The sequence below is a fragment of the Nodularia chucula CCY0103 genome (genome assembly GCF_963923915.1).
Classification (GTDB): domain Bacteria; phylum Cyanobacteriota; class Cyanobacteriia; order Cyanobacteriales; family Nostocaceae; genus Nodularia; species Nodularia chucula.
Map to the genome: position 1 here is coordinate 1 of NZ_CAWUOL010000004.1, position 115,343 is coordinate 115,343.

The following is a 115,343-nucleotide window of genomic DNA, read 5'->3' on the forward strand; positions in this document are numbered from 1 at the left end:
TGGTTTGCTAATTGCTGCTACTGTACCTCATAACAGCCGGAAACGCTGTATGTGCAAATGGTAATTTATAATCACTAGCATCCTCAATACTCATATCATTAAAATCAATAATCCATCTTTCAGGCTTTCCATGAGGATTTTTAGCTAAATTCGCACCCATTGAAAAAAGTTTTAGCACTTCTTTATTCTTTGAATCAGCTTTTATCCAGTCATTTACCTGCTGTTCCGTCACTATAAAACCTTCACCTACAGGAATCACGCCCTGAAAACCTTTATTGAGGTTTGCTTTTAATCGCACAGCCTGAGAAACATCAACACTAGATTTTAGTGCAGAATTAATTTGTGCAACTATCTGATTATCTAAAAAGTATTCTTTCGGTTTATCCTTACACCAATTCACAATACTTACATGAACCTTAGCTTCACCAGACCAAGGTTGTGTAGAAATAGCTTCATGAATATAACCATCATTTTGAGTAATATAGTCTAAAGTTGCAACTCTGCTTTTACCTTGACTGATTGAGTTAGTCGCAACTAAACCTACCCTACCTTTTTCATCAATATGTTCGTGGGCTAATCGAAACCAATAAGCACAAAAATCTATAGAATCTTTAACACCAGGAAAATGTTGAAAAACTTTATCTATATATTCATCACCTAAAGCGATTCTAATATGTTTGCCACCTAAAAATGGCGGATTACCAATAATTGCATTAGCCTTTGGCCATTCACTAAATAACGCATCCTGACAAACAATATTCTGATCCAAAGAATCCAAAGGTAACGCCGGCTCAGTTAATTGTAAATTATCAATCGCAATCTTTCGCGCAATCATCAAAGTTACCCGCGCCAATTCCACCGCAAACGGATTCGTATCCATTCCATAAAATTGCAGAGGAGTCACCAAACCCATCAGCATTTGTTTATCTTTTGATTTTCGACGCAGTTGTAACTTCTTTAATAGATCATTTTCAATTCTTTTCAGTTCCTGATAAGCTATATAGAGAAAATTACCAGAACCACAAGCCGGGTCAAGTACGCGATAACTTTGTAATTCTAATTGTAGTTGAGAGAGTTCTTTAATTGAGCCAGCCGCATCAATTCTATCTTCCCAATAACGGCTAATTGTGGGACGAACAATTTTCATAATGTCCGCTTCTGAGGTGTAATGAATACACTTAGCGTGACGCTCTTTTTTATCTACCGTCCCTTCAAACAAATTCCCAAAAATAGCCGGACGTACCTGACTCCAATTCTCCTTAGCTGATACATCCAAAAAATTTAATTCTTCCCTTGTCAACTCAATCGCTTGAATGTGAGAAAATAACCCACCATTGAAATAATCTACACCTTGATAACGTCCGGCTGGCGTTTTTCCTTGCAGATTCATTTCCCGAAATAAACCACCTAAAATATCATAAGAACTCGCCCCAGCCATGCAATCCTGAACACAGGAAATAAACATATCACGGGGTAAAAGTTGCCTATCTTCAGCAAACATCGCCAGCACGCATTGCAAAATAAAGCGCTGCGCTGTCAACTTCTCAATTCCCCGCTTTTCCAGTTCCAGCAGCAACTCACCCATGCGACGCGCCGCCCGTTCTGTCACTTCCACCTGGTTATTACTGAAAATAGGAGTTTTTATTCCCCAACTCCATAAATGCAAATGCTCCCGCCCTTTCTGGCAGTTGCTCCAGGGATATTTTATCTACAGGTGTGTCTAGCTGAATATCAAAGTCAAAAATCCAAAACTCATCAAAATTGCACAGCAAAACATAACGAGGACGGTCTGGTACTAACCGCGTCCAATAGTCAAAAGCCTGGGAATAATGCTTACTCAAATCCTCCCCGCGCTTTTTCATCTCAATCAAAACGCGGGGTTTCCAAACCAAATCAGCAAAACCCGTTTTACCCGTCTTGCTGCTCTTTTTTATCGCTTCCTCATAACTCGCCCCAGCTTCCAGCGCTCCTTCATGCCCAAAAGCCCGAAAAAAGCGGTCTAAAAAGGTTTGCGCTTCCTTCCTTTCCTGTCCCTTGATGTGCTGCTGGCAAAAACTCACAAACTTATTCAGACTTTCAGGTGTCGCTGCTGCCATGTTGAATTGGGAATTGCCCTAAGTACCTTTAGCAATACCCATGTTATATATTAATCAAGACTAATGGGGAAAAATATTTTAATTACGAACTACGAATTACTCCCAGTCCTGACGAGTATCACAAAGAAAATTCTCTGCAATCACATCATCAAATAAATATAGACAACGCTCTGGAAAAGTGCGTAACGGTAAGTTAGTCTCTCTGAGTGCTAAATCAACTCCTGCTTCAAAACCATCTAACAAGGCTGCTTCTATGCGAGACTTTAAGCTGGGGTTCTGTCGCAGATGCCGATGGATGGCGCGACGCTGTTCTCGAATTGTTAAAAACCAACTCCGAGAGCGTTCTTCTGGTTGATACTCCCACTTCAACAGATGACCGATTAACACACTCAAACGACTGACTAATTCCCGATACTCCTGTCGTCCCAAAGCTTGAATTTCCTCTCGCAGATTTTGCCAGTCTAATTCTAGGACTAGCTTCTGCTCCAAAGCTTTAGCCTGCTGCTGTGTCCATCCGTAGAAGTCTTGGTCATACAAACAAGGTTCATCCATATCCATAAAGTTGAATTTTAGCAATTCAAAAATACTAACAATTGCTCATATTCTCTTCTGGCTACTCGGCTGCAAATTAACTAGCCTTCGCCTCATCCTCGGATGTTTCAGCCACAGTTGCTAATCTATCCGCCGCAGCGCGCACAATCTCAGCCACTTGACTGAGAGGCATATACTTGATTTGTCTCAAAATCAAATTTAAATCAGAAATTTCTTGGATTGGCTCGCCATTTAAGCAGGTGATTAACTCTTGTAGCGTATAGCCTGCTCTGGCTGCTATCTTCACCAAATAGTCGGTATCTGGCACATTGGCACCTTTTTCCCACAACTGAACAGCAGTAGCAGAAACTCCTAACAGTTTGCCAAAGGCTCGTTGACTCATGGAACCACGAGCTAATTTGATGATTTCTACCAGTTTTTCTTTGCTTTCAATCTTCACTGCTTATATAGCTAGCCAACTGTGTTTACAAGTTTAGTAAGCAATTATTAAAAACTTACTTTTATGTTGACAAGATTTCTTGTTGCTGGTATCTTAAGATAATTACAAGGTATCAATTCTAATTTTAACCTAAAAATAAGTACGCAACTGGACTTTTCAGCGTTGCTGCCAATCAAATCAAGGGTGCATCATGTTCCGCCGTCTACCTAAAGTTCAAAAATATCGCCGTCAAGGTCGAAACCTCATTGCCTCTAATAAGATTAAACCAGATCAATGGGACATTTCAGACGCAGAAGTTGAAGAAGCTCTGAAAGTTAAAGGCTACCAAGTTAAGAAAATTAAAAAAATTCGCTGTCTCAAGCATCAGGTGTGTATTTCCTACTGGGATGCAAAAGATAACGTGTGCAGTAGCTTTTTCAGCTATCGAATTTTTGCGCGTTGGCAAACAGAGGTTGAAAAGTTAATTGATTGCTGTAACACTCTTCTGGAATGGAAGAGGTTAAATCACATCATGCAGTACGAATTTAGATATTATGATTATCTGCATGAAATGGAAAAGGTACTAAGTATAGCATTAGAAAACCGCCTGTGTGTACTAAATGCGACAAAACAAGTAGCGGTTTTCTATGATGTTGAAGATGTTGAACAAGAAAATTTAGTTAGAAGTAGAAGTTGCTAATTCTGCTAGACGTTCCTGCTGGTCTTGAGAAATACAAGATTGAATCACCGTCTCTAAGTCGCCTTCTAAGACAGGATTAAGAGAGTAATTCTGTCCTAGTCGGTGGTCGGTAACGCGGTTGTCTTTATAGTTGTAAGTCCGGATTTTTTCTGATCGTGATCCTGTACCAACTTGCGATCGCCTCATCGAAGTGACAGCATCTTGTTGTTCGCTTAATTTGATTTCGTACAGTTTCGCCCGCAGAATTTGCATCGCCCGTTCTTTGTTCTGTAACTGGCTACGTTCTTCTGTACAGAAAATGCGGATACCAGTGGGTTTGTGGAACAAGTCAGCAGCCGTTTCCACTTTGTTGACGTTTTGTCCACCAGCACCACCAGAACGAGCTGTACTCATTTCAATATCCTTGGGGTCAATGTGAATTTCCACATCGTCCACTTCTGGCATAATTGCGACTGTAGCTGTGGATGTATGAACTCTTCCCCCGGCTTCCGTTGCTGGTACACGCTGTACCCGATGTACTCCGGCTTCAAATTTCAACTGGCTATATACACTGTCACCTTGAATTTCCAGGATTACTTCTTTAAATCCACCCATTTCACCGGTTGACTCACTTACTAGCTTGACTTTCCAATGCTGAAGTTCAGCATAGCGAGAGTACATCCGCAGTAAATCTCCAGCCCAAATACTCGCTTCATCACCGCCAGTCCCAGCGCGAATTTCCAACATGATGTTTTTATCATCATTGGGATCACGAGGTAACAGCAACACCTTTAAACGAGCTTCTAAATTTTCTAGTTTTTCTTCTAATTCAGCAACTTCCAAAGCTGCCATTTCGTGCAACTCTGGATCAGCGTTAGCTTCTTTGTATACCTGACGCGCCCCTGCTAATTCCTCTGTAGCAATCTTCCAAGTTTCGTAGGTATTAACTACCTCTTCCAAAGATGAGCGAGACTTGGCGATTTTTTGATACTCATCAGGATTGCTAGCAGTATCAGGATCAGCAAGACGACGAGTTAATTCATGAAAGGTTTGTTCAACAGATTTGAGTTTATCTAGTAAGTATGATTCAGCCATGACGAATGCGATCGCTCCTTAAAAATAACAACTTGGCTCGCCCAAAAATGACAATCGACCCAGCAGGTGCAGGGTCGTCGTTAACAGCAGAGCCAAACCGCTACTTCTCTTGAGTTTCTTCGGCTTGAGTGCTGCTCATACCATATTTACGCAAGAAGCGTTCAACTCGACCCTCAGTGTCAATTAGCTTCTGAGTACCAGTATAAAAGGGGTGGTTTCCAGACCAAACATCTACGTGTAATTCTGGCTTAGTAGAGCCAATGGTCATAACAACTTGACCGTTACAGTAAACTTTAGCTTCTGGATACCATTGGGGATGAATATCGGGTTTAGCCATGATTTTCGTCGTGAATCTATATCAATGATAACTTTTTGGATGGATTGGGGAGTTTCAGATTTTGGATGAGACTGCTATCTAAAATCCAAAACCCAAAATTGATAGCCCAATATCCTTAACGTTTGGAGTATTGAGGAGCTTTGCGGGCTTTGTGCAAACCATATTTTTTCCGTTCTTTGGCACGAGGATCACGGGTTAAGTAGCCCTCGGTTTTCAAAGGTGGACGGTTATCTGGGTCGAGTTGACACAGGGCGCGAGCTACTCCTAAACGGATAGAATCAGCTTGTCCTGTCAAGCCGCCGCCTTCTGCTTTGACTAAAATGTCATATTCGTTTTCTAGTCCCAGAGTTTCTAGAGGGTTTCTAATAACTCCCAGGTAATTGGCATTGAATTGAAAATACAATTCTCCATCTTTCCCATTGACAGTCAATTTACCTTCACCGGGAACCAATCTTACCCTTGCGACTGCGGACTTGCGACGACCAGTACCCCAGTACACGGCGCGACCGCTATTGCTTTCTGCTACTACCATTAATTTTCTGCTCCTGGAATTGTATTAATGTTTAGTTCTTTCGGTTTTTGGGCTTCATGGGGATGAGTCGGCCCTGCATAAACTTTGAGTTTGGTAAATAACTGCTTACCCAGACTATTTTTAGGTAGCATTCCTTTGACGGCGTGTTCTAATATCCGTTCTGGTAGGCGCTGTTGTAGTTTGGCAAAGGTTTCTGTCTTCATTCCACCGGGACGGCCAGAATGGCGACGGTAAAGTTTTTGACTACGTTTTTTACCTGTAACTGCCACCTTTTCGGCATTGATGACAATTACAAAGTCACCTGTGTCCATGTGGGGGGTAAATTCAGCTTTCTTTTTGCCTCTGAGAATCATGGCGATTTCAGTAGCCAAGCGGCCAAGGCGTTTATCTGTAGCATCTACTACGTACCACTCACGCTCAAGAGTTGCTTGAGGAGGTAGGTATGTTTTTGTTGTCATGAGAGTTTTGTTTTACAAGGGTGGTGTGTAATTGAGATCAAGGTTATCTAGTGGAGGATATTCCTCTGGAGTTTGTGTGGGAAAGACCAATTTCGGTAGGGTTTCGTACCAAATCTCTGGAGTAAAGGGAAAATCTGGATAGCCTACTCTTAATAAACACAAACCCTGGGGAGGGGCGGCGTGTTTGACTTTTTCCCGATGTTCTAATTGCCAGAGTTCTGTAAAACTAGTAAGTGTCAGCTTACCGGAGCCGACTTGTGCCAGCATCCCTACTAATAGTCTTACCATCCCATACAAAAATCCATTTGCTTGAATTTCAATATGAAGAAACGGCCCACTACGATGACATTCTGCTGCTTGCACCTCTACCCAAGAATGCGATCGCTTGGAACCTGCACGGTGAAATGCTGCCAAATGATGCTTTCCCATTAATGGTTGGAGAGCCGCTTGGATTAGGCATTCATCCAGGGGTGCATAATAATAATGCCAACTGAAGGGTTGAACGAACAAGTTCGGTCTAGCTTCAGTGTATATCGTGTAGCGGTATCGGCGATAGGCCGCACTAAAACGGGCGTGCCAATGATCATCAACACTAGCTGAAGCTCTGACTAGGATATCTGGAGGCAAATAGCTGTTAAGAATTGATGCCCACTTGTGGGGTGGGATGAATCCTGTAGCTTCAAAGTGTGCTACTTGAGCAGCTGCATGAACTCCAGAATCAGTTCTGCCAGCACCATGTAGAGTGACATGATAACCGAGAACGGTAGCGATCGCCGTCTCAACTTCTTCTTGAACCGTGCGATGCTGCTTTTGTCTTTGCCAGCCGCGAAAATGAGTCCCCAAGTATTGTATTACCAGGGCGACTCGATGAGTTTCGGTAGGCTGGGGACTTTCTAACATACGGATTTTGTCTGTTGGTAATTGTCATTGCCATCAACTAATGATCAATGACTAATGACCTAAACTAGTTCGATGATTGCCATTTTCGCCTGATCTCCCCGACGGGGAACAGTATGCAAAATGCGGGTATAACCGCCATTCCGATTACCATACCGAGTGGGAGCTTGCTCAAATAAGGCGTGAACTAATTGCTTATCATAGATATAACCCAGAGCTTCCCGACGAGCTGCTAAAGAGCCGTTTTTAGCTAAGGTAATCATTTTATCCACTTCACTGCGGACAACTTTAGCTCTAATTAAAGTTGTAGTGATCCGACCATGACGGATGATCTCTGTGGTCAACGCTCGTAACAGAGCGCGACGTTGGTCAGCTGGTTTACTGAGTTTTTTAACTCGACAACGGTGACGCATAATAAGTAAAAGTTTGTTGCTCTATGTGTGTTTAGTGCCTCTTTCTTGGGGCAGAGTAATACCTAAGCGGCGCTGTAAGGCTTCGACAACCTCTTCTGCTGACTTCTGACCAAAGTTTTTAATTTCTAACAAGTCTTCTTGAGTGAAATCTAATAAATCGGCTACAGAGTTAACTTGTGCGCGTTTGAGACAGTTATAAGCCCGGACAGAAAGTTGTAACTCTTCAATCGGAATTTGGGCGGTGGGATCGTCTGGGACTTCCGCGCCTGTTTCCGTTGGTTCCAGTGAAATATCTTTCAATGGATTGAATAGCTCTACCAGGATACCAGCTGCTGATGATAGAGCTTCTTGGGGGGAAATACTCCCATTTGTCCAAACTTCTAACAGCAGTCTGTCTTTGGTAATTGAGGTTTCCCCACGAGCTTCTTCCACACTGTAGTTAACTTTTCTGACAGGCATAAATACCGAGTCAATTTGCAGAAAGTCCAAGGAAGTAGCTTCTTCCCGGCCTCTCTCTACTGTGCGATAACCTTTGCCTTTCTCAATCCGAAATTCCATTTCCAGCTTGCCACCCTCAGCTAGGGTAGCAACATACTGGGTTTGGTCTATAACTTCTACTTCACTGGGTAAATCGAAATGAGCCACAGTAACTGTTGCTGGTCCATTCACAAGTAATCTCCCAATCTGGGGTTGAGAAGAGTGGCTTCTGAGGATGACTTCCTTCATTTTCATGAGGATTTCCAACACGTCTTCTCGCACACCCGGAACTGTAGCAAACTCGTGACTGACACCAGCAATTCTCACTGCTGTAACGGCTGTTCCCTCTAGATTCGACAGTAAAACCCGCCGCAGCGCGTTGCCAACTGTTGTTCCTTGACCACGCTCTAGAGGCTCCAGCACAAATTTACTATAATGGCTCCGACTTTCCTCAGTATTAGACTCTACACATTCAATTTGAAACTGCGCCACGGATTAGCCTCCCTTCTTTAAGGTGCTGCTAGCAGGCAAATCAATTGCCTCCCCAATTTACTTTTTTTCCCTAGTTTTCACTAGGTAGATTTAACTGCTTTTTATAGCAGTCTGGTTTGATCACCCTTTTCAGGAGAAATCATTATTTATTTGGATTTTTTCTGAAGTTTAGCAGCCCTCCCTACTGGAAGAGCTGACGTGCTTCTCTTTGCTCAAGCCATGAGCAATAGTGTGTATACCCAGCTAATCAACAGGTTGTGTTTAAACTCGGCGGCGTTTGGGTGGACGGCAACCATTGTGAGGAATCGGGGTGATGTCCCGAATCAATGTAATTTCCAGACCTGCTCCTTGAATTGCCCGAATTGCGGTTTCTCTACCTGCTCCGGGGCCACTTACCATGACTTCAATTTGGCGCATCCCTTGATCCATTGCCCGACGAGCTGCACTTTCAGCTGCGGTTTGTGCTGCAAAGGGAGTTCCCTTTTTGGCTCCCTTAAAACCACTAGAGCCAGCGCTAGCCCAGGAGATCACATCGCCATTTTGGTCGGTAATGGTGACAATGCTATTGTTGAAAGTAGACTGGATGTAGGCCATACCGTTCGGTACGTTGCGCTTCTGCTTTTTGCTCCCGCCTTTTTTAGTTGGTTGTCTTGCCATATTTCTTTAGTTAATCTCAGGTAAAACTTGCTGGTCAGAGCAAGTGTTGATAGTTTATTTGCCTGGAGCTTTCTTCTTACCAGCCACTGTCTGCCTTCTCCCGCGACGGGTTCTAGCATTGGTGCGAGTTCTTTGACCTCTAACTGGTAAGCCCATGCGATGACGACGACCTCGGTAGCAGCCGATATCAACCAAGCGTTTGATACTCATGGCTTCTAAACGCCGTAAGTCACCTTCAACTTGATAGTTGGCTTCGATTTCGCCCCTTAAGGCTGCTACGTCAGCATCACTTAAGTCTTTAACGCGGGTATCTGGGTTTACACCTGTAGCGGCTAAAATTTCCAGAGACCTTGTTAAGCCAATTCCGTAAATATAAGTCAGACCAATTTCAACGCGCTTATCGCGTGGTAGGTCTACTCCGGAAATACGTGCCACAATTAATTTCTCCCTATGGTTATCGCAGTTACTATGACAAAGGCAAGTAATTATGCCTTTGTAGCCTTTAATGGTGGTTAATCTGTGTTTTCACTCTTTGATGTGTGAGAGTGTTAGCCTTGACGTTGTTTGTGTTTGGGATTTACGCAAATCACCATAACGCGACCGCGACGGCGGATCACGTTACATTTTTCACACATTTTCTTAACTGAGGCTCGAACTTTCATGCCTTTTCTAATTGACTCCAAATAGTAAATTATAGCATTTTTAGGGAAATTAATTCAGTTAAATTTTGGGTAGAACCCAAAAAAATGGTTTTATGGTAAGATTTCGGGATATAACTATTTTTTCCGCAGTCTATAGGTGATTCTGCCTTTGGAAAGGTCGTAGGGAGTTAACTCAACTTTGACGCGATCGCCAGGTAAAATCTTGATGTAATTACGGCGAATCTTACCAGAAATGTGTGCCAAGACATTAAATCCGTTGTCCAAATCAACGCGAAACATCGCATTGGGCAAGGATTCAGTGACAGTGCCTTCCATTTCGATCAAATCTTGCTTAGACAATTTGTTTTTTCCTCAATTCAACAATCTCCTATTTATCCAGTTGCAGGAATTTATCTGCAAAAGAACATATTTTGAAAAATATATCAACAGTTTATTAATATATCTTAGCTAAAAGTTGTTAACATCTGACCTTCATGGGGGAGAGACGCGATTAATCGCGTCTTTATTCAGGAGTTAATGGTGATTTTGACTCCCTCTACTTAGCTTATGAAGTAATAATGTGTCGTAAATCGTGAGTGACTTCTTCTTGGGAGCGATCGCCATTGACTGTCAGCAAGTTCTGGCGATCGCGGTAATAATCGATCAATGGTGCAGTATCAGAACGGTAAACTTCTAGACGATGACGAATTACCTCTTCGGTATCATCTTTGCGTCCTCTATCAAGCAAACGCGCTACTACAACATCATCTGGAGCATCCAGATTAATTGCTCTCTCGCCACCCTGATTAATTTCAGCCAGCAATTTTTCCAAAAAAACTGCTTGTGTGACTTTGCGAGGAAAACCATCCAGAATCCAACCAGATTTTACATCCGGTTGATTTAGGCGTTCTTCTACTAAGTCCTGTACTAACTGGTCCGGGACTAGATCTCCGCTATTGACATAACTTTGAGCCTTAATTCCCAAAGAAGTTTGGTCTTTCATGGCTTGCCTTAATATTTCACCTGTAGAAATATGAGGGATATTCAAGTTTTCAGCCAAAATTTGAGATTGAGTCCCTTTACCAGATCCAGGTGGCCCCAAGAAAATTAATCGAGTCACTGACACTATTGTTTCACCATTCCTTCATAACGCTGAGAGATCACATAAGTTTGGACTTGTTTAGCCGTATCAATTGCCACACCAACCAAGATTAGTAAAGAAGTAGCACCTAATCCTCTAAAGGTTGGTACTCCTAAAGCACTTTCTACAGCAGTGGGGATAATAGCCACAAATCCCAAAAATATCGCCCCTAAAAAGGTTAATCGATTAATGACCCGCTCAAGATACTCACTGGTAGCTTTTCCGGGACGAATACCAGGAATACTAGATCCCATTTTCTTCAGATTCTGCGCCATATCAACTGGGTTAACAGTCAACGAAGAGTAGAAGTAACTAAAGAAAACAATTGAGACTAAGTAAACAAGGGCGTAAACCCAAGCCCCAGAACCCCCAGGACTGAGATAAGTATTGACAATGTTCGCTATGTCAGTATTTTTAGTGAAATTGGCAATCAATAATGGCAAACTCAAAATTGCCGCCGCAAAAATAATCGGCATTACCCCCCCGGAATTGAGCCGCAAGGGTAAATAGCTCCGTTGTTCTGCCAATACTCTGCGACCTACTTGGCGACGAGCCGAAATAATTGGGATACGACGGATGCCTTCTTGAACAAAGACAATACCCACAATTGTTGCTAGGAAGACCAATATTAGAACTATGACCCGACCAACAATTTCTCTACCACCAACTTGTACTAAGTCAATGGTGTCGCCTAAAGCTTTAGGCAACGAAGCTACAATATTGACAAAAATCAACAATGATGCTCCATTACCAAGTCCTCTTTCGGTAATTAGTTCTGATGCCCACATGACAAACATAGAACCAGCAGTCAAAGCGATCGCAGTTTCCGCGACAAATGCTATACCTGGAGTTAAAGCAAATTGGTTGAGGAAGATTGCCGAAAAAGCCACACTTTGAATAGTCGCCCACACTACAGTTACGTAGCGTGTAATTTGGGAAATCTTCCGCCGACCCGCTTCACCTTCATTTTTCTGTAAATTTTCTAAAGATGGAATTGCCGCAGTCAGTAATTGGATAATAATGGACGCATTAATAAAGGGCAAAATCCCCAAGGCAAAAATTCCCAAAGTGGAAAGTCCGCGCCCGGAAAATATATCCAATAAACCAAAGACAGCATTATTACCTGCTATTGCTTCGGCGAATTTGGGTCTATCAAGGCCTGGTACTGGTAAAAAGATACCTAGACGAACCAAAATTAAAATACCGATGGTGACAAGCAGCCTACCTCTCAGTCCAGCTGCTTGCGCCATCTGCATAAAAGTTTCTTGAGCCGTTGGGGCTTTTTCTCGACTGATCATAGAATGCTACCTCTATAGTGAACCAGGTGATGGCAGCTATGAGAAATCGCAAGCGGGCTGTTCTGGCTCACTTATAAGACTTCGCAACTACCACCAGCTGCCTCAATTTTGCTACGCGCTTGTCCTGTAAAAGCTGCTGCTTGTACCTTTAAGGATACATTCAATTCACCGTTGCCCAAAATTTTCAATGGACCTTTAGCAGCAGTGAGGATTCCCGCCTCTCTCAGGGAGGTTAATGTGACTTCTGTATTAGCGGGAAGGGAAGCTAGTTTCTCTACATTAATCGTAGTGTAAATTTTCCGATTCACCACCGGAAAGCCCTTAAGCTTGGGTACTCGGCGGTACAAAGGTTGTTGACCACCTTCAAAACCAGGTCTGGTACCGCTACCAGAACGAGATTTTTGACCTCTCATACCTAGACCAGCACTAGCACCTTGACCAGCCGAAATACCTCTAGCTACTCGGCGGCGGCGTTTCTTTGAACCTTTTTGGGGTTTAACATCGTTGAGTCTCATGATGCAATTAGTAATTGTTTACACGTTCACTATTGAATGTTTACTGTTGACTGTTTACTAACAACCGTTAATGGCCAACCATTCTAAATGTAGAGTTTTTCAATAGGAATACCCCGATCTTCTGCCACTTCCGAAAGAGTACGTAGTGTAGATAAAGCATTCACTGCGGCTCTAGCATTGTTGAGTGGATTGTTGGAACCAAGTTGCTTGGCCAAAATGTTACGAACTCCTGCCAATTCCAGCACAGTCCGAACAGCACCACCAGCAATTACCCCAGTACCTGGTGAAGCCGGGCGCATCATGACTTTAGCACCGCCACCAACACCATCAATAGGATGGGGAATGGAGTTGGATTTAGTCATAGGAATATCGATCAGATGTTTTTTGCCATCGGCTACGCCTTTTTTAACGGCACCAATTACATCTGAGGCTTTACCTACTCCAACACCCACTTGACCACGTTCATTACCAACTACCACAATTGCTCGGAAGCTAAGTTTTTTACCTCCCTTAACAACTTTGCTCACGCGTCGGATTTGAATGACTCGCTCTTGCCAGGTAGTTTCTTCTTTTTTTGTGCGGTTCGCTTTACGACGACCAGTTGCCATAATCTAATGCTCTCTATTAGTCAGTTGTCTTTTGTCCTTTGTTCAGTTGTCTTTCGCCCTTAGCCAATGACTAATGACCAATGATTTACCGTGAGGATAGCTGCGCTTAAAGCGTAGAGTCTCTCGTAGCCGAGGAGAGTAGCCAAAGGGCTAATGACTAATGACTTTAGAAATCTAAACCAGCTTCACGAGCTGCATCAGCTAAGGCTTTGACACGACCATGATATAAGTTACCACCGCGATCGAAGACTACTTTGGTGATTCCTTTTTCTAACAATCGCACTGCTAAGAGTTTACCTACTTGAGCCGAGGCATCACAGGTAGCACCTTTAGCTAAGTTAGATTTCAATTCTGGTTCCACAGTGGAGGCTGCTACTAAAGTTTGATGATGTGTATCATCAATTACTTGGGCGTAAATATGTTCGTTGGAACGAAATACGGCTAAACGGGGACGTTCTGGAGAGCCTTTGACTTTACCGCGAACGCGCCGATGGCGGCGTTGTTTTGATTCTTTACGAGTAAGTTTCATTGTTACTTCTTACCACTCTTACCGGTCTTACCAGCTTTGCGTCTGACGGCTTCACCGGCATAACGTATACCTTTACCTTTGTAGGGTTCTGGGGGACGCACAGCGCGAATCTTCGCAGCTGTGTTACCTACGATTTCTTTGTCATAACCACTAACGATGACGTTAGTATTATTTTCTACAGCAAACTGAACCCCGTCTGGTGGAACAATATGCACTTGATGGCTGTAACCAATATTCAAAACTAGGTTACGACCTTGAAGTTGTGCGCGATAACCAACACCTTGAATTTCCAACCGACGTTGAAAGCCTTGGGATACGCCCTCAACCATGTTGGCGACCAAGGTACGGCTTAGACCGTGCATTTGCTTAGAGACACGGGTCTCATCACGACGGGTTACGTTTAATATTTCCCCTTCTTGGGAGACAATTACATTAGTAGACAAAGTTCTAGAAAGTTCTCCTTTAGGGCCTTTGACTAAAACTTTGCTCCCATCAATTGTCACTTCCACCTTGGCGGGAATAGTAATTGGTCGTTTACCAATACGAGACATGATTTTTTGTCCTTTATCTTCAGTCCTGATCGCTAAGGATTTACCATGAGCGTAGCCGTAAAGCACTGACGGGCATAGCTGCGCTTAGAGCGTAGCGTCTCGCAGAGAAGGGCTAATGACTACCAAACATAGCAAAGTACTTCGCCACCCAAGCTTTGACGACGGGCTTCCCGGTCTGTCATGATGCCACTGGATGTAGAAATAATGGCAATGCCGATACCACCTAGTACCCTTGGTAATTCTTTTCTGTTGGAATAAACGCGCAAGCCTGGTTTACTCACTCGCTTCAAAGCGGTGATTAAAGGCTGACGATTTCTACCCTTATATTTGAGGGAAATCACCAAATTACGCTTAATTCCTTCTCCTGCTTCTGCAACTTCAGCAACAAAGCCTTCCTCTTGTAGTACTTTGGCAATACTACGAGTCATTTTTGTGGCTGGCACTTGTGTAGTTTGATGCCTTGCCAGGTTGGCATTGCGGATGCGCGTCAGCATATCTGCAACTGTATCGTTAGCCGCCATCGTTCCCTCTTTAGATGAACTTATTGATCGCGAAAGGGCATTCCCATTTCTTTTAGTAAGGCACGACCCTCTTCGTCGTTTTTCGCTGTTGTGATGATGGAAATATCCATACCACGGATTTGATCGATACTGTCGTACTCGACTTCTGGAAAAATTAGCTGTTCTCTGACACCCAGAGTATAGTTACCTCGACCGTCAAAACTTTTAGGACTAATGCCACGAAAGTCTCTAATTCGGGGTAGTGATAAGCTAATTAGTCTGTCTAGAAAAGCGTACATCCGTTCGCTTCTGAGGGTTACCATAATACCAACTGGCATACCCTGACGAATTTTAAAGCCTGCGATCGCTTTTTTCGCCCGCGTCACTACTGGTTTTTGTCCAGTAATCAGCGCAATTTCATTTAAAGACGCTTCCAGCGACTTAGCATTTTGAGCTGCTTCGCCTAAACCTCGATTAATAGTAATTTTCACTAACTTCGGTACTTGATGAACGTTAGTGTACTCAAACTGATTAATCAGTTTAGGGACGATGGTCTCCTGGTATAAACTTTTGAGTCTGGTTGTCGCCATAGTTATTTGTCCTTATCCCTGGGCTTTGTCAGGGGAGCTTTTGCAATGCTGAGTATTGTGTGCCAAGTTCTTAGTTAATAAGCTAGAGTAGCACGTCTGCCGGTTGTTTCCTTAGTTATCGAGGATTTCACCGGTTTTTTTCAGCTTTCTCACTTTTTTCCCTTCTGCGGTGAAGGTGTAGCAAACACGACTAGTGACGTTTTGCTTGGTGGAGTAGAGCATCACGTTGGAACTATGGATAGGAAATTCCTGGGTGACTATCTGCCCTGATTCCCCTTCTTGCTGGGGTTTTACGTGTTTAGTCTTCATGTTGACACCTTTGACAACGATTTTACTCAGTTGGGGTAGTGCTTTGACTACTTCGCCAACTTTGCCTTTGTCTTTACCTGCAATTACTTGCACGGTGTCACCAGTTTTGACGTGCATCTTATGAAATACTTTGGGCTTTTCCTTGCGGTTTGCCATTACAGCACCTCCGGAGCCAGAGAAACAATTTTGGTGAAGCTCTTATCGCGTAATTCCCGCGCTACTGGGCCAAAAACCCGTGTACCTCTGGGATTACCGTCTTTGTTGATGATTACGGCGGCGTTATCATCAAAACGAATAGTCATGCCACTATCCCGGCGAATATTATGACGGGTACGGACAATTACTGCTTCGATTACATCAGATTTTTTGACAGCCATGTTAGGAATGGCATCTTTGACAACGGCGATAATTTTGTCGCCGATGAAACCATAACGTCTGTTGCCGCCACCTAAAACACGGATGCACATAATTTTTTTGGCACCGCTATTGTCTGCGACAGTAAGGTAAGTCTGGGGTTGAATCACAATTTATCTCCCTTTTGGAGTTCTTAATCATGTAACAAGGGTTACACTGTAGCCTTAGTATTCAAGATGTCTTTGACTTGCCAGCGTTTGGTTTTACTCAAAGGTCTAGTTTCTTGAATCCGCACGCGATCGCCAACTTTGCATTTGCTGTCTTCGTCGTGAACCTTATAACGCCGGGTTTGAACTACAATTTTGCCGTACTTAGGATGGGGAGCGCGGTTTTCTACAGCAACTACCACCGTTTTTTGCATTTTGTCGCTCACTACCAAGCCGACTCGTTCTTTGATTGCCATAAGCTCCTATTGTTGTTCTGTAGTCGATTGACTTGCTGCCCGTTTGCGCTCAGTCTCGACAGTCAGCAACTGGGCGAGGCGGTGTTTGGCGTGTCGGAACTGATGAGGTTTGTCTAATTGTCTCGTAGCTTTTTGTAAACGCAACGTAAACAATTGTTTTTTTACGGTGACTATTTCCTCAGCCAATTTATCGTCACTTAATTCTCTAGCTTCTGAAATCTTGGGAAGAGGCATAACCTACTCCTGCTCCTGTGGTTGAGAACGCACAATAAATTTAGTTTTAATTGGCAACTTGTTAGCAGCCAAACGCATAGCTTCACGAGCGATTTCTTCGGAAACGCCAGCGATTTCAAACATAATGCGTCCTGGCTTAACTACAGCCACCCAAAACTCTGGAGAACCTTTACCTGAACCCATCCGGGTTTCAGCCGGACGCATGGTTATAGGTTTATCTGGGAAAATCCGAATCCATATTTGGCCACCCCGGCGGATATAACGGGTCATTGCTCGACGAGAAGCCTCAATTTGCCGGGCAGTAATCCAAGATGGTTCTTGAGCTTGGAGGGCAAAATCACCAAAATCAATGTTGCAGCCACGGGTAGCTAGGCCTTGCATCCGTCCGCGCTGTTGTTTGCGGAATTTAGTTCTTCTAGGACTTAACATGACTAGGTACTAGGGATTAGGTACTGGGGATTATGGATCGGGTATTAGGGATCGGGTATTAGGAAAATTATTTTCCACTCACCAATCCCCAGCCTGACCCATTTATCCTTCATTAGATCGGTCTTCAAATTGCTGACGACGGCGTTGTTGCTGACGGCGACGAGGCTCGCGCTCCCTGGTGCTTGGAGGGGCTGGAGTTTCTTCCTGTCCGGGGATAATTTCTCCCTTGAACACCCATACTTTGATGCCGAGAATCCCGTAAATTGTTTTGGCTGTGCAGTAAGCGTAGTCAATATCAGCCCTTAAGGTATGTAGAGGTACTCTACCTTCACGAGTCCACTCTGTACGGGCGATTTCTGCACCGTTAAGCCGACCACTGACCTGAATTTTAATACCTTGGACACCAGCACGTTGAGCGCGCTGAATTGCTTGTCTTACTACCCGCCGAAAGGAAACCCGTCTCTCCAATTGTTGAGCAATATATTCGCCAATCAGGGAGGCATCAGCATCAACTTTTTGGACTTCGACTACGTTAATGCGAATTTGTCGATTGCTACCCAGGAGTTCTTGTAGTCCGAGACGCAGTGATTCAATTCCTTGTCCACCACGACCCACAACTACACCAGGTCTAGCTGTGCGTACTTCTAAGTCGATTTGGTCGGCTTTGCGCTCAATCCTGACTTCGGAAATGCCGGCGTTGTTCTGAGCAAGTCTACCCAGCTTTTGTTCTATGTATTTCCGAAGTTTGTGGTCTTCTTGTAAAAGTTCTGGATAGCGCTCAGGAACTGCAAACCAACGGGATTGATGCTCACGTGTGATACCCAGGCGAAAGCCAACTGGATGAATTTTCTGTCCCACAAATGCTTCCTCTAAAATTTCTTACTTTACGCAATTTTTCGTGTCTGACAATTATTTAGCCGCAGCATCAGCAGCTACAGCCACAGTGATATGACACGTCGGCTTGCGGATTTGGTAAGCTCGCCCCTGCGCCCTGGGTTGAAACCGTTTTAGGACTGGTCCTTGGTTGGCATAGGCCTGAGTAATCACCAGTTGTGTCCTGTCTAAACCAGCATTATGCTCGGCATTAGCGGCGGCACTTCTGAGAAGTTTCAATATTGGTTCACAGGCTCGATAGGGCATGAATTCCAATATGATTAGTGCTTCTCGGTAAGAACGCCCCCGAATTTGGTCGAGGACACGGCGCACTTTGTAGGGAGAGATGCGGATATAACGAGCGATCGCCTTAACTTCAGTAGTATCAATAGCCATAATTTTCTCCTTTAGTCATTAGTCATTGATCATTAGTCTTTAGCTGATGACTAATGACTAATAACTATCTCCCTGCTTTTTTATCACTCTTCCCATGACCTCTGTAGGTACGGGTGGGGGCAAACTCTCCCAGTTTATGGCCTACCATTTGCTCGTTCACAAAAACTGGAACGTGTTGTCGTCCATTGTGAACAGCTATAGTATGACCTATCATTAAGGGCAAAATTGTTGAGGCTCTCGACCAAGTTTTGATAACTTGTTTTTCGTTTTTAGCGTTCAGTTTTTCAATTTTACTGAGTAAGTGGTCGGCCACAAAGGGACCTTTTTTTAGAGAACGACCCATAATTCAATTTTGGATTTTGGATTTGAGATTTGGAATCTAAAATTTTAGAATTTCGGATTTTTATAAATCAGGTATCATATCAAGTTTCACAGAGTCTGGATACTCACAAATTAACCCAATGAAAAATCCAAAATTTAAAACCTAAAATTCTATGACTGACGACCACCACGTCCACGTTTAGAAGATTTGCGGCGGCGACGCACAATCAATTTGCTGCTAGCTTTCTTGGGTTTGCGTGTCTTCGCACCCAAAGTAGGTTTACCCCAAGGTGTTACAGGGCCAGGTCTACCAATAGGCGCTCTACCCTCACCACCACCATGTGGGTGATCCACCGGGTTCATGACACTACCTCTAACTTTAGGACGGCGACCCTTCCAACGATTCCGTCCGGCTTTACCTGCACTGAGGTTTCTCGCGTCGGTGTTGCCTACTTGTCCGATGGTGGCGTAGCATTCCCGCCGAATCATCCGTACTTCTCCCGAAGGTAATTTGAGGGTGACATAGTTACCTTCTTTGGCGATTACTTGAGCATTAGCACCAGCCGCCCGCACAATTTGACCACCCTTCCCAGGTGTCAGTTCTACGTTGTGGACGCTAGTACCCAAGGGTATATTCGAGAGTGGTAAAGCATTACCATCTTCAAAGGGAGAATCTGGTCCGGCAATAATTGTTGTACCTACTGCCAACTTATTGGGATGAAGGATGTACCGCTTTTCGCCGTCTTGATATAAAACCAGAGCGATGCGCGCATTCCGATTGGGATCGTATTCAACGGCTATAACTTCGGCGGGTATATTACGTTTATCCCGCTTAAAGTCAATAATCCGGTAAAGTTGTTTGTGTCCGCCACCCCGACGACGGCTAGTGATTCGCCCTTGGTTGTTACGACCTTTCGGGCGATGTACGTATTCTGTTAATGATTTTTCCGGCTTTGATTTGGTAATTTCGGCAAAGTCGGATACAGTAACTTGGCGCGTACTAGGGGTATAAGGGCGATAAGAACGAGTACCCATTTTATTTTATACCTCTGGGAATAGAACTTGTCTAATTTTTTCTTCGTCCCCAGGGGCTACAGTGACGATAGCTCGCTTGTATTGGGGCTTGTAACCAATAAATTTACCAACACGACGTTGTTTGCGTGGTGGATTCATGGTATTAATTTTGACTATCTTAACCTGAAATAGGTCTTCAATTGCCGCTTTAATTTGTGGCTTGCTAGCCTTGGGAGCCACTTCAAAAGTATATTTATTTTGCTCCATGAGGATGGTCGCTTTTTCAGTCACAATAGGGCGACGCACTAAGTCGGGAAGGTTACGGGGGTCAAACTTAGGCACTATAGACCTCCTGAATTTTTGCTAAAGCTGATGCTGTAACGACAATTTTGTCAGCGTGCAGCAAATCATAAACATTTAGTTGGTCGGCTGCAATTAATTTTAAATTTTCAATATTGCGGGCTGACAAATAAACGTTATCGGCAGATGAAATCTCTGGCAAAATTAACAATGCCTTATTTTCTGGGGCTGCTCCCCAACGCGCTAGTGCTGCTACCAAATCTTTGGTTTTAGGGCGAGATAGCTCGTTACCAAAATCTTGTACGATAATCAAATCGTCGGCGCGACTGACAAAGGCGGTTCGCAGTGCTAAACGCCGTTCTTTGCGGTTTAATTTGAGGTTATAGTCTCTAGGTTTTGGCCCAAAGATTACACCACCACCACGCCACAGTGGTGAACGAATAGACCCTGCACGAGCTCGACCAGTGCCTTTTTGCCGCCAAGGTTTGCGACCACCACCTCTGACTTCCGCACGGGTTTTTGTACTAGCTGTGCCTTGGCGAGAGTTGGTCATTTGTCTAACCAAGGCTCTATGTACAATATGAGATGCTGTTGATTCTTTGGCGACTCGTAGCTCGAAGGTGGTTTCGCCTACTTGTTCTCCTTGCCAATTTTTAACTACGCTTTCAACCATTTTTCTGTCCTTTTGTGTTTTTTGCCTTTTGTCTTTAGTTAATGACTAATGACTATTTACCAACTTTATTTGTAGGCAGAATATTCACTAAGGACCCCGGTTTTCCAGGAATGGCTCCTTTGATTAATACTAAGTTGCGTTCCGGGTCTACTCGTACCACGGTCAATTTGCGAATTGTGACGCGGGTTCCACCCAAACGCCCTGCCATGCGTTTACCGGGATAAACACGACCTGGGGTTGTACCAGCACCAATGGAACCCGGCGCTCTATGGTTTTTAGAACCGTGGGACATGGGACCGCGGCCAAAGTTGTTGCGCTTTTGGTTACCCGCAAAACCACGACCAATACTGGTGCCGACTACATCGACAATTTGACCTTCAGTAAACATATCCGCCTTAAGTTCTTGACCTAAAGCATAATCACTAGCGCTATCTGTACGATATTCGTTTAAATGACGCAAAGCTGGAGCAGATGATTTTGCCAAGTGACCCAGCAGAGGTCTATTCAGCGCCTTGGGTTTGACTTCGCCATAACCAACTTGGATGGCGCTGTAACCGTCGGTCTGTTTTGTTTTAACTTGTGTAACAGTGCATGGACCTGCTTGAACTACGGTGACAGGAATGGATACTCCTGCTTCGTCAAAGACTTGGGTCATGCCCAGTTTGGTGCCGAGAATACCTACAGACACAGTAACTGGTTCTCCTTATATACTTGCTGGTGTGGGAATCGGACTCTTGAGGACACTTTTACTTTTGTAATTAGTGTCGATTGAGGTTGGACGACCCTCGGAAACGTGAAGTAGATGGTTCTACTCCATATCTTTGAGGACACAATAAGCTGTGTCTTTACTGTTTGGTGAATCCGTTTACTTTCACTCACTTGGTCACCAGAACAGCCACGAGCTTTTTTCCCAAGGGAAAAAATCACTTTTGGAATCAGAGCAATGCTTTTTAGCTTTGCGCTTTGTGCAGTAATGCTTTCGTCCTAGCATTTACTTAGGCACTTTCTGGAGGCAGTGCTGTTGGTGGTTGTGCCATCATGCTGCTACTGCCTTGTTTTAGTGGGACTTAAGCGGTGTTTTACCACTCAGTATCCTTTAACTAAAGCTGATTTGACATACTTCCTCTTCCTAAAGGAGAGAGGATTGTTTAACGCTTCATTGGGTTGTGCTATCGAAATAGTCTTAACATCCCTCGGCGCTCTTGTCACTTAACCTAACATTTCAACCTTAAACTACCGTTTAGGATTTTGCTTGGTTTTTCCAGGCTACAGGAGTGAATGTAGTTAGGAGTGGTTTATGGGCTTTGTTTATTTACCCACTAACTCTTTAGTTAACCTTAGAGATTTTCTAGTTTACCAGTCTCTGCTCACTTTGAGCCAAGTTTATGCTTTTGGCAAGTCTACGACTGGCTCTTGATATGAAACTATCTCAAATCTTACACAGAAGTGATTAGCTAGATAATTCTTTTGTAGGTAACAATCCCACATCATAATCTATATATTGATTTTTGTCTAGAAATATTTCAGAAACTTTTTGCATGGAGATGATGAGTTGGGCTTTATTGCCGCAATACTTTAACCTAATCTTGTTTAAGGGTGAATAATAGAGATATCTAAGTGGGATAGGAAGAAGGAAAATATATGGCACTGATTACCACTGGCAATGCTTTTATCCGCGATCTGGAAAAATTTGGTTCCCTTGGTGTTTATGTACCTCTGGAAGGAGGTTTTGAGGGACGATACCGCCGCCGACTGCGGGCTAAGGGCTATGCCAATCTTCATATTACTGCTAGGGGACTGGGCGATGTAGCTGCCTATCTCACAGGAGTTCATGGTGTGAGACCACCTCATTTGGGTAAAAAAAGCACGGGTAGTGGTGCGGCAGTAGGTTATGTATATTACATACCACCGATTGTTACTTATAATCTGGAACAGCTACCACAAAAGTCTAAGGGTTTGGTGTTGTGGATTATTGAAGGGCAAATTCTGTCGGATCAGGAGGTTGAGTTTTTAACAACCTTGCCTAAATTGGAATCACGAGTAAAGGTAGTGGTTGAGAGAGGAGGCGATCGCGCCTTCCGTTGGCAACCTCTCCAAAATACTTACTCTGCTAGTTACGAAGCTGTGTAATTAACTGACTGGGCGATCGCTATTTCTGCAACTGAATCCAGGGGCGATCGCCCAATTTCCACACAACTACAGTTTAAAATCGGCATACTGTAAAGGGGAGATTTATTTACCATAACTCCCTACTTTCTCCGGCGTGAAGGTAATCAGAGCAAAATGAGACGTAAATCAACTGGTAGATCGGCTACTACTTCTAAATCTTCTGCTTCACAATCCTCTTTTTTCAACATTTCCACCATCGCTGTTTTGGCAGGGGTGCTGGTGTTGGGTATTGGAATTGGGGTTGCCTTCAGCTCCACAACCACTTTAACTTCATCAAATGTGGCTTCTCGTGAATTTATTGACAATAGAGCGCCAAACCCTGAGATTTGTGTGCAGAACGGCGCTAGTGCAATGGTTATGGATGCTCGACTGTTCGTAACTCTCAACCCCTTTAATGTCTATGTAGCCCAACCAAGTATGCGTCCTGGATGTGTTCTGCGCCAAAACAACTGGGCAGTTTTAGAACAACGTCGGCTTGTGTCATCCACCCAAGTCAGAGAATGTAGAAATCGCTTAAATACTTTTGGATTTACAGGTAGTTTGGATAGTGAAAACCCTGATATTAGATGTATTTATCAGAACCAAGCAGCGCAAAACTTCTTTACCTCGCAGCCAGGAGCAGTGACACAACCACAAGAAACAGATCGATTTTAGTTCAATAGTTCCTTCTTGGCAGAGGTTGACCAAACTCAATCACTGTTCCATTTGACACACTGGGTTGATATTGGGGGATAATCGGAACTGAAAAATCTGGAGCTGTGTTATTAGGAATCCTATTTAGGGGTTGTTGAGGAAAACTAGATGGAGGTAGCACAGAACCCGGTAATTGAGGGGAATTACTGCGATTCAGGGGAGGTACAGTTACAAAAGGTTGTTGTGGGTTAGGAGTTGTCAGAGGTAATGTGCTGGGTAACTGAAGATGATTAGTGGGTGCGAGGTTAGGTGTAGACTGAAAACCCCGCACTTGTGTAGGGGAAGAACTAGTAACTGTCGGACTTAACACCCAGCGCGTGGGGTTTTGTAGAGAAACCAGCTGTAGTTGTATTTGGTTAGGATCTATAACATTTTCGGCTACTAAATCGAGAACAATTCGAGTTACACTATCATTTAATTGGGAAACACGGATTCTTTGAATTACTCCCAAATAATTTTGGATAGTGGGAACATCACCTAAGTTGGTACTTGGTAAATCTACGACTAAGCGCGGCGGTTCTGATAAGTAGAAATATCGGGGAGTTGTGTTTGCAGAAAGGTTAATTTCTAGTCTCGCAGTTTCAGGGTCAAAGTTCCAATTATCTAATTTAGCAACTGGTGCGGCGATACTAACACCACTTTGCAAAGAAAGTAATATAAACAAGCCCAACCACCCTTGACTACATTGCCAAAATTGCCTTTTGGTTAATTCTTTGGACATGAGTTTTTATTCCTTGTAGATTGAATTATGGGAAATGTTTTTGATGTGACAAATCGGACAATGCAGACATATAAAAAGTCACGCAGAGGCTCAGAGTCACAGAGAATAAGAGTCTTAGAGAGAGGTAGGATGTAGCGTCAAAAATCAGATGTTTTCCAATGGGTTGATTTTAAAGCCACTGGCCGCCTCGGAAACGCCAACGGGGAAAGATAATTCGCATGAGGCTTTGTGAGGCTAGAAAAACTGTTAACCAAACAAGGCTGTAGTGGAGTAAAAAAACTCTTAATGGTATTTCTATTTTCGGTAGTGGTAAGAAGTTAAAGACTGTGACACCGCACAAAATAAAACCTAATTCCCAAATACCAGCAACTAGTTGATAAGCGGCTGGCCAGTCTTTATCCCAACGGTATTTCTGCAAATAATCATAAACTACGTCCCAAATTAAGCCGAAAATAGCAACATATCCGAGTATCCAGAAATAGACTAAGTTAGGACGTTGGTCAATTAAACCCATTGCAAAAGGTAATGATACGATTACACCTATGGTTGCTAGTAGTAGTAATCGAGTTTGCCAACGCCCAAGTAAAGTTGGTGTCATTTTTGAGAAAATGTTTGCATCGTGGTATTAAATGTACCATGATAGTCTGCTAGGGGTTCCCAATTGATCACATCTTCTAACAATGTTTGATAGCCGAGGGTGTTGGGGTGCAAACCATCTGCACTTAAGCGTTGCGATCGCCAAAGTTGATCATGCTCCATCCATTGATCAAAAATATCTAAATAAGGAATTTGCTGTTGAATGCAAGCTTGTTTAGTGGCTTCTTTATAAAGGTATTGGTCTTGATGATTGTAATAAAAGCAATCTAAAAAGGGCATTTTGGCTTCATTCACAGGAACCATACCCACAAAAAACACTGGACACAGTTGCTGTGCTTGTTGGAGTAAAGCGGAAATTTGAGATTCAAATAGATGAAATTCTGTATGGTTTCTACCGTTGGAACGGGTTAATCTGGGGGAATCGTTGACACCTACTGAGAGGATGATCATGTCAGGAAGACGATTTCGTAATTCACCCCGATGGCGATATTCTACTTCTAGCCTTTGTGCTACTTGCTGGGTGCGATCGCCCCGTACTCCCAAGTTATATAGTACATGACCAGGACTATCAGGTAACATCCACAGCCGCCGTAGTTGCTCAACCCAACCGCCTGTTTCTGGATCGCCAAAGCCGTAAACTAAGCTATCTCCTAGTGCGATAATCTTTAAAGGATGACTGGGTGCTACTACCAGATGGGAGGAAGAACGCTCGAATGTTTGCATTTTAACGGCTATATTTTTATATCTTTACAAGATTTTACACATTTCTACACTATTAAAGGGTATATTGCTTGTCCTAGATAAAAATGAATTTATTGCACGCAGAGGCGCAGAGACGCGGAGGAGAGAATGGAAGTTAAGGAATTATGGTGATTGATTAAATACCCACTTCAGCCACTGTGCAGAGGAAGTTAGCATATTTAAACGGTGAAGTCTGGGCGCACGGGTTGCTGCTAATGCATCGACGGCGACTAATGCGGAATATTGCAAGCCTAAGAAACTATCAACTGCTGCATAGGGACCACCCAAGGTAATAGCCCCTGCTGCATACATCTGTCCTTGACCATTCCGCATTTCTGGTAATTCAAAATTATTGGCGACAACTAAGCGCCCTAAGTGGTTGAGGGGTAAGTTGTAATGATTTACAAGGTCTTCTAGTAGGGGGTTAGCGTTGACTTTGGCATCTAGTCCAGTAGCATCAATAATAAAGTCTGCTACCAGTTTCATTTCTCCCAAGCCTTTTTCCTGAATCTGAGTGATAGTGCGATTTTCCGGATTTCTTTCTACACCTGTCACTTCACCAAAGGTGATTTGATACCAACCTTCTCTTAACCCTTCTGCTATAATTTTTTGCCAGTCTTGGCGGTCGGCTGTGGTGGTTCCGCCCCAGTCTGCTAGTAAGCGTTGGCGTTCGTCTGGGGTTGCTTGTTCTAGAATAACGCGGAGTTCTCCTCCCCAACAAGCTTTGGGCCAGTTAAATGGCTGAAATTCGTAATGATTTTTAACTTTTCGCTGGGCTTTGTAAAATTTGTTGCCTTGGGGTTTGGGCGATCGCATTAAATGCAAAACTGTAATATCAGAATTTTTCTTTCTCGCCTCATAAATTCTTTGGATAATCCGCGAAGCTACAATTCCCCGTCCCCGAATCAACACAGTCCCACCCTGCTGTTCTAATTGCTGATAAACATGGTCGTGGTCTTCATAGGCATTCACCACAGATTTAAAATCTTGATATTTAGCTCTATAAGCTTGCAAATCTGCGAGAAATTGAATTGCTGGATATCCAGTAGCTAAATGTAAATAACGACTAACTATAAAACCATAATTTCCAGGACTGCGAGAATAGGCTACACAATATCTACCATCTTCTGTTTTGCGAATTGCTCTGACGCGTCCATAACGATAAATATTCTTCCATCCAATGCGCTTTACCTCCCTGTCTATAGAATCGAAGACATTACCCGCACGAGGTGTATAAGTTTCAGCAAAGGTTGGTTCTGCGAATACTTGCCATAAATATTGAAATGCTGAATTAACTTTACCTTGAGTCAAATCACGCCCAGCTTCCCGCAAAGCATAACTAGGCCAACCCCAAATATTATCAGGACAAGAATCAGAATTAGATCGCAATCTTTCATGTAGGGGAATTTGCGAGTTGAGACACAGGCGTTTATAACGCGCGTAAGGTTCTGCTTCTAATCCCAAAGCGACGATTTTGTCAGCAGGTACACCACTAATTCGCAGTAAATCAACCCACACAAAGCTACCTAATCCCGCCCCAACTGCTAGATAATCGCATTCATCTACTGGTAAACCTGTGGCGTGAACTGCTTGCAACTCTACCAATTCTGCATGAAATGCTGGTGGGGGAAAATTACTCCCCAAGGATCTGGGAGGAGCTGCTGGCAAGCCAGGATCTGGGATATTAGTATGGGGGTTAAACTGAATCATTGAAGGCGGCTTTGTTGCTTGACTGGTGGCGTTGACACCAAACATCACCGTGATTATGTAGGGGCCAATTTGCAATGTATCGCCATTACCTAAAACCCCGCGATTTTGTCTTTGAGAGTTAATAAATACACCGTTAACGCTATTTTGGTCAATTACTACTAACTGGTTTTGTTCCCAGTTAATCAGAGCATGATAACGGGAAATTTCATTACTGTTAAGTAGCATTCTCGCCACGCGCTGTCCCTGAAGTTCAGCAGGTAAACGGGAAAATTCACGACCAAAAGCTATGGGCGCACTCAAGGTTGGTTCTAGCCTTTCCCCGGTGCTGGGATCTTCCCAAATTAATTGAATTTTTGGATTAGTCATGGGCAAGTTACCATTTTCCCCTACTCCCGACTCTCTAATGATTTGGTACTAATACACTTACTGATGCTGCTAAAGATGTACCACACCAAGGGCAGCCAATTTGCAAATTTTCTAAAGGAGAAATTTTATGACATTTGGGACATTCTAAGCCATAGACTGGGGGTGCGATGGGTTGGGAATGATGGCTTTGTGGTGGTGCGATAATTGTGGGAGGAATGCTGTGAATAGCAACCTGAGTAACTTGCAGTTTGGCTTGACCCAAATAAATAATACTGCCTTGATTTAAAGCCATTTCACCTTGGACTAATTGCTGTCCATCGATCATTGGGGGATTAGCCGATCGCAGATTTCTGATATAAAAGCATTGCTGCTGGCTGTGAAAAAATATTTCTATATGTAAACCGGATACAGTGGGGTGACTCAAAACAATATCGCACCGGGCTGGATCTCGACCGATGCGGACGGTATGAGGATTTTTACTGGGCTGTTGTTCGTAAATGTGCTGAACTCTATCTTGGCCTGCATCGTGCCACTGTAAAGTTAGTGCGTTCATCTTTCTAACTTAGGTAACTCGTATTTAGTTACTTCAACTTCTCTCTGTGCGATTCTTAACACGATTAAGGTAGAGCAAGCAAGTGTTTCGCACAAACTTCAACAATCACTTATCTCGCTGAAGCCAATTTATCAGCAATACGCGTAGTTTCTGGCAGACGGTATTTAGGTGTACAGCTTAATACATAGTCAATTGCCGTATTTAAACTGACTCGATGACCAAGGGAGACATATACAGGTTTGACTCCGGGACGTGTTCTTAAAACAGCCCCAATAGTTTCACCCTTATGTATCAGTGGTTGCCAACTACCTTTAGTATCTGCCAATTCTTCATGCTTACCAATTAATAATGATTTTGCTACACCAATTGTCGGCATATCCAAAATCACCCCTAAATGACTAGCAATGCCAAATCTGCGGGGATGAGCGATTCCTTGACCATCACACAAAATGATATCTGGTGTAATTTGAATCTTTTCTAGTGCATCAAGTACAGCTGGTATTTCCCGAAAGGAAAGGAAACCAGGAATGTAGGGAAATGATGTCGGGCGGTAGGCTAATGAGGTTTCTACAACTTGCAAGTCAGGAAAACTCAACACTGCAACTGCTGCACGGCTAATAGTCCCATTGGATGCAAAACCCATGTCTACACCAGCCACGTATTGGACAGGTTGTGGGAGTTGATCTGAGGGAATTACCTGATTTCGTAAATTTTCTTGAATGGCGATCGCTTCTATCTGCGTCACAGGCCAAGAATGGTGTTGATAAATCTTCATATTTTAAAATACAAATTAATAATTGGATTTTTCCGAAATTGAACTTGATAATGATGTAGGTAGCAGTAACTTAAATTTAAAGGTTTAAGTTTTAACGATAAATTCCTAATTATTGATGGAAAAAATATGACTAATATTAGCCGCAATCTTGAAAATCACTTTTCCCCCTATAAATTTTATCTTGTAGGAGGCATAGCTTTCTTATTTTTGGCAATTATCATCCGTCCCTTTGCCATTGTAAATGCTGGTGAACGGGGTGTAGTGATGCAGTTCGGTAAAGTTCAAGATAAAGTTTTAGGTGAAGGCTTACATCCGATTATGCCCATAGTAACATCAGTCAAAAGGCTGAATGTTCGGGTACAAAAAAATACTTTTGAATCTGATGCAGCTTCTAAAGACCTCCAAACAATTACCACAGAACTTGCAGTTAACTGGCATATTGACCCACTGAAGGCAAATAGAATTTTTCAACAAGTGGGAGATGAGAAGTTAATTATTGATGGTATTATTACCCCGGCAGTTTCGGAAGTTCTCAAGGCAGCTACTGCTAAAAAAACAGCGGAGGAAGTAATTACTAAACGAACGGAATTAAAAGAAGAAATTGATAATAATCTCAAAAATCGTCTAGAATCTTACGGCATTATGATCGATGATGTTTCTTTAGTAAACTTTTCCTTTTCTCCCGAGTTTGCTAGAGCTATTGAATCTAAACAAATAGCGGAACAAGAGGCTAAACAAGCAGAATTTATTGCTCAGAAAGCGACTCAAGAAGCCCAAGCAGATATCAACCGCGCCAAAGGTCAAGCCGAAGCGCAAAGATTACAACGGCTAACTTTAACGCCAGATTTATTACAAAAGCAAGCCATAGAAAAATGGGATGGTCGTTTTCCCACAGTGATGAGTGGTAATGGTGCGTTGCCTTTGATTAACATTAATCCTAGTAGTTTAGCAAGTGAAAATCAGCAACAATGATTTTTAGCGATCGCCCCCATGAATTAAACTAAAAACACCTGATCAAGATATACTTGCTGCTCTAGTTATAGGCGATCGCCATCCTCTTTCCGAAAAAATTGTGTTAAAATGATAGATCATGACCGCTTATTTAAAGAGTTAATCTCTAACTTCTTTCTAGAGTTCATGGAATTATTTTTCCCTGAAGTCAGAGAATATATAGAACCAGAATCAGTAAAATTTCTGGATAAAGAAGTATTTACGGATGTCACAGAAGGCAAACAATACGAAACTGATTTAGTCGCACAAGTCAAATTTGCTCAGAAACCAGCTTATTTTTTGATTCACATTGAAAACGAGTCCACCGCCAAAGCCAACTTTAATCGGCGGATGTTTCGTTATTTTGCCCGCTTACACGAAAAATTTAACTTACCAATATATCCCATAGTTATTTTCTCATACGACCGCCCGAAAAAAGCAGCAGTTAATCAATACCAAGTAGGATTTCCTGACTTTCAGGTATTAGAGTTTAATTATCGGGTAATTCAGTTAAATCAATATAACTGGCGAGACTTTTTAAGTCGTCCAAATCCAGTAGCATCAGCATTAATGGCTAAAATGAATATAGCGCCCTCAGATAGACCAAAAGTCAAAGCTGAATGTTTACGCTTGTTGGTAACATTAAAACTTAACCCAGCCAAAATGCAGTTAATTTCTGGGTTTGTTGATACATATTTAAGTTTAAATGAACAGGAAGAAATATTATTTAAGTCGGAATTGGGATTATTAGAGCAAGAAGAACAGGAGGAAGTCATGCAAATTGTCACCAGTTGGATGCGACAAGGTATCGAACAAGGGATTGAACAAGGTATCGAACAAGGAATTGAACAAGGGATTGAACGAGAAAAAGATTTGATTATCCGTCAAATCAAACGCAAATTGGGAGAAATTGATAGGAAACTAGAAAATCTTATTAGGTCTTATGACTTGGATATTGTGGAAAATTTAGGTGAGGAGTTATGGGATTTTTCCACAGTTGATGATTTACTTAATTGGTTGGATAATAACCAAAATTAAGTTAGTGAACGTGAGACTTTTCTATTTATTTCAACTTTACAAAGGCAATGTTTTACAAAGAATGTATAAATGCTTAGAAATTTCGTGGGATTTATCTAGTTTCATAGTATTTATAGACTTTGTTAAAAGCTTCTTTATTATAGTAGGCGGAGCAATTGCTTTAGCTAGTTATAGAAGTCAAAATCGACAGAGAGGTATAGACAATAGCTTAAACTCACTTAAAATGTTTGAAAAAACTATACAAGACAAAGACATAGAAATTTGGAAAACCGTATATAGCAATACTTATGAAGGTATGGGGGCAGATTTGTATCATTTTGTTGTGTTCTCTGAAGAGGATAAAACAAATCAAATACCGCTTTCCCACCTTTTTATATCTGAGGGACAGGGATTGTATATTCCTGAATCAAAATTCAATTTTAATGAAGATATCTCAGACCTTGAACTAGGCTCTATACGGCGTATAGCAGAACAGTTAAATTTAATAGGTTACGAAGTTTTGTATGGAAATGTAGAAGTAAGGATAATTTATTATGAGTTAGGACAAATAATGGAGATTATATTTAAATGGATCAATGAAATCCAAGACAAAGAAATAAAAGAATCTGTACAGTTTATGTTTCCTTATTTTATGAAAATGTGCCGCAAATATAAACGAATTATGACTTCTCTTCCCAGTAAAAATTATGTTACTTTTTGCTAAATAAATAGGATATAGTTAGGAATATTAGTTTTTATCTGGGTATTTTTTTCTAATTCTCGGCTCTATTATCCGGTAATTAACACCGTAATATTTAGCAGCTTTCGACATATCATACGTCAATAAATTATCATTACCTAATATTTTTATCTCTTCTGGTTTAAAAAGAGAGACATTAAGTTTTTCCATAATTTTCGAGGCGACAGCTTGAGCTAATAAAGGAGGAACAGAATTTCCTATTTGTCGAAATCCATGCCATTTTGTGACATGGAATCTAAACCAATCTGGATAAGAATGTAAACGCGCTGCTTCACGCACAGTAATACATCTGGGTATCTTGGGATGAATGGGTCTTGGGGATGTAAAAGCACCTCGATTACTAGGAGTTCCGGCTCTTAACGTATTACAAATTCCTTCAGGATCAAGTTTATGAAAACGGCTAATTTTTTCGGTTTTACCCGCAGGTGTAGCTTCAAATCTGGCAATAGATGCTAAGTTATGCTTTGTTCTTAAACTTGATGTCAGGATTCTAGAGTCATACTGACGTTGATAGGAATAGTCGTTATCTGTTGAACTCAGCCCACGTATTAGCAAACCATAATTACTAGGTTTACCAAACTCTGCAATTACCCAATCACGTTGATATAATTCGGTATATTTTTCTATTTCTGGTAAGTCTTGCAGTGCATCCCAAACTGTAGGAGTTAAAATCAATTCCTTAGGTTTTGTTCTGAGAGTAGTCGAAGCAGGTGCAGATTTATTTAATTTAGCAGGTTGAGTCAGGACTGCTGGATAATTTGGTAATTCTAAATCATGACGACAACCGAGAATAAATAATCTTTCTCGATTTTGGGGAACTCCAAAATGTGCAGAGTTTAAAACTTGATATTTTTCTCTGACTTTGTAACCATTGCTGGTAAATTTATCCAGAATTTCTGTAATAAGTTTTTTATGTTTTCCCGCCGTCATTCCTTTGACGTTTTCCATTACAAAAAACTTAGGCTGGAGTTCTAATACTAATCTAATATAATGAAATACTAGGGAATTTCTGGGGTCTTCAAAAGAACGTTTACCTATGCATGAAAAACCCTGACAGGGTGGACCACCAAATACTACATCAATTTGGCGATCGCCTATGGATGAGTTTTCCCTAATCTGTTGACTGGTCGTTTCTTCCACAGACTGACATAAAACAGTCCAAAAAGGGAAATTAAACTCGTGGGTTGCACAGTGAATAGGGTCTATTTCTACAGATGCAAGTACATCAAAGCCAGCTTTTTCAAAACCGAGGGTCATCCCACCAGCACCAGCAAATAAATCGACGGCGATCGGTCGTTGTTTTTTCATGTACTTATCCCCAGTCCCTATTCCCTACTCCCCAACACCCGGTAGCATTTGCAAAATTTCTTGCGCCGCGCGATCGCATACCCCTAATTCCCCCAAAAGCAGCCGCATTTCAGCATAATCTGCTAAAGTTTGCTGTCTGCGCTCAGGATTTAGCAATAATTCCATTGATGCTTGCACAATATTCTCTGCTGTAGCTTGCTCTTGTAATAACTCCGGTATAATTTCCCTCATTACCACTAAATTAGGTGGCGAAGCAAAAACTATAGACCCTTTGAGAATTTTCCGAGCAATCCAAACAGTAATGGGATTGAGGCGATAAACCACAACTTGCGGCACATTTAGTAAAGCCAATTCCAGGTTAACTGTACCAGATTTAGTGATAGCAAAATCAGCAGCAGCAAAAACTTCTTTTTGTTGACCGGATACCAGTGTCGCCCGTAAACCATAACTTGCAATTGCGGCTGCAATTGGCTCTCTATAAGCTTCTAGGGACAGGGGAATCCAGAAATGAACTTCTGGTAATTTAGCTTGGATCGTTTGAGCCGCTTGAAAAATAACTGGTAATAGATATTTTAATTCTTGACGACGCGAAGCTGGTAGGAGTGCGATCGCCTTTTGCTCTGGAGGAATTTGCAATTGAGCGCGGGCTACAGAGCGACTAGGTGCATCTTGCATCCGGTCTACAAGGGGGTGTCCTACCCAAGTAACTTGTGCGCCGTTTTTAGCAAAATAACGGGCTTCTTCCGGAAATATCGCCAAAAGTTTATCTGTAAAACCGACAATTCGGGAGGTATTTCGGAAACCCATTGACCAAGCCCACTCTTGGGGAGCGATGTAATAAATCACAGGTATGTGTGGTAAATGCTTTTTTATATAAGTACCAATGCCCAAATTTGGCCCCATATAATCAATGAGTACCACTAAATCTGGGGGATTTTCCTTCAGAAATGCGATCGCTCGCCGTTGGACTTGAACAGTAGGGAAAATATAAGGCAAAGACTCAATCAACCCCATAGAGCCAATGCCACTGGTTTTACCTAAAATAGTAGCTCCGGCCTCTGCCATTTTTTCGCCACCCAAAGCCACAATTTCCAATTGCAAACCAGTTGCAGCAGCTTGACGTTGCATCGCTGTAATCAGCAATGAGCCTTGCAAATCTCCAGATACCTCGCCAGTGCTGATAAATATTCGCATTTGATAACTAAATAAAAATTAAAATTTCACAAAAGAGAAATTAGGAGTTAAATTATACTTTCTAACTCCTAACAGAGAAACTTAAAACTCATCACTAACGCTGGTTTGTTTCCTTCCCGGAATTAAGCCGCGTCTTCCTGGCATTTGAGAAAGGAGCAAAAAACGACGCAGGTTTTGCAATTGTTCGATTTCTCCCAGTTGTTCCAGTTCCGCCAAAGCCTCCTTAAAACTTAAGCCAGAACGATAGAGAATCCGAAAAGCCTTCTTCAGAACTTGTAAATCATCTGAAGTCATTCCCGAACGTTTTAACCCCACTAAATTTAGAGTTCTTACCCGTGCAGGATTGCCTTCTACCAACATATAAGGAGGAACATCGCGGTCAATACGTGCCATCCCGCCAACCATTGCGTGTTGACCGATGCGGACAAATTGATGCACACCTAAAACTCCACCCAACCTAGCGCGGGACTCAATGTGAACATGACCCGCCAATGCTACGGAGTTAGGAATAATTACATTGTCTTCAATTACACAGTTATGAGCTACATGGACATAAGCCATTAACAGATTATTATTACCAATTAACGTAGCTTCACCAGCACCAGTGGCGCGGTTAATAGTCACATACTCGCGAATCAAGTTATTGTCACCTATTTTCACCCAAGTTGGTTCTCCCACAAACTTGAGATCCTGGGGTTCCATACCGATAGCCGCACCGGGAAAAATTTGATTTCGCGTCCCAATTTCACAAGGTCCTTCCAGTACGACATGAGCGCCAATAATTGTTTCCATGCCGACTTTGACATGAGCGCCAATTACAGCATAAGCACCGACTTGCACTGTGGGGTGCAGTTCCGATTTAGGATGAATTACAGCAGTTGGATGAATAAGCGTCTTCAAGGGTAAATCTCCAGATTTTGAAGTCTAGAGACGCGATGCATCGCGTCTATACAATTAGTGGACTAAAGTGTCGAGTCAAGCAAATTATGTGTAAGGGCGACGAAAATCTAGAAATTATAAAATGCTGTTGTGGATAATTTTTTTACTGCGATGCTTATGGAGTTATAAGTAAGAAGTAAAACACGGCTTTATCCACCAGCACGTAACAAATTTTTAGTTAATTAGAGAAAACATTAATTCGCCTTCGGTAGCGAGTTGACCGTCAACCTCAGCACGGGCTTGGACTTTAGCAAAACGACGTTGTTTAATCCACAACAGTTCCACTGTCATCACTAACTGATCTCCGGGAACTACTTGACGGCGAAACCGGACTTTATCGATACCAGCAAAAACAAATAGTCCATTTTCAAACCCAGGTAATTGCTTCAAAATTACACCACCGACCTGAGCCATTGCTTCCACAATTAGCACCCCTGGCATGAGGGGACGTGCAGGGAAATGTCCTTGAAATTGTGGTTCATTGACAGTGATATTTTTCACACCTACAGCCATTTTTTCTGGCACGTAGTCAATGATTTTATCTACAAGTAAAAATGGGTAACGGTGGGGCAGTAATTGCTGAATTTCTTCAGATGAAAATGTGGTTTTAATCTCAGCAGTCTTTTTTGGAGTAGATGTAGCTACAGTAGTATCGGGACTATTCACTTTTGTGACGGTTGCCATTAGGGGATATGTTGATTTTAAATTAATGGATTAAGTAGGTAGGTGTAAAAACCTGTAACGAATGGAGATTTTAGACTTGAGCTAATTGCAACTCCAAAATTTTCCGCGCCAGTTGAATGTGTAAATTATGACTAGCTTTGTACGCTAAGAAATGAGCTTGAGGAAAATTTCCTAATAAACTCAAATCTCCTACTAAATCTAAGATTTTATGACGAACTGGTTCATTTGCAAATCTTAATGGTGGATTTAACCAACCTTCAGATCCACAAACAAGGGCATTCTCTAAGCTACCACCTTTAATTAACCCAGTTTTTTGTAAGTGTTCAATTTGGTGCAGTAAACCAAAGGTACGAGCTGGGGCTATTTCTAGATCAAAATTGTCACTCAATAACCAACTGTGCCATTGATTACCAATAGCTGGTAGTTCAAAATCAATTCCGTAACTAAAACGGGTTTCTGGTGCGGGGAGGGCGCAAGCAAAGGCATCATGTTCATATATCCATATTGGCTGTTGCAACACCAAAGGAACAGGCTTGTTAATTGGTTGTGATACTAAACCAACTTCAGCAATACTCTCTGTCCAAACCTTTGCGGAACCGTCTAATAGTGGTACTTCTGAGCCATCAATTTCAATGCGGGCGTTATCTACACCCATCCCTACAAGCGCGGCTAATAAATGCTCGACTGTGCGAATACAAGCTTCACCTTCACCTAATTGGGTAGAGAGCAGAGTTTGATTAACTGCTGCAACTTGGGCAGGAATGATGGGTAAATCTGGCAAATCCACCCGGACAAAGTAGCGTCCACTACCAGCTTCACTTGGTAATATACGTACATGGGTAGTCACACCACTATGCAATCCCACTCCCTTTTGGGTGATATTTGCTGCTATGGTGTGTTGTTCCATGAGTAAAAAGTTAATATATTTTGATTTTTATGATGCATTGCCAGTTTTGTCAAACATACTGAGTGATGTCCAGTATTCCGGCAAATGTAACAATTAGCAAGTACCTATGACCCCTCTTCAAAAGTCAAAAGTCAAAAGTTGAGTTACTAATGACTAATGACTAATGACTATTTAAAACCTTTCACCGATGCCAAAATTGATGCGACTATCGCCGTCATCGTTAATACCGTAGTCAATCCGAATGGGGCCAAGGGGAGATTGTACACGCACACCTAAGCCATAGCCGTAGCCACTACCGTTTTTGTTGAGTACGTCAGCAGCTCTGGTGGTTGTTCCTAAGTCACTACCGACATCAAAAAATAGAGCGCCACTGACTACGGAGAAAACAGGGAAGCGATACTCTACAGATGCTTGTACATAACTGCGTCCACTGGTTAAGGCTCCTTCTTCGTAACCGCGTACAGAGTTGCTACCTCCCAGGGTAAATGCTTCATAAGGAGGTAAGTCACCCAGAACTGTACCGCCTTGGAGGTTAAAAGCTAGGGTTTGTGGCCCTGGGGCGAAGTTAGTAAAATTAACGGGTAAGTATTGGCTATAGTTACCTCTGAGTCTAGTCAGGGCAATGTTACCTAATCCTATGGGTACGGACTGATCCACTCCTACCCGGAGGAAGGAACCTGTGGTTGGTTGCAAGGGATTGTTACGCAGGTCGCGCTGTGCGCCTAGTTGCACTAGCAATAAATCGTCTTCACCTTGTCCTGAGAAACTGAGGGGAACGGTTTCTCCCACTTGTCCATCCCGTAAAACTGTTCCTTCTGGTCTGACATTACCATCAGCATCACGGGTGGAAACTCGTTGATATTGCAAACCGGCGGAAGCAGTCCATTCTGATCTTTCATAAGGATTGCGGGATAGGGGACGAGTAAAATTAACCCCACCACCTAAGCGGAGAACACGGGGGCGATCGCCTTCTATTATTCCATCTATTCCATTTTGTCCATCTGGTTGCAATGTTCTGATATCACCATCTTGTCCATCAAAAATTAATGAAATGGAACTGCGGCGAAACAGATTAGTTGTATAAGAAGTTCTGTAGGGATCACCTGCGATCCAGGGGTCTGTAAACCGGAGGTCAAACAGTAGTTCCCGTTGTCCTAACTGTACTTCTGCTCCTAGATTTTGATTTCTTCCTCTCAGGTTTTGCTGCTGATAACTCACAGTACCAAATAAGCCACTGGCAGAACTAAACCCGGCTCCAGCTGCAATGGAACCTGTGCTACGTTCGGCGACATTTACCACGACATCAACTTTACTAGGATCAGTACCCGGATCAAGGGAGACATTAACATCTTCAAATAGCCCTAATCCAAAGACTCTCTGAAGGTCTCTTTGTACTATGTCGCGGTTAAATACTTCTCCTGGCTTTAATTCCAGTTCTCGCGTAATTATATATTCCTGTGTCCGTCCCCGAATTGGTTCCCCTGTTTCGTCTGTCTCCTGACCTTCGCGATCGCGGAACCGGACTTTAATATTTTCTACTACCCCTTCGGCTACTTGTAGCGTGACAACGCCGCTTTCTGAGATTTGGGGGGAACCAATAACGTTAGCCAGTACGTAACCTTGTTCTTGATACTTTTCGGTTAACTCTTTGATACCAGCTTGCAATTCCCGCAGATTGAGGACTTGTCCATATTGCTTACCAAAAACTTCATCTACCGTATTGACAGGTAAAACAGAAGGAATATTCGTACCAGGATTGGCTTGTATTTCTACTCTACTGAGAACGGGGTTGGGTTGGACAACAAAACTAATCCGCACACCCAAAGGTGTATCTTCTGGTACAGCCTGGACGTTAGCAAAGAAGCCAGTGGCAAAGATGGCGTTAATATCTTCTTGCAGTTGAGCGCGGGTTGTTGTGCGACCTGGTTGGGTACGAATGACGCTGTAAACTTGGTTTTCCAACTCTGGTGTCAGTTGTCCCGCCTCTGGTCTGACTACTACTTCTGAGACTAAAACGCGGGGTTCCTCAGCATTTGGTGTGGGACTGGGAGTAGTTTCCGGTGTGGGTGAGGGTATAGATTGGCTGAGTACAGGCGGTTCCAGTTCTGGAGCTAAATTCTGTTGAATGGGAAAGTTTGTGGTATTTTCCAGGACTTGACCCTCTTCCGAGTTGATCAAGGTGGGAATGATCACATCTAATGTTTTTCGGGGAGCAGATTCTACTGAAACACCTGCTAGCACAGTTTGCACCTGAGTTTCACTGGCTGGCTGCTGGGTAATTTCAGGTGCGAAAAACTCTGTTGTCTGTTCTGAACTATTAATGGTTTGGGCATTTGCACTGGGTGAGCCGCTTAATGGCGCTGCAATTGCTACCACTGCTACCCATACGGGAGATAAACGCATTTGATTTAAATTCCTCTTCACATCCACACACCATGCCCTTGGCAATTATGATCTTATGCCAAAGGTACTAGGTTAAAATACACTAGTTTGCTATTGCCTATTTACTTGAGCAGTGGCAAGGCATCAGTCAAAAACCGTATGCTCTCACCTTTTTGTTGGCACCAATTTAAGTTTTATTTTCTACTACTTGTAGCACTCTTTGTAAAACTTCCTGGTAGGCATTCTCGACATTTCCCAAATCCCGGCGGAAGCGGTCTTTATCCATTACCCGCAGGTTCGGATCTGTTTCACTTGTATTCCACAAACGGCAAGTATCAGGGCTAATTTCATCCGCCAAGAGGATCTGCTGTTGTGAGTCCAAGCCAAATTCCAGTTTAAAATCTACTAGGGTAATGCCACACTGCTGCCAAAAGCCACGCAAAAACTCGTTGACTTGTAATGCTAGATTGTGAATTGTATCAACTTGTTCCGGTGTTGCCAATTCTAAGAGAAATAGGCGATCGCGTGTTAACAGTGGATCTCCTAATTGGTCATTTTTGTAATAAAACTCCACTAAAGGTTGTTTCAGCACTGTACCTGTGGGTAATCCTGTTTGTTGAGATAAACTACCCGCAGCAATATTTCTCACCACTACTTCTACCGGAACAATTTTTACAGCCTTGACTCGCATTTGGTGCGGTTGCGGACTGTCAATATAATGTGTTTTTATACCATAAGTTTCTAATTGCTGAAATAACTGGCTAGAAATACTACAGTTAATTTTTCCCTTATGGGGGATACTGCCACGTTTCTGGGCATTAAAAGCAGTGGCATCGTCTTTGAAATCAGCCAACAAGACTTCTGGATCGTCTGTTGTATAAAGAATTTTAGCTTTGCCTTCGTACAGATGGGAATAAACAGACATAATATAAAGTAAAGTTTTAAGCAGTGGAAATTTGTACCCTTTCAGTCCTAACTATTTTATCTTTAGTCATTAAAGATCCGCCATTACTACTGAATCGTCCATAATTCCTGGGCTGATGTCAATTAACTACGCTAGAACAATATTTGGTCTTTCTTGGCAGACTTAAAACTGAATACAAGATAGAATACATAGAACAATTACAAAATTCGGTTTTTGATTTAATAAAATAAATTCTCAATAGCCAATGTATAATAATATCATATTTTGCCAATTAAGTAAATAATTTTTTATCCCGCTTTTTGTCAAAGCTTTGGTGTTTTATTTTGATATTTATTTTCAATCCCCAGTCATAATTAAGAATTAAGAATTATTCTTCTCATCCCTGTCATAATTGAAATCTTAATGTAAACTACCTGGATTAACACCAACAACCGAGGGTAGTCAACTATTCAACTAGATTGCAATACTTTCTAGTAAAAAAACATACCATCAGTTTAGACAAGGAAAACCAAAAACAAAAATTTGGGTGGGATATAAAATTTGGAGAATTTATTTCTAAGAAATCCCCAAAACAGCAGCAGTATTTAGATAATTGGAGAAAAATAATGAACAAAGATAATTTTCTCTATCCTCGTGGCCGTTACTATGGTCACGTGAAGCCGGAAAACTTGGTTTTTAATGCTAATTTACAGGAATTTGCTCAACGTATTAGTTATATCTGTAATTTAGAAACAGGTGGTAAGCTGACTCCCGATGAAGCTTACGATCAAATTAAGGCTTTATGGAAACAGTTGAAAAAAACGAAAAAACAACTGCAAATTGGCGAAAATCCTTTTGAAAATGATGATCAGGAACATCCCATTTGAGAGATAATAGCAAGACTATTTTTTCATGATTAAATAGACACCATCCCAAGAGTTTTGAGGTGGTGTCCTGTGCTAATTGCAGCATTTCTAGGTTTTAGCAAAGAGTCTGTTCAAGCTGCTGTTGTCAGTTGTTGTGCAAATACCACCTTTTGGTAATAATCTTGCAATTGGCAAGTGGCAGCTGACCAACCCCATTTTTCTGCTTCTCTACGGGCATTTTGACGGATAACCTCTCTTTCTTGTTGGTGTTCTAAGAGGCGGATGGTAGCATCAATGGCATCTTGAATATCGGCTTTGGGATCAAAAAGATAACCATTTACGCCATCTGTGACAATATCAGGGATTCCCCCGGAACGTGCAGCCACTACTGGACAGCCTGCGGCCATTGCTTCTAGTAGAACTAAGCCTAGTGTTTCTGTCCGAGAAGGAAAAATAAAGGCATCAGCGCTAGCAAAGGCAGAACCTAATTCTTGTCCGGTGAGATACCCAACGAAATTAGTCGCAGTGTCTGCAAAGTGTTTTTCTAATTCTTGACGGTGGGGTCCATCACCTACTAGTGCTAATCGTGCATGGGGAATAGCTTGTAATATGGGCTTGATACGGTCAATTTCTTTTTCGGCGGATAGACGGCCTACATAAAGCAATAAGGGACTGTCTGGGTGATTTTGAGACAGACGCGATCGCATTTTTTCGCTGGCTAAATCAGGATGAAATAATTCTGTGTCCACACCCCTTTGCCAGATTTTCACCCGTTCAATGCCATGTTCTGTGAGTTCTTGCATCATTGCTGTGGAGGTGCAAAGATTCAAATCAGCTTGATTATGAGCGCTTTTGAGCAATTCCCAGAGAAACCCTTCTAGCATTGCTAAACCGTAATGTTGAAGATATTGCGGTAAGTGAGTATGGTAAGAGGCTACTAGAGGTATCTTGAGCGTTTTGCTATAAAAAATCCCCGCCAATCCCAAAACAGCTGGATTGACGACATGAATAATATCTGGCTGAAATTCTTCTAAAGCATAACCAATAGCAGGACGAGGTAAGGCCATTTTTAGCTCAGGATATAATGGCATAGGAAAACCACTAACTCCGTAAACTTTGGCTCCTTTGTATTCCGTAATTCCACCATCAGGAGAAAAAACTAATACTTGATCCCCGTTACGCTGGAGATGTTCTACAGTATGGCGTAGGCGCGTTACTATGCCATCTATCTTGGGAAGAAAGGTTTCACTGAATAAGGCGATTCTCATAAAAAACTATACAAGCAAATATTCTCAGTAATTCGTAATTAGTAATTCGTAATTGAGCCTACGGCATACTACGTAAATGCTTTAGCGATACGTAATTAAGAATTTTCGGTTTCTTGGGTTTTTTTAGGTAGGAATATTAACTGGTTGTCGGATGTGTTTAGAACATGACAACCAGTTTTTAGGAAGCTTTACCCTATTTTCTGTGCCAAGAGACTTTGGGTAAGATTTGCTTGTGATCAACTCGTTGTTGATACTTGACGGCAAAGTTTAATAGAGAATCAAGTAAAGAATCTGAGAGATAATGGGGCTGTAAGCCGAGATCCAAGAGTTTGGTATTTTTAGCGTTGAAGTAATGTTCTTCTCTTTCAACTCTGGGATTATCCAGGTGATTGATATCTACATTCAGTCCAATCGCATTCCCGGCTTTTTTGACCATTAATGCCAAGTCACCAATGCTGAATAGTTCAGTAAATTGGTTAAATACTCGAAATTCCCCTGGGTTAGCTGGATTGGCGATCGCCAGTTCAATACATCGTACTGTATCCCGAATATCCAAGAAACCGCGAGTTTGCCCACCTTTACCATAGACGGTTAGGGGGTGAGCGATCGCCGCTTGAATACAGAACCTATTCAATGCTGTACCAAATACACCATCATAATCAAGGCGATTAATTAACATTTCGTCCATTCCCGTTTCTTCGGTCAGAACGCCATAAACTATCCCTTGATTTAAGTCTGTAGCCCTTAGTCCCCAAGTGCGGCAAGCAAAGTTGATATTGTGACTATCATGTACTTTGCTCAAGTGGTACATCGAACCCGGCTGCTTCGGATACGGTAGGGTATCTTTGCGGCCGTTGTGTTCAATTGTGATGAACCCTTCTTCAATATCAATATTGGGTGTACCATATTCACCCATTGTCCCCAGTTTGACCATGTGGCAATCCGGGAAATCTTCTCGCATGGCGTACAGCAGGTTTAAAGTGCCGACAACATTATTGACCTGAGTGAGAACGGCGTGTTCTCGGTCAATCATGGAAAAGGGCGCTGACCGTTGTTCACCAAAATGCACTAGGGCGTTCGGTTCAAATTGGTGTAAGACTTGCTTGAGAAATTCGTAATTAGTAATATCGCCAATGAATAGGTCGATAGATTTACCCGTCAAATCTTCCCAGCGCTGGAGCCGTTGTTGAATTGGTGCGATAGGAGTCAGAGTTTCGAGACCCAATTCATTATCCCAGTGCCGCCGCACCAAACTATCTAGAATTGCAACTTCATAACCTCGGTTGGAAAGGTAAAGTGCAGTTGCCCAACCGCAATATCCATCACCACCAATTACCAGGACTTTCATCTTCACCAGTTTTTACTCGCTGATAGCTAAATCTATCAGGTTTCTGTACCCTCTTCACCATCATTATTATAAAAATAGGTGATTTTATCTTGAGAAATTGCCAATATGAAGGTGATTAGGAGGATAAAACACAATCATAATTGTTGTTCATACTTCCCCAGTTGCAGTTTGCTCCTAGTCCCTAATCCTGTACTGGTAGGCAATGTAGTAGAACAAATGATAGTAATCTGAGAACTCTTGATTCTGGCTGCGCCCTTGCCAGTGATATTCAATTTCATTCTGAGTCAGGCTCAAGGTCATGGAGCTAAGTTGCTGATCAATTTCCACTAGTAGCACTCCCGACACACCTTCAGCTGTTTTAAAGTTGGGGTTGATGGTTGTTGTGCTATTTGGTGCCAAGGATTCAGGTAGCCGATTTGCAGCCCAAGCCCGAATTTCCACAGAATTATTTTTCGGTGATACTAAAACAATTCCATCATTATTTATTCCTTTGGGCTGGGCATTCCAATCATTGGGATATGGAAACTCAAAGCCATAACGCGAATTAACATAAGTATCCCAAGTCACGTTAGGCTCAGGCACACTGCTTGTGGTACAACTCCACAAACTCAATAGCAAAGCGGTTTTAGTGGCAATGCTTTGAATTTTAGTATAATTTCTTTGTTTAAAACTACAGGTTTTTACTGTAGTGGTAGACATAATTCTTTTTTACTAAAGTCACTTATATTTAAAAATTAGCAGATAATCGCATCTATATATAGATATTAGCGGATTTTTATTCTTGTTGTCTTATCTAACATCAAAATAAGCAGATGTTTGTTTAATAACTTAGTTTCATAATGATTGCTATCAACAATGTAAACAAATGTAACAATAATGCCGTTAAAACGTTTTAATGTCTTGACAAGTCAGAAAGCAAGCGATAACGTAATATACATACCCGGGTAAGGCCGCCAAAGAGTTATGCAAGCTAAGCAAAAGGTTACTTTGTATTTGTCGCCAGAACTTCACAGAAAATTGAAGATTCGTTCAGCTATTGATTCCGAACCGATGTCCGAACTTGCGGAACGCGCCCTAGTCTTCTACCTAGCTAATTCAGAACTAGTTGAGGAAGTCGAAGCTTCTGCCTATGGACGAACACATCGAATATACTCCTGTCCAGAATGTGAGAGTTCATTAGTCTTACGTGATGGGGAAATGATTGCCATGAGCAGTCAAGCAGGAATAATCCCAGAGCATCTGTCTATTGATGAAATGGAAAAAGATGAAACTCATCCCAAGGGTGAGGAAGAATTGGTTCCTTGCTAGATAAGAATGATGAATGGACAATTCATAATTCTGTTGCCACAACCAAAAAACGATGTCTTTACTGTATAAGGTCTCAAGCGGGTCGATTGTATGAAAGAAGAGCTCAATATCCTAATTCAAGCTCAATATCCTCTAATCTACCTTGTGACCTCCGAGGAAGAGCGGGCGGAACAGGCAATTTCCACAATCGCCCAATTATTAAAGCCCCAACGCCGCGTCTACGTCTGGACAGTAACTCACGGCATCGTGGAATATGGGCAACCCCGGAATGTCACCCAACACAATACTGTTTCGCCAGAGGCTGCTATTGAGTGGATCATCCGGCAGAAAGAACCTGGTATATTTATTCTTAAAGATTTACATCCGTTTATTGATGCGCCTGCTACAACAAGATCCTTACGTGATGCGATCGCTAGTTTTAAGGGAATGCAGAAAAACATCATTTTGATGTCACCCATGCAGCAAGTTCCTATAGAACTAGAAAAAGAAGTTGTCGTTCTTGACTTCCAATTGCCAGACATGGCTGAGTTAAACAAAGTATTAACCTACCATCTAGAGCAAAATCGAGGCAGACGGTTAACAACCGAGGCGCGAGAAAAACTTCTCAGAGCAGCTTTAGGCTTAACTAAAGATGAATCTGAAAAAGTATACCGTAAAGCACAGGTAACAACTGGACGCTTAACGGAGGATGAAGTAGATATAGTTCTATCTGAGAAAAAGCAACTGATTCGGCGCAATGGAATTTTAGAATACATCGAAGAAGATGAAACCATTGATGCTGTCGGTGGCTTAGAAGAACTAAAACGGTGGCTCAAACAGCGCTCTAATGCCTTTACAGAAAGAGCTAGAGAGTATGGTTTGCCTCAACCCAAAGGAATGTTAATTCTTGGTGTTCCAGGTTGTGGTAAGTCACTAATTGCCAAAACTACCTCCCGACTGTGGGGTTTGCCATTACTACGCCTAGATATGGGGCGAGTATATGACGGCTCAATGGTGGGACGAAGCGAAGCGAATCTACGTAACGCCCTAAAAACAGCAGAATCCATCTCTCCAGCGATTCTGTTCATAGACGAATTAGATAAATCCTTTGCAGGTAGCTCTGGTTCATCTGATTCCGATGGTGGTACATCAAGTAGAATCTTTGGTTCTTTCCTAACTTGGATGCAAGACAAGAAATCTCCCGTATTTGTAATGGCAACCGCGAACCGAGTGGAACGCTTGCCTGGAGAGTTTCTGAGGAAAGGACGCTTTGACGAAATTTTCTTTGTGGATCTGCCCACAGCCGAAGAAAGGCAGGATATATATAATATCCACCTCACCAAACGTCGTGAAGACATTTCCCGATTCGACCTTGAGCAATTAGCCAAGATGTCTGACGGCTTCTCTGGGGCAGAAATTGAACAAGCACTTGTGGCGGCAATGTATGAAGCCTTCGCCCAAGACCGCGAGTTCACACAATTAGATATTATTGCTGCACTAAAAGCAACTCTGCCGTTGTCACGTACCATGCAAGAACAGGTAACAGCCCTCAGAGATTGGGCTAGACAGCGCGCACGACCCGCCGCAGCCTCCGTTGCTGAATATCAGCGCCTGGAGTTTTAAAAGCTTTCCCCTGCTAATACCAGGGGCAAAGGCTAGCCCCCAAAGCTAGCAGCTAAGAGAAAAAGCCGCATTTCCATTCAGCGCGGCTTACCGAAAAAAACCGTTGTCTTTTTTCTTACTCTTCTCACTGGAGGAAACCCAAATGTCTCATTTTAGCACACTGCGTACCAAAATCACCGATGCTGAGATCCTCAAGTCTTCTTTGCGCGACTTAGGTATAAGCGTGAAGACTGAAGCGGATGTTCGTGGTTACAATGGTCAGCGCGTTCGTTCAGACATCGTAGCTGTTTTGGAAGGTGAATACGATCTAGGTTGGTCTCGCAATAGCGATGGTTCCTTTGACCTCATCGCTGACCTGTGGGGCGTTGCTAAGAAGCACAATCAAACTGAGTTGATCAACTCCATCAACCAAAAGTATGCAGTTAACAAAACCTTGTCTGAAGTAAAACAGCGCGGTCTGCAAAACGCCAATGTTAAGTTGGTATTGCAATAGAAATTTCTCAGCGCGTTCCCAAAGCTGAACGGGTTAACCACTTCATTAGCGGTTAGCCCGCTTTTTTATGCTTTTTTTATGGGGTGTTTTTTGCCCCAAGTCTGACAAAATCTCAGATATTCCTGATTTTCGGGTTTTGGAGCTAAAGGCAGGACAGGAAGATATAAAATAAAATCAGCTTTACTGATATGTTTGGTAATGGAAGTTTTAAAACTTACGACGACGATTGATGAATCAGGATATTTACATCTGAACATTCCCACGCGGTTAGCTGCTGGAGATGTAAATATTGTAGTTGTTTTGAATCCAGTTTCGTCAGAAGAGGAGCATAAACCCAGATATGATTTCTCTGATTTGGTAGGAAGGTTAACTTGGGAAGGAGATGCAGTAGCTATACAAAGAAGTATACGCGATGAGTGGTAATCGCTACTTGCTCGATAGGAATGCAATTGTGGCTCTACTGCAAGGGAATTCTCAACTTATTCAATTACTCCAAGATAGAGAGTTTCAGTTATTAGCCAAATTGAGTTTCTGGCGTTTGCGGGTCTAAGTCAAGCAGATATCCAGCTTTTTCAACAATTCCTTCAGCGAGTGGAGGTTGTTGGTTTAATAGCGGGTGATACAGTATTAATGGAAAAAATCATTGAAATTCGCCAGCAATATAGGTTGAAATTACCCGATGCTGTGATTGCTGCAATGGTAATCGAAAGTTCAGCAAATCTGATCACGGCTGATCAAGAGTTTGCCAAGGTGAAGATTTTAACTATAGTTACTTGGTAGCGAGGGCTACGCAAAACAAATTATGTGGGCGGGATTAATTTAAAACCCCCAAGAGTTAATAATTCTTTGGCGAAGGGTGAACGCTCACAATTGGTAAATCCGAGTTTTAGATAGCTTCCTTTAAAATCTTCAAATCCTGGTTTGTTATTGAGGATGATATAAGGTTTTATAAATATTTGGGAATTTCCCCCATACACAACATAATCATAAGATTCATCATATCCATACGGTGTAAAGTGACTGATGAGTAGATAAATCCTGCTCTTTTTATATGGTAATAGTTCCTCAATGTGAGGATAACCAGCTATTTCATAATCTTTGTAAGCTCCAGATGCTATTAAAAAAATGGGTCGCTTTTCTTTAATAGCTCTAGTTAATAGAGGTAATTTATTCGTGTTTATTGTCAATTAATCCCCATTTTTGGCATCAAAATGTGAACAGTAGCCAGCTTCTTTGGCTTTGTGAATTTGAATATAAGTCGGTCCATGTAATGTTGTAAATTTTGGTTGATTTTGTACAGGGGTGTCGTTGATAAGTGGCTTATAGTGATTAATAGCTTGCTTCTCTAACTTCCTGAGAGTCTCTGTTAAATCTGAGATGGTAGCTAATAAATCCTCTGTTACAACCCGGTAGCGAATCACAGCATTTTCAATACTCTCAAATTGCCCTTGGCGATGATGGGTTATGTGTCGGATTTTTAAATTACGCGAAAGGCCGACATACATAACTGGAGATGCGCTATTACCTATGTAATAAATCCCAGGTTTCGCTGGTAGTTCCTTACGTTTAATGTAGGGTAAAACTGGCATCTCCTTATAATTGAGCTTCAATTTCATAAATTTATATTTTCCCTAGTGCTATACAATTTGACCACTAGGTTTAGTTTGCCCAAATTATATGAATCAGATTTCCATGTTTTTAAATTTATTTATAAGATTCCGCTACCCGGTTTTTGACTTCCAAACTTAAATGTTTTATTAAGGGCTTCAAATGCCTCAATCTGATGCTGGAAGGGCATTTTAGAAGCGATATTAGCATCTCTTGATTGATCAAGATTAATAGATTTGTACATTATGGTGTTCTCTTAGCCGATTTTTACCTAGTAGTGCTGAGTCAATTTGACCACTAGGTTATTTTGCCCATAATGTATGCTTAAAACTCTCACGTTGTGAAATTCATTCTCTACCAAACCTGACTTAAATCTAAAACAAACCACTGATCATCACTCATGGCGATTCCTCTCGGAGAGCTTCGCTAACGCAGGTGGTATCTGCAAGACCATTGGCATAATTTCTGTGATTACAGGATTTACTCTCAGATATACCCTGCTTTTTCCAAAATTTATTCAGCGAGTGGAAGTTGTAGGTTCAATAGCAGATGAGGTGCTGTTGATTGAAAAAATAGTACATTAGCATACTTGGATTACGTACATTTCTTTACCCCAATTTTTTTATTTCTATGGGGGGATTTTTCACACTTAGATCATCCTATATAAGTATATTTAATATAAGAGCAGCAAAATCAGCATTTATGAGGTTACAATTACATTAATAAATGTAAAGCTTTTACATTCACACTGCCCCTTACTTCTCAAGTATAAATCAAAGGTTTCGAGTAATTACCAAGAGCTATATAGCTAGTTTGAGGGTTTGAAGGGCTGATGTGTTAATTAAAGGAACAAACTAGGTATGACTCACACGGCACCGATGATATCGAATAATATACTTAATGAGCTTAAAACTTGTACTCAACTACAATACAATGGCTGTCTAAAGGTGAGAAGTAGTAAGGGACACCAATGGACTTTTTTCTATCGTCTAGGACGGATAGTTTGGGCGCAGGGAGGAAGTCATCCTTTCCGGCGCTGGCGGCGAAATATGGCTCAATACTGCCCCCAAATTGATACATATCAGTTGTATTTACAACGTAGAGAAGACGTAAAAATAAATCAATGCGATTATCGCATCTTGGAACTTCTATATAAAAAACAGCTAATTCGACGAGAACAAATTCACGCTATTATAGAAAACACAATAGCAGAACTGTTATTTGATTTAGCTCAAAAAACAAGTTTGATTTCTGCACGTTGCGATCGCACTCAGGAAGTGATCATAGAAATACCAGTGAGTTTTACGAGTGCAGATGTCTTTATGAAAAAGATGCAAGACTCGTGGAAATTTTGGTCAGGTGCTGGTTTGGCTAATTTTTCTCCCGATTTAGCACCAATTATCAGAAAACCAGAACAACTCCAGCAACAGGTAAGTGAATCTGTTTACAAAAAGTTTGTAAATTTGCTCAACGGCCAATACACTCTGCTAGATTTAGCTGCAAACATGAAGCAGAGTATTGTTCCTCTCACCCGTTCATTGCTTCCCTACATCAATAGAGGAATCATTGAACTTATAGAAGTACCTGATTTGCCTTTGTCACTTGCAGCAGTTCAAAAATCAACTGCGCCATTGGTCGCTTGTATTGATGATAGCCCTCAAGTTTGTGAGACTTTAGAGAAAATTATTGTCCCAAATGGAGTAAGATTTATCAAAATTCAAGATTCTATACAAGCTTTACCAATCTTGATTCAACATAAGCCAGACCTGATTTTCTTAGATTTAGTTATGCCCATTGCTAATGGTTATGAAATTTGCAGTCAGATCCGCCGTGTTTCCGCATTGAGCAAAACACCTGTAGTGATTTTAACGGGAAATGATGGTCTTGTGGATCGAGTCCGATCTAAGGTAGTTGGTGCAACAGATTTTATGGCTAAACCAGTATCAGCAGATAAAATCATGGGTGTAATAGGTAAATATTTACCCCTAGAGACTCAAAATCAAGTCAAAAAGAAACTACGAGAGTTAGATGTAAATAAGCCGACTATTATTTGGAATAATTAGATTATGGGTAAGTTGGTGTTTAAACTTCTCAGTGTCAGAAAGCTTGGTGAAATCTGCTATTGGTGATGTGTGCAGGAATTGTCAGTCCTGGAACGCTGGGGGAATAACCCGAATCTATCTCAACATTTGTGAGGTTTATTTTTTTTGTACGCGATCGCCTGTAGGTTGTTCTGAGCCATTTAAAATTTGGACTAATCTACCAAATTTGACTTAAATCTAAAACAAACCCAGGTAGTAACTGCTCACCGGAAAGGTTTTTAAGGTTATCTAATACCTCAACCGCAATATTAGGACGATAAATAAAAACTTGGCGTTGCTTTCTATCAATTAACCAACCGAGTTCCGTGCCATTATCTATATACTCTTGCATCTTGTCTTGCAAAATTCGCAAGTTATCACTTTCAGAACGCAATTCAATTACAAACTCAGGACATATTGGGGCAAATTTCTTTCGCAATTCTGGTGATATAGTTTCCCAACGTGTGCGTTTTATCCATGCTGCATCAGGCGAACGCACCGCGCCATTAGGTAGAGTAAATCCACCACTGGAACCAAACCCTACACCTGTACCATCTTGCTTTGTCCAAATTCCCAACTGGACAATTACGTTAAAATTGCGCTCGTCAGTTTCTGAACCAGTGGGGGACATAATCATTAATTCTCCAGCAGCATTGCGTTCAATACGAAAATCGCGGTTTATTTGACAAAATTCATAAAATTGATCATCGGTCATGGCGATCGCAGGTGGCATCTGCAAGACCATTGGTATAATTTCTGTGATTACAGGTAAGTTGGTGGTCATATCACATCTAGATTTGGCTAGTAGTAAGAGCATATAGTAATCCTAAATATCAAGGCTTGCTATCGAACCGCCAAGCCGCCAAGAGCGCCAAGGGAGGAAGGAAGGAAGATTTAGGACTGCTATATAAACAATTTTAAGGGTGGTTTTATAACCACCCCTATATTCCCCTCATATTTAGAATTGGATATTATATTTACTTGGAGATATTAACTACAGCATCGACTTGAGATGAAGCTAAGGTTGGTGCAGTAAAGATAGTTGAGTAAAGACTTGCAGGTTGCTGACGTGCGAACACTGGTAGAACTTGACGTGCATGAGCTGCCAATTCTACTGCTTTAACATCGTAAGTCTGCGTAACTAACTTGGGATATAAACCAATTCCGATGATGGGAATGATCAAACAAGCGGTGATAAACAATTCACGGGGTTTGATGTCAGCAACTACAGCATCTAGATGTAATTCTGCACTTTGTTCACCGTAGAACACTTGGCGCAGCATGGAGAGTAAGTAAATTGGAGTTAAAATCACACCTACCGCCGACAACACGATGACTACAATTTTGAAGCTGGAACTGTAAACATCGCTGGAGGCGATTCCGAGGAACACCATCAACTCACCCACAAAGCCACTCATTCCGGGTAAAGCGAGAGAAGCCATTGCACCAATTGTAAATACTGCAAAGGTTCTGGGCATTACCTTAGCCATACCGCCCATTTTGTCCATGATCAAGGTGTGAGTACGTTCGTAAGTTACACCAGATAAGAAGAACAAGCTAGCGGCAATCAAACCGTGGGAAACCATCTGTAATACAGCACCGCTAATCCCAATCTCTGTATAAGAGGCAATACCGATTAAGACAAATCCCATGTGGGCAATTGAAGAGTAAGCCAAGCGGCGTTTGAGATTTGTTTGGGCAAAGGCACAACAAGCACCGTAGACAATATTTACTACACCTAATACTGCTAAAACTGGGGCAAAGTAAACATGGGCATTCGGCAACATTTCAACGTTGAAGCGGATAAGTGCATAACCACCCATTTTTAACAATACACCAGCCAAAATCATGGAACCAGGTGCAGATGCTTCTCCGTGGGCATCGGGTAGCCAAGTGTGTAAGGGGAAGATGGGCATCTTCACACCGAAGGCAATCAAGAATCCTGTATAAGTTAATAATTCTAAGGCTTTGGGATATTGCTTCATTCCCAGAGTCGCCATGTCGAAGGTGACGGTATCTCCTGAGAATGCCATTGCAAAACCAGCTACTAAGATAAATATTGATGCTGCGGCTGTATAGAGAATAAATTTAGTGGCTGCGTAACGGCGGTTTTGTCCTCCCCAGATGGAAATTAGCAAGTATACAGGTACTAATTCGATTTCCCACATTAAGAAGAATAACAGCAAGTCTTGGGCAACAAATACGCCTATCTGGGCGCTGTACATCACTAACATTAAGGCATAAAACAATCGCGGCTTATTGGTTACTTTCCAAGCCGCGAAGATTGCTAGTGTGTTAATTAAGCCGGTTAATAAGAGTAAAGGCATTGATAAACCATCAACACCGACAGACCAATTTAAACCTAACTGTGGAACCCAAGCATAGTTTTCTATGAGTTGCAGTGTGGGGTTTTGGAAGTCGTAACTATACCAAAAGGTAGAAATTATCAGGGCAAAATCGGCGATCGCAACTCCCAAACCATACCACCGAACGGTTGTTCCTTCTTTATCTGGGATGAAAGGGATGGCTAAGGCAGCCACCAAGGGCAATAAAATTATGGCTGACAGCCAGGGAAATTCAATAGCATTCATTAGTTCTGACAATTGATTTACCTTTTTGGTTATGATTTCTTTATATGAAGGAATGTGTAGTTTTGTAAATGTTGTTTATCCCTAACATCTGCTTTTTGAGAAAGCTTTAGGAATAAATACTCACTAATTCCTGTCAAAACCATTCTAATTGTAAATTTTTACAACGTCAATACAAAATTTTATAAAAAAAGGTGACTTTAGTCACCAATTCAAGTTATAATTTCTAGGCTTTTAGACAAATACGAGCAATTTTAGACAATTCGATTCACAATTGACCAGACTTCCCCATCTGAGCGCACATAGGGAACTGAGATGGTCTTAAACCCTGTAATAAAGGGCTTATAGTAGACGTGCCAATACATGGGACTCAAATAATCAGCACAAGATTTCAGCAGACGGATTTCTGTGGATAGTTCCGCCGCTAGCTGATTAATGCGTTGGGCATGAACTTGAGCTATTTCTCTAGCTTGTTCTAATTCTTGCTCTTGGGTAAGTTGCTGGGATTGTTTTTGCCAATGTTCTAATTCAGCTTGTTTGTATTGTCGCTGTATTTCCAGCGCGGCGATCGCATCGTCTATGCCCTTGAGTTCTACAGATAATTGGGCATTTTCTCTGGCTTGGCGGCGACAAGCTTCCACCATTGCTGAAGGTGAATCATTCTTGCCAGATAATACATTATTAATACTCAGGGTAGCCCGTTCTTGCTGGAGTGCCTGAATTTCTGAGTTGAGGGTGGTGATATCTGTATGAATTTGGTTAATCATGACGGTTTATCCTTGGTAGCTTGCACCTTGGGTATCCAGAGAAAGCGATCGCACTATGGCTGTAATTCCGGTTTCTTGCCAAGCTGATAACATTGCTGACTCTACAGCCTGGGAATGCAACTTATCTACTAAAGCTAACAGTGTCGGCCCTGCACCACTAATTACCATGCCATAAGCACCAGCTTTTATTGCAGCTGCATTTACAGCATCGTAACCAGGAATCAAAGCTTGGCGATATGGTTGATGCAATTTATCTTGTAAAGCTGTGCTTAACCATTCTCCCTTACCAGTTTGCAAACCGCGCAACAATAACCCCAAATGTGCTGTATTAAAAATGGCATCTGCACGACTGACTTGGGTGGGTAAAACTTGTCGGGCTTCACTAGTGGAAAGCTCAAAATCAGGAATAGCTAACACGGGGACAATATCTTCATTCCAAGGAATATCGCAAATTGCCCAATTATCGGCACTGGTAGCAGCGAGACGACATCCTCCCAATAGGGCTGGTACGACATTATCAGGATGTCCTTCCATGGCGATCGCTAATTCCATCACCTGTAATTGAGTCAAAGGCGCACCCGCCAGTTGATTAGCACCGACTAATCCGCCGACAATAGCTGTAGCTGAACTACCCAAACCTCTCGCTAGTGGTACACCAAGCTGAATTTCCATTTTTACCGATGGCGGTGTTTGTCCTATATATTGATATAACTTGACAAAAGCCTGATACAGCAGATTACTTTCATCGGTTTGCACTCTTTCAGCTTCTGCACCTGTGACATCAATAATTAATCCACCCTCATCGAGGCGAGTGAATTTGAACTTGTTGTACAGCGTTAAGGCTGCACCGATACAGTCAAAACCAGGCCCCAAGTTAGCTGTAGTGGCGGGAACGGTAACAGTGATACTAGAAATAACAGACATCTGCAAATACTCTCCAATCATCAACCAGCATCTCATGTAAAGGGGTGATTTGCTCATGAGTATTCCTAATTGCTGCAAGGTATGGTTTGTAAAACAGAATATAGGAGTAAGCGATCGCTGATAAATTCTTGACCGAACTTTCTCAATTATGTGTAAAACTGCTTTGAATGAGTTTAATTGACCGTGAACTAAGTTTCGACACTAAACACGTTGCCAAGCATCTCCCAGATACGCCTCAAATGCAACAGCTACTTCAAAAAGAAGGAAGCGCTCATATATTTATTGATGAAGCGACAATATATATATAGTTACTCCTCCTAGAAATTCTCGAAATTAGCTATCGTTTGTGTAGCATCTCATTCGCATATCGTTTCTGACAGGAGATGGAGAGGACTAAAGTTCTGGCTACAAGCATGAGTTACTCCGGTAAACCTTGCACTTGTAATAAATCTAGTTCCTGGGCAAAAATCTCGTCAATTGGCAACATTTGCCCGTCAGTAGTCATAAATTTATGGTCTTTTGTGGCGCGAATAATTGAACCATCTGCTAAAGAATATTCAAATACTTCCTGTTCTCCTCTATTATGCCACTGGGCTATGGGTTGGGTGTAAACATTCCCATTGTCATCAACACTGTAAACATGACATTCTAAGGATTTATTGACAATTTCCCCAATAGGAATTAAGCCATATTCTACTGTTAAAATTTCTGTATCATAGCTTAAACAATATTCGGCAAACTTCAACATTTGCTCAAATAATTCGTCAGCTACTTGTTTTTTTACTCCATTCTTTGCCGCACCATCGACAAATTTCTCTCGCTGTTTCTGCATCTCAGAAACTTTTTTCTTACCCATAGCACGGCGCAATAAGTCCGCTTGTCCTAGAGAATACCCAGCCATATCTTGAGCAATTTTCATAATTTGCTCTTGATACACCATGATTCCGTAGGTTTCATTTAATATAGGTTCTAAGATATCACTCTGATAATCAATTGCTTCCCGTCCATGTTTACGGTTAATAAACTTGGGAATTAATCCTGCATCTAGAGGGCCTGGTCGATACAGTGCCAAAATAGAAGAAATATCTTCAATATTAGAAGGTTTCAAATCTCTAACTATCTGACGCATTCCTGAAGATTCTAATTGAAATATTCCTTCTAAATCGCCAGATTCTAAAAGTTGATATGATTGATTGACATCTTTGGGTAAAGTGCTGTGTTCACCTTTGGCTAAGATTTTTTGAGCTTTTCTTTCCTGACCTGTAATTTCATCTGGGTCAATGCGATAGCCTTTGGTTTGTTCAATTAAATCAAGTGTTTTTTGAATTAGGGTGAGGTTACGTAACCCCAGAAAATCCATTTTTAACAAACCCATTGATTCCAGGTCTTCCATGAAATACTGGGTAATTACTGAGCCGTCATTATTCCTTTGCAGGGGGACCATTTCATCTAATGGGTCAGCAGAAATGACTACGCCGGCTGCGTGGACACCAAAGGTTTTGTTAGTTCCTTCAATGCGGATGGCCATATCCAGCCAATGGCGTACATGGGGATTATTATCATATCTTTCTTTAAACTCTGGGGATGGGGTTTTATCCGAAATCATCACTTTGAGTTTGGTGGGTTTACCCCGGACTACGGGAATTAATTTCGCCATTTTGTCTGATTCGCCGTAGGGAATATTCAAGACTCTGGCGACATCTTTTAATACGGCTTTGGAAGTGAGGCGGTTAAAAGTAATGATTTGGGCAACTCTATCTTTACCATATTTTTGGGTGACGTATTCAATCACTTGATCGCGTTTTTCAATGCAGAAATCTGTATCAATATCTGGCATTGATTTACGTTCTGGGTTCAAGAAACGCTCGAATAGTAAGCCATGATGTACTGGGTCAATGTTGGTAATTTTCATGGCATAAGCTACCAAGGAACCAGCCGCAGAACCCCGACCAGGCCCCACAGGAATATTATTATCTCTGGCAAATTTGATGTAATCCCACACGACTAAAAAGTAGGTGGAAAAACCCATTTTTTGCAGCATTTTTAATTCATATTCCAATCTGTCTTTATAGACTTGATCTACTTCGCTGCGCGATTTACGATTTAATCTTTCTAATAATCCGTTCCAAGCTACTTCTTCGGCGTAAGTGTCGGGGGTGTGACCGGAAGGTATAGTTGGTGTGGGAATTTGCGGCTCACCCATAATATTGTAGATTCCCACTTTATCGGCGACTTCTTCTGTGGTGGCGATCGCCTCGGCAATGATATCATCTGGTAAGTGGTCACGAAATAGCAGTTTCATCTCATCGGCAGATTTGAGATATTCTGTGCCGCTATAACGCATCCGTTTATCTTCACTAATTAGCTGTCCTGTTTGAATACATAGTAAAGCATCGTGTGCCTCGACATCAAAACAAGAGATAAAATGAGAGTCGTTAGTAGCAATAAATTTAATATTTAATTCTCGCGCAATTTTAACGATTTCAACATTAACAATGCGGTCTTCTTGGGAACCGTGGTCTTGAATTTCTAAATAATAATCATCACCAAATATTTCTTTATACCATTTGGCAATTTTTCGGGCTGCATCTGGTCGATTACTGAGGATGGCTTGGGGAATTTCTCCACCTAAACAAGCACTGGTAACAATCAAACCTTCACGATATTGTTTGAGTAAATCTTTATTAATACAAGGACGGGAAAAAATTCCTTTACCTTGGACACCTTCTAGGTGAGAAATAGTAGTAATTTTAACTAAATTTTTATAACCTTGAGTATTTTTAGCTAAAACGACTTGATGATATTTAGGGCGGCGTTCTTGCTTAGTGATATCGCCGTTAATCACATACATTTCGTTGCCGATAATGGGCTTAATATTTTTACTACGGCAGATTTTAATTAATTCTACAGCACCATACATGACACCGTGATCGGTAAGGGCGATCGCTTTCATCCCCAAGGAAATAGCATGATCTACCAACTCTGGTAACTGGCTGGCTCCATCAAGCAAACTGTAATCACTGTGAATATGTAATGGGACAAAGGACATAGTGGGGAGTGGGGAGTAGAGGTGAATTTTTAACTTCCAATAACTATGGGTACAAGCCCCAACAAATTCCAACTACGAATTACGAATTACGAGACTAGCTACTACTGTAACTAACTCAGCAGGCTGAATAGGTTTAGGTAAATGTAGCTGATAACCTTCTTGAATAGCGCGGGTGCGATCTTCTGCCCTAGTATAGGCTGTTAAAGCAGCTGCGGGGATTTTACCACCTTGTTCTGGTGGTTGCGATCGCACCTTCCGAATCAATGAATAACCATCTTCATCGGGCATAGCAATATCACTGACTATAACATCTGGTTTCCAGTCTAAAATGGCTTGCAATGCCTCTGGAACCGATGCTACTGCTTTAACTTCCCCCTCATACTGTTCTAGTACCGTAGCCATAAAATCACGGGTATCAATTTCGTCATCCACAACCAGGATGCGCACACCTGAAAGACAGGGAAGAGGAAACTGAGCAAAATCTGTACTTGGACTACTTACCGACTCAGAAGTAACACTCTCAGGTTCTAACAACAGTGGTAACTTCACAGTAAAGGTTGCTCCCTGGTTTTCACCGCCACTATCCACATAGATAATGCCACCATGCAACTCTACTAAATGATGTACAATTGCCAAACCCAAGCCTAATCCACCATAGGATCTGGTACTAGAACTATCGGCTTGACGAAAGCGGTCAAAAACATAAGGAAGAAACTCAGTTTTAATGCCAATCCCTGTATCCTTGACTTCGATTTGAGCATAACTAGTTATGGTTCTGGGTAATTCTTGACTATGCTCAACGCTCTGGGAAAGTTTAATTTCTACCCTACCGCCTGTAGGTGTAAATTTGATGGCATTTGATAATAAATTCCAGATAATTTGTTGTAAACGCTCACTATCACCAGCAACTAAAAATCTAACCTGACAGGGCTGTTTTTCTGAGGAAGGAATCTGGGAGAATCTGATCTCAATTTCTTTAGCTTGGGCGGCCAGTTTAACTGTTTCAATAGCTGACTCAATTACGGGAACCAAATCGCAAGTACAAACATTTAGATGTAACTTACCCCTGATCATGCGGGATATATCCAGCAAATCTTCTACTAACTGGGTTTGTGTTCTGGCGTTCCGTTCGATAGTTTCCACCGCTCTAGCTATCTGAATGTCGCTGAGTTTGCGGCTTTGCAGTAGTTGCGCCCAACCGAGAATAGCATTCAGGGGCGATCGCAACTCATGGGATAATATAGCCAGAAATTCATCCTTCATGCGGTTAGCTGCGCGCAGTTGCTCAGTTTGCTGCTGTAAAGAACTAATTAAACTGGCTCTTTCCATGGCGATCGCAATTTGGTCACACACAGCTTGGATCATACTGCGTTGATTTTCACTAAAGCGATCGCACCTGTGGCTACCAAAACACAGAGTCCCCAAAAGCCGTCCCGATGCGATTAATGGGTAACTGTAACAAGCAGTAATTCCTAAACTCCGAATCAAAGCCGCTTTTGGTTCAGTTGATTCCTGAACATTTTCTATATAAATAGGCTGGCGTTCTTGAGCTACAGTACCGCAGATAGATATTCCCACCTCTAGACACTCATATTTTTCAGCAATTTCTTCAGACACACCTTTAAAGGATGCTAAGTGCATTAACTGAGACTTTTCATCAACTAAATAGTTGAAATAAACATCTAAATCAATCTGCTCCGCCAGTTTTTGGAAGAAACTATCCACTAGAGCTAATGGTTGCTGACTCGATAACAAATCACTAGCTGTATTAAATAGCAACTGTAACCTTTTGTAGCCTAACACCTGGGCTGTTTCGATTTCCTTGATCTTGGTAATATCTTGGAACGCCATCACACAGGTAGATGGATGACCATGCATCGCTGGTAAAGTGTCAGCAAATATGAGTAGAGAGCGCACACACTCACTGGTATGCCAATCTACCTCCAATCCATCCAAACATTCCCCACGAGCTACTCTTACCCCTGGTACTTGGTCTTTAGGAATGAGATTTCCGTCCCCATCTGTGTAGTTATAAAATTTTTCATATTCCTCTACAGGTATACCCGTGAGAAATTCACCCCCAGCTAATTCATTAGCCGCAAGATTAGCAAAAGTTACCTGCGCCGTTTCCGGTTCAATAAACAGTAATGGTAGAGGCATTTTATCCAGCAAATCTTTCAGCCATTTTTGTTGATTTTGAATTGCTGACTCTATCTGCTTGCGCTGAGTAATATCCAAAAATACGCCCACACTCCCTCTAGTCTTACCCTCTTCATCAAACAACGGCACCACAGACTCCAGCAACTTCACAACTCTGCCATTGTCATGGATAACATCGAGTTCAAAATCTAGAACTTCAACACCATGAGCCGCCGAGTAATGCATGGGTAATTCTTCTGGTAATAACTCTTTACCGTTGCAGTAGATTTTAAATTTACTTGATTTTTTACCTCTAGGCGGGCAGAGGGAAGGATTTTCATCCGGTGAAATTCCCAATTGTTGAGCAAAGTAAGGATTAACTCGAATTTTTTTGCACTCCGCATCTTCAGCCATAGCAATCCCAATGGGAATTACTTCAAATAAAGTTTGTAATTCCGTGATGCGACGTTGTAAATCCTGATTTAGTTGGATAATTTTTTCTCTAGCTTGCTGGCGTTCTCTTAAGTCCAAAATAAATACTACCGACTCTTCTCGGTTTTCACCCAAGAGAACATAACCCACTAAAACGGGAATGCGCCTACCATCTTTGTGAATATATTCTTTTTCATAAGGTGTACAAGCACCATTACGACTCGCTTGGGCTTCTGCAATTCCTTTTTCATCTAAATATAAATACTCTGGTGGTGTGATATCGCTCCACCTTAACCGACCTGATAACATATCCTCTTGTGTATAACCAATCATGCTCAGAAATGCTTCATTAGCTTCGTGAATACCCCCATACACATCACCAAACTTAATCCCAATCACGTTAGCATCTACAAAACTTCTCAGTTTTTCTTCATAAGTCCGCAGTTTTTTTTGCGCCTCCTCATGTTGACGACAAAGCCGTAAAACCACTGATGAACTTTGCCAAATCAAAATAGCAAAAATCACTATTAAGATCATGGCAAATAAGGATATAGCAAAAGCGGAACCGTATTTTCCTGCGACTTGACCTTGGAGGATTAACCAGCCTAAAACTAAGGGAATCGTAATGGTTGCTATCAGCAAACGACGAGCAATTAAGCCACCGTAGCTATCACTGATAACTACTTCCATTAATCCCTCCTTGGGATGTATCCACAGAATACCTACAGAAATTACAATAAATGTTAATCCTGTATGTAATGCCATTGATGTTGTATATGAGGCAATACGGGAAAAAAATTCTACTTGATAGCCATAGCTAACGACTACTTGTAAAGCAATCACAGCTGCTATGAGAGCTAGAATTTGTGCATACCAATAACTGCGCTGATTTTGGGTATGGGTCAAAATTAACAGAGATATACCCACCAACACAAAGTTAACAGCACTATTAAAACCCATGCGCCCTGGATGGGATGTAAATAAAGCATTAGGTTTATCTGGGAATAGTAACTCGTCAATCCCAAAGTCCCACCCGAACAAATATTGACTAACTGTAATTACACTTATAAAGGTAACAATTCCGGCACAAATTTGAGACAAGCGCCAGTAAAGAATGTTTTCACTGCTTGTTACAGCTTTTCCCTGCTGCAAAGTCCACAAGGATACACCAGATAGTAGAAAACATAAAGCTGTATTGGGCTTCATTGTGACTAAGTCAGTGTCGCCAAACCTTTTGATCCATTCGATGTCGAAAAACCAGCCAAACAACACGAAGACACCGACGAAGAAAGCGATAAAACTGCTAATTTGGGCTACTCGTAATCCATATGAATCTCGCCGTTGCAAGCGGTTAAGGTTTAACATTGAAGTTTTACCACCGAACTGTTTAGTGTAGTAATATGTAGTATTTTTGCATGACTCCAGTTAAGATAACTAGATAATTTGTAATTTAAGCTACTCACTATTGATTTATTTTGTCTCTATCTATGTGCAGATTTTTTGATTGCAGAGTCTAGATTAGATAATAATGGAGACAAAATCATCTATCTCTAAACATATTTTTAAAATTTCAGCATAATCTGACGTTTAGTAGAGATATGACTGAGAGATCAAAATTAAAATCGTATGTATAGCAATTCTCGTTCAAGTGAGGTACAAGCAGTAACGCGGATCGATACTGATAAACGCAGATAGTTTTGTACTTTATGAGACTAGGAAATACTATGGCGGGGAAATTATTTCTCAGATGAAAGACTTTTACTCCCAGGTGATTAAACTGGGAAATATACAAAAATATGCAAAACGACTCTGGTAAAACAACTTCCATTTGGATGACCACAGCAGATGTACCAGATCAATCTGTACTGGCTGAAAACGTTCGTGCTGATGTGTGCGTTGTCGGTGCAGGAATGGCTGGAATGTCTACGGCTTATATGTTAAGTCGTGCAGGTAAATCAGTTGTAGTGCTAGATGATGGCGCTATTGGTGGGGGTCAGACTTGCCGGACAACAGCACATTTATCCAATGTCTTGTCTCATTACTACTATGAGCTTGAAGATATTCATGGTCGTGATTTGACAAAATTGATTGCAGAAAGTCACACCCAAGCAATTGATACTATACAGGCGATCGCATCTCGTGAACAAATAGACTGTGAATTTGAGCGATTGAACGGTTATCTGTTTCCCCCTGACCTACAATCTCAGGATGAAATGGAACGAGAATTAGCCGCAGCCCACCGCGTCGGACTCACTGGTGTGGAACTTGTCCCCCAAGCCCCCATAGATAGCTTTAATACAGGCAGGTGTCTGTGTTTTCCCCACCAAGGACAATTTCACCCCCTGAAATACTTAGCTGGATTAGCTGAAGCAATTCAACGCCGGGGCGGGAAAATTTATACAGGAACTCACGTACAAAAAATTACAGGTGGTTTAACCGCCCGTGTGGAAACCAGCAATGGTCAAGTAGTCACAGCTGATGCTGTAGTTGTAGCCACCAATTCCCCAATTAGTAACGTAGCTACCATGCACTTTAAGCAGGCGGCTTACATGACATTTGTGATTGGTGTAAAAATACCTCGCGGTTCCATGACTAAAGCCCTTTACTGGGATACTCTCGACCCCTATCATTACGTGCGCCTGGAAAATCTGGATGAACAGTATGATCTCCTGATTGTGGGTGGAGAAGACCACAAAACCGGACAAGCTAATGATGCTGATGCCCGATATGCCAGACTAGAAGTGTGGACAAGAGAACGTTTCCCAATGGCGACAGAGAGGTTATTTCGCTGGTCGGGTCAGGTGATGAACGCTGATGATGGCATTGCTTACATTGGCAAAAATCCTCTAGATGAGGATAATATCTACATCGCCACTGGTGACACAGGTTTGGGCATGACCCACGGTACTATTGCGGGAATACTGTTGACTGATCTGATTTTGGGGCGAATTAATACCTGGGCAGAAGTCTACGACCCCTTAAGAACTAGAATTGGTGCAACAGGTGATTTTGTCTCTGAAAATATTAACGTTGCGGCTCAGTATTTAGATTGGATAACGCCAGGGGAAGTTGATTCTGTAGAAAAGATTCCCGCCGGTAGAGGTGCAGTGGTGCGTCAGGGCTTAACTAAAATTGCCGCCTATCGAGACGAAAACGGCACTTTGCATGAGCATTCAGCAGTTTGTAGCCACTTGAAATGTATAGTTGCTTGGAACTCTTCCGAAGAAACCTGGGATTGTCCTTGTCATGGTTCGCGGTTTGATGCTAAGGGTAAGGTAATTAATGGCCCCGCAATTGATGGCCTTGCACCTGCATATCAGAAGCAAACCTGAAGATTTAATTTTCACAGGATGTTTTAAAATTCACCTGGCGACTAGAAGTCGCGGCTACACAGACATGACGCGAAGCGTCTTCCCGGAGGGAAGGCCACCTACGTGGGTTATTTTTTTACTATGGTTGTTGAAAACATCCTCAGCCAGCACGTTAGGATTTTTACAGAGTTTAAATTGCAAACTGTTATGGAAAAACTGACCTTTGGTGCTGGCTGTTTTTGGGGAGTAGAGGCAGCATTTCGCAAAGTCGAGGGGGTAAAATCAACCTCAGTTGGTTACATGGGTGGACATTTTCCTAACCCGTGTTATTTAGATGTGTTATCGAGAATTACAGGTCATGCGGAAGTTGTGCAGGTGGAGTATGACCCAGAATTTGTGAGTTATGATGATTTATTGGCGGTTTTTTGGGATATTCATGACCCGACGACTCTCAACCGCCAAGGTGCAGATAAAGGAGAACAGTACAGGTCTGTGATATTTTGCCACAACGCCCAGCAGTTAGAAATGGCGCAGCAGTCAAAGGTAAAACTTCAGATGTCGGGAAAATTTGAGCAAAATATTGTCACACAAATTAAACCTGCTAGTGAATACTATTTAGCGACAGCAGAACATCAGCAGTATTTTGAGAAGAAGGGACGACGTTAGTTGAGTGTTGAGGCTGGGGAACAATTTATTATTGATACCCACTCCCTACTCCCTACTCCCTACTCCCTACCCTACGGCGTGTTTTTGCAAATCTTCAAGAGAACACACCTCTAAGGCTCTAGCATGGGTGGCTGCAAGGACAACTGGAGGTGCAACCCCTGCTTCTAATGCTTCTTGCCAACGGGCGGCACATAAACACCAGCAATCGCCTGGACGTAATCCGGGAAAATCAAATTGGGGAACTGCTGTGCTGAGGTCATTTCCCTGTAATTTCGTATACTCTAAAAATTCTGCTGTAACTTGGGCGCAAACAACGTGCATCCCAAAATCTTGACCACCTGTATTACAAAAACCGTCGCGGTAATAGCCAGTTATGGGAGATGTACAGCAACTCTCCAGGTCTGTCCCTAGTACATTTTTGGCTTCTGGCATAATCAATTCCTATTTTTTGCAGTAATTTTAATTTTAAGATTCCCTTAATACATATCCTACGCCGCGCACTGTTTGAATCAGGCGTTTGTGACTTTCATCTTCAATTTTGAGGCGTAAGTAGCGAATATATACTTCTATTACATTGGATTCTCCCATAAAGTCATAACCCCAAACGTTTTCTAAAATTTGTTCGCGGGTTAGCACTTCACGGGGATGTTCCATTAAGAATTTTAATAGTTCAAATTCTTTCATGGTCAAGTCAATTGACCGACCGCTATGTATGGCGCGACGGGTAGCGATATCTAAAATCAAATCCCCAAAGCGCAACTGTTCTGTTGTCTCAATATCTGGTTGGAGATAGAGACGAATCAATTTTAAAAAATCTTCTGGGCGATAAGGCTTGAGAAAGTAATCATCAGCCCCAGATTCTAAACAGGCTACTCGGTCATCTACTGTATCTCTGGCCATAAGTATGAGGACAGGGGCGCACATCCCAGCGTTTCTGAGATTTTTACACAATGAGAGTCCTGATTCTCCTGAGAGCATTCGGTCTACAACTATTAAAGCAGGTTGGCGATCGCGGCAGGATTGTAAACCACTAGCTGCATTATGAGCCAAAATCGCTTCATAACCTGCTTCTCGCAAATCAAAGGACAGCTGATTTGCTAAACTCTCATCTGTTTCAATCACCAAAACACAGGGACTGTGAGCCATTGTCATCATAATTGGGAATCTTTGATGAGGGATTTAAAATTGTCTAGACTTTCCTGAGAAACTTGATCAAAAAATCATCATCACAGGTAATTAGATGCAATTTTTTCCCTGATTTCAAGTTCCTCATCCAGCCTAGTGATTTCTTGCTACTAGGGTAACTCTACTGATGATGGTTTGGCGATATGTGGTAAACCCCAACCCAGTTTTTCTCGCAAAATCCGGAAAAATTCTGGTGGTTGTAAACGGATGAATCGGACACTATAGCGCGATCGCTCTAAATATACCCGATCTTCTGGAAAAATATAACATCCCCCATTTCCATCCACTACCATCACCAGTCTGGGAATATTGACTGGGTAAATGTTTACTTTTTCTGTATCCGGAAACACCAACGCCCTGGAAGCTAGGGAGTGAGGGCAAATAGGTACTAACTGCAATACTGGTACACCAGGAGTTACCACTGGACCCCCCGCACTTAAGGAATAAGCCGTTGAACCTGTGGGGGTAGAAACTATCACACCATCCGCAGCAATATCCACTGGTGCGTGTCGCCCCACAGCAATTTCAAAATGGCACATTGAGGTTAATGGTTCTCGATGCAATACCATTTCGTTTAAGCACAGGGCTTCCCACAGCACAGACTCACCGCGAAATACTTTCACAGTCAGCATGGCTTGTTCTTCAATTTCAAATTCCCCCGCCATCGCCTGTTCTAAGGCTTCTGGCAGTTGATTGACATAGGTTTCTGTCAAAAATCCCATGTGACCAGTATTCACCGTTAATAGAGGAATACCAGTGGGCGCAACTTGACGGGATGCGGCTAAAACAGTCCCATCTCCCCCTAGTACCACAGCAAACTTCATGTCTGAGTCGAAACCAGGAGGAGTCAGTCCTTCAATGGGAGTGTGGCACACAGGACTCTCTGGATTAGAGTAGCCCAATATACCACCAAGGCTGGTGGTGACAATTACATCCCAACCGGCGGAGGTCAGCTTTTCTTGCAGTTCGATAGCGATGCGACCGGCTATCGGTTTAACGTCATTGTAAATAATGCCTGCTTTCGGCACACTCAAATATCCAAGACTAAAAGATGCTTTTTACTTCTGTCATCGTGACATATTTTGGTCAATGTAGTCATTAATCTCTAAAAAAATGACTGGGAGTTGGCAGTGGGAGGAAAATTTTAACTTCCCAGTGACTGATAACTACTGACTATTAACTTTGGAAGATTGTTTAAAGGGAGTTTTTTTAGGTTTATCTTTTTTCTTTCTGGATTTAGTTTTTTCGTAGTCTAACTCTTTGAGCTTCTTCATAATTCGGCTAAAATACTCTTGCAGATAGCTTTCTAGAGTTGTGGTTTCTCCTTGGTCTAAGCCAAATACTTGATACACTTCATCCATAGGAGCATTTAAAGGTCTACCACTGGCTAAGACTTCTGTAAACTCCAGTCTGTCTGCGACGTTCCATCCCCACTGAAAGAAACGGATAACTCGCCGCACTGTACGCAGCAGGTTAATGGGCATTCTGGTGATTCTGGCTTCTTTTCCAGATAACCGTTCACAGAGCTTAATAATTTCTTCTGCACTCCAAGCACGAGTACCCACCACTGGAAAGGCTTGTTTCTCGGTAGCTGGTACACTCAAGCTGCGGATGGCAAATTTGGCGATGTCTTGAGTATCCATATAAGCCACTGGGGAAGAATTACCAGTTACCCATACTGGTTGATTTTCCAAAATGGGGATACCGTATTGACCAATTAAGCCTTGCATGAAGCCAGCCAAGCGTAAAATTGTGTAATTTATACCAGATTCAGCTAAATACTGTTCTGTACACCGCTTAATTTCCATTAGTGGGACTTCTGGATATTTATCGGCATCAAGAATAGAAAAGAATATAAAACGTTCTACGCCCGCAGTTTTTGCAGCTTGAATTAATGCTACTTTGCCATCCCAGTCTACTTGTTTAATAGTCAATGAATCTGTGGCACGAGATGTTGCAGCATCAATAACGGCGGTGACACCTGACAGCGCTTCTGTGAGGCTTTCGGGGTTACATAAGTCTCCCCGCACTAGTTCCGCACCCCATTCTTTGAGAAATGCGGCTCTTTTGGTACTCCGCACAATACATCGGACTTTATGCCCTTCATCGATAGCACGACGAGCCACTTGTCTTCCTAAGGTGCCAGTAGCACCGACGATTAATAAAGTCATGAGGGTAGTAATAAATTTTTAACTTTTATGAAATGAATCTTAACAGAATTAGCTGTGTAAATAAAAGTTTACATTATTTTAATAAACTTTAGTCATCCAAAGGTGAAGGGGGAGAGGAGGAAGTAAATTATTGCTAATTCGTTTCTAACTCCCCCTTGCTCCCTGCTCCCCTGCTCCCCTGCTGATTATTCCTCTGCGCCCTGGATTTTCAGTAGTAAAGCACCTAAAGCCCAACCTACAAAGATTAAGCCGAAGGACAATAGTGCTGCATTAAAAATTTCGCCGCCCATGAGTGTGATTCTCCTTGATGAATGGTTGATCAGCAGTCAATCTTGGGGTTTCCCTGGAGATTTCCTGTTTTGTGGACTTTTAACAAGATTGGCGTGATGTTGAAATTAAGTTTTCACAAGACCAATCTGCTTGCCTACTTTGGTTCTAGGCATTTGAATATTATGTCTACCAATTGCCTGATGCAAAGTAAACTAGCTCTACAAAGGCTACTGTTTAATTAGACCTGTGTAAATAATTCTAAACTAGTTTTATGATCAATCCTTGCTTTTAAGTGATGCAAGTCTGGGAATTACAGCGTTATTAAATAATATTATGTATGAAATTAATGGCAGGCAATCAGTAAATTCTTCTAAAGCAAGTCGCCCTCGTTTGGCTCTGACTCTGGGGGACCCGGCGGGAATTGGCCCGGAGGTTGTTTTGAGGGCTTTGGCAGATTCAGCTATTAGTCAAAACTGTGACATAACGGTTGTGGGTAGTCGGGATGTGTTGCTAGAGGTTTATCAAGGGCTGAATGGCAAAGATTTGGCTGATCCTGATGATTTACAGGTGATGGATGTGCCGTTAGATCAGGGGGCTGCAAATATTATTATAGGTAGGGGTAATGCTGCTAGTGGGGCGGCGAGTTTTGCTTATCTGGAATGTGCGATCGCCTGCACTTTATCTGGTAAATTTGATGGTATTGTCACTGGCCCCATTGCTAAATCTGCTTGGAAGTTGGCAGGTTACAATTATCCAGGGCAAACGGAACTTTTAGCGGAAAAATCAGGTGTTGACCGCTTTGGAATGTTATTTGTGGCGCGATCGCCTTATACTGGTTGGATACTCCGGACTTTACTGGCAACCACACATATTCCTCTTTGTCAAGTAGCCGATACATTAACACCGCAGTTATTAACGAGAAAATTAGATTTGCTGGTGGAGTGTTTAGAGCAAGACTTTGGTTTAAAACATGGGAGAATTGCGATCGCAGGTTTAAACCCCCACAGTGGCGAACAAGGACAACTGGGAACAGAAGAACAAGATTGGTTAATTCCCTGGTTACAACAAGAGCAGCAAAAACGCCCTCATTTTCAGTTAGATGGACCCATTCCACCAGATACAATGTGGGTGAAACCCGGTCAAGCTTGGTATGGCAAATCTTCTATACCAAATCCCGCCGATGCTTATTTAGCACTCTATCACGACCAAGGTTTAATTCCCGTAAAGTTAATGGCTTTTGACCGCGCTGTGAATACTTCCATTGGCTTACCTTTCGTGCGGACTTCACCAGATCATGGTACAGCATTTGACATTGCAGGTCAGGGAATTGCCGATGCTACCAGCATGAAAGCCGCTATAGAGTTAGCGGTGGAATTGGTTAATCAAAGGTTACTAATTTCGGGCTGATCAGATATTAACATCGATATCTGCATTGAAGGGGGATAAATTTTACTAAAAATTGTCTGCAAAACTTGCTCCTACCCCGTAAAATCCGGTTCCCTCCTCGCTTGCGGTGAACCAGCGCTGTAGGCGGGTTTCCCACCGTAGGCGACTGGTGTTCGCGTAGCGTGCCGGAGGCATCACCCGAAGGGAGAGGGTTAGGGAGGGGTTCTCTTTCTGCATCTTTATATGAAATTGGTATCAGATGTTAGATACTGCTATCCTGTGGGTATCCTCTTTAATAAGCACTGCAATTACTTAAGTAATTATTCGTTGGGATACTTTTTATCAGGGTTAAATATGAACTTACAGCCTGGGACAGATCACATATACTTGCAATATATTCAAAAATTACTCCCGAACATTCAACCGGAGAATTTATCTCAAATCGCCGCAATTCTGGAAAACACCGATTGGGATAACTCTGATTCATCAGCTGATTGGAATAACATCGCCGTAGTAGCTTTAACTGAAGCAGAACAGTGTGATGATAATTTAGCCATGCGCTCAATGTATCTAGAAATGGCTATTGAAGCTCTGAATAATGGTTTAAATATTGATGGAAATCCTGTTTGTGCAGCCCATTTAGCTTTGATCCACAGCATGATTGGGGAAAAAGCACAAGCAATGGATATATCATTTAATACTTTTATTCACACTCTCCAGCCTGCTTATACAATTGAGGAAAATCAAAGTAATTTTTTAATATATGTTTTTTCTCCTCAAAAACAATTGTCTCCCAATCAGCAGCAATGTTTAGAAGAAATTCTCTTATCTGTTAATAGTTACCAAAAAGCATTATTTTTATTAAGTGACATCCTCTCTCGCTCACAGATAGTATTTTATAATACAGCCAATCGTCGTTTTTTACATATAGCCGCTCAAGTTGTACCAAATGCAATGAAGACAATTCTCAAGCTGGGAATATCCAATTTAATGAGTAGAGAACCAGAGGGAATTTTATACTTACATCAAGCCAGAAAATTAGTCCCAAATTCAGCACCTGTACAACAAGCACTCTACTTGGCTTATGGCTATTTTCAACAAGTAGAATTAGCAGATTATTGGCAAAAAGTATCAAGTCAATTCTATCAGTCAAATGCCCTCACCCCTGAATGGGCTTGGACTCAATTACCCAAAAATAGTCCGTTTACCTATGTGCCGTTTGAAACTGATCTGATTTTAGCAGTAGAATCAAGCTTGTGTAGTATTGCCACCAGCGTATTAATTGCTGAACAAGACTGGTTTGAAAAAGAAATGGAATTTTGGCGTAATTCTATTAAACCAGGAATGACCGTAATTGATGTTGGCGCTAACGTGGGTGTATATACTTTTAGTGCTGCGGTAAAAGTTGGCTCTCAGGGACGAGTTTTCGCCGTTGAACCCTTCTCAGTTTGTGTGAATTGTTTAACAGAAACTTGTAGAATTAATCAACTTGCATGGGTCAATATTTGTGCTGGAGCCGCGAGCGATCGCAATGGTAGTATAAAATTATTGCTACACTCTGCCAACGAACTCAATCAAGTAGTTTCCAGTGATGAAGCTGAGAAAATGACCGGACAAGCTTTTCAAGAAGCCAAATGTTTCACATTAGATAGTTTAATTGAGCCAGAAAATATTACCCAAGTAGATTTTCTCAAACTAGATGCAGAAGGTCATGAAATGGCTGTGTTAATTGGAAGTGAAAAATTAATTACTGAATTTTCCCCAGTCATTTTATATGAAAATATTGCAGGTAGCCAAGGCAGTAACATTGAAGTCGCCCAGTATTTAGAGAAAATAGGCTATGAACTATTCTACTATCAACCCTATATAAACAAATTAATTCCAGCCAATTCTGATAGAGACTTTCGGGAACAATTAAACATCATTGCTTTAAAACCAGAAAAACGCTTCATGTTTGAATTTTAAACCAAACAGTTCGTAGTAAGCAATTTAGTAGGTGTAGATTGGGTTAAGCGCCGTGCTACCTAACCTACATTTATTTTTCTGTCTCTAGAGTGATAAAAACGGGTTATTTATCTGAACACATAATTTTTTATTCTATTTACCATACAACTGCCAAAAAATCACTGCTATAAATTCCATCTCCCCTTGCGGGGAGGAGTTGGGGGTGGTTTGCTACACTTTCATAAACTCATCTAAATATTACTTACTTTTGACGATAAATTTCTTTACGATGTTTCGCTTTAACTATAGTTACTAATCAAATATCATCCTGGATTTGATAAATAACTCGATAATCTTCTACTCTAATTCTGTAAAGCGACAACTCATTTTGTAATTTTTTCACTCCATCAGGACGTGGGTTAACAGCTAAATCTTGAATTTTTAACTCAATTCTTTCTCTGATATCAAGAGGTAGTTTTTTGAGTTCTTTTACCGCACCCTTGGTAAACTCAATTTGATATGTCACTATTTCAACTCTTGTTTATACTGTTCCCAGGTCAGAGTACCATTAATTTTTGCATCTTCTAATTCTGCTATTGCATCTCTAATATCCTCTTCATCTTCACATTCACTAGCATTTAACAGTTCTAAAACCTCTTCTAAAGTTCCTTCATAAGCCTGTTCTAAGCGGGCATAGATTGCTGTTAACAAAACTTGCTTTTTACTAGTAGCTTCCATCTTGATACTTAGTGTAAATTTTTTTAGGTTTTAGTTACTTATGTAAACGCATCATTTTTCTCCTCTATCTTACCAAAATTTATTCTTTCAAATTCATAGGACAGCGATTTCTAATTATATAAGGTACATCTTAGCCCCCTCATCGCTAGCGGCTAGTGGGGTAATTCATCCCGAATGCTCCGTCACATATCTTTCCCACATCTGCTGATATGCTTTCTCCATCTCACGAGTGAATTGTTCACCATTCCATAAAGGTGCAGACTTTTTACCCTGTTTTAACTTCCAAGAAATCTGTTCTCTTAATTCTGCATCCTTACCTAAACGTATTCCCCATTCTACATATTCCTCATCACTCCAGGCGATACCTTCTGTAATTCCTGCATTAATCATCATGGTATAACTGTTGCGGGCTGCAAATTGTTGTCCCACCTTCGTCACTAAGGGAATTTCTCGCCACAGTGTTTCTAAAGTAGTAGTAGCTCCATTGTAGGGAGACGTATCTAACACCACATCAGCAATGGTAAGATTAGCTCTATGAATGGCTTCTGTAGGCATAAGAGGCAGAAACTTCAAGCGATTTATGTCTACATCTTGAGATTTTGCCAAATCTCCATAAAATTTCTCAGAAGCATCTTTATCAGCGTGTCCTTTAATCAGCAAATAACTATTCGGTACTTGCTTAATAATTTCGATTTGTAATTTACTATGCTCTAGATGACGTTTATAACCGCTTTGAGTCACAAAATAGACAACAGCATCATCAGGAATATCTAGTTGTTCTCGTCTTAGCGTCGGAACATTCACCTCAAAACCATCCACCGCAACATAGGTTTGAGGTAAACGCCAGATTTTTTCTTGGTAGTAGTCTTGAGCATTTTCGGGAAGCACATAAGGATCAGCAATAAAATAATCAATTGTTGATAAACCCGTAGCATCCCAACCTAACCAAGTAACTTGAATAGGCGCAGGTTTAACTGCTAAAATTTCCACAGAAAGATCCAAAGTTAAACTATCCAAATCTACTAAAATATCAATACCATCTTCATGAATTTGTTTAATAGCTTCATGATTTTGCTTCGCGCCAAAACTGTATGATTGGTCAGATTTTTCAATAAACCACTCTTGTAATTCATTGTGGTTTTCAGCAGGTAAAATCATATAGGAATAAATCTGAAAATTTTCCCGATTATGATAATTAAAGAGCCATCGAGTAATCCAACCCACTGAATGCTCTTTAAGAGAACTAGAAATATAGCCAATTTTTAGAACTTTATTTTTTGATTTATTGCTAGGCAGGGAATAACGATATTGTTTAATAATATCTTGATCATAAATTTCTATACTTTTCCGACACAAACTCATCAAATTATTTTGCAGAGGACGAATTTTTGCAGGTTCGTCTTTAAAGTAAGGAAAGAAGAACATCGAAAAAAATAGGCGTGATACCAAGGAATTATTCTTGATTATGGGAGATTCTTGAATCAGCGCAGCGATTAATTCTTCTTGTTTGTTGATAGCTGCACAAGCCTCATCCCAATATCCTGTCGAAGTCATTAATGCTCGGATTAATGTCAGATGAGTATATACTTTTTCAATTAAGGTTTCCGAACATAAAAGCAACTTTTTCGCAACATTAATTCCTTCAACATATTGACGTGAATCTTGGTATGCTGTACTTAATTGCAGGAGGGTATCTGGATGTTCAGGACCTATTAATAATAAAACTTCCAAGATTTGGGCTGCATAACGATTTCTTTTGAAAGAACTCATGATCTTGATAACACCATAGATCACGATATATCTAAATTCACGAATATTCTGCCCTTGATGTTTAATGATATTGGTGAAGATTTTAATAAAATTTAAGGTGTAACCTGCTAGAGGTGTTAATTCTAAAATATTTTCAGTAACTTTTAAAACTAAATTAGAGTCAATTGTATTATAATCAGAGACTGATTCGAGAATTTTCAGAATATTTAATTCATCCCAATACGCATTATCTAAAATTTTTAATTGCAGTGCTAAGTCAAAACTCGACAATAAATTATTAACATCTGTGGGATTGATGCTTCTCAGATGTTGGCGAATTGTCCAAGCTAATTGTTTGTCCTCTAATTCTTCTTGGCGTTCGGCTTCCGACTCCAATATTTGAATTAGTTCCCCTGTCCAGTGGTCAATTTGTTGCTCATCATCTGTTTCACCCATTCCTAAAAACCAGGTAAGGGAAGCTTCTTCTTCCTCACCTTGTAAGAGCAGACATAATCCCAAATACCAATAATTAACCCTGACTTCTGGTTCAGCTTCAATAGCTTGTTCATAGTAACTGGCTGCTTTGTGATAATCTCCTTGGATAATGCACTGGTAGCCTTCTTGAACTTTCACAAACTCATTAATCATTCTATTTCTTCTCTATGTTATGGATAATCTATATTACTACTATTTGATTTGTGAATAGACCCTACAATACTCAATTGTTTCAGAGATAAAACCGAAATTTATATATTAATGTAACTTGTCAATGTATATTTCCCACATCTGCTGATAGGCTTTCTCCATCTCACGGGTAAACTGTTCTCCATTCCATAAAGGTGCAGACTTTTTACCTTGTCTTAATTTCCAGGAAATTTGTTGTCGTAAATTTGCATCTTTTCCTAAACGGACTCCCCATTCCACATATTCCTCATTACTCCAAGCAATACCTTCGGTAATCCCAGCATTAATCATCATGGTATAACTATTGCGGGCGGCAAATTGTTGTCCAACTTTAGTTACTAACGGAATTTCTCTCCACAGCGTTTCTAAGGTTGTAGTTGCGCCATTGTAGGGAGAGGTATCTAACACCACATCAGCAATGCTCAGATTGGCTCGATGAATGGCTTCTGTTGGCATATAAGGCAAAAACTTAAACCGATTTATGTCCACATCTTGAGATTTTGCCAAATCTCCATAAAATTTCTGAGAAGCTTCTTCATCAGCATCTCCCTTAATCAGCAAATAACTATTCGGTACTTCCTTGAGAATTTGGATTTGTAGTTTACTATGCTCAAGATGACGTTTGTAGCCTTTTTGAGTCACAAAATAAACAACAGCATCTTCAGGTATATCTAGTTGTTCTCGTCTTAGCGTCGGGAAATCAACCTCAAAACCATCTACAGCCACATAGGTTTGCGGTAAACGCCAAATTTTTTCTTGGTAATAGTCTTGAGCATTTTCAGGAAGCACATAGGGATCTGCAATAAAATAATCAATGGTTGATAAACCCGAAGCATCCCACCCTAACCAAGTAACTTGAATCGGCGCAGGTTTAATGGCTAATATTTCCGCAGAAAAGTCAAAAGTTAAACTATCCAAATCTACTAAAATATCAATACCATCTTCATAAATTTGCTTTACTGCATCATATTTTTGCTTAGAATCATAACTATATGATTTATCAGATTTTTCTATAAACCACTGTTGTAAACCATTATCAATTTCAGTAGGTAGAATCATATAAGTATATATCTGAAATTGTTCGCGGTTGTGATAAGTAAACAGCCAGCGAGAAATCCAACCTACTGAATGTTGTCTGAGAGAATGAGAAATATACCCTATTTTTAGTGCTTTCTTTTCTGTTTTATTGGTAGTCAAGGAATAATGATATTTTTTTATAATATCTTGGGCGGAAATTTCTATACTTTTCCGACATAAACTCATTAAATCATTTTGCAGAGGGCGAATTTTTGCAGGTTGATCCTGGAAGTATGGAAAAAAGAACATCGAAGCGAATAGGCGTGATACAAATACATTATGTTTGATAATGGGAGATTCTTGAATCAAGGCGGCGATTAATTCCTGTTGTCTCTTGATTGCTGCACAAGCTTCATCCCAATAACCTGTTGAAGTCATTAATGCTCTGATCAACATCATATTCGCAAATACTTTTTGCGTTAAGCTTTCTGAAAATAAAATTAACTTTTTCGCAGTATTAATTCCTTCGGCATATTGACCAGAATCTTGGTATGCTGTACTTAGTTGTAGGAGTATCTCCGGTTCTTCAGGAGCTATTAATAATAAAATTTCTAGGATCTGGGCTGCATAAGTATTTCTCTTAAAAACACTCATAATCTTCACAGCACCAGATATCATGACATAAATAAATTCACTTATCTTTTCACATTTAATTTTAATTATATTCGTGAAAATTTTAATTAAATCTAAGGTAAAATCTGCAAAAGGCGTATATTCTAAAATATCTTCAGTGATTTTTAAAATTAAATCACCTTGTACTTGGCTATAATCAGAAATTGATTCAAGAATTTCTATAAGATTTAATTCATGCCAATAATCATCATCAAATATTTTTAATTGCAGCGCTAAATGAAAACTGGACAATAAATTATTAATATCTGTGGGGTTTATGGTTCTCAGATGTTGACGAATAGTCCAAGCTAATTCTTTGTCGCTTAATTGTTCCTGACGTTGTGCTTCTGACTCCAATACGTGACTTAGTTCCGATGTACACAGATTAATTTCTTGCTCATCATCTGTTTCACCCATCCCTAAAAACCAGGTCAGTGGCGCTTCTTCTTCCTCACCTTTTAAGATGAAACATAATCCCAAATACCAGTAATAAACCTTGACATCTGGTTCAACTGTAATGGCTTTTTCAAAGTAACTTGCTGCTTTGTAATAATCTCCTTTGATGATGTATTCATAGCCTTCTTTAACTTTCACAGACTGATTAATCATGATATTTATTCTCTGTATGATTGATAATTTATTCGTGTAAATTGTCTACATATATTGACCACATCTGCTGATATGCTTTCTCCATCTCACGAGTAAACTGTTCACCATTCCATAGAGGTGCCGACTTTTTACCTTTTCTTAATTTCCCAGAAACTTGTTGGCGTAAATTCTCATCATTCCCTAAACGTACTGCCCATTCTACATATTCCGCATCACTCCAAGCTATACCTTCTGTGATACCAGCGTTGATCATCATGGTATAACTATTGCGGGCTGCAAATTGTTGTCCGACTTTCGTTACTAAGGGAATTTCTCGCCACAGGGTTTCTAAAGTTGTGGTGGCTCCATTGTAGGGATAAGTATCTAAAACCACATCTGCAAGGCTCAAATTAGCTCTATGAACCGCTTCTGATGGCATAAATGGGAGAAACTTCAAACGATTGATGTCAACATCTTGAGATTTTGACAAATCTCCATAAAATTGACGAGAACCATCTTCATCAGCTTCTCCTTTAATCAGCAAATAACTATTTGGTACTTGCTTAAGGATTGCAATTTGTAATTTTGCATGGTCAAGGTGACGTTTATACCCTTTTTGAGTCACAAAATAAACAACAGCATCTTCAGGAATATCTAATTGTTCTCGTCTTAACGTCGGGACATGAACCTCAAAGCCATCCACAGCTACATAGGTTTGGGGTAAACGCCAGATTTTTTCTTGGTAATAGTCTTGAGCATTTTCAGGAAGCACATAAGGATCTGCAATAAAATAATCAATGGTTGATAAACCGGAAGCATCCCAACCGAGCCAAGTAACTTGAATCGGCGCAGATTTAATGGCTAATATTTCAGCCGAAATATCAAAAGTTATACTATCCAAATCTACTAAAATATCAATGCCATCTTCATGAATTTGTTTAACAACTTCATAGTTTTGATTGGAGCCATAACTGTATGATTTATCAGATTTTTCTCTGAACCACTGTTGTAATCCATTGTCGCTTTCAGTGGGTAAAAGAATATAGGAATAAATCTGAAATTTTTCATGATTATGATATGTAAATAGCCATCGAGCAATCCAACCTACTGAATGCTGTCTCAGAGAATTAGAAATGTAGCCGATTTTTAAAACTTTCTCTTTTTGGTTATCAGTATGACGAGTGTAACGGAAACGTTTAATAATATCTTGGGAATTATTCTCGATATTTTTGAGACATAAACTCATCAGTTGGTTTTGCAGAGGTCGAATTATTGCCGGTTCATCTTTAATATAAGGAAAGAAGAACATGGAGGAAAATAAACGTAAGATAAAAGTATTTCTGGTGATGGGAGAAGATTCATTAATCAGAGAAGTAATTAATGATTTTTGTTGTTCTAATGCTGCACAAGTTTCATCCCAATAACCTGTCGCTCGCATTAATGACCTCATTAATAAATGATTGCTAAATACTTTTTCTGGTAAACTCTTAGCTATTAACTTTAGTTGTTTTGCTGTATCAATTCCTTTACTATATTGTTCAGAATCTTGATAGGCAATACTTAATTGAATTAGTATTTCGTGGTTTTCAGGAGCAATTAACAATAAATTTTCCAGTATATCTGCTGCATGACTAGGATTCCTGAAAGAACTCATTATTTTAACAGAAGCATATATTAATATACTGATAAAAGTTTGAGTATTCTCTCCCTGTTTATAAATAATGTTAGTAAATAATTTAATCAAATTTAAAGTAAAATTTTCCAAAGGTGCAAAGTCTAAAACTTCTTGGCTGATTTGCAAAACTAAATTAGAGTCAATAGAAATTTGATCAACATCAGATTCCAGTATTTCTCTCAGATTTAACTCTTCCAAATATTCATAATCTAAGATTTCTAATTGAATCGCTAAATGCAGACTGTGTAATAAATTATTAATATCTGTAGGATGTATGCTTCTCAGATGTTGGCGAATTGTCCAAGCTAACTGTTTTTGCTGTAATTGTTCTTGGCGTTGTGCTTCTAACTCTAATATTTGACTTAATTCCCCTGTCCACAACTGAATTTGTTGGGAATCATCTGTTTCACCCATCCCTAAAAACCAAGTCAGAGGTGCTTCTTCTTCCTCACCTTGTAAGATAAAACATAATCCTAAATACCAGTAATAAACCTTAATTTCTGGTTCAACTGCAATGGCTTCTTCAAAGTAACTCGCTGCTTTTTGATAATCTCCTTGGATGAGGTATTCATAGCCTTGTGCAACTTTCATCGGCTGATTGTTCATTCCCTTAGTTCTCTGTTCTATGGATTATCTGTTAATAGAAAAGGCACGATAAATCGTGCCTCCTCAATACTACTAAATTATTGAATTAGTTCTAGATAAGTTTAGTTCAACTATGCTAATCAGGTATGCTAATCAGGTACCAACTTGTGTACTACCACCAGCACAAGCTGTACCACTAGTTGGAGCAATAGCAACAGCACCAGGAGTATCTGTCTCGCAAAGAATAGCTACGCTGGTAGCGTCACTGGTAGGACCAGCTTGTACTATGGTTACAGCACCTGAGTAGTCTCTAAGAACTGCAACTGTACTTTCACCAGTGCTATCAGCACGAGTTCCATTGGTATCTACAGTTGTGTAGGTATAATTGACTGTTGCAGTATTAATACCTATACCTAGTATATCAACTGCTGAACCAAATACACTCTTCTCAGTGAAGTAAGCTTGTTGACCTTTGTTCAAGGAACCAACGTAGGTTTTAGCTTCAGACTGCTTGGCTTTGTTAGCTTGGTTCAAGAAGGAAGGCAGAGCGATAGCGGATAGAATACCAATGATGATGATAACAACCAACAATTCAATCAAGGTGAAACCTGATTCGTCTTTCTTTTTGTTGAGGATGTGTTGGAGGAATTTAGCTTTTAATTCGGTTTTCATGATAAGTAATTTCCCTGTGTTGTAAACTGTTTTCCCGTTCTAGATATAACTTACCCACTCTTGATCAGTTTCATATCACCCCCAGCAAAAATTTTTTTATTTTCCTGCAAATCCTCCAAAAAGCCCCATAAATCAAGGTTTTAGATTAAATGTAAATTGGGTTAAGGAACGAAACCCAACATTACCCAAGATTTTGTTTACATAAAAAGAAGCTTTTAAAGGAATTGCACCCCACCCCCAACCCAGGAGCTACGGTGTACACACAAGTCGGGAAATTCTCTTTTGTGTCATAAGACCCCACCCCGCAAGTGATGAGAGGAACTGGATTTACAGTTAAATTCGGTTTTTATATCTGAAAAATCTCTTTGGGTCAGGATGTGTGTACACCGTAGCCAGGCGAAGAGAGGAGAGCATACATATAGTGATCCAATTACCCAAGTCCTCGCCGAACCGCTCCCAATACATATACGACAGGATAAGAATTTTCCAAGTCCCCCAGACTTGGGGGATTTAGGGGGCAAGATATGCACAAATTGCGGGAGGACTAAAGGACTGAAGTTCTTACTACAAACTTAACGCTCCAGCATGACGTAACCAAAGCTTTCTAGGGTGATGAGTAACTGTTTCACTATATTGAAGGCTGCTTCTGACTCTGTAGGCTCTAAAGTCACAGGATCTAGAGGGCGAAATTGTTGCCAACGCTCTACCAAAGCCATCATCGGCTGGGGTTGCTCTAATAAAGGTATTAAGCAAGTGGCTCTTGAGGTCTCTAATTCTTTAATTCCGTCTGTGGGTGATAAGTATTGACAAATGGGAAATGGTCGCAAGTCTTGCACACAAGCAATGAGTTCTGTTTGAAACTTGGGAATTTTTAACTGAGGACACAGATGTACTGTAGAAACTCGCCAATCTGAATCACTCCATTCTGCAACTGTTAGAATATCTGCATCTGAGTCAGGATGACCACACCAAAAGTCAATCAACCTATGCACAGGATGTAGCAGTTCAAATAACTGTAGGCGTTCTTCTATAGATATATCTGGTAAGGTCATTGCCAAAAAGGTGGGTAAATTATCTGGTTCTTTGAATAAATCGACTAATTCCCACTGTCGCCAGTTCACCATACTGATAAACTCTAGGTCAGACTCTACCAAAGCTGAGAACATATCGGGGATGGTGTAACCTTTGTCGCCTTGGAACAGGTAATTCATTAAAATTCTTTCTTTACCCTCCTCTCCGTCATAATTACCATCCCAGGTGATGGCTTTGAGATGTACATGGTCTTTCAAAGCCTTCATAGTGTCTTTAACAATTTCCATTTCCATTTCTTCTGGATTTCCTTCCATTAACCCCATCATGGTGAAGAGTTGTTGGGCGCGGAAGAAATAAACTCTCTGAAGTTCGCTATGAAGATTAGTCCGAATAATTCCCTCTGGCTTTAGCACTGCTTTCATGGCTTTTAAACCCACGGTTATATCCGGTAACAGATACAAAAGTTCATCACAGTTAATATAATCAAACTGGTAATTTAGCTGGGGCAATTCTTCCAGGGATAAAACATGAAATTCGGCATTGTCAAAGCCATGATGTTCTAGCCGTTGTTGCGCTAATTTAATGGATTCTGGAGAAATATCAACGCCGACAATTTTGGCTCCTGGATTAGCTTCTGCTAATATTAATGATTTATAACCAGTTCCACATCCGGCATCTAAAATAACCTTACCTTTACTATCGATAACTTTTTGGGTTTTTAAATAATAAGATGTCACTAAGCTATGAATATAAAGTAACTTAGGTTCTTTTTTAGGTGATTTATCCAGGGGAATGCGGGGATAGGGAGAACTATCAAATTGCTGACGAATTTTTTCTAATAATTCAGATGCTATATTTACCATTACAATTTCTCCTGATAATCAATTTTGCAGTGGGAATCAGTGGTTACACCAGTTTTATTGTTCCCTATTTTGCAGATTTTTAACACAACATAAACCAAAGTTTACGCCGAAATCCTGTATTTAGTCACAATCAGGAAAATTTGGAAGTCCCCAACAGGGTAAGGTTTACGCCGAATATGGGTGATATGGAGACTGAGGACTAAAGTCCTAACTACTAGCTTGTTATGATTGACAGTAACCTATGTGGGATAGATACTGGCTGATAAAAGTATACGCAAAGGAAAGAAACTATGTCTGTTTTTCTCAAAAGTCTGAAAGAAAAAGGTTTCCTTGACAAAATTCATCTCACAATCTGTAATGTAGGATCTCGCAAATTATCATCAAACGATGACTATGGGGCTGGTGCTTGGAATTTATTTGCTCCTAACTTGACTATTTACGGTTTTGATGCTGATGCTGATGCTTGTGAAGCGGCTGAAGCTGATTTGGAAACACGGGGAATCAATTGGACTGAAAAACATATTCCTTTAGCGCTGGGTAAGTCGATAGAAGAGAGAACACTTTATGTGACTAAGCATCCTATGTGTAGTTCTCTGTATGCGCCCAATGAAGCATTTACAAATAGGTTTGCTAGTTTGCCAGAATTCTGTAATTTAGATTTTACTTTGCAGATGGAGACAACTACATTAGATTCTTTTTGCGATGCTGAAAAAATTAATACTATAGACTTTTTACAAATTGATGTTCAAGGAGCAGAATTGGAGGTTTTAAAAGGAGCATCTAAGATTTTAAGCCGTGGGGTGTTGGGAATTGAGACAGAAGTGGAATTTTCACCTATATATCTCAATCAACCTTTATTTGCTGATATAGATAGCCATTTAAGGGCGAATGATTTTACATTATTTGATTTAAGAAATTCTTATCGTGTGCGGGCGCGTTCCCCCATTGCATCAGCAGAGCGTCAGGGACAGTTGCTTTGGGGAGAGGCTTATTATCTCCAAGATCCCCTGAGAGAAAATACTAATTTCCTGATTAAGGAACCAGAAAGAATTTTGAAATTAGCTTGTATAGCTGATGTTCTTGGTTTTCCTGATTATGCTTTGGAGTTACTAGAATATTTAACAGTTAATCATGGCAGTAATCCTGAATATAACTTTGCTGAGGTTATTATCGAGACCTTATCTAATTTCCCTGAATTAGTAGAGAGGGGTTTAGATTCTTTGGCTGTAGTCGCTAGTATTCGTCCCTTCTTGAAGAATTAGAAGTAATTAATGGTGGGTTACGCTGTTGCTTTAGCGCAGCTATGCTCCTTGGGCTATACCCACCCTACAAAATTTGAGAGGAACAGGGACTGGGGTGAGGTTCTGTAGCATTACCGGGCTAATAATGCTATATTATCCATAGTCGTTATGAGTTTGTTTATATGAGTAACCCAACTGTGGAAAATTTAGTAATTATTGGTTCTGGCCCAGCAGGTTACACGGCGGCTATTTATGCGGGACGAGCGAATTTAAAACCTGTGGTGTTTGAAGGGTTTGAGGTGGGGGGTTTACCGGGTGGTCAATTAATGACCACAACGGAGGTGGAAAATTTTCCGGGGTTCCCTGCGGGGATTACGGGGCCGGAACTGATGGATAATATGAAGGCGCAAGCTGAACGCTGGGGGGCGGAACTATATACTGAGGATGTAATCTCTGTAGATTTGAGCCAGCGTCCTTTTGTTGTCCGGTCTTCAGAAAGGGAAGTTAAAGCCCATAGTATTGTGATTGCTACTGGTGCAACTGCGAAGCGTTTGGGTTTACCTAGTGAACAGTTATTCTGGAGTCGGGGTATTTCTGCTTGTGCAATTTGTGATGGTGCAGTACCAATGTTTAAGGGTGCAGAGTTGGCTGTTATTGGTGCTGGGGACTCGGCGGCGGAAGAGTCTATTTATTTAACTAAATACGCTTCTAAGGTTAATCTGCTGGTGCGTTCTGATCAAATGCGGGCTTCTAAGGCTATGCAAGACCGGGTGTTGAGTAACCCGAAAATTGAGGTACATTGGCATACTGAAGCGGTGGATATTTTCGGTGATGGTGATCTGGCTGGGGTGAGGGTGCGGAATAATCAAACTGGGTTAGAAGGTCAGCTTGATGTTAAGGGTTTGTTTTACGCTATTGGTCATAGTCCCAATACTGCTTTATTTCAAGGACAGTTGTCTCTGGATGAGGTGGGTTATGTGGTGACGAAAAATAATTCTGTGGAAACCAGTGTGGAAGGTGTGTTTGCGGCTGGGGATGTGCAAGATCATGAGTTTCGTCAAGCTATTACTGCTGCTGGTTCTGGTTGTATGGCGGCGATGTTGGCGGAACGTTGGTTATCTAGTCAGAGTTTAATTACGGAATTTCATCAGTCGGGGACGGGAGTTGATGACTTAGAAACCGATGCAGATACTAGGACTGAGGTGGAAGTGACGGTTGATTTTAATTTGCTGGTGACTCGCCATGAGGGGGGTTATGCTTTACGGAAATTATTCCATGAAAGCGATCGCCTGATCATAGTTAAATACGTTTCCCCTGGTTGCGGCCCTTGTCATACTCTCAAGCCGATATTAAATAAGGTTATAGATGAATTTGACGGGAAAATTCACTTCGTAGAAGTTGACATTGATGTACACCGAGATATTGCAGAAAATGCCAATATTATTGGTACGCCGACAATTCAGTTTTTTAAGGATAAGGAATTGTTGCACGAGGTCAAAGGTGTGAAGCAAAAGAGCGAATATCGTCAGATGATTGCAAGTTATCTTTAAAGGTTGGGGACTGGGGACTGGGGACTGGGGACTGGGGACTGGGGATTGGGGATTGGGGATTGGGGATTGGGGACTGGGGACTGGGGACTGGGGATTGGGGACGGGGGAAGACTTTTTCTAATACCCAATATCTTTACCAGATACTTAATACTCAATCATAATCATTTAGTCTAGTACCGTAGTCTTGTTGACCTTGTTTCTGAGAACGAATAAATCGACAGTAACCGTTGAGACTTTTTTCGATTCTGTCTTTAAGCTGGCTGACCCAGTTTAACTGTTGATTATTGCAATAACCTAAGCTTTCAGCAATAATAAAGGCGCTTTTGGTCTCAGCTAGTGAACCACGAGCAATGTACATAAAACGCAATCTATCTAAATAGTGATAGCGTCCATAACCTTCAGCTATGTTAAGTAATACACTGGAAGCTGCTCTTCTTAATTGGTCGCTCAAATTGTAACGCTCATAATCTGGCAAACTATCTGCTAGTCGATAAGCTGCTTTTAGTAACTTAAGACTATCTTGATAAAAATCTAAAGACTCAAAACCTTTATCGCCCATATCATCCCAATTGAAAATCACTCAATTTTATGAGAGATTTTTACCACATCCCCAGTCCCCAGTCCCCGATCCCCAATCCCCAGTCCCCAGTCCCCAATCCCCAATCCCCAGTCCCCAATCCCCAATCCCCATGACTAAACGTCAGCTACCGACTTTTTTACGTTTTGCTAAAAATCCTCAGCTTTCCCAAAAGTTAATGCTAATTGGGATAGTTATTACTTTATTTTTCCTGTTTCTGGCGTTTTTCGCGCCTGTATTACAAAGTTGGGGATGGTTGCAAAATCCTAGAGAGTTTCTCTCTAACCCCATTCAACAACCACCCTCAGCCAAATATTGGTTTGGTACAAGTCGTCTGGGACATGATGTATTTTCTCGCACATTGTTTGGCGCTCAAGTTGCCCTACAAGTAGTAATTTTAGCTACAGTGCTGAGTATGTTTATTGGTGTGCCGTTGGGGATGGTAAGCGGCTATCTAGGAGGTAAGTTAGACCGGGTGTTGCTATTTCTCATGGATAGTATTTACACTTTACCGGGGCTACTACTTTCAGTTACACTGGCTTTTGTGGTGGGAAGAGGTATTTTCAATGCGGCGATCGCCATTAGCATTGCCTACATTCCCCAATATTATCGCGTTGTCCGTAATCACACTATCAGCGTTAAAACAGAGGTATTTATTGAAGCCGCACAAGCAATGGGTGCTTCCACTTGGGTGGTACTATCCCGCTATCTATTTTTTAATGTTATTCAAAGTGTACCGGTACTATTTACCCTCAACGCCGCCGATGCCATATTAGTATTAGGGGGTTTAGGCTTTTTGGGGCTAGGACTTCCCGAAGAAGTGCCAGAATGGGGACATGATTTAAGACAAGCCTTAGAAGCCTTACCCACAGGTATTTGGTGGACTACTCTATTTCCTGGGTTAGCAATGACATTGATGGTAGTAGGGTTATCATTACTGGGTGAGGGCTTAAATGAATTTGTCAATCCTCGCTTACGGCGAGAAAATAGAATGCGGAAATAGTCAAAAATTAAGTTTTCGCGTCTACATCTTTTGGAAGTTATTACAGAGAAACTAGAGTGAAAGATAACATTTCTTTAATTGCTGCTGCTGCTGGTGGGTTTATGCTATCCGTCGCCTTAACTGGGTTATTACACGGTACACCAGTTACAAATTGGCAAAAATCAAGTATTCATTCCTCAATGGTTAGTGCAGGTATGACTACTCAGAGAACGAATAACTCAGAATTTGTTGATCGTCAAACCCACAAAGGCTAAATTAATACATAGGTTTTTATTCTGTCAGGTGATAAACTCTCAAGTTCTTGGTATTGATGTCGGGGGAACTGCAATTAAGCTGGGAAGGTTCCAAACCGATGGTACTTGCTTACAAAGTTTGACTGTGGATACTCCCCAACCATCAACGCCAGAAGCTGTTTTAGCTGTGATTATAGATGCGATCGCCCAAGTAGACCCCTATAATCAAGCTGTGGCCATTGGTGTCGGTACTCCTGGCCCGGCTGATAAAACCGGACGCATTGCCCAAATTGCCATCAACTTACCAGAATGGCGAAATGTACCTTTAGCCGACTGGCTAGAAGCTAAAACAGGTAAACCCACCGTCATTGCTAATGATGCCAACTGTGCCGGTTTAGCGGAAGCTTGGTTAGGTGCTGGTCGCCACTTTGACAATTTGATTTTATTAACTTTGGGAACTGGCGTTGGTGGTGCGATTATTTTAAATGGCAAGCTATTTGTCGGACATCAAGGCGCAGCTGGGGAACTGGGTTTAATTACCCTACACCCCGATGGACCTATATGTAAAAGTGGGAATTGGGGTTCTTTAGAACAGTATGCTTCAATTACAGCCATTCGTCGCCGTACAGGTAAGGAACCCTGGGAATTAGGCGCACTCGCCGCCGCCGGAGATATCAAAGCCTTGACTTTTTGGCAGGAATATGGTAGAGATTTGGGTATCGGTTTAGCTAGTTTAATCTATGTCTTGACACCCCAAGCAGTAATTATTGGTGGTGGTATCAGCGCCAGCTTTGAGTTTTTTCTCCCTGCATTGAAAGCAGAAATTCAGCAGCGAGTCATGGCGACATCCCGCGCAGGATTAGAGATTTTACCAGCACAATTAGGCAATTCAGCCGGAATGGTAGGTGCTGCAAAATTAGTCATTGGTAATGAGTAAATGGCACAAAGATAAGCCGAAATCTCGTCAGGGAAGGGTGTTGGGGATAGGGTATTGGGTGTAGTGTTTAAGAAAATTGAATTTTAGTACGTTCATGTGTTCAATATCTTCTTAATTCCCCACACTTCCCACTCCCCGCCTAAGACAAAGAATATCCTGTGGACTGCTGCACAAAACTTAAGATTTTTTTATAAGATTCTGGATTACTGACTGGATTAATAATAATGGGAATAGTACCATCAGGCAGCCAAAAAGTGATTCTGCCATTAGGTTCTTGACAAAAAGAACTAATAGATATGAGGTTAACTATATATTGTTTGCGCTCATAAATAATTTTTACCCAATAAGCATTATCTAGTTCCAAACCGCTAACATATTCTAAATATTCTTGCAGTTTGTCATAGTCTTCTAAATGAGCCTGTGGATTTATCACAATAGGAATAGCGGAATCAGGCAACCAAAAAGTTACTCTGCCATTTTCTTCATAGCAAAAAGCATTAACACGCTCAAAATTCACTATATATTTTTTCCTATCGTAAAGGATTTTCACCCAGTACGCCACAACATCTCCTTAAGTTTGAAGTTTATATATGAATGATGCACCCTGTACATGAAGGAAAATATCCTCAATTCCTAAGTTAATGTTGCTTAGTACCAATTCAAAACTCAAAAAAGCTACCTTCTTGAGTTTTGAATCTTTTAAGAAACTTCCACGGGTGTTGGTAAGTTAGACATGGGATGAGTCCGGTTAATCGCTGCTTCCATAAATCCTTTAAATAAAGGATGAGGAGTGCTGGGACGAGAATGAAACTCTGGGTGAAATTGACAAGCTAAAAAGAAAGGATGTTCAGGAAATTCGACAATTTCTACTAAGCGTCCATCTGGGGAAGTGCCACTAATAACATATCCAGATTCCAACAACATATCACGATAAGTATTGTTAAACTCATAGCGATGGCGGTGGCGTTCGTCAACTATTTCTTGTTGATAAAGATTAGCGGCGATAGTATTAGGAACAAGATGACAAGGATAAAGACCTAAGCGCATAGTTCCGCCTAAATCAACTACATTTTGCTGTTCTGGTAACAGGTTAATTACGGGATAGTTGGTTTCAGGATCAAATTCAGCACTGTTTGCATCTGTGAGACTCTGGACATTTCTCGCCCACTCAATCACGGCACATTGCATTCCTAAGCATAAACCTAAGAAGGGAATTTGGCGATCGCGCGCATATTGAATAGCCGCAATTTTACCATCTACCCCCCGAATCCCAAAACCTCCAGGGACTAAAATCCCATCAACACCAGCCAAATAAGTTTCCGGTGATTCCTTTTCTAAATCCTCCGAGTTCACCCATCGCAAGCGTAAATCGCCATAGGTATCAATAGCAGCATGGCGCAGGGCTTCCACCACAGACAAATAAGCATCACTTAATCGCACATACTTCCCAACAATGGCAATTTCTACAGTATACTTAGGACTGTATAGGCGCTCTACCATTGTTCGCCACTGCACCAGATTTGGTTGCCGTTGTTCCATTTGCAGCAAATCTAAAACTTGCTCTGCCAGTCCTTCCTGTTCTAAATTTAGGGGGACTTCGTAAATACTACTGGCATCTTGAGAAGTAATTACACATTCTTGGGGAACATCGCAAAATTCCGACAACTTGCGTTTTAATCCCAAAGGTAACGAGCGATCGCACCGACAGACTAAAATATCTGGTTGAATGCCAATGGATCTCAACTCCTTCACAGAATGCTGAGTCGGCTTAGTCTTCATTTCCCCAGCCGAAGCTATCCAAGGTATCAGGGTAACGTGCATATACAAGACATTTTGCCGTCCCACTTCCTTGCGTAACTGACGAATAGCTTCCAAAAAGGGCAAAGATTCAATATCCCCCACCGTACCGCCAATCTCTGTAATTAATACAGATGGATTAGTATCTTGGGCAACTGTGAGAATCCGCTCTTTAATTTCGTTGGTAATATGGGGTATAACTTGTACAGTACCGCCATTGTAGTCTCCCCGCCGCTCTTTATTAATTACCGCCTGGTAAATTGACCCAGTGGTAACACTATTTAACCGCGACATTGAGGTATCAGTAAAGCGTTCGTAATGTCCCAAGTCTAAATCTGTTTCTGCACCATCCTTGGTTACAAAAACTTCCCCATGCTGAAAAGGACTCATTGTACCGGGGTCGATATTAATATAAGGGTCCAGTTTCAAAATCGACACCGAATAATTGCGCGATTTGAGTAAACGACCCAGACTTGCTGCTACAATGCCTTTGCCAATACTGGAAACTACACCTCCAGTTACAAAAATAAACTTAGTCATAGTATAGTATTTTGAATTTTTAGCAACTTCTCAAAAAACATCCCGTCATTGTGCCACAGTCTATGTGGTGAAATCTTTTGTACCGTTGTCGTGAAAAAACTTCTAGGATTAGTAATATTAGGGTTTATCGTTACCTCCTCTGTAATAGCATTGGCAGGACCATCACTTTTAGTGGTTTATCCGCAAAACAACCACCAAACAAGTTCAGAAAAAATCTTCTTGATTGGCACAGCGCCAGCAAATGGACAGGTTTTGATCAATGGTAAGACAATTAACCGCAGTCAAGCCGGCCATTTTGCTCCCAGTTTTCCCTTACAGTTAGGAGAAAATCTCTTTACTGTACGTCACCAAAATCAACAACTAAAAATTCAAGTTACAAGGCTGGCGACACAGCCTGAGTTACCCCAAGGTTTAGCCTTCGCCAAAGATTCTCTCATTCCAGCAGCCGACATTGCTAGACTACCAGGAGAATTAATTTGTTTTAGTGCGATCGCACCCCCTAACGCCAATGTATCTGTCAATCTGGCAAATAAAACTATTTCTCTTGCACCCCAACCTCAACAGGTAAGTCTACCCAGTAATTCAGCCGCACTCATAGGAAATAACCAACCTACTGCCCAGTCTATCCCAGGAAAGTATGAAGGTTGTTCCATACTTCAAGCATCTGAGTCTGATTCCGTAAATGTAATTGACGGTAAACAGATTTCGGGTGCTGCTGTCCCCAATAATCAACCAAATCTGGATTTGGGTACACCAGAATTTCAACTAACGCTAAATGGTCAAACCATAACTCAACCAGGAACCGGTAAAATTCAAATCCTCTCACCTGGAAACTTAGAAATTGCCGAGGTAGTAGCAGATGCAGGCGTAGCACGTACAGGCCCCAGCACCGATTTTTCCCGACTCACCCCACTACCCAAAGGCACACAAGCATCAATTACAGGTCGTGACAGTGAATGGTTGCGCCTAGACTATGGCGGTTGGATTAATAGTAAAGAGACTCGCGTTTTACCAGGTGCTATTCCGCCACGCACAACAATTCGGAGTGTGGGATATCGTCGGCTTCCTCATGCTACAGAAATAGTTTTCCCTCTACAAGTTCCTGTACCCCTGAGCGTGCAACAGAGCAATGATAGTTTCACTCTCACACTTTACAACACTACAGCCCAAACAGATACAATTCGTTTAGATGATGACCCATTAATTTCTCGTCTAGATTGGCAACAGGTGGCTCCAGGACAGGCAAAATACACCTTTAACCTCAAAAAATCTCAACAGTGGGGTTATAAGTTGAAATATGAAAATACTAGCCTGATTTTAACTTTGCCTCATGCCCCCACAATGGGCAGGGAAAGACAGAAACCCCTATCTGGGATAAAAATCTTACTCGATCCGGGACATGGCGGCGCAGAATCTGGTGCAGTTGGTCCGACTGGATATCCAGAAAAAGCCGTGAATTTAGTCGTGTCTAAGTTATTCCGTAATGAGTTGGTGAAATTAGGGGCGACAGTGGTGATGACTAGGGATACTGATGTGGCAGTTTCTTTAGGCGATCGCATGGCCATGATAGATCGAGAAGCACCAGCAATGGCATTTTCCATACATTACAACGCTTTACCCGACAGTGGTGATGCTGAGAATACCAAGGGAATTGGCACTTTTTGGTATCATCCCCAAGCTCATAGCCTAGCTATATTCATGCACAACTATTTAGTTAAACAACTCAATAGACCATCATATGGTGTTTTTTGGAATAATCTCGCCCTCACCCGTCCCCACGCTGCGCCATCAGTTTTATTGGAATTAGGTTTTATGATTAACCCCCAAGAATTTGAATGGTTGACCAATTCCCAAGAACAGCAAAAATTAGCCCAGACTTTAGCTAAGGGGGTTGTTGAGTGGGTTAAATCTAGTCAAACAAGAGGTAGCGTGTAGGTATGGGAGGTGCGGGGAGTGTCAGAAGTGTCGGAAGTGTGGGGAAAAATTGTTACTATCTAATACCCAATATCCAATACCCAGTCCCTAGTCCCCAGTCCCCATTCCCCAGTCCCCAGTCCCTACTCATGCGATATTTAGGATTAATTATTCTCGGTTGTTTTGTGACACCCAGCGTAGCTTGGGCGCAAGCAAACACTCTGAAAGTGGTGTATCCGCCAACTAATCACCAAACCAATACAGAGAAAATATTCCTCTTGGGGACTGCACCAAACAGGGGAGAAGTTAGGATTAATAATCAAGTAATTCAACGCAGTAAATCTGGACATTTCGCCCCTAGCTTTCCCCTAAATGTAGGAGAAAATCTCTTTACTATCAGTTACGACAATCAACAAATTCAGATCCAGGTAAATAGAGTTGATCCTCAACCAGAAATTCCCCCAGGATTAGCCTTTGTCCAAAATTCCCTAACTCCCCAAGTTGATATTTCTCGACTACCAGGAGAAGAGATTTGTTTGAGTGCAATAGCTACTCCCAATGCTAATTTAAAGGTAAAATTGGGAGAGCAAACTGTTAACTTATCACCGCAAACAGAACAAGTATCTCTGCCTAATAATTCATTTATATATATAGATAAAAATCAACCCATCACTCAAGTTATCCCAGGTAAATATCAGGGATGTACAAGATTGGGAAGATTAACAAATGCAGAACAACCGGAATTTCAATTAACTCTCAATGGCGAAACTATCACTCAAGTCAGTCCCGGTAAAATTCATACCCTTTCACCGACTAAACTCCCTGTAGTGGAAGTCATAGCTGAGGCTGGTGTGGCGCGGACTGGCCCCAGTACCACTGATTCCCGCTTAACGCCCTTACCCAAAGGTGTGAGAGCATCTGTGACAGCTAAAGAAGGTGATTGGTTGCGTTTAGACTATGGGGCTTGGATTCATAGTCAAGAAACTCGCAGGATTCCAGGCGCAATTCCGCCACGGTCAATGATTCGCAGTATCCTATCACGGCAATTACCCACAGCCACAGAAATAGTCTTTCCTCTGCAAGTTCCTGTACCTATAACTGTAGAACAGGGCGATCGCACTTTTACCCTGACTTTACATAACACCACAGCCCAAACAGACACAATTCGCCTAGATGATGACCCCTTAATTTCTCGTCTGGATTGGCAGCAAATCGCACCTGGAACTGTGCAGTATACTTTTAACCTCAAAACAGACCAACAATGGGGATATAACCTGGAATACCGAAATACAACTTTGGTTTTGACTTTGCGTCATCCTCCAGCTATTTCCCGCAAACCACAACCTTTATCTGGGGTAGAGATTCTCTTGAATGCTGGACACGGTGGGGAAGAATTGGGTGCAGTAGGACCAACGGGTGATTTAGCTAAAGATTTAAATTTAGTGGTGACAAAACTGTTACGGGATGAATTGCGGCGACTAGGTGCAAATGTGGAGATGACTAGGGAAGATGATCGGGATTTGTCTTTGGTGTCACGTCAGAATATGATCGATCGCAAACAACCTGCGATCGCCCTAACTTTTCATTATCGATTTTTAGCTGATGATGGTGATGCAGAAAATACCAAGGGAGTCAGTAGTTATTGGTATCATCCCCAAGCCCACAGTTTAGCTGTGTTGCTGCAAAATCGGTTAGTGCAGAACTTAGGTAGGTCGTCTTTTGGGGTGTATTGGAATAATTTAGCGTTGACACGTCCCCATTCTGCACCATCGGTTTTATTGGAATTGGGTTTTATGAGTAACCCTGATGATTTCGACTTGGCGATGGATTCTCAGGAACAGAGGAAGTTAGCGCAGGTTTTGGCTGAGGGAATTGTTCAGTGGTTTAATATAGCTGGGGAGTAGGGTAAAAGCAGAATAATTAAACGCAGATGGACGCAGATAAACGCAGATAATTTTTTACTTTAGAGGTTAGAGGATGTTTTAAAACTGGAGTTTAGACTAAGCGACAGAAAACGACCCAGCAGCGCTGAGTTGAAAAGAAACAGACTTTAGAGATGAAAATCTACAATCCTAAGCAGATTCTGGTTTATTTTTGCGGGGCTTAGTTGTAGTCTTTTTGACTATGGGATAGCGAATTCTACGTTGGCGTGGTTGTCCGGTCTTCCAACCTGGAGACTTTCCACGAGGTTTGGGTGAACGGGCAGGAGTACCAATCACCGCAAAAATGCTCCCCATCGCCTGGGCAACCCTTCCAGGGGTCATTTTGTCTAATGACTTCTGCCAAGGGAGAGGATTGTCAGTAACGATATCACGTGCCAACCACAATTCCCAAGTCATCAGAGGCATGAGGTCACTCCAACGGTCACATTGCTTGGGGGTACTGAGCTTGGGCAATGTCCAGTGTAGGCGGTGCTTCAAAAAACGATACCAATGTTCAACAGTAAAACGCCGCAAGTACAGTTGCCAAACTTTTTCTAAGGTCGGCATTTGTTCCCCAACCCAAGCCAACCACAAAGGTTTTGATACTCTCAAGTTGCTTTGCTCATCTAGACGTTCAACCCTGATGAGAGACATGGGGCGTGTAGCAGTTTTACGGAAGTGTAAATTTGACCATAACCTCACCTTGACTCTTCCTAGCTTGGGATGGTTCACTTCTAAACTATGAGTGACTTCGCTCCATGTAGAGGATTCATTCAGCTTGAATTTGTCACCGTGCTTCCTGGGTCTTCCCTTTCCAGAATACGGTGGCGGTGCATTCCACAAACAAAGATTTGAACGCAACCGGACAAGAATGTCTGCTTTGATGTTGGCCGTCTTCAACAGGAAAGGGGCGCAGCCATACTCACTGTCCCAAACCGAAATTGGTCTAGTTGGTAAATTTTTACACACTTGTTGTAGTTGCCAAGTTGCCTTCTGTATTGGATTTTCCCAACTGGAAAGAGCGCTCATGTCTCAAGGGTAACGCCCAACTCCCCGAATCTTCTGGTATCCAAGCAATGGTGCTATATCCGTGACCAACGGTAATTGGTTTGTTTCCCCCTACTGTGACACTGCTATGTTCAATTGTCCTTTCCTGTAGGGTTACTGCATCCGGGCGCGACCAGGCCGTATGGTCACCTACTAACAACAGACGTTCCTGCGTTGGCACTTGTTTGATGTATAACTGCATCAGCTTTTGTCGCTGTGGTCTGCTATCTTGTAATGCCTCATAAATACTTGGCCACTTGCGTCTAAATACTGGTGATAGCGATAAATCTGCCAAGCTGTAGGCGTTACGAGTCAGCAATATTGCATCCGTTAGTTCAAAAGTTACATCATGCGCTCTACCTAAATGGTTGTACGCGGCTTGACGGAAGTCTTTTAGTTTGGCACATTTCATATTGGCAGATGAGAGTTGGTTGTTCTGCTCTCAGTTTCTGCTAATAGGGGGACTGTGTTCAATCACACCCCTTATTTTTTCCTTTGAATCCGGCTATTTAGTCTAAACTCCAGTTAAAAGTTTTAGGCGAATATAATTCGCTACTACACAGGCCAAATCCACCTGCGTGGACTAATGAAAAATCAAGGTTTCTAACCCGCGCAGGCGGGTTTAGTTTGTGTAGCCGCGACTTCTAGTCGCCAGGGCTAGTAATAATCGATACTTTACAAACATCCTCTTAGCACCTATTGCAAACAACGAATTGCGATTAACAGCCCTCGCGCTTTATTTAAAGTTTCTTCATATTCCTTCTCTGGTTCAGAATCAGCCACTAAACCTGCACCAGCTTGGACAGTTACTGTATTATTCTGCAATACCATTGTGCGAATTGCGATCGCACTATTTAATTGACCTTCAAAATCATAATAACCATAGACACCAGAATAAACACCCCGGCGACTGGGTTCTAACTCATTGATAATTTCCATCGCCCGAATTTTCGGCGCACCACTCACCGTCCCCGCAGGGAAACAAGCCTTGAGTAAATCCCAAGCTGTTTTATTTGGTGATAATTTACCCACCACATTACTGACAATGTGCATGACATGGGAATAACGCTCAACGATCATTAATTCGTCAACTTTGACGCTACCACTTTCACAAACCCGCCCCAAATCATTCCGCCCTAAATCTACTAGCATGACGTGTTCTGCTGTTTCTTTGGGGTCTTGAAGTAAATCTTCTGCAAAGGCTGCATCCTCTTTGGTGGTTTTACCCCGTGGACGTGTCCCCGCTATGGGGCGGACTGTAGCTAAGACTCCACCATCGCTATCACGTTCAGCTTTAACCATGACTTCCGGACTAGAACCGATGATTTGCCAATCTTGGAAGTTAAAGAAGGCCATGTAAGGGGAAGGATTTATCTGGCGCAGGGAGCGATAAAGGGCGAAGGGGTCCCCTGTGTATTTTGTAGCTAATTGTTGAGAAATGACTACTTGGAAAATATCGCCAGCTTTAATATATTCTTTGGCTTTTTCTACACTGGCGCAAAATTCTGGACGGGTGAAGTTGCTGGTATATTCCTCTAGACCCCCACTATTCTGCGTTCCTGGGGGAGTCCATTCTAAAATAGTTTTTTGTGGTGAAACTGGCAGAGATAATTTACACAGTATCTGGGTGACGCGATCGCACGCTTGTTCATAAGCCTGTTGCAAATCTACATTCGGGTCACGTAAATCAGCATAGGCGATCGCCCAAATTTTTCGCTTCACTTGGTCAAAAATTAACAAATGATCCACCTGCATCCATAACCCGTCAGGGATATTACGCTCATCTGGTGGATGAATTGGCACACGTGGCTCAATCCAACGAATCAATTCATAGCCCCAAAAGCCAAACAGCCCTCCAATTCCCGGCGGTAGTTGGGGTAAAGTCACTGGTTTATAGGGTTCCAGACATTCCGCTAAAGCTGTAAACGGGTCCCCTGCAAAGACAACCTGAGAACCATCTCGATGGGTTTGAGTGGTAGTGTCACCCTTGGCGGACAAAATCCACAGAGGATTGCAACCCAGCAAGCTATAACGTCCGATTTTTTCCCCCCCTTCCACTGATTCCAGCAAAAAACTATAAGGCTGACCAGCACAAACTTTGTACCAAGCAGAAACAGGGGTATCGAGGTCTGCTACCCATTCTTGATATACCGGGACAAAATTACCTTGTTTAGCTAGCTGAGAAAAATCAGAGAAATCGGGAAACATCATAAATGGATTGAGGGAATTGGATCGGGGATTAGGGATTGGGTATGAAGGATCGGGTATTGAGTCTTAGGTATCCAGAAAAAACTCTTTCCCAGTCCCCAGTCCCAGTCCCCAGTCCCCAGTCCCCAGTCCCCAATACCTAGTGTTTAAGCGTCGTGGGTAGCTTTACCACTGAACTTAAGTTTAGCGGGACTGGGATTTTCCCCAATGCTGCGAGGTACAAAACGTACTTTTTCACGTCCTGCGTTGACTTTTTCTGGGAAGACACCATCAGCCGGGTGAATGCAAGTGGTTTCTCCAGAGGGTAAAATCCGGTAAATTTTGTAGTCGGTGATTTTGAATTTCCGGAGTTGACCGCCCAAGGCAATACCATATTCTTTACGAGCTATGTATAGCAGGTTTTCGCCTTGGAGCATAGTGGACGAACCACCTGTAGGCATTTCAAAAACTTGCTCTTTGGGGCTTGTCCAAGTGATCGCGTACTTTTCCTCTTCTTTCGCTTTGGTTAGCAAGCCGCCTGTGCTACCACCAAACAGGGGTGTTTGTCCAGAAAGTTTTTCTGCCATAAAGGTTTATCTCTCTCAACGTTTTTAGGGCATCGTAACACTGCCAACCTGATCTTATGGCGATCGCGTCATAGACTGTAACAGTTTTTGGTGATTGGGGACTGGGAACTGGGGACTGGGGACTAGGAAAGTAACAATCTTCCCCCACACCCTGCTCTCCTACTTCACTACCTTTTCCCCCCTGCACCCTGCACCCTACCCCCCTGCTTCTTCTCCTCTTGGCTCATCTGAGCGATGGGAATCGTGAAATGAAACTGACTACCTTGGTCTTTACCATTTGATTCTGCCCAAATTTCCCCACCCCAGCCAGTGACAATTTGACGACTAATTGCTAATCCTAAACCCGTCCCGCCAGTGGTACGCCGCAGCGCCCCTTCTTCTTGATAAAAGCGGTCAAACACTATTTCTAAGCGATTGGGTTCAATACCACGTCCAGTATCAGCCACAGTCACCTCCACCATCTGATAGCTGTTTTGGGTGGCTGTAATTGTAATCTTGCCTTCAGGTAATGTAAATTTACAAGCGTTATCCATCAGTTTGGCGATTACCTCCACTAGCCAATCACCATCAGCTCTCACCAAAGGTAGATTTTCATTAATATCCGTTTCAATGTGGGGCGGTTTTTCCATCGCCGAACGGGTGCGAAGTCGGCTGAGGGCTAAATCTATGCACTCTTGCAACGTCAGGGATTCTGGATGCCATTGTACCCTGCCGCTTTCTAGGTTAGAAAGGGTGAGGAAATCTTGCACCAGTTTTCGCATTCGTTCTGAGTCAGAAAGTGCCGTACTCAGCATGACTTGCTGTAACTCTAAGGGCATATCGGGTTCCGTAGCCAGACTTTCTAAGCACACCTGAATTGTGGATAGGGGGGTGCGAAGTTCGTGTCCGGTAATGGCGATTAAATTACTACGGGTGCGGTCTAAGGCTTCTAGTTGTTGATTTAGCTCTTCTAGGTTGGCGTAAGCTTCTGCTTGAATTAAAGCTGCACCGATTTGAGTGGCGATCGCCTTCACCAAGTCTAACTCTCCCACTTGCCACTCATTTGGGGGAAGACTGCAATAATGTAATTCTACAATGCCTAACAAGCGACCTTGAAATAACACTGGTTCAATTAACCAAGAGCGAATCGCAAATTTTGACGCAATTGCGGATAGTTTCTGAGAATTTGTTACACGAATATCACTCAGGGTATCCGCGACACAAACACCCTCGCCCTTTTCTACTACTTCTTGGAATAAAGCATTTTCCCCTAACTGCCAAGTTTGCCCACAAATAGATAAAATATTTGGAACCAAAAACTCATGTTTAATATCAGCCTCACCATCTGTCCCTTGGGCGCGGTAAATTAAACAGCGACTAGCTCCTAAGTGTTCTCCTAGTTCTTCTGCGGCCACTTGTAGCACTTCGTGGGGGTCAAGTGATCGCCGAATTGCCGTACTAATAGAGTTGACTAAACGTTCTTTTCGTGCTTGAGCTGTGATTGAACGATAGGCTTTATGCAATTTGTACTGACTCGCTTGCAGATAAGTTACCAAGCGCTGCACAAAAGGGTCAGTGTCGATATCACAAGCAAATTCAGCCATTGATTTTACTGGCTCATTTTTGGTTTCCCCGATCCCAAACCTCTGGCGCGCTACTTTAATTTTTTCTGCCAAATCCGGTCTGTAAACCAAAATTCTGTCCAATAGCAAATCAGCCGCTTTCAGGCTAACGCCCCTTTCTGATGTCCAAATACCCTCAAACCTACGCGCAGTATCCATATCTAGACCAGGGGCGAACTCTGGTAACTGCTGGTTTTTGGCAATAGAACCCAGAGACTCTCGACACACCAAGCAAGTAGCATAGTTATCAGCAACTACCACCAAATGCCACTCTTGACTTAAGGCATCTTCTGGCTCAAAGGCTACCTTTTCGTAATATTCCGAATCATTGGCAAAATCTGTCTCTGGTGCAGATAAAACGTATATTTGATTACTACGGTTAGCTAAACGCTGATAGCGATGAGCTTCTTGGCGATAGTATCGCTCTCGTTGGAAGCTAGCAATTATCAAAGGCTGCTCTAAAGTCGCAGCCAAAACCTGATCTTCCATCGCATGGGAGAGGGCTGTTAGTGAAGCCTTGAAATATAGCTGGGGTCGCAGGTAGGTTATCGACTGTAGCAGATCACTCAGCACGGAAGACGAAATGCTCATGAATATCGTTAAGGAAAAGCCCAATCACAAAAAAAGATTCAGTTCATAGCTGCATTGTACAAATTACAACGAACTCTCAAGTGCAGCAGATAGTGAGATTCTGTTAAGAATCTTGAACAACACTGTTCACGAATGTAGTGACAGGTTTGGCAAAATTTCCAAGATTACACCAGCAAAAATTGTATATTCATCGGTCTTCACCTCCTACATAAAAATGTTTTCCTAAATTTGTCTCGATACTTATTTTGACACTCCCCGGCGTGAACACACGGGGATTCTTGGATCTAAGACATAACTTGCTCATGCAGGTTTTTACCAACAAGAGTAGAGGTTTTATCTCCCCAAGCGTTGCTTGCGTCTAGCGCAAAGGTTCCGGTATGCCCTACGGTACCCAATCCTCGACTAAGGATGATTCTAGCCGCGTTGTAAGTTTTTTTGTTATCTTTGCTGGCATTATCAGGTTGAAAATTGTAGCCTACTAAGCTCAATATACATTTAATGGGCAGCTATCATATCAGCCTGAGCCGCAATCTATTTACCTAAGATTACCCCTCAAAGCCAAATCAGTCAGTTGAAATTTCTCTTGAACGGCAATTAAGTCATCTTTAAATACATATTTAGAGACTGACATAAAAATTACTAAAAGGCTTATTTAAGGTTCGCATAGCGTGGGCGAAGGGCATATCTTTTTTACTAAGCAAAGGGACAATTAAACATATTTTTGAAATGATTGATCTGGTCAAATCAAATAATTATAATTATTGTTTAGTTATAATTAGCCTTAAGTATTTTTTGGCACTAAAAATATTTTATAGCATACCAAGCATTTAGAAAAAAATTACATGGTTGTTGGCTAAAAATCTCTATACATCTATCCGCAGAAACAACTTTAGCATCTTGGCTAAGTATTCCCTTTCCATCAGGACTGAGAAGGATCAGAATCAGTTTAATTAGCTGAAAACCAGGTTTTTTCAGCCTTGACTTTAAATATAGAAAATATAATCTTATAAAGATTTCTAATTAATTTTCGCCGTAATTATCCCACCAAAATATCTAAATTTTCACCAGTATTTAAAGGCTGGAAACCTCTCCCAGAAAGACTTTAACCTGTTGGTTTCGTTCACACACACCTGGAACAAGGAACTTTTGCTCATGACACCAGATACACTAACAACCCTGGAAACCATTTCTTTGGATGGCAAAACTTTTACTCCCGCAGCACAATTACCTATACCAGAGTGGCCTAGTGTGGTGAGCGAAAGACCACAACCAACTCTCACGGTAAAAGATGATGATTTATTTTTGGTGACAGATACAATGGGGAACATTTCTGGCTGTTCCCTGGAAGATGGTAATCCTAACGTGGGACTCTTTTGCGCTGACACCAGATTTCTCAATCGTTTAGAGTTGCAAATTGCTGGGCGATCGCCTATTCTCTTGAGCAGTACAGCTGAGAAAGGCTTTTCAGTTTCTGTACTCTGCACTAACCCCAATATTGACCAACACCTCAAAGCTGAAACCGTCGGTATTCGCCGAGAAATTGTGTTGAATGGGGCGCTATTTGAAGAAATTGAAATATCCAATTACAGCACTACAAATGTCAGCTTTGAATTGAGTATCAGCTTTGATGCAGATTTTGCCGATTTATTTGAAGTGCGTGGTGCAGAGAGAGAAAAACGGGGTAAAGTCTTACGCTCACTAGAATCAATATCCACAGAGTCTTTAACCTTAGCCTATCAAGGTTTAGATGGGTTATTTATGGAATCCCGGATACAATTCCAATATCATCAACCAGACTATTTCCAAGGTTATACAGCTATTTGGCGGTTGGATTTAGCTTCCCACGAAACCAGAAAGCTGGGTTACAGAGTCAATATGTTAACCAACAATCAGCCCAGTTCCACAGTCAGCGCCGCCCTCACGTTAGTACAAGCTAAAGCAGCTGAGTTGATGGAAGAGCAAGAATGGATGCAACAAATTACACAGATTAGATCAGATAAAAGCATCTTTAATCGTGTGATTGAGCGAGCTGAAAAGGATATGTATTTGTTACGTCAGTCTTTTGGTAAGTATAAGACTGTTTCGGCTGGTGTACCTTGGTTTTCAGCTTTATTTGGGCGGGATTCCCTAATTACAGCCTCTCAAACCCTGATGTTAAATCCTCAAATTGCTAAAGAAACCCTGATGATACTCGCCTCATATCAAGGTAAAACTGAGGATAATTGGCGCGAAGAAGAACCAGGGAAAATTTTACACGAGTTACGTTTTGGAGAAATGGCGCGTTGTCAAGAAATTCCCCACACACCATACTACGGCACAGTTGATGCCACTCCTCTATGGTTGATGTTGTATGCTGAATACTACGCTTGGACTCACGATCAAGAAACCCTAGATAAACTTTGGCCGAATGCTTTAGCAGCAATGGAATGGATTGATCGTCATCTCCAACAAAGTGGCTATTTGACCTACTACCGGAAATCTCCCAGGGGTTTAACTAATCAAGGATGGAAAGATTCTGGTGATTGTATTGTCAACCATCAGGGTGAGTTAGCAGAGGGTCCGATTGCTTTGAGTGAGGTACAAGCTTATGTTTACGCAGCTAAAATTCAGGTAGCAGAAATCGCTAAGATGAAAAAGCGACTGGATTTAGCAGAACGTTGGTTAGATGAAGCTAGACATCTCCAGGTACGTTTTAATCAAGATTTTTGGCTGAAAGACCAAGATTTCTGCGCCTTGGCTTTAGATGGCGATGGTCAACCAGTGGAAAGTATTACATCTAATCCCGGTCACTGTTTAAATTTAGGGATTTTTACACCAGAAAAAGCCTACAGTGTGGCGGAACGGTTGCGCGCGCCAGATATGTTTAATGGCTGGGGTATTCGGACTCTCAGCAGTTTGTCACCAGCTTATAATCCTATGGGTTATCATATTGGCTCAGTTTGGCCTCATGATAATTCTCTGATTGCAATGGGGTTGCGATCGCTCGGTCTGATTGATCAAGCTTTAGAAGTATTCCAAGGTTTGTTTGATATGACCAGTCAGCAGCCATATCAACGTCCCCCAGAGCTTTTCTGCGGTTACGAACGCAATGGTGATCATGCACCCGTTCGGTATCCAGTAGCTTGTACTCCCCAAGCTTGGGCGACTGGGACTATATTTCAATTGCTGCAAATGGTAGTTAATTTAGTCCCCGACGCGCAAAATAATTGCTTACGAATTATTGATCCGACTTTGCCAGAATCAATTAATTCTCTGTCATTACATAATTTAAAGGTCGGTGGTACTATCCTCGATTTGGAGTTCGAGCGTTCTGGTAGCACTACCGCTTGTCGTGTGGTGAAAAAACGGGGTAATCTCCGGGTGGTGATTGAAGCTTAACCAGGAGATTTTATGGGGGTTTATAACTAAACCCCTATTTTGATGATCTCACGCAGAGGCGCAGAGGCGCAGAGAGTAAGAATTGAGAATTTCTTAAGAAGAGTAGGAGTAGAGCTAGTTTATGGTGACACCAATAATACAACCAGCCACTCAAAGTTTATATGACCAAGATTATTATCTGTGGCTGAGAACGACTATCAACCAAATTCGCACGGGACAGTTTTCTGCGGTTGATTTGGATAATTTGCTGGAAGAGTTAGAAGGTATGGGTAGACGTGAGAAGCGCACAATTAAGAGTTTATTGATTAAGCTTCTGGAGCATCTACTAAAACTTAAGTGTTGGGATACCGAAAGAGAACGTAATCAAGGACATTGGAAAGGGGAGATTAGGATATTCCGCAGACAGATAAAAGATGAGCTTAAAGATAGTCCTAGTTTAAAACCTTATATCTTAGAAATATTTGATGAATGTTATCAAGAAGCCAGAAAAGAAGCAAGCGATCGCACTCAACTAATTATTGATATATTTCCCCTGATTCCCATTGGTTCTTTAGAACAAATCTTAGATGAAAACTGGTTTCCCCAATACATTGATCATGTTCAGGAATAGTTACAGTAGTTGTAGGGGTTCATTTTTAAACCCCCAATGCTACAAATACTAAATTATCACCTGAAGGAATTAACTGTTTAGTAACCTTCTTCCTGACGGTCTATTTTTTGTCCTGGAGAAGATTCATAAAGAGCGTCTAACTGTTGACGAGCATCTTCAACGTTAACTGAACGCATGACTAACAAAGGTTCTTTAATTAAATTACCTGCGTTGTCTAATAATTCTGGGTGGGGAATAAATTGTTTTCTGGAAGAGAGATAACCTTGATTATCTGTTGATGAATATTTACCTGGATAAGGACGCTCTCGATCAAAACTAAACATAATCAAATTGCGGATTAAGTTAGCCACTGCTATCAACGCCAAAATTGTAAAAGCCAGAATGTAAAGTAGGTGTAACATTGGGGTTTTCCTCCAAGAGCAGCAAGTTTTAAATCTTTATGCGGTAACTTTTTGCTTCGCCTTTGTTTTTATCTGGGGCGAAGATAAATATCTAACGCACGCCTCGTGCGCCTATACTTGTATGAAAAAATTTGTTAATCGTTATTTACATTAAAGTAGCATGGGATACATTTTTTGTTAATAAAATTAATATTAAGGATTTTGTATTTGTATCTTGAATGCGACTTCTATGCTGTGCTGTTTTTTGATACAGCAGTCCCCTCTCACACTTCTCTTGTTTGACGTAAGTGCATGGACACATTCCAGCATTCTGTTACCAATCTGTGCCAAGGCATTAAGGTATTCATATCAATGCCAACTTGTCCATCGGTTGCGCTAAATAGCATCTTTGCTGCCTTTAGTTCTTCTTGCGCCTGCTGTAACCGCAAAAGTAAATTAGATTGCTCTTCGTGACTCATAAATGAGAGTTGCTCGGTTTCTAACAATTCACGCGATCGCGCAAACCAATAATTAAAATCCTCCAGCAGAGGTTCTAATACCGTTTTCAGCATCTCAGTCCCTGGTAAACTCGAGTCCTGCATAAATAAAAAGTATATTTCTAACTGCTTGAATAATATTAACATTTTTTACAAAAATTAACATTTTTCTTACTCCATCCTCAGACAGGTTTTGCCAAAATTGGCGATCAGGAGGCCAAAAATAAGCTAAAATTATTATTCCCGCTAGGTCTATCAAAAATTAAGCATGAATCAAACAGTATCACCCTTGATTGGGGATTAACCTGAGAATTTTGAACTAAAACCGCATAAATGCTGAGTTGTTTCCTCATTCCTCAACCCTGAATTGCCGATGTTTATGAGAAAAGGGTAAATTAAAGAAAAATATTTTAGTCAAACTGGCAGTAATTAAAGTGCGTTTATATTTGAAGGCGTAGGGGTGAGTGATGTATGCTTCTTGAGTATTAAGTGCTAAGTAAAAAATACTCTTCTCTAGTCTCTGGGTAGATTTTTCAGAGTTTTAACTACTAAAATTATCTTTTTGCAATCACTTCGCTAATGGTTCAGCACCCGATGTCACCAAATTCAACTCTCAGTCCATCAGAACAACCGGAAAAAATATATTTACCGCGTACCAGCGAATCGGAGACATTAAAGAAGATTCGTCACACAGCTTCCCACGTAATGGCAATGGCGGTACAAAAGCTGTTTCCTAAAGCGCAAGTTACAATCGGTCCCTGGATTGAAAACGGTTTTTACTACGACTTCGATAGTCCCGAACCATTTAGCGAAAATGATTTGAAAGCCATCAAGAAAGAGATGGTAAAAATTATTAATCGCAAATTACCAGTTCTGCGGGAAGAAGTCAGCCGCGAAGAAGCCGAAAAAAGAATCTCAGAAATTCAGGAACCTTACAAACTGGAAATCCTGGGAGATATTAAACAAGAACCCATCACAATTTACCATTTGGGGAACGAATGGTGGGATTTGTGCGCCGGTCCTCATGTAGAAAACATTAGCCAATTAAACCCCAAAGCGATTGAATTAGAAAGTGTGGCTGGGGCTTATTGGCGTGGGGATGAAACCAAGGCACAGTTACAACGCATCTATGCGACTGCGTGGGAAAGTCCAGAACAACTGGCTGAGTATAAACGGCGTAAAGAAGAAGCGCTACGAAGAGACCACCGTAAACTCGGTAAGGAACTGGGATTATTTATATTTTCCGAACAAGTGGGGCCGGGTTTACCTTTGTGGACTCCTAAAGGTACTTTGTTGCGGACTATTTTAGAAGACTTCCTCAAAAAAGAACAGATCAAACGTGGCTACCAGCAGGTTGTCACTCCTCACATTGGTAGAGTTGATTTATTCAAAACTTCTGGACATTGGCAGAAATATAAAGATGACCTTTTCCCAATGATGGCAGAGAATGAGGAAGCTGCGGCACATGAACAGGGCTTTGTCCTGAAAGCGATGAATTGCCCTTTTCATATCCAAATTTATAAGAGTGAGTTACGCTCTTACCGGGAATTACCCATCAGATTGGCAGAATTTGGTACTGTTTACCGTTATGAACAATCTGGGGAACTGGGTGGTTTAACGCGAGTCAGGGGTTTCACTCAAGATGATGCTCATATTTTTGTGACTCCAGAGCAGTTGGATAGCGAATTTATCAAGGTGGTTGATCTGATATTGTCAGTAATTAAAACTCTGCAACTGGGGAATTTCAAAGCCCGACTTAGTTTCCGCGATCCAGCCAGTGATAAATATATCGGTTCGGATCAAGCTTGGAATCAAGCGGAAAATGCTATTCGTCGAGCAGTTGAAACTTTAGGGATGGATCATTTTGAAGGGATAGGAGAAGCAGCTTTCTATGGGCCAAAACTAGACTTCATTGTGAGTGACGCTTTAGAACGGGAATGGCAATTAGGAACTGTTCAGGTAGATTACAACTTACCAGAACGCTTTGATTTGGAATATGTGGCTGAAGATGGTTCCCGCCAACGTCCAGTAATGATTCACCGTGCGCCGTTTGGTTCTCTAGAACGGCTGATTGGGATTTTGATTGAAGAGTATGCCGGTGATTTTCCTTTATGGTTAGCACCTGTGCAAGCGAGATTGTTACCAGTGGGTGAAGCGCAGCTAGATTTTGCTAAGGATGTCGCCGCGAAAATGGTAGCTGAGGGTATTCGGGCTGAAGTTGATACCAGTGGCGATCGCCTGGGTAAACTTATCCGCAATGCTGAGAAGCAAAAAATACCAGTCATGGCGGTAATCGGAGCTAAAGAAGTTGAATCCAACAGCTTGAGTATTCGTACCCGTGCTTCTGGGGAGTTGGGAGCTATTTCTGTGGATGAGGTGGTGGATAAGATGAAGAGTGCGATCGCTAACTTCGAGAACTTTTAACCATCAATAGGCTAGTACAGCACGGCGGAAATAAATCAAAAGCCTATAGAACAAGCCTTTTGAGTTCCGCCTTGTGGCCTAGTCTAACCACGACTGCAAATCAAGGATACAAAGTAAAGAGGGTTTCAGTGGTCACTGAGCTTGGCGAAGTGAGAGTTATTGCGTAAGTCCTAATAGATTATGAAGGGTTATTAAACAGCACTAAATACTCTAACAATTACGCACTTTTCCTCACTTTCTTTGACAATCCGCGAATCAGATCACGCACGACATCGGTATAAATATAAGGAATTGTTAACAGCGTGATTATACTGTTGCTAAAATGTCAACTTTTATCTTCCAGTGACTTTGTTGGTACTTCAATTGCTGTAACATCAATGGTTCCGTCTGGTGTGAAGCGCTGAAAATTACCTTGTTTCACTGATAGTGACTCTCCGCAATTGGGACACTGTAACTGAGTATTATTTAAGCCTGTAAATTCATAATTACATACAGGACACTGATCAGTAACTAAATTACGTTGTAGCCACCAGCGAAACCCAAAGAAGGCAACAACGGGTGCAAATAATACCAAACCAAAGATAATTAATATTGAATTTACCAACCACCCTAAGCCTACTGATGCTAGCAACCAGAAAACTGCCAACATAGTCAGCCAAGGGCGCAGATTTTCCAGACTCAATTGCAAAAATTTTAGGCTCATTTTTAAAATTATTTTCTCGCTCTTTCTCTAGGATAACTAGTTTAATTACGAGTCAAAAGCCTATAGTCAACTACTACAAGTCAAGAAATATTAATTAGTTAGAACTATGGACTAATCACCGAGGGGAACAGCAATTCATGTAAACGCTGTTGCAAGGCTTCTATGCCAAAAAGGGCGATCGCCTGTGATCTTAACCATTCTCCTTGACAACGTTGATCGTTACCTTGCAGGATTTCAATACAAGCTGTGGCCACCGCCTCTGAATCCCGGTGGGGTACTCGCCATCCTAGTTTACCATCTTGTAAGGGGTCAGCCGAGCCATCATCATTTCCCGATAGCACGGGGACACCGCAGCTCATAGCTTCTAAATAGACAATGCCAAAGCCTTCTTGAGAGGGCATAATATAGGCATCAGCCAGGCGATAGTGTGCCATTAACTCTGCTGTGGGAATAAAACCCGCAAACACCACGCGATCGCTCACCCCTAAATCTGCTGCTAACTGCGCTAATCGTGGTTGGTCATCGCCGCGACCAATTACCAAATATTTGACTTGTGGGAAAACTTCAGCGATTTGGGGTAGGGCGCGAATTGTCACATCTACACCTTTGTAAATATCTCCTGACCACAGTCGCGCCACGGTCATTAATACTTTAGTCCCACTTAACCCATATTTTTCTACTAGTTCTGGCTGTTTAGCACCGGGAGTAAATTGATTCCTGTCAATGGCACAAGGTAGCATCTTGACTTTTTGCACATCTAGACCATTGGCAACACAAGCGCGATCGCGGCTATAACGGCTAATTGTCCAAATAGCATCTGCTGAAGCCAGAGCTTCTCTTTCACTGTTTTTCAAAGGTTCCCAAACTTCTTTACCATAAGTCAGGACTGTGTAGGGAATACCCAACGGCTGACAAATACTTTTAATTAATACCGCTAGTTTAATATGACCACAAAAAACGTGCTGGGGGCGTTTTTGCAAAATCAACTTTAGTAAAGCCCCGGACATTTTGAGCCTCCCCCACTGAGGCCACTGAGTTTGAAAATAATTAAATCTTAAATTATCTGACTCGAAAGGATTTGAGCAGTCAACACTATCTCGCAATAAAAATATTTCGGCTGTGCATTCAGCCGTCAACCCTGCATAAGCACGCAAAATATCTTTAACATAAGATTGTATCCCGCCTTCTTGAGCAAAAATCTCTAAGAACACAAAGACATGATTGATTTGTTTGTTAACTTTCCCAGGTGAAGTGACTTTGGCTGTCACCGAATTAATCGGCATTTAAATTTAAGTAAATTAAGGTCAAAATAACTGACAGTTGTGTTTCTGTGATTTTACTTGGAATCTTCTCTGGCGTATTTGAGAATGCGGAGACAATTTCTTCCATCTGTACTGCGTTCATACACAACATGGTCAGCCAATCTTCGCAGCAGAAACCATCCATATCCCCCTACTTGTAGAGTCCCTGGCTGTGGCTCTGCGATCGCATCCGGATTAAAGGGTTTTCCCTGATCCCAAATTTTCATTTCCAGTCTGTCAATCCACAAACTAACTTCAATCTCTATAGTTGTTTCTGGAGGTAAAGCACCATGAGCGTGACGAACTGCATTAGTAAAACCCTCCGCCAATGCTAAGTTGAGGCGATAAAGTTGACTTTCTGACCAGCCAAATTGAGATAAATATTCTAGAGAAAATTGCTCAAACCATTGTTGTACGTAGTTTAGGAGCTTTAGTTCGCTCTTCACCGCCAGATGGTCGTGCTGCACTATGCTAAGCATTGACCTTGACTTGCAATATAAGTTTTGTAAAAAATGCCTATATTTGTGGCTTAAGAATGAATTTTAAATTGGGAATTTATTTTCCATCCCCAACTAAATACCCACTTGCTCATATTTTCTGCTAAAACTGATGCCTGTAGGTTTCAAAATTATATCTGCCAGAACTATGAGCAAGTTAGCAACCAAATTTAAGTGGTAATTGCTCTAGTATTTTTTAGCACGTAACATTTTTATAGTCAACGGCTAAATTGGGTAGATACTCTTGAAACTACAGGCATCAAAGGCTAGTTACTGCCTAATTTAGAACAATCCCAATGTCAAGGATTTATCCAATGGTAAAGCAGCACCAATACCTAACCATAGGGTAACAAGTGTACCAAAAAGAAACACTGTGGTCGCTACTGGACGACGGAAAGGATTTTGAAACTTATTCACATTTTCCAGGAAGGGAACCAGAATTAATCCCAGAGGCACAGCAGCCATTGCTAGGACTCCCAAAAGTTTGTTAGGAAGCGATCGCAAAATCTGGAATACAGGATACAAGTACCACTCTGGTAAAATTTCCAAAGGTGTAGCGAAAGGATTTGCTGGTTCACCTGTCATTGCCGGATCTAGAACAGCTAGAGCCACAATACAAGCAAAGGAGCCCATAATCACAATGGGGAATACATACAACAAATCATTAGGCCAAGCGGGTTCACCATAGTAGTTGTGACCCATACCCTTGGCGAGTTTAGCTCTTAACTGAGGATCACTCAGATCGGGTTTTTTTTGCGTTGACATATTTTAATGCGCTCTCCTGCTCAAATTCAGTTAAAGCATTTGCCAAAGCCATCAGCTATCAGGAACCCCTTTACAGGACGGCGTGAATAGTACAACTATCTCAAATCATTTTTGACTTTTGATTTTTGACTTTCGCCTTGCGGGGGGGTCTTTAGCTTTCGACTCCCAATACAAATCTTTATTCTTATTGTCACTTATGAGTTATTAATTGCTGATTTCTCATAAGTTTAAAACAAACATTTGCATCTGGGAACCAAAAGCTGTCACCTTTTTACATTTTGGCTTCATTATTGAAATTACAAAGGGCCAGAAATACCTTGTTTGCGGATCATCAAGAAGTGGAACAGCATGAATACTGCAATTAACCAAGGTAGAACAAAAGTGTGAGCGCTGTAATAGCGAGTCAGTGTGGCTTGACCAACACTAGAACCACCGCGTAACATATCAGAGATAAAAACGCCAACTACCGGAATTGCTTCTGGTACGCCGCTCACAATTTTTACAGCCCAGTAACCAACTTGGTCCCAAGGTAGGGAGTAGCCAGTCACACCGAAAGAAACGGTGATTACAGCCAGAATTACACCACTTACCCAAGTCAATTCACGGGGTTTTTTGAACCCACCTGTGAGGTACACCCGGAAAGTGTGCAGAATCATCATTAACACCATCATGCTGGCGGACCAACGATGAATGGAGCGAATTAACCAACCAAAGCTGACATCATTCATGATGTACTCTACCGAAGAATAAGCTTCAGCCACTGTGGGCTTGTAGTAGAAGGTCATCGCAAATCCAGTAGCAAACTGAATCAGGAAGCAAACTAGGGTAATTCCGCCCAAGCAATAAAAGATATTTACATGGGGAGGGACATACTTGCTAGTTACATCCTCCGCGAGCGCTTCAATCTCTAAGCGCTCCTCAAACCAGTCGTAAACGTTGGCCATACAATCTCAAGTTCCTAAAAATCGGTTGCGGTTGATCAATCTCCCAATTAACAATCTTGGGATTTTCACAAAGGGGAGTTTTTTCGTTTGCCTTTCAGCCTTCAGAATGATAAGACTTTTCAGAAACTTAACACTCTGTAAATATGGAATATATTGCGTTCTCTTGGCAAGACAACAGCAAAATGCTGGACACCAAGTAGATTTTATCGTTTGCTGAGTGGAATGCAGCTCATCAGTTCTTTGCAACAACTTGATGAGAGGAATGCATGACTTCTATAAAAAAAGTAACATAATTGAGATATACATTTCATCAACAATCAGCTAACCAAGCATTTTTAAGCATTTTGGGAGCAAGTGGAATTTGAAAATGGGGTTCATGCAAAAACAGGTTTTTCGGCTAGGATTTTCACTACTATTGGCTTTTGGGTTGGTTCTGGGCGCTTTTATCCCACCAGCTACAGCGTTAACAGATGACCAAAAATTAGTTTCCGAAGTTTGGCGAATTGTCAACCGCACTTATTTAGATGACACATTTAATCATCAAAATTGGTCGCAGGCGAGGCAAAAAGCTCTAGAGAAACCGTTAAAAGATCATGAAGCAGCCTATGCAGCAATTCAGAAAATGCTCAAAACTCTGGGTGATCCTTTTACCCGGTTTTTAGACCCGGAGCAGTACCGCAGTTTGCAGGTGAATACTTCTGGTGAACTGACTGGGGTGGGGTTGCAAATTGCCCTGAATCCAGAAACAGGACAGTTGGAAGTAGTTACGCCGATTATCGACTCACCAGCAGATATGGCTGGGATTAAACCCCGCGATCGCATTTTGAAAATTGAAGGCATAGTCACAGATAATTTAACTCTGGATGAAGCCGCCGCCAGAATGCGCGGGCCTGCTGGTACTGCCGTGACACTTGTGATTGCACGAGAGGGTATAGAGGAAAAAGAATTTAGAATAGTGCGCGATCGCATTGAGCTTAATCCTGTGATAGCAGACCTCCGTCTTTCTCCTCAAGGCACACCCATTGGCTACTTACGCCTGACTCAATTTAATGCTAACGCCTCTATGGAATTAGCACACGCCATTTCTAGTCTAGAGAAAAAAGGCGCAGCTGCCTATATTTTAGATTTACGCAATAATCCCGGTGGGTTATTACAATCAGGAATTGAAATTGCCCGTCAGTGGTTAAATTCCGGTACCATCGTCTATACCGTCAATCGCCAAGGTATTCAGGGCAGTTTTGAATCCTTTGGTCCAGCCTTGACCGACGATCCTCTGGTAATTTTAGTCAATGAAGGAACCGCCAGCGCCAGTGAGATTCTCGCCGGTGCGCTACAAGACAACGGGCGTGCTACCTTGGTGGGCGAAACTACCTTTGGTAAAGGCTTAATTCAGTCTCTATTTGAATTATCCGATGGTTCTGGTTTAGCCGTAACCATTGCTAAGTACGAAACCCCTTCACATCGGGATATTAACAAATTAGGCATTAACCCCGATCAAGTTATTCCCCAAGGCTCAATGACCCGCACAGAGATTGCTACAGAGGCGGATATGCAATATCAAGCAGCGCTGGAATTATTGCAGACCAATCCTGTATTGGCGGGAGTAGAAGAGGCAGGGGTGCAGGGAGCAGGGAGCAGGGGGGAGTAGGGAGTAGGGAGTCTGGGGAGTCTGGGGAGTGTGGGAGTAGGGGGGAAATTTTGACTTCCAATAACTATGGTTACAAGCCCCCACAGATTCCAACTACGAATTACGTTAGCGAAGCTCCTCTGAAAGAGGCATTACGAATTACAAGCCGTTGGTAGGCATTATCTATGACTCGTTTACCTCGGAGGAAACCTGTGTTAGCACCAGGACAAATATACTGGAGTGTTTCTGGTGTGAAACGCTCTCGGAGTAATTCCACACTTTTAATTTGTCTGGGCCAGTGAAAGGTTTTGGTAGTGCAAAACGCTATTGGCTCTCCTTCTGGGCTGGGTACTAAATGACGACCAGAAAATAACACACCTCCCAAATGATTGTAGTAAAGGCAAGAGGAACCGGGAGAATGTCCACTTGTCCAGATAACTTGCGCGGTGGAATTAAGTTTAAATTCCTGGCGAAAGGTGGTGACAGTTAATCCTGGTAATAAATAGGCTTCTTGCTCTTGAATCAGGACTTCGCAACTTAAGGCTTGCTGAAGTTGTGCTGTTTTCCCAATCGCACCCCGGTGAGTGAGAAATAACCAACGTACCCCGCCATGCGATCGCAAAAACTCAAGATTACTGGGGTCATTAGCCGGGGAATCTATCAGGATATTGCCTTCGTTTCCTACAATGAAATAAGAGGTTCCCCCTAATGTGTCCCGATTTGGTGGAAAGGCAAAGATGGTATCTAACACCGGACGAGGTTGTTTAGCTGTCTGACTTGGCTGTTGAGGTAAGGGACACATGAGCAAAAACCGAAAGTGAGGAGTGGTAAAAATTAGGTGACAGAATTAAACTTCTTAATAGTTAACACTTAGGAATCAATTAAATCTGTTAACTGTTATCAATAAATTGGGGTTTAGATTCTGTCTAGTATTGCAGGTCGTGATACCAAAACACTAGTGAGACATTTTGGCCAAATTACTGAAGAGCAAATGACATTTTTGTTTCTCCTCCTACTGGGAATAGCTACTTATTTAATTGTGCAGCGCACTGTCGCTGAGATCACTCGGACACCAGTTTGGTTACTGTGGCTGGTGTTAATGACTCCAGCGTTAATCTTGGGCGGATGGACTTTGATGTACGGGACAGAACAACCTCCGCCATCACCACTGATTATTTGGCCATCAATTATCTGTCTTCTGTTATACTGGCTATTGTTTCAATGGGGACGTAGCACCCCAAGAGATACACAAAATCAACCCCAAGCTATTGCATCACAATCGGTTATCCATCCTACCGCAGAACCAGTACCAGTGCGTCCCATTGAACCAACGGAAGAAACCCAACTGAGAAATTGTTTTCCCTGGTCTGTTTACTACATCCACAACATTGAGTACAGACCCCAGGCTGTGATCTGTCGGGGTCAGATCAGAACAACACCTACTCAGGCTTATCAAAAGATTAAGGCGAATATTGAAGCTGAATTTGGCGATCGCTTTCTCGTGATTTTTCAAGAAGGTTTTAATGGTAAACCTTTCTTTGTCCTTGTACCAAATACTCAAGCAGCAAAAAGTACCAGAGAGCAAGAACAAATCACACGTCCAGGACTAGCTTTATTTTTGCTACTGGCTACTTTAGTGACTACAACTTTAGTCGGCGCGCAAATGGCCGGGTTTAAACCGGAAGAATTAGCATCTAACCCCAGCATTTTGTGGCAAGGATTACCCTATGCTTTAGGGCTAATGACTATTTTGGGCATCCATGAACTTGGTCATTATTTGACAGCCCGATACTACAAAATTCGGGCGACGTTGCCTTATTTTATCCCTCTACCCGTATTTTTAGGCACTTTCGGCGCATTTATTCAAATGCGTAGTCCGATTCCTCACCGCAAAGCCTTATTTGACTTGAGTATTGCTGGGCCATTAGCAGGTTTTGTGATCACTTTACCCTTGCTGATTTGGGGTTTGGTTAATTCTGAAATAGTTCCTCTCAATGAAGAAGCAGGATTGTTAAACAGAGAAGCTCTTAATCCCAAATCGTCCATTCTATTAGCATTTATATCTAAATTAGCACTAGGGAGCGAGTTAACCTCAACATCAGCCATTAACCTGCATCCCATAGCCATAGCAGGTTTTTTGGGGCTAATTGTCACCGCGTTAAATTTGATGCCAGTGGGACAACTAGACGGGGGCCACATTGTTCATGCGATGTTTGGGCAGAAAAGCGCTTTAGTAATTGGTCAAGTCTCCCGGTTACTACTGTTACTGCTTTCCCTGGTGCAGCAAGCATTTTTACCCTGGGCAATTATCTTATTATTTATCCCCTTGATTGATGAACCTGCTTTGAATGATGTCACGGAACTGGATAATAAACGAGATATTTTAGGATTAATGGCAATGGCATTGTTGATTATTATTGTCCTACCACTACCCCAGGCGATCGCTAACTTGTTGCAAATTTAACTCTAATTTTGGTTGAGGGGGAGTAACTTTCAACTAATCTTCTCTCCCTAGTTTCTCAAATCTGACTGAAGCAAGCAGGGGTGCAAGAGGGAA

116 protein-coding genes and 2 pseudogenes are annotated in these 115,343 nt (G+C 41.7%); 30 read left to right on the plus strand and 88 right to left on the minus strand.

The features are described 5' to 3' along the window. Nucleotides 1-49: 49 nt before the first annotated feature. The 3 genes and pseudogenes from ACM0OP_RS02255 to ACM0OP_RS02265 form a co-directional block, all read right to left on the minus strand. A pseudogene (locus tag ACM0OP_RS02255) lies at nucleotides 50-2,096 on the minus strand (DNA methyltransferase); the annotation flags it as partial. Between the two features lie 96 nt (nucleotides 2,097-2,192). Continuing rightward, nucleotides 2,193-2,648: a DUF29 domain-containing protein gene (locus ACM0OP_RS02260; RefSeq protein WP_414526869.1), complete on the minus strand. Its 456-nt coding sequence runs from the start codon at nucleotides 2,646-2,648 to the stop codon at nucleotides 2,193-2,195. A 76-nt stretch (nucleotides 2,649-2,724) separates the two neighbouring features. Beyond that, the gene (locus ACM0OP_RS02265) at nucleotides 2,725-3,087 is read right to left on the minus strand and encodes a helix-turn-helix domain-containing protein (RefSeq protein WP_414526765.1); all 363 of its coding nucleotides are present in this window, start codon (nucleotides 3,085-3,087) and stop codon (nucleotides 2,725-2,727) included. 190 nt (nucleotides 3,088-3,277) lie between these two features. Here ACM0OP_RS02265 and ACM0OP_RS02270 point away from each other — a divergent pair, with 190 nt between their 5' ends. Further along, nucleotides 3,278-3,766 (plus strand): hypothetical protein, encoded by a 489-nt coding sequence (locus tag ACM0OP_RS02270; RefSeq protein WP_414526766.1) that lies wholly within the window; start codon nucleotides 3,278-3,280, stop codon nucleotides 3,764-3,766. On the opposite strand, the gene prfA is transcribed toward ACM0OP_RS02270, so the two are convergent. The 31 genes from prfA to rplC form a co-directional block, all read right to left on the minus strand. After that, the gene (gene prfA / locus ACM0OP_RS02275) at nucleotides 3,743-4,840 is read right to left on the minus strand and encodes a peptide chain release factor 1 (protein ID WP_414526767.1); all 1,098 of its coding nucleotides are present in this window, start codon (nucleotides 4,838-4,840) and stop codon (nucleotides 3,743-3,745) included. The two genes, ACM0OP_RS02270 and prfA, sit on opposite strands and share 24 nt — an antisense overlap. A 100-nt stretch (nucleotides 4,841-4,940) precedes the next feature. After that, complete coding sequence (rpmE, locus tag ACM0OP_RS02280) at nucleotides 4,941-5,177, minus strand: 50S ribosomal protein L31 (RefSeq protein ID WP_414526768.1); 237 nt, start codon at nucleotides 5,175-5,177, stop codon at nucleotides 4,941-4,943. Between the two features lie 115 nt (nucleotides 5,178-5,292). Continuing rightward, complete coding sequence (gene rpsI / locus ACM0OP_RS02285; protein WP_323215174.1) at nucleotides 5,293-5,709, minus strand: 30S ribosomal protein S9; 417 nt, start codon at nucleotides 5,707-5,709, stop codon at nucleotides 5,293-5,295. After that, a complete protein-coding gene (gene rplM, locus ACM0OP_RS02290; protein WP_414526769.1) occupies nucleotides 5,709-6,167 on the minus strand; it encodes a 50S ribosomal protein L13 in 459 nt (152 codons plus the stop codon). The genes rpsI and rplM overlap by 1 nt, the downstream gene beginning before the upstream one ends. A 12-nt stretch (nucleotides 6,168-6,179) precedes the next feature. Next, nucleotides 6,180-7,067, minus strand: a complete 888-nt coding sequence (truA, locus tag ACM0OP_RS02295) for a tRNA pseudouridine(38-40) synthase TruA (RefSeq protein ID WP_414526770.1) — start codon at nucleotides 7,065-7,067, stop codon at nucleotides 6,180-6,182. A gap of 59 nt (nucleotides 7,068-7,126) precedes the next feature. Next, entirely contained in the window at nucleotides 7,127-7,477 is a 351-nt protein-coding gene (rplQ, locus tag ACM0OP_RS02300; RefSeq protein WP_414526771.1) for a 50S ribosomal protein L17, read from the minus strand. A 21-nt stretch (nucleotides 7,478-7,498) separates the two neighbouring features. Next, nucleotides 7,499-8,446 carry a DNA-directed RNA polymerase subunit alpha gene (locus ACM0OP_RS02305; protein ID WP_414526772.1) on the minus strand — a complete coding sequence of 316 codons (948 nt, stop codon included), beginning with the start codon at nucleotides 8,444-8,446 and terminating at the stop codon, nucleotides 7,499-7,501. 261 nt (nucleotides 8,447-8,707) lie between these two features. Then, nucleotides 8,708-9,103 (minus strand): 30S ribosomal protein S11, encoded by a 396-nt coding sequence (gene rpsK / locus ACM0OP_RS02310; RefSeq protein WP_006196721.1) that lies wholly within the window; start codon nucleotides 9,101-9,103, stop codon nucleotides 8,708-8,710. A gap of 54 nt (nucleotides 9,104-9,157) precedes the next feature. After that, entirely contained in the window at nucleotides 9,158-9,538 is a 381-nt protein-coding gene (gene rpsM / locus ACM0OP_RS02315) for a 30S ribosomal protein S13 (protein ID WP_414526773.1), read from the minus strand. Nucleotides 9,539-9,651: 113 nt separating this feature from the next. Then, the gene (gene rpmJ / locus ACM0OP_RS02320) at nucleotides 9,652-9,765 is read right to left on the minus strand and encodes a 50S ribosomal protein L36 (protein ID WP_006196723.1); all 114 of its coding nucleotides are present in this window, start codon (nucleotides 9,763-9,765) and stop codon (nucleotides 9,652-9,654) included. A gap of 114 nt (nucleotides 9,766-9,879) precedes the next feature. After that, nucleotides 9,880-10,104 carry a translation initiation factor IF-1 gene (infA, locus tag ACM0OP_RS02325; RefSeq protein WP_006196724.1) on the minus strand — a complete coding sequence of 75 codons (225 nt, stop codon included), beginning with the start codon at nucleotides 10,102-10,104 and terminating at the stop codon, nucleotides 9,880-9,882. Nucleotides 10,105-10,309: 205 nt separating this feature from the next. Next, nucleotides 10,310-10,864 (minus strand): adenylate kinase, encoded by a 555-nt coding sequence (locus ACM0OP_RS02330; RefSeq protein WP_414526774.1) that lies wholly within the window; start codon nucleotides 10,862-10,864, stop codon nucleotides 10,310-10,312. A 5-nt stretch (nucleotides 10,865-10,869) separates the two neighbouring features. Further along, nucleotides 10,870-12,183: a preprotein translocase subunit SecY gene (secY, locus tag ACM0OP_RS02335; protein WP_414526775.1), complete on the minus strand. Its 1,314-nt coding sequence runs from the start codon at nucleotides 12,181-12,183 to the stop codon at nucleotides 10,870-10,872. Nucleotides 12,184-12,254: 71 nt separating this feature from the next. Further along, nucleotides 12,255-12,698 (minus strand): 50S ribosomal protein L15, encoded by a 444-nt coding sequence (gene rplO, locus ACM0OP_RS02340; protein WP_323197315.1) that lies wholly within the window; start codon nucleotides 12,696-12,698, stop codon nucleotides 12,255-12,257. Nucleotides 12,699-12,781: 83 nt separating this feature from the next. After that, entirely contained in the window at nucleotides 12,782-13,306 is a 525-nt protein-coding gene (gene rpsE, locus ACM0OP_RS02345) for a 30S ribosomal protein S5 (RefSeq protein ID WP_414526776.1), read from the minus strand. Nucleotides 13,307-13,472: 166 nt separating this feature from the next. Beyond that, nucleotides 13,473-13,835, minus strand: coding sequence for a 50S ribosomal protein L18 (gene rplR, locus ACM0OP_RS02350; protein ID WP_414526777.1), 363 nt, complete (start codon nucleotides 13,833-13,835; stop codon nucleotides 13,473-13,475). A gap of 2 nt (nucleotides 13,836-13,837) precedes the next feature. Continuing rightward, entirely contained in the window at nucleotides 13,838-14,386 is a 549-nt protein-coding gene (gene rplF, locus ACM0OP_RS02355; RefSeq protein WP_414526870.1) for a 50S ribosomal protein L6, read from the minus strand. A gap of 119 nt (nucleotides 14,387-14,505) precedes the next feature. Further along, nucleotides 14,506-14,907 (minus strand): 30S ribosomal protein S8, encoded by a 402-nt coding sequence (gene rpsH, locus ACM0OP_RS02360; protein ID WP_414526778.1) that lies wholly within the window; start codon nucleotides 14,905-14,907, stop codon nucleotides 14,506-14,508. A gap of 20 nt (nucleotides 14,908-14,927) precedes the next feature. Next, the gene (gene rplE / locus ACM0OP_RS02365) at nucleotides 14,928-15,476 is read right to left on the minus strand and encodes a 50S ribosomal protein L5 (protein ID WP_414526779.1); all 549 of its coding nucleotides are present in this window, start codon (nucleotides 15,474-15,476) and stop codon (nucleotides 14,928-14,930) included. A gap of 111 nt (nucleotides 15,477-15,587) precedes the next feature. After that, nucleotides 15,588-15,941 (minus strand): 50S ribosomal protein L24, encoded by a 354-nt coding sequence (gene rplX / locus ACM0OP_RS02370; RefSeq protein ID WP_414526780.1) that lies wholly within the window; start codon nucleotides 15,939-15,941, stop codon nucleotides 15,588-15,590. Beyond that, on the minus strand, nucleotides 15,941-16,309 hold the full coding sequence (gene rplN / locus ACM0OP_RS02375; RefSeq protein ID WP_323197309.1) for a 50S ribosomal protein L14: 369 nt from the start codon (nucleotides 16,307-16,309) through the stop codon (nucleotides 15,941-15,943). Before rplN ends, rplX begins: the two co-directional genes overlap by 1 nt. Nucleotides 16,310-16,350: 41 nt before the next feature. Then, nucleotides 16,351-16,602: a 30S ribosomal protein S17 gene (gene rpsQ, locus ACM0OP_RS02380; RefSeq protein ID WP_414526781.1), complete on the minus strand. Its 252-nt coding sequence runs from the start codon at nucleotides 16,600-16,602 to the stop codon at nucleotides 16,351-16,353. Nucleotides 16,603-16,608: 6 nt separating this feature from the next. Then, entirely contained in the window at nucleotides 16,609-16,836 is a 228-nt protein-coding gene (gene rpmC, locus ACM0OP_RS02385) for a 50S ribosomal protein L29 (protein WP_414526782.1), read from the minus strand. 3 nt (nucleotides 16,837-16,839) lie between these two features. Further along, complete coding sequence (gene rplP / locus ACM0OP_RS02390; protein WP_414526783.1) at nucleotides 16,840-17,265, minus strand: 50S ribosomal protein L16; 426 nt, start codon at nucleotides 17,263-17,265, stop codon at nucleotides 16,840-16,842. 102 nt (nucleotides 17,266-17,367) lie between these two features. Further along, the gene (rpsC, locus tag ACM0OP_RS02395; RefSeq protein WP_414526784.1) at nucleotides 17,368-18,123 is read right to left on the minus strand and encodes a 30S ribosomal protein S3; all 756 of its coding nucleotides are present in this window, start codon (nucleotides 18,121-18,123) and stop codon (nucleotides 17,368-17,370) included. A gap of 51 nt (nucleotides 18,124-18,174) precedes the next feature. After that, nucleotides 18,175-18,534, minus strand: coding sequence for a 50S ribosomal protein L22 (rplV, locus tag ACM0OP_RS02400; protein ID WP_414526785.1), 360 nt, complete (start codon nucleotides 18,532-18,534; stop codon nucleotides 18,175-18,177). 64 nt (nucleotides 18,535-18,598) lie between these two features. Further along, nucleotides 18,599-18,877: a 30S ribosomal protein S19 gene (rpsS, locus tag ACM0OP_RS02405; protein ID WP_200989454.1), complete on the minus strand. Its 279-nt coding sequence runs from the start codon at nucleotides 18,875-18,877 to the stop codon at nucleotides 18,599-18,601. 149 nt (nucleotides 18,878-19,026) lie between these two features. After that, complete coding sequence (gene rplB, locus ACM0OP_RS02410; RefSeq protein ID WP_414526786.1) at nucleotides 19,027-19,890, minus strand: 50S ribosomal protein L2; 864 nt, start codon at nucleotides 19,888-19,890, stop codon at nucleotides 19,027-19,029. A gap of 6 nt (nucleotides 19,891-19,896) precedes the next feature. Then, on the minus strand, nucleotides 19,897-20,211 hold the full coding sequence (locus ACM0OP_RS02415) for a 50S ribosomal protein L23 (protein WP_414526787.1): 315 nt from the start codon (nucleotides 20,209-20,211) through the stop codon (nucleotides 19,897-19,899). Continuing rightward, nucleotides 20,204-20,842 (minus strand): 50S ribosomal protein L4, encoded by a 639-nt coding sequence (rplD, locus tag ACM0OP_RS02420; RefSeq protein WP_414526788.1) that lies wholly within the window; start codon nucleotides 20,840-20,842, stop codon nucleotides 20,204-20,206. The genes ACM0OP_RS02415 and rplD overlap by 8 nt, the downstream gene beginning before the upstream one ends. A gap of 52 nt (nucleotides 20,843-20,894) precedes the next feature. Further along, on the minus strand, nucleotides 20,895-21,530 hold the full coding sequence (rplC, locus tag ACM0OP_RS02425) for a 50S ribosomal protein L3 (protein ID WP_414526789.1): 636 nt from the start codon (nucleotides 21,528-21,530) through the stop codon (nucleotides 20,895-20,897). Between the two features lie 953 nt (nucleotides 21,531-22,483). On the opposite strand from rplC, the gene ndhN reads away from it, so the two are divergent. After that, the gene (ndhN, locus tag ACM0OP_RS02430; RefSeq protein WP_414526790.1) at nucleotides 22,484-22,972 is read left to right on the plus strand and encodes an NAD(P)H-quinone oxidoreductase subunit N; all 489 of its coding nucleotides are present in this window, start codon (nucleotides 22,484-22,486) and stop codon (nucleotides 22,970-22,972) included. Here ndhN and ACM0OP_RS02435 read toward each other — a convergent pair. Beyond that, nucleotides 22,957-23,085 carry a hypothetical protein gene (locus ACM0OP_RS02435; RefSeq protein ID WP_414526791.1) on the minus strand — a complete coding sequence of 43 codons (129 nt, stop codon included), beginning with the start codon at nucleotides 23,083-23,085 and terminating at the stop codon, nucleotides 22,957-22,959. The genes ndhN and ACM0OP_RS02435 overlap by 16 nt on opposite strands. A gap of 40 nt (nucleotides 23,086-23,125) precedes the next feature. Between ACM0OP_RS02435 and ACM0OP_RS02440 the strand changes: the two genes are divergently transcribed. Next, nucleotides 23,126-23,665 carry a DUF3172 domain-containing protein gene (locus ACM0OP_RS02440; RefSeq protein ID WP_414526792.1) on the plus strand — a complete coding sequence of 180 codons (540 nt, stop codon included), beginning with the start codon at nucleotides 23,126-23,128 and terminating at the stop codon, nucleotides 23,663-23,665. 1 nt (nucleotide 23,666) lies between these two features. On the opposite strand, the gene ACM0OP_RS02445 is transcribed toward ACM0OP_RS02440, so the two are convergent. The 6 genes from ACM0OP_RS02445 to nfi all read right to left on the minus strand — a co-directional run bounded on the left by ACM0OP_RS02445 (nucleotide 23,667) and on the right by nfi (nucleotide 29,167). Then, on the minus strand, nucleotides 23,667-24,425 hold the full coding sequence (locus ACM0OP_RS02445; protein WP_414526793.1) for an AMIN domain-containing protein: 759 nt from the start codon (nucleotides 24,423-24,425) through the stop codon (nucleotides 23,667-23,669). Nucleotides 24,426-24,594: 169 nt separating this feature from the next. Then, nucleotides 24,595-25,023 (minus strand): hypothetical protein, encoded by a 429-nt coding sequence (locus ACM0OP_RS02450; protein ID WP_414526794.1) that lies wholly within the window; start codon nucleotides 25,021-25,023, stop codon nucleotides 24,595-24,597. Continuing rightward, the gene (locus tag ACM0OP_RS02455; RefSeq protein WP_414526795.1) at nucleotides 25,020-25,745 is read right to left on the minus strand and encodes a GDSL-type esterase/lipase family protein; all 726 of its coding nucleotides are present in this window, start codon (nucleotides 25,743-25,745) and stop codon (nucleotides 25,020-25,022) included. Before ACM0OP_RS02455 ends, ACM0OP_RS02450 begins: the two co-directional genes overlap by 4 nt. A gap of 141 nt (nucleotides 25,746-25,886) precedes the next feature. Next, nucleotides 25,887-27,839 (minus strand): FHA domain-containing protein, encoded by a 1,953-nt coding sequence (locus tag ACM0OP_RS02460; RefSeq protein ID WP_414526796.1) that lies wholly within the window; start codon nucleotides 27,837-27,839, stop codon nucleotides 25,887-25,889. Nucleotides 27,840-27,873: 34 nt separating this feature from the next. Beyond that, nucleotides 27,874-28,392 carry an FHA domain-containing protein gene (locus tag ACM0OP_RS02465; RefSeq protein WP_414526797.1) on the minus strand — a complete coding sequence of 173 codons (519 nt, stop codon included), beginning with the start codon at nucleotides 28,390-28,392 and terminating at the stop codon, nucleotides 27,874-27,876. Nucleotides 28,393-28,501: 109 nt separating this feature from the next. Then, nucleotides 28,502-29,167 (minus strand): deoxyribonuclease V, encoded by a 666-nt coding sequence (nfi, locus tag ACM0OP_RS02470; protein WP_414526798.1) that lies wholly within the window; start codon nucleotides 29,165-29,167, stop codon nucleotides 28,502-28,504. Between the two features lie 126 nt (nucleotides 29,168-29,293). On the opposite strand from nfi, the gene ACM0OP_RS02475 reads away from it, so the two are divergent. The 3 genes from ACM0OP_RS02475 to ACM0OP_RS02485 all read left to right on the plus strand — a co-directional run bounded on the left by ACM0OP_RS02475 (nucleotide 29,294) and on the right by ACM0OP_RS02485 (nucleotide 31,898). After that, a complete protein-coding gene (locus ACM0OP_RS02475) occupies nucleotides 29,294-30,139 on the plus strand; it encodes a prohibitin family protein (RefSeq protein WP_414526799.1) in 846 nt (281 codons plus the stop codon). 108 nt (nucleotides 30,140-30,247) lie between these two features. Continuing rightward, nucleotides 30,248-31,195: an Rpn family recombination-promoting nuclease/putative transposase gene (locus ACM0OP_RS02480; RefSeq protein ID WP_414526800.1), complete on the plus strand. Its 948-nt coding sequence runs from the start codon at nucleotides 30,248-30,250 to the stop codon at nucleotides 31,193-31,195. Nucleotides 31,196-31,256: 61 nt separating this feature from the next. Then, entirely contained in the window at nucleotides 31,257-31,898 is a 642-nt protein-coding gene (locus ACM0OP_RS02485; RefSeq protein WP_414526801.1) for a hypothetical protein, read from the plus strand. A 24-nt stretch (nucleotides 31,899-31,922) separates the two neighbouring features. On the opposite strand, the gene ACM0OP_RS02490 is transcribed toward ACM0OP_RS02485, so the two are convergent. The 7 genes from ACM0OP_RS02490 to purC form a co-directional block, all read right to left on the minus strand. Beyond that, entirely contained in the window at nucleotides 31,923-33,242 is a 1,320-nt protein-coding gene (locus ACM0OP_RS02490; RefSeq protein ID WP_414526802.1) for a DNA cytosine methyltransferase, read from the minus strand. Between the two features lie 24 nt (nucleotides 33,243-33,266). Next, nucleotides 33,267-34,436, minus strand: coding sequence for a lipid-A-disaccharide synthase (lpxB, locus tag ACM0OP_RS02495; RefSeq protein ID WP_414526803.1), 1,170 nt, complete (start codon nucleotides 34,434-34,436; stop codon nucleotides 33,267-33,269). An 81-nt stretch (nucleotides 34,437-34,517) separates the two neighbouring features. After that, nucleotides 34,518-35,336, minus strand: a complete 819-nt coding sequence (gene lpxA / locus ACM0OP_RS02500) for an acyl-ACP--UDP-N-acetylglucosamine O-acyltransferase (RefSeq protein WP_414526804.1) — start codon at nucleotides 35,334-35,336, stop codon at nucleotides 34,518-34,520. A 213-nt stretch (nucleotides 35,337-35,549) separates the two neighbouring features. Then, complete coding sequence (gene fabZ / locus ACM0OP_RS02505; protein ID WP_414526805.1) at nucleotides 35,550-36,059, minus strand: 3-hydroxyacyl-ACP dehydratase FabZ; 510 nt, start codon at nucleotides 36,057-36,059, stop codon at nucleotides 35,550-35,552. A 70-nt stretch (nucleotides 36,060-36,129) separates the two neighbouring features. Beyond that, complete coding sequence (gene lpxC, locus ACM0OP_RS02510; protein WP_414526806.1) at nucleotides 36,130-36,966, minus strand: UDP-3-O-acyl-N-acetylglucosamine deacetylase; 837 nt, start codon at nucleotides 36,964-36,966, stop codon at nucleotides 36,130-36,132. A gap of 171 nt (nucleotides 36,967-37,137) precedes the next feature. Further along, nucleotides 37,138-39,369: a BamA/TamA family outer membrane protein gene (locus ACM0OP_RS02515; RefSeq protein ID WP_414526807.1), complete on the minus strand. Its 2,232-nt coding sequence runs from the start codon at nucleotides 39,367-39,369 to the stop codon at nucleotides 37,138-37,140. A gap of 166 nt (nucleotides 39,370-39,535) precedes the next feature. Further along, nucleotides 39,536-40,273, minus strand: a complete 738-nt coding sequence (purC, locus tag ACM0OP_RS02520) for a phosphoribosylaminoimidazolesuccinocarboxamide synthase (RefSeq protein ID WP_414526808.1) — start codon at nucleotides 40,271-40,273, stop codon at nucleotides 39,536-39,538. Between the two features lie 605 nt (nucleotides 40,274-40,878). On the opposite strand from purC, the gene ACM0OP_RS02525 reads away from it, so the two are divergent. After that, complete coding sequence (locus ACM0OP_RS02525) at nucleotides 40,879-41,139, plus strand: DUF7219 family protein (RefSeq protein WP_414526809.1); 261 nt, start codon at nucleotides 40,879-40,881, stop codon at nucleotides 41,137-41,139. A 110-nt stretch (nucleotides 41,140-41,249) separates the two neighbouring features. On the opposite strand, the gene ACM0OP_RS02530 is transcribed toward ACM0OP_RS02525, so the two are convergent. From ACM0OP_RS02530 to ACM0OP_RS02540, 3 genes are all read right to left on the minus strand, one after another. Further along, nucleotides 41,250-42,386, minus strand: coding sequence for a glycosyltransferase family 4 protein (locus ACM0OP_RS02530; RefSeq protein WP_414526810.1), 1,137 nt, complete (start codon nucleotides 42,384-42,386; stop codon nucleotides 41,250-41,252). Between the two features lie 193 nt (nucleotides 42,387-42,579). Beyond that, a complete protein-coding gene (locus tag ACM0OP_RS02535; RefSeq protein WP_414526871.1) occupies nucleotides 42,580-43,734 on the minus strand; it encodes an NAD-dependent epimerase/dehydratase family protein in 1,155 nt (384 codons plus the stop codon). Between the two features lie 174 nt (nucleotides 43,735-43,908). After that, complete coding sequence (locus tag ACM0OP_RS02540; RefSeq protein ID WP_414526811.1) at nucleotides 43,909-44,433, minus strand: hypothetical protein; 525 nt, start codon at nucleotides 44,431-44,433, stop codon at nucleotides 43,909-43,911. Nucleotides 44,434-44,697: 264 nt separating this feature from the next. Between ACM0OP_RS02540 and ACM0OP_RS02545 the strand changes: the two genes are divergently transcribed. The 5 genes from ACM0OP_RS02545 (at nucleotide 44,698) to ACM0OP_RS02565 (ending at nucleotide 47,917) form a co-directional block, all read left to right on the plus strand. Beyond that, the gene (locus ACM0OP_RS02545) at nucleotides 44,698-45,042 is read left to right on the plus strand and encodes a slr0373 family blue light stress response protein (protein ID WP_414526812.1); all 345 of its coding nucleotides are present in this window, start codon (nucleotides 44,698-44,700) and stop codon (nucleotides 45,040-45,042) included. A 90-nt stretch (nucleotides 45,043-45,132) separates the two neighbouring features. Continuing rightward, nucleotides 45,133-46,644 carry a stress-responsive protein Ycf46 gene (ycf46, locus tag ACM0OP_RS02550; RefSeq protein ID WP_414526813.1) on the plus strand — a complete coding sequence of 504 codons (1,512 nt, stop codon included), beginning with the start codon at nucleotides 45,133-45,135 and terminating at the stop codon, nucleotides 46,642-46,644. Between the two features lie 142 nt (nucleotides 46,645-46,786). Further along, complete coding sequence (locus ACM0OP_RS02555) at nucleotides 46,787-47,137, plus strand: DUF1257 domain-containing protein (protein WP_089090590.1); 351 nt, start codon at nucleotides 46,787-46,789, stop codon at nucleotides 47,135-47,137. A 198-nt stretch (nucleotides 47,138-47,335) separates the two neighbouring features. After that, nucleotides 47,336-47,560, plus strand: a complete 225-nt coding sequence (locus ACM0OP_RS02560; RefSeq protein ID WP_414526872.1) for a hypothetical protein — start codon at nucleotides 47,336-47,338, stop codon at nucleotides 47,558-47,560. Nucleotides 47,561-47,698: 138 nt separating this feature from the next. Then, complete coding sequence (locus tag ACM0OP_RS02565) at nucleotides 47,699-47,917, plus strand: PIN domain-containing protein (protein ID WP_414526873.1); 219 nt, start codon at nucleotides 47,699-47,701, stop codon at nucleotides 47,915-47,917. 20 nt (nucleotides 47,918-47,937) lie between these two features. Here ACM0OP_RS02565 and ACM0OP_RS02570 read toward each other — a convergent pair whose 3' ends face one another. Beyond that, nucleotides 47,938-48,324, minus strand: coding sequence for a hypothetical protein (locus tag ACM0OP_RS02570; RefSeq protein ID WP_414526814.1), 387 nt, complete (start codon nucleotides 48,322-48,324; stop codon nucleotides 47,938-47,940). Further along, complete coding sequence (locus ACM0OP_RS02575) at nucleotides 48,325-48,753, minus strand: GIY-YIG nuclease family protein (RefSeq protein WP_414526815.1); 429 nt, start codon at nucleotides 48,751-48,753, stop codon at nucleotides 48,325-48,327. Between the two features lie 852 nt (nucleotides 48,754-49,605). On the opposite strand from ACM0OP_RS02575, the gene ACM0OP_RS02580 reads away from it, so the two are divergent. Beyond that, complete coding sequence (locus ACM0OP_RS02580) at nucleotides 49,606-50,808, plus strand: response regulator (protein ID WP_414526816.1); 1,203 nt, start codon at nucleotides 49,606-49,608, stop codon at nucleotides 50,806-50,808. Nucleotides 50,809-51,004: 196 nt separating this feature from the next. Here ACM0OP_RS02580 and ACM0OP_RS02585 read toward each other — a convergent pair whose 3' ends face one another. The 4 genes from ACM0OP_RS02585 to thrB form a co-directional block, all read right to left on the minus strand. Next, nucleotides 51,005-51,610: a Uma2 family endonuclease gene (locus tag ACM0OP_RS02585; RefSeq protein ID WP_414526874.1), complete on the minus strand. Its 606-nt coding sequence runs from the start codon at nucleotides 51,608-51,610 to the stop codon at nucleotides 51,005-51,007. A gap of 193 nt (nucleotides 51,611-51,803) precedes the next feature. Next, on the minus strand, nucleotides 51,804-53,417 hold the full coding sequence (locus ACM0OP_RS02590; protein ID WP_414526817.1) for an NAD(P)H-quinone oxidoreductase subunit 4: 1,614 nt from the start codon (nucleotides 53,415-53,417) through the stop codon (nucleotides 51,804-51,806). A 251-nt stretch (nucleotides 53,418-53,668) separates the two neighbouring features. Next, nucleotides 53,669-54,181, minus strand: a complete 513-nt coding sequence (locus ACM0OP_RS02595; protein ID WP_414526818.1) for a hypothetical protein — start codon at nucleotides 54,179-54,181, stop codon at nucleotides 53,669-53,671. A gap of 6 nt (nucleotides 54,182-54,187) precedes the next feature. Then, nucleotides 54,188-55,105, minus strand: a complete 918-nt coding sequence (thrB, locus tag ACM0OP_RS02600) for a homoserine kinase (RefSeq protein WP_414526875.1) — start codon at nucleotides 55,103-55,105, stop codon at nucleotides 54,188-54,190. Nucleotides 55,106-55,272: 167 nt separating this feature from the next. Between thrB and ACM0OP_RS02605 the strand changes: the two genes are divergently transcribed. Beyond that, on the plus strand, nucleotides 55,273-55,413 hold the full coding sequence (locus ACM0OP_RS02605; protein ID WP_414526819.1) for a DUF6972 family protein: 141 nt from the start codon (nucleotides 55,273-55,275) through the stop codon (nucleotides 55,411-55,413). A gap of 110 nt (nucleotides 55,414-55,523) precedes the next feature. On the opposite strand, the gene ACM0OP_RS02610 is transcribed toward ACM0OP_RS02605, so the two are convergent. Together ACM0OP_RS02610 and ACM0OP_RS02615 are read right to left on the minus strand one after the other, a co-directional pair. Further along, nucleotides 55,524-58,154, minus strand: coding sequence for a DNA polymerase III subunit alpha (locus ACM0OP_RS02610; RefSeq protein ID WP_414526820.1), 2,631 nt, complete (start codon nucleotides 58,152-58,154; stop codon nucleotides 55,524-55,526). A gap of 72 nt (nucleotides 58,155-58,226) precedes the next feature. Then, nucleotides 58,227-62,090, minus strand: a complete 3,864-nt coding sequence (locus ACM0OP_RS02615) for an ATP-binding protein (protein ID WP_414526821.1) — start codon at nucleotides 62,088-62,090, stop codon at nucleotides 58,227-58,229. Between the two features lie 431 nt (nucleotides 62,091-62,521). Between ACM0OP_RS02615 and ACM0OP_RS02620 the strand changes: the two genes are divergently transcribed. Then, nucleotides 62,522-64,057, plus strand: coding sequence for an FAD-dependent oxidoreductase (locus tag ACM0OP_RS02620; protein ID WP_414526822.1), 1,536 nt, complete (start codon nucleotides 62,522-62,524; stop codon nucleotides 64,055-64,057). 186 nt (nucleotides 64,058-64,243) lie between these two features. Beyond that, nucleotides 64,244-64,702: a peptide-methionine (S)-S-oxide reductase MsrA gene (gene msrA / locus ACM0OP_RS02625; RefSeq protein ID WP_414526876.1), complete on the plus strand. Its 459-nt coding sequence runs from the start codon at nucleotides 64,244-64,246 to the stop codon at nucleotides 64,700-64,702. A gap of 66 nt (nucleotides 64,703-64,768) precedes the next feature. Here msrA and ACM0OP_RS02630 read toward each other — a convergent pair whose 3' ends face one another. From ACM0OP_RS02630 to petM, 5 genes are all read right to left on the minus strand, one after another. Then, a complete protein-coding gene (locus tag ACM0OP_RS02630) occupies nucleotides 64,769-65,134 on the minus strand; it encodes a DUF2237 family protein (RefSeq protein ID WP_414526823.1) in 366 nt (121 codons plus the stop codon). Nucleotides 65,135-65,167: 33 nt separating this feature from the next. After that, nucleotides 65,168-65,854, minus strand: coding sequence for a response regulator transcription factor NblR (nblR, locus tag ACM0OP_RS02635; RefSeq protein ID WP_414526877.1), 687 nt, complete (start codon nucleotides 65,852-65,854; stop codon nucleotides 65,168-65,170). A gap of 143 nt (nucleotides 65,855-65,997) precedes the next feature. Continuing rightward, nucleotides 65,998-66,915, minus strand: coding sequence for an NAD(+) kinase (locus ACM0OP_RS02640; RefSeq protein WP_414526824.1), 918 nt, complete (start codon nucleotides 66,913-66,915; stop codon nucleotides 65,998-66,000). 138 nt (nucleotides 66,916-67,053) lie between these two features. Beyond that, complete coding sequence (locus ACM0OP_RS02645; RefSeq protein WP_414526825.1) at nucleotides 67,054-68,058, minus strand: SDR family oxidoreductase; 1,005 nt, start codon at nucleotides 68,056-68,058, stop codon at nucleotides 67,054-67,056. 185 nt (nucleotides 68,059-68,243) lie between these two features. Continuing rightward, nucleotides 68,244-68,348 (minus strand): cytochrome b6-f complex subunit PetM, encoded by a 105-nt coding sequence (petM, locus tag ACM0OP_RS02650; RefSeq protein WP_190601561.1) that lies wholly within the window; start codon nucleotides 68,346-68,348, stop codon nucleotides 68,244-68,246. Between the two features lie 313 nt (nucleotides 68,349-68,661). Between petM and pdxA the strand changes: the two genes are divergently transcribed. Both pdxA and ACM0OP_RS02660 read left to right on the plus strand, forming a co-directional pair. Further along, nucleotides 68,662-69,735, plus strand: coding sequence for a 4-hydroxythreonine-4-phosphate dehydrogenase PdxA (gene pdxA / locus ACM0OP_RS02655; RefSeq protein ID WP_414526878.1), 1,074 nt, complete (start codon nucleotides 68,662-68,664; stop codon nucleotides 69,733-69,735). Nucleotides 69,736-70,068: 333 nt separating this feature from the next. Next, nucleotides 70,069-71,679, plus strand: coding sequence for an FkbM family methyltransferase (locus ACM0OP_RS02660; protein WP_414526826.1), 1,611 nt, complete (start codon nucleotides 70,069-70,071; stop codon nucleotides 71,677-71,679). A gap of 295 nt (nucleotides 71,680-71,974) precedes the next feature. Here ACM0OP_RS02660 and ACM0OP_RS02665 read toward each other — a convergent pair whose 3' ends face one another. From ACM0OP_RS02665 to ACM0OP_RS02695, 7 genes are all read right to left on the minus strand, one after another. Further along, nucleotides 71,975-72,184 (minus strand): type II toxin-antitoxin system RelE family toxin, encoded by a 210-nt coding sequence (locus ACM0OP_RS02665; RefSeq protein ID WP_414526827.1) that lies wholly within the window; start codon nucleotides 72,182-72,184, stop codon nucleotides 71,975-71,977. Continuing rightward, complete coding sequence (locus ACM0OP_RS02670) at nucleotides 72,184-72,396, minus strand: hypothetical protein (RefSeq protein ID WP_414526828.1); 213 nt, start codon at nucleotides 72,394-72,396, stop codon at nucleotides 72,184-72,186. Before ACM0OP_RS02670 ends, ACM0OP_RS02665 begins: the two co-directional genes overlap by 1 nt. A gap of 165 nt (nucleotides 72,397-72,561) precedes the next feature. Continuing rightward, nucleotides 72,562-74,793: an O-linked N-acetylglucosamine transferase, SPINDLY family protein gene (locus tag ACM0OP_RS02675; RefSeq protein ID WP_414526829.1), complete on the minus strand. Its 2,232-nt coding sequence runs from the start codon at nucleotides 74,791-74,793 to the stop codon at nucleotides 72,562-72,564. 105 nt (nucleotides 74,794-74,898) lie between these two features. Further along, nucleotides 74,899-77,127, minus strand: coding sequence for an O-linked N-acetylglucosamine transferase, SPINDLY family protein (locus tag ACM0OP_RS02680; RefSeq protein ID WP_414526830.1), 2,229 nt, complete (start codon nucleotides 77,125-77,127; stop codon nucleotides 74,899-74,901). A gap of 28 nt (nucleotides 77,128-77,155) precedes the next feature. Continuing rightward, complete coding sequence (locus tag ACM0OP_RS02685) at nucleotides 77,156-79,387, minus strand: O-linked N-acetylglucosamine transferase, SPINDLY family protein (protein WP_414526831.1); 2,232 nt, start codon at nucleotides 79,385-79,387, stop codon at nucleotides 77,156-77,158. 132 nt (nucleotides 79,388-79,519) lie between these two features. Continuing rightward, nucleotides 79,520-80,038, minus strand: a complete 519-nt coding sequence (locus tag ACM0OP_RS02690) for a type IV pilin-like G/H family protein (RefSeq protein ID WP_414526832.1) — start codon at nucleotides 80,036-80,038, stop codon at nucleotides 79,520-79,522. 572 nt (nucleotides 80,039-80,610) lie between these two features. Beyond that, nucleotides 80,611-81,933 (minus strand): class I SAM-dependent methyltransferase, encoded by a 1,323-nt coding sequence (locus ACM0OP_RS02695; protein ID WP_414526833.1) that lies wholly within the window; start codon nucleotides 81,931-81,933, stop codon nucleotides 80,611-80,613. Nucleotides 81,934-82,223: 290 nt separating this feature from the next. On the opposite strand from ACM0OP_RS02695, the gene ACM0OP_RS02700 reads away from it, so the two are divergent. Further along, nucleotides 82,224-83,195 carry an FkbM family methyltransferase gene (locus tag ACM0OP_RS02700; RefSeq protein WP_414526834.1) on the plus strand — a complete coding sequence of 324 codons (972 nt, stop codon included), beginning with the start codon at nucleotides 82,224-82,226 and terminating at the stop codon, nucleotides 83,193-83,195. A 161-nt stretch (nucleotides 83,196-83,356) separates the two neighbouring features. After that, nucleotides 83,357-84,724: a thioredoxin-disulfide reductase gene (trxB, locus tag ACM0OP_RS02705; RefSeq protein WP_414526835.1), complete on the plus strand. Its 1,368-nt coding sequence runs from the start codon at nucleotides 83,357-83,359 to the stop codon at nucleotides 84,722-84,724. Between the two features lie 151 nt (nucleotides 84,725-84,875). Here trxB and ACM0OP_RS02710 read toward each other — a convergent pair whose 3' ends face one another. Further along, a complete protein-coding gene (locus tag ACM0OP_RS02710) occupies nucleotides 84,876-85,304 on the minus strand; it encodes a four helix bundle protein (protein ID WP_414526836.1) in 429 nt (142 codons plus the stop codon). A 103-nt stretch (nucleotides 85,305-85,407) separates the two neighbouring features. On the opposite strand from ACM0OP_RS02710, the gene ACM0OP_RS02715 reads away from it, so the two are divergent. From ACM0OP_RS02715 to ACM0OP_RS02725, 3 genes are read left to right on the plus strand one after another with little or no spacing between them, the layout of a single operon-like run. After that, entirely contained in the window at nucleotides 85,408-86,304 is an 897-nt protein-coding gene (locus ACM0OP_RS02715) for an ABC transporter permease (RefSeq protein WP_414526879.1), read from the plus strand. Nucleotides 86,305-86,360: 56 nt separating this feature from the next. Beyond that, a complete protein-coding gene (locus ACM0OP_RS02720; RefSeq protein ID WP_414526837.1) occupies nucleotides 86,361-86,558 on the plus strand; it encodes a hypothetical protein in 198 nt (65 codons plus the stop codon). Nucleotides 86,559-86,586: 28 nt separating this feature from the next. Beyond that, nucleotides 86,587-87,474 carry an ROK family protein gene (locus ACM0OP_RS02725; RefSeq protein ID WP_414526838.1) on the plus strand — a complete coding sequence of 296 codons (888 nt, stop codon included), beginning with the start codon at nucleotides 86,587-86,589 and terminating at the stop codon, nucleotides 87,472-87,474. Between the two features lie 139 nt (nucleotides 87,475-87,613). On the opposite strand, the gene ACM0OP_RS02730 is transcribed toward ACM0OP_RS02725, so the two are convergent. Then, complete coding sequence (locus ACM0OP_RS02730; RefSeq protein ID WP_414526839.1) at nucleotides 87,614-88,036, minus strand: hypothetical protein; 423 nt, start codon at nucleotides 88,034-88,036, stop codon at nucleotides 87,614-87,616. 137 nt (nucleotides 88,037-88,173) lie between these two features. Beyond that, nucleotides 88,174-89,811, minus strand: a complete 1,638-nt coding sequence (locus ACM0OP_RS02735) for a CTP synthase (RefSeq protein ID WP_414526840.1) — start codon at nucleotides 89,809-89,811, stop codon at nucleotides 88,174-88,176. 90 nt (nucleotides 89,812-89,901) lie between these two features. On the opposite strand from ACM0OP_RS02735, the gene ACM0OP_RS02740 reads away from it, so the two are divergent. Together ACM0OP_RS02740 and ACM0OP_RS02745 are read left to right on the plus strand one after the other, a co-directional pair. Next, nucleotides 89,902-91,746, plus strand: a complete 1,845-nt coding sequence (locus ACM0OP_RS02740; RefSeq protein WP_414526841.1) for an N-acetylmuramoyl-L-alanine amidase — start codon at nucleotides 89,902-89,904, stop codon at nucleotides 91,744-91,746. Between the two features lie 128 nt (nucleotides 91,747-91,874). Then, nucleotides 91,875-93,629 (plus strand): N-acetylmuramoyl-L-alanine amidase, encoded by a 1,755-nt coding sequence (locus tag ACM0OP_RS02745; RefSeq protein WP_414526842.1) that lies wholly within the window; start codon nucleotides 91,875-91,877, stop codon nucleotides 93,627-93,629. A 168-nt stretch (nucleotides 93,630-93,797) separates the two neighbouring features. On the opposite strand, the gene ACM0OP_RS02750 is transcribed toward ACM0OP_RS02745, so the two are convergent. The 6 genes and pseudogenes from ACM0OP_RS02750 to ACM0OP_RS02775 form a co-directional block, all read right to left on the minus strand. Beyond that, nucleotides 93,798-94,676, minus strand: coding sequence for a transposase (locus tag ACM0OP_RS02750; RefSeq protein ID WP_414526843.1), 879 nt, complete (start codon nucleotides 94,674-94,676; stop codon nucleotides 93,798-93,800). Further along, nucleotides 94,609-95,106, minus strand: a complete 498-nt coding sequence (locus tag ACM0OP_RS02755; RefSeq protein WP_414526844.1) for a transposase — start codon at nucleotides 95,104-95,106, stop codon at nucleotides 94,609-94,611. Before ACM0OP_RS02755 ends, ACM0OP_RS02750 begins: the two co-directional genes overlap by 68 nt. 284 nt (nucleotides 95,107-95,390) lie before the next feature. After that, nucleotides 95,391-96,905, minus strand: a complete 1,515-nt coding sequence (trpE, locus tag ACM0OP_RS02760) for an anthranilate synthase component I (protein WP_414526845.1) — start codon at nucleotides 96,903-96,905, stop codon at nucleotides 95,391-95,393. Nucleotides 96,906-97,048: 143 nt separating this feature from the next. Further along, on the minus strand, nucleotides 97,049-97,468 hold the full coding sequence (locus tag ACM0OP_RS02765) for a photosystem I reaction center subunit II PsaD (protein ID WP_414526846.1): 420 nt from the start codon (nucleotides 97,466-97,468) through the stop codon (nucleotides 97,049-97,051). Nucleotides 97,469-97,635: 167 nt separating this feature from the next. Then, nucleotides 97,636-99,660 carry a DICT sensory domain-containing protein gene (locus ACM0OP_RS02770; protein WP_414526847.1) on the minus strand — a complete coding sequence of 675 codons (2,025 nt, stop codon included), beginning with the start codon at nucleotides 99,658-99,660 and terminating at the stop codon, nucleotides 97,636-97,638. Between the two features lie 284 nt (nucleotides 99,661-99,944). Further along, nucleotides 99,945-100,085, minus strand: a pseudogene (locus ACM0OP_RS02775) (RNA-guided endonuclease TnpB family protein); the annotation flags it as partial. 727 nt (nucleotides 100,086-100,812) lie between these two features. Between ACM0OP_RS02775 and ACM0OP_RS02780 the strand changes: the two are divergent. Further along, a complete protein-coding gene (locus ACM0OP_RS02780) occupies nucleotides 100,813-103,038 on the plus strand; it encodes an amylo-alpha-1,6-glucosidase (RefSeq protein WP_414526848.1) in 2,226 nt (741 codons plus the stop codon). 121 nt (nucleotides 103,039-103,159) lie between these two features. After that, a complete protein-coding gene (locus ACM0OP_RS02785) occupies nucleotides 103,160-103,648 on the plus strand; it encodes a DUF29 domain-containing protein (protein ID WP_414526849.1) in 489 nt (162 codons plus the stop codon). A 77-nt stretch (nucleotides 103,649-103,725) separates the two neighbouring features. Here the strand turns inward: ACM0OP_RS02785 and ACM0OP_RS02790 are convergent, their stop codons facing one another. Together ACM0OP_RS02790 and ACM0OP_RS02795 are read right to left on the minus strand one after the other, a co-directional pair. Continuing rightward, complete coding sequence (locus ACM0OP_RS02790; protein WP_414526850.1) at nucleotides 103,726-104,049, minus strand: DUF2973 domain-containing protein; 324 nt, start codon at nucleotides 104,047-104,049, stop codon at nucleotides 103,726-103,728. Between the two features lie 263 nt (nucleotides 104,050-104,312). Next, entirely contained in the window at nucleotides 104,313-104,630 is a 318-nt protein-coding gene (locus ACM0OP_RS02795; protein ID WP_414526851.1) for a DUF2605 domain-containing protein, read from the minus strand. 474 nt (nucleotides 104,631-105,104) lie between these two features. Here ACM0OP_RS02795 and thrS point away from each other — a divergent pair, with 474 nt between their 5' ends. Further along, nucleotides 105,105-106,949 (plus strand): threonine--tRNA ligase, encoded by a 1,845-nt coding sequence (thrS, locus tag ACM0OP_RS02800; protein ID WP_414526852.1) that lies wholly within the window; start codon nucleotides 105,105-105,107, stop codon nucleotides 106,947-106,949. A gap of 325 nt (nucleotides 106,950-107,274) precedes the next feature. Here thrS and ACM0OP_RS02805 read toward each other — a convergent pair whose 3' ends face one another. The 5 genes from ACM0OP_RS02805 to petB form a co-directional block, all read right to left on the minus strand. Continuing rightward, complete coding sequence (locus ACM0OP_RS02805) at nucleotides 107,275-107,652, minus strand: hypothetical protein (protein ID WP_414526853.1); 378 nt, start codon at nucleotides 107,650-107,652, stop codon at nucleotides 107,275-107,277. A 104-nt stretch (nucleotides 107,653-107,756) separates the two neighbouring features. Further along, nucleotides 107,757-108,935: a glycosyltransferase gene (locus ACM0OP_RS02810; RefSeq protein WP_414526854.1), complete on the minus strand. Its 1,179-nt coding sequence runs from the start codon at nucleotides 108,933-108,935 to the stop codon at nucleotides 107,757-107,759. 53 nt (nucleotides 108,936-108,988) lie between these two features. Continuing rightward, the gene (locus ACM0OP_RS02815; RefSeq protein WP_414526855.1) at nucleotides 108,989-109,432 is read right to left on the minus strand and encodes an ATP-binding protein; all 444 of its coding nucleotides are present in this window, start codon (nucleotides 109,430-109,432) and stop codon (nucleotides 108,989-108,991) included. A 300-nt stretch (nucleotides 109,433-109,732) separates the two neighbouring features. Beyond that, the gene (gene petD / locus ACM0OP_RS02820) at nucleotides 109,733-110,215 is read right to left on the minus strand and encodes a cytochrome b6-f complex subunit IV (protein WP_414526856.1); all 483 of its coding nucleotides are present in this window, start codon (nucleotides 110,213-110,215) and stop codon (nucleotides 109,733-109,735) included. A 296-nt stretch (nucleotides 110,216-110,511) separates the two neighbouring features. Then, nucleotides 110,512-111,159, minus strand: coding sequence for a cytochrome b6 (petB, locus tag ACM0OP_RS02825; protein ID WP_194002347.1), 648 nt, complete (start codon nucleotides 111,157-111,159; stop codon nucleotides 110,512-110,514). Nucleotides 111,160-111,526: 367 nt separating this feature from the next. Between petB and ctpA the strand changes: the two genes are divergently transcribed. Then, the gene (ctpA, locus tag ACM0OP_RS02830; RefSeq protein WP_414526857.1) at nucleotides 111,527-112,807 is read left to right on the plus strand and encodes a carboxyl-terminal processing protease CtpA; all 1,281 of its coding nucleotides are present in this window, start codon (nucleotides 111,527-111,529) and stop codon (nucleotides 112,805-112,807) included. A gap of 100 nt (nucleotides 112,808-112,907) precedes the next feature. Here ctpA and ACM0OP_RS02835 read toward each other — a convergent pair whose 3' ends face one another. Then, nucleotides 112,908-113,588, minus strand: a complete 681-nt coding sequence (locus tag ACM0OP_RS02835; protein WP_414526858.1) for an MBL fold metallo-hydrolase — start codon at nucleotides 113,586-113,588, stop codon at nucleotides 112,908-112,910. A 189-nt stretch (nucleotides 113,589-113,777) separates the two neighbouring features. Here ACM0OP_RS02835 and ACM0OP_RS02840 point away from each other — a divergent pair, with 189 nt between their 5' ends. Continuing rightward, the gene (locus ACM0OP_RS02840) at nucleotides 113,778-115,250 is read left to right on the plus strand and encodes a site-2 protease family protein (RefSeq protein ID WP_414526859.1); all 1,473 of its coding nucleotides are present in this window, start codon (nucleotides 113,778-113,780) and stop codon (nucleotides 115,248-115,250) included. Nucleotides 115,251-115,343 lie beyond the last annotated feature (93 nt).

Excerpts from the sequence above, each read along its gene's own strand:
- ACM0OP_RS02780 (WP_414526848.1), top strand. The coding sequence starts at position 100,813 with ATGACACCAGATACACTAACAACCCTGGAAACCATTTCTTTGGATGGC.
- ACM0OP_RS02475 (WP_414526799.1), top strand. The coding sequence starts at position 29,294 with ATGACTAATATTAGCCGCAATCTTGAAAATCACTTTTCCCCCTATAAA.
- nblR (WP_414526877.1), bottom strand. The coding sequence starts at position 65,854 with ATGACAATGGCTCACAGTCCCTGTGTTTTGGTGATTGAAACAGATGAG.
- ACM0OP_RS02580 (WP_414526816.1), top strand. The coding sequence starts at position 49,606 with ATGACTCACACGGCACCGATGATATCGAATAATATACTTAATGAGCTT.
- rpsS (WP_200989454.1), bottom strand. The coding sequence starts at position 18,877 with ATGGGTCGTTCTCTAAAAAAAGGTCCCTTTGTGGCCGACCACTTACTC.
- ACM0OP_RS02445 (WP_414526793.1), bottom strand. The coding sequence starts at position 24,425 with ATGTCCAAAGAATTAACCAAAAGGCAATTTTGGCAATGTAGTCAAGGG.
- ACM0OP_RS02680 (WP_414526830.1), bottom strand. The coding sequence starts at position 77,127 with ATGATTAATCAGTCTGTGAAAGTTAAAGAAGGCTATGAATACATCATC.
- ACM0OP_RS02590 (WP_414526817.1), bottom strand. The coding sequence starts at position 53,417 with ATGAATGCTATTGAATTTCCCTGGCTGTCAGCCATAATTTTATTGCCC.
- ACM0OP_RS02465 (WP_414526797.1), bottom strand. The coding sequence starts at position 28,392 with ATGAACGCACTAACTTTACAGTGGCACGATGCAGGCCAAGATAGAGTT.
- ACM0OP_RS02835 (WP_414526858.1), bottom strand. The coding sequence starts at position 113,588 with ATGTGTCCCTTACCTCAACAGCCAAGTCAGACAGCTAAACAACCTCGT.
- thrB (WP_414526875.1), bottom strand. The coding sequence starts at position 55,105 with ATGTCTGTTATTTCTAGTATCACTGTTACCGTTCCCGCCACTACAGCT.
- ACM0OP_RS02490 (WP_414526802.1), bottom strand. The coding sequence starts at position 33,242 with ATGAAAAAACAACGACCGATCGCCGTCGATTTATTTGCTGGTGCTGGT.
- ACM0OP_RS02530 (WP_414526810.1), bottom strand. The coding sequence starts at position 42,386 with ATGAGAATCGCCTTATTCAGTGAAACCTTTCTTCCCAAGATAGATGGC.
- ACM0OP_RS02435 (WP_414526791.1), bottom strand. The coding sequence starts at position 23,085 with ATGGTAAATAAATCTCCCCTTTACAGTATGCCGATTTTAAACTGTAGT.
- rpsI (WP_323215174.1), bottom strand. The coding sequence starts at position 5,709 with ATGGTAGTAGCAGAAAGCAATAGCGGTCGCGCCGTGTACTGGGGTACT.
- rplM (WP_414526769.1), bottom strand. The coding sequence starts at position 6,167 with ATGACAACAAAAACATACCTACCTCCTCAAGCAACTCTTGAGCGTGAG.
- ACM0OP_RS02700 (WP_414526834.1), top strand. The coding sequence starts at position 82,224 with ATGTCTGTTTTTCTCAAAAGTCTGAAAGAAAAAGGTTTCCTTGACAAA.
- ACM0OP_RS02460 (WP_414526796.1), bottom strand. The coding sequence starts at position 27,839 with ATGACTAATCCAAAAATTCAATTAATTTGGGAAGATCCCAGCACCGGG.
- ACM0OP_RS02770 (WP_414526847.1), bottom strand. The coding sequence starts at position 99,660 with ATGAGCATTTCGTCTTCCGTGCTGAGTGATCTGCTACAGTCGATAACC.
- ACM0OP_RS02795 (WP_414526851.1), bottom strand. The coding sequence starts at position 104,630 with ATGCAGGACTCGAGTTTACCAGGGACTGAGATGCTGAAAACGGTATTA.
- ycf46 (WP_414526813.1), top strand. The coding sequence starts at position 45,133 with ATGAAAGAAGAGCTCAATATCCTAATTCAAGCTCAATATCCTCTAATC.
- rpsH (WP_414526778.1), bottom strand. The coding sequence starts at position 14,907 with ATGGCGGCTAACGATACAGTTGCAGATATGCTGACGCGCATCCGCAAT.
- ACM0OP_RS02755 (WP_414526844.1), bottom strand. The coding sequence starts at position 95,106 with ATGAAATGTGCCAAACTAAAAGACTTCCGTCAAGCCGCGTACAACCAT.
- ctpA (WP_414526857.1), top strand. The coding sequence starts at position 111,527 with ATGGGGTTCATGCAAAAACAGGTTTTTCGGCTAGGATTTTCACTACTA.
- ACM0OP_RS02805 (WP_414526853.1), bottom strand. The coding sequence starts at position 107,652 with ATGAGCCTAAAATTTTTGCAATTGAGTCTGGAAAATCTGCGCCCTTGG.
- msrA (WP_414526876.1), top strand. The coding sequence starts at position 64,244 with ATGGAAAAACTGACCTTTGGTGCTGGCTGTTTTTGGGGAGTAGAGGCA.
- ACM0OP_RS02790 (WP_414526850.1), bottom strand. The coding sequence starts at position 104,049 with ATGTTACACCTACTTTACATTCTGGCTTTTACAATTTTGGCGTTGATA.
- ACM0OP_RS02735 (WP_414526840.1), bottom strand. The coding sequence starts at position 89,811 with ATGACTAAGTTTATTTTTGTAACTGGAGGTGTAGTTTCCAGTATTGGC.
- rpmC (WP_414526782.1), bottom strand. The coding sequence starts at position 16,836 with ATGCCTCTTCCCAAGATTTCAGAAGCTAGAGAATTAAGTGACGATAAA.
- rplQ (WP_414526771.1), bottom strand. The coding sequence starts at position 7,477 with ATGCGTCACCGTTGTCGAGTTAAAAAACTCAGTAAACCAGCTGACCAA.
- petD (WP_414526856.1), bottom strand. The coding sequence starts at position 110,215 with ATGTCAACGCAAAAAAAACCCGATCTGAGTGATCCTCAGTTAAGAGCT.
- ACM0OP_RS02685 (WP_414526831.1), bottom strand. The coding sequence starts at position 79,387 with ATGAACAATCAGCCGATGAAAGTTGCACAAGGCTATGAATACCTCATC.
- pdxA (WP_414526878.1), top strand. The coding sequence starts at position 68,662 with ATGTATGAAATTAATGGCAGGCAATCAGTAAATTCTTCTAAAGCAAGT.
- ACM0OP_RS02660 (WP_414526826.1), top strand. The coding sequence starts at position 70,069 with ATGAACTTACAGCCTGGGACAGATCACATATACTTGCAATATATTCAA.
- ACM0OP_RS02575 (WP_414526815.1), bottom strand. The coding sequence starts at position 48,753 with ATGAAATTGAAGCTCAATTATAAGGAGATGCCAGTTTTACCCTACATT.
- ACM0OP_RS02260 (WP_414526869.1), bottom strand. The coding sequence starts at position 2,648 with ATGGATGAACCTTGTTTGTATGACCAAGACTTCTACGGATGGACACAG.
- ACM0OP_RS02695 (WP_414526833.1), bottom strand. The coding sequence starts at position 81,933 with ATGGTAAATATAGCATCTGAATTATTAGAAAAAATTCGTCAGCAATTT.
- rplV (WP_414526785.1), bottom strand. The coding sequence starts at position 18,534 with ATGGCTATTGATACTACTGAAGTTAAGGCGATCGCTCGTTATATCCGC.
- ACM0OP_RS02810 (WP_414526854.1), bottom strand. The coding sequence starts at position 108,935 with ATGCCGATTAATTCGGTGACAGCCAAAGTCACTTCACCTGGGAAAGTT.
- ACM0OP_RS02585 (WP_414526874.1), bottom strand. The coding sequence starts at position 51,610 with ATGACCACCAACTTACCTGTAATCACAGAAATTATACCAATGGTCTTG.
- ACM0OP_RS02645 (WP_414526825.1), bottom strand. The coding sequence starts at position 68,058 with ATGACTTTATTAATCGTCGGTGCTACTGGCACCTTAGGAAGACAAGTG.
- ACM0OP_RS02690 (WP_414526832.1), bottom strand. The coding sequence starts at position 80,038 with ATGAAAACCGAATTAAAAGCTAAATTCCTCCAACACATCCTCAACAAA.
- ACM0OP_RS02675 (WP_414526829.1), bottom strand. The coding sequence starts at position 74,793 with ATGATTAATGAGTTTGTGAAAGTTCAAGAAGGCTACCAGTGCATTATC.
- lpxB (WP_414526803.1), bottom strand. The coding sequence starts at position 34,436 with ATGCGAATATTTATCAGCACTGGCGAGGTATCTGGAGATTTGCAAGGC.
- ACM0OP_RS02545 (WP_414526812.1), top strand. The coding sequence starts at position 44,698 with ATGCAAGCTAAGCAAAAGGTTACTTTGTATTTGTCGCCAGAACTTCAC.
- ACM0OP_RS02560 (WP_414526872.1), top strand. The coding sequence starts at position 47,336 with ATGGAAGTTTTAAAACTTACGACGACGATTGATGAATCAGGATATTTA.
- rpmJ (WP_006196723.1), bottom strand. The coding sequence starts at position 9,765 with ATGAAAGTTCGAGCCTCAGTTAAGAAAATGTGTGAAAAATGTAACGTG.
- rpsK (WP_006196721.1), bottom strand. The coding sequence starts at position 9,103 with ATGGCAAGACAACCAACTAAAAAAGGCGGGAGCAAAAAGCAGAAGCGC.
- ACM0OP_RS02525 (WP_414526809.1), top strand. The coding sequence starts at position 40,879 with ATGAACAAAGATAATTTTCTCTATCCTCGTGGCCGTTACTATGGTCAC.
- ACM0OP_RS02480 (WP_414526800.1), top strand. The coding sequence starts at position 30,248 with ATGATAGATCATGACCGCTTATTTAAAGAGTTAATCTCTAACTTCTTT.
- secY (WP_414526775.1), bottom strand. The coding sequence starts at position 12,183 with ATGATCAGTCGAGAAAAAGCCCCAACGGCTCAAGAAACTTTTATGCAG.
- ACM0OP_RS02515 (WP_414526807.1), bottom strand. The coding sequence starts at position 39,369 with ATGCGTTTATCTCCCGTATGGGTAGCAGTGGTAGCAATTGCAGCGCCA.
- lpxC (WP_414526806.1), bottom strand. The coding sequence starts at position 36,966 with ATGGAACAACACACCATAGCAGCAAATATCACCCAAAAGGGAGTGGGA.
- ndhN (WP_414526790.1), top strand. The coding sequence starts at position 22,484 with ATGGCACTGATTACCACTGGCAATGCTTTTATCCGCGATCTGGAAAAA.
- rplX (WP_414526780.1), bottom strand. The coding sequence starts at position 15,941 with ATGGCAAACCGCAAGGAAAAGCCCAAAGTATTTCATAAGATGCACGTC.
- ACM0OP_RS02745 (WP_414526842.1), top strand. The coding sequence starts at position 91,875 with ATGCGATATTTAGGATTAATTATTCTCGGTTGTTTTGTGACACCCAGC.
- rplR (WP_414526777.1), bottom strand. The coding sequence starts at position 13,835 with ATGAAACTTACTCGTAAAGAATCAAAACAACGCCGCCATCGGCGCGTT.
- rplP (WP_414526783.1), bottom strand. The coding sequence starts at position 17,265 with ATGTTAAGTCCTAGAAGAACTAAATTCCGCAAACAACAGCGCGGACGG.
- ACM0OP_RS02670 (WP_414526828.1), bottom strand. The coding sequence starts at position 72,396 with ATGGAAGCTACTAGTAAAAAGCAAGTTTTGTTAACAGCAATCTATGCC.
- petM (WP_190601561.1), bottom strand. The coding sequence starts at position 68,348 with ATGGGCGGCGAAATTTTTAATGCAGCACTATTGTCCTTCGGCTTAATC.
- ACM0OP_RS02270 (WP_414526766.1), top strand. The coding sequence starts at position 3,278 with ATGTTCCGCCGTCTACCTAAAGTTCAAAAATATCGCCGTCAAGGTCGA.
- ACM0OP_RS02840 (WP_414526859.1), top strand. The coding sequence starts at position 113,778 with ATGACATTTTTGTTTCTCCTCCTACTGGGAATAGCTACTTATTTAATT.
- ACM0OP_RS02440 (WP_414526792.1), top strand. The coding sequence starts at position 23,126 with ATGAGACGTAAATCAACTGGTAGATCGGCTACTACTTCTAAATCTTCT.
- ACM0OP_RS02620 (WP_414526822.1), top strand. The coding sequence starts at position 62,522 with ATGCAAAACGACTCTGGTAAAACAACTTCCATTTGGATGACCACAGCA.
- ACM0OP_RS02750 (WP_414526843.1), bottom strand. The coding sequence starts at position 94,676 with ATGAGCGCTCTTTCCAGTTGGGAAAATCCAATACAGAAGGCAACTTGG.
- rplB (WP_414526786.1), bottom strand. The coding sequence starts at position 19,890 with ATGGGTACTCGTTCTTATCGCCCTTATACCCCTAGTACGCGCCAAGTT.
- ACM0OP_RS02610 (WP_414526820.1), bottom strand. The coding sequence starts at position 58,154 with ATGTCCTTTGTCCCATTACATATTCACAGTGATTACAGTTTGCTTGAT.
- ACM0OP_RS02615 (WP_414526821.1), bottom strand. The coding sequence starts at position 62,090 with ATGTTAAACCTTAACCGCTTGCAACGGCGAGATTCATATGGATTACGA.
- truA (WP_414526770.1), bottom strand. The coding sequence starts at position 7,067 with ATGTTAGAAAGTCCCCAGCCTACCGAAACTCATCGAGTCGCCCTGGTA.
- rplD (WP_414526788.1), bottom strand. The coding sequence starts at position 20,842 with ATGGTTGAAAGCGTAGTTAAAAATTGGCAAGGAGAACAAGTAGGCGAA.
- nfi (WP_414526798.1), bottom strand. The coding sequence starts at position 29,167 with ATGAAGATTTATCAACACCATTCTTGGCCTGTGACGCAGATAGAAGCG.
- rplE (WP_414526779.1), bottom strand. The coding sequence starts at position 15,476 with ATGGCGACAACCAGACTCAAAAGTTTATACCAGGAGACCATCGTCCCT.
- petB (WP_194002347.1), bottom strand. The coding sequence starts at position 111,159 with ATGGCCAACGTTTACGACTGGTTTGAGGAGCGCTTAGAGATTGAAGCG.
- fabZ (WP_414526805.1), bottom strand. The coding sequence starts at position 36,059 with ATGGCAACCGTCACAAAAGTGAATAGTCCCGATACTACTGTAGCTACA.
- rpmE (WP_414526768.1), bottom strand. The coding sequence starts at position 5,177 with ATGGCTAAACCCGATATTCATCCCCAATGGTATCCAGAAGCTAAAGTT.
- trpE (WP_414526845.1), bottom strand. The coding sequence starts at position 96,905 with ATGATGTTTCCCGATTTCTCTGATTTTTCTCAGCTAGCTAAACAAGGT.
- ACM0OP_RS02785 (WP_414526849.1), top strand. The coding sequence starts at position 103,160 with ATGGTGACACCAATAATACAACCAGCCACTCAAAGTTTATATGACCAA.
- ACM0OP_RS02485 (WP_414526801.1), top strand. The coding sequence starts at position 31,257 with ATGTATAAATGCTTAGAAATTTCGTGGGATTTATCTAGTTTCATAGTA.
- thrS (WP_414526852.1), top strand. The coding sequence starts at position 105,105 with ATGGTTCAGCACCCGATGTCACCAAATTCAACTCTCAGTCCATCAGAA.
- rpsE (WP_414526776.1), bottom strand. The coding sequence starts at position 13,306 with ATGGCAACTGGTCGTCGTAAAGCGAACCGCACAAAAAAAGAAGAAACT.
- ACM0OP_RS02595 (WP_414526818.1), bottom strand. The coding sequence starts at position 54,181 with ATGATTAACCAAATTCATACAGATATCACCACCCTCAACTCAGAAATT.
- ACM0OP_RS02630 (WP_414526823.1), bottom strand. The coding sequence starts at position 65,134 with ATGCCAGAAGCCAAAAATGTACTAGGGACAGACCTGGAGAGTTGCTGT.
- prfA (WP_414526767.1), bottom strand. The coding sequence starts at position 4,840 with ATGGCTGAATCATACTTACTAGATAAACTCAAATCTGTTGAACAAACC.
- rplO (WP_323197315.1), bottom strand. The coding sequence starts at position 12,698 with ATGAGACTCAACGATGTTAAACCCCAAAAAGGTTCAAAGAAACGCCGC.
- trxB (WP_414526835.1), top strand. The coding sequence starts at position 83,357 with ATGAGTAACCCAACTGTGGAAAATTTAGTAATTATTGGTTCTGGCCCA.
- ACM0OP_RS02555 (WP_089090590.1), top strand. The coding sequence starts at position 46,787 with ATGTCTCATTTTAGCACACTGCGTACCAAAATCACCGATGCTGAGATC.
- ACM0OP_RS02450 (WP_414526794.1), bottom strand. The coding sequence starts at position 25,023 with ATGACACCAACTTTACTTGGGCGTTGGCAAACTCGATTACTACTACTA.
- ACM0OP_RS02605 (WP_414526819.1), top strand. The coding sequence starts at position 55,273 with ATGAGTTTAATTGACCGTGAACTAAGTTTCGACACTAAACACGTTGCC.
- ACM0OP_RS02455 (WP_414526795.1), bottom strand. The coding sequence starts at position 25,745 with ATGCAAACATTCGAGCGTTCTTCCTCCCATCTGGTAGTAGCACCCAGT.
- ACM0OP_RS02540 (WP_414526811.1), bottom strand. The coding sequence starts at position 44,433 with ATGTCTACCACTACAGTAAAAACCTGTAGTTTTAAACAAAGAAATTAT.
- ACM0OP_RS02535 (WP_414526871.1), bottom strand. The coding sequence starts at position 43,734 with ATGAAAGTCCTGGTAATTGGTGGTGATGGATATTGCGGTTGGGCAACT.
- ACM0OP_RS02765 (WP_414526846.1), bottom strand. The coding sequence starts at position 97,468 with ATGGCAGAAAAACTTTCTGGACAAACACCCCTGTTTGGTGGTAGCACA.
- purC (WP_414526808.1), bottom strand. The coding sequence starts at position 40,273 with ATGTCTGTTTATTCCCATCTGTACGAAGGCAAAGCTAAAATTCTTTAT.
- rplF (WP_414526870.1), bottom strand. The coding sequence starts at position 14,386 with ATGTCTCGTATTGGTAAACGACCAATTACTATTCCCGCCAAGGTGGAA.
- ACM0OP_RS02815 (WP_414526855.1), bottom strand. The coding sequence starts at position 109,432 with ATGCTTAGCATAGTGCAGCACGACCATCTGGCGGTGAAGAGCGAACTA.
- rpsQ (WP_414526781.1), bottom strand. The coding sequence starts at position 16,602 with ATGGCAATCAAAGAACGAGTCGGCTTGGTAGTGAGCGACAAAATGCAA.